Source organism: Winogradskyella ursingii (assembly GCF_013403975.1).
GTDB lineage: Bacteria > Bacteroidota > Bacteroidia > Flavobacteriales > Flavobacteriaceae > Winogradskyella > Winogradskyella ursingii.
The window spans coordinates 576,714-692,056 of the sequence record NZ_JABFDH010000002.1 but is presented as its reverse complement, the minus strand read 5'-3'; the positions used below and the strand labels follow the sequence as shown (position 1 = coordinate 692,056).

Below are 115,343 nucleotides of genomic sequence, written 5' to 3'. Positions count from 1 at the left end.
CGGTCTGGTTAATACCCCTTTAGCAACTGAAGAAGATGAAGATATAATTAGCTCATAATCTGTTAAGTCTAATTCTTCTATGGCAAGTGGAAAAAGAGGGAGATAATTCCTGTACTTTGTTTTTCCAAAGGGTAAATTTTGGATAAAAGTGTTTTTTGTTTGTTTACCTTTTAATATAATATCTCTATGCTCTTGTGATAGATTATCAATTAAAGAAAAATGGTCAAAATCGTCCCAAATATTAGTAAAGCTTTCAACGCATCTTTCTGCTCCGCCATATACTGTATACCAATCATGGATTAAGGCTTTTTTCATAATAATTCCTCAATTATAGCTGTGAGTTTTATAGTTGCTTTATCCCAACTAAAACGTCTCGAGTTTTTGAGTCCCAATTCTCGGAGTTCATGTATTTTTTCTTTATTCCCGATAACTTCTTTAATTTTGTTTCTAATGCTTTGCGTTGAATATGGGTCAAAATATTCTACTGAATTTCCATATACCTCAGGAAGGGAAGTTACATTAGATATTAGACACGCGCACCCACAAGATTGTGCTTCCAATGGAGGGATACCAAAGCCCTCGAATAAGGAAGCGTAAATGAATAATTCTGCTCTGTTATAAAAATCGATTAACTCTTTATCCGTTAAATAGCCGGTAAAGATAATATTATCATTATTATTTCCACCACTTAAATCAGTTTTAGAAAATGATTTGTTTTTGGCCCCCACGATAACGAGTTTATATTCGGAATCTATTTCATTAAATGATTCTATGACACGTTTCAAATTCTTTCGCGGATCTAAAGAAGATACAGTTAAGATGATTTTTTCTTTTCTCAACTTTTTGTTTATAAATTTTAACGACGGCGCTGCATAGATAACGTCAATTTTGTCATCAAGAATTTTATATGTTTCAACTATATCTCTCTTAACATAATGACTATCGGTTACCACCTTTCGAGAGTTTCTTAAGCTTTTAGGAATGAGATAATTATAGGATTTTTGAAATTGATAAGTGAACCATTTAGGATGATGTCTAAAGGCTAAATCATATAAAAACATCAATTTGTTCTTATACAATACTGGCCCAATTCCGACAAAATTAATTAATAACGGGTTTCCGTTTTTTTTTAAAAAAACAGGTAAGTCTATCTGTTCCCATAATTGACCTTTAAATTTCCCTACAGGAGTAATTCTAATGTCGCTATTTAAATTATTTATCACCTTTTCTTCAGGCAAGACCAAAACCACTTCTTCTTCTCCTATTCGCTTAGGTAATCTATTACATATTTCAAAAGCATATCTTTGAACTCCTGTCATTTTCTGAGTTAAAAACCTTGCATTTATAACTATCATTGATTCCTTTTCGATTGATTAAAAGTTGTTTTTGTGTAAAAAAACATTTGAGAATGCAAATAAACAATTAAAAGTTGTGAATAGGACTATCCCAGTATTTCTTATTAAAATATTTTCTGTCAAAAACACGAGATAGAATAAAATTAAAAAACTAAAATATTCTTTGTCCTTATTTAAAATCGCAATCCTTAGAAAAAATGAAAATGAAATTAGAATTAACAATAATCCAAAAGGTCCGAATGACAAAAAGTAGTCTAGATATTGGTTATGAGTGTTATAATTAAATTCGTCGAATGCCTGAGTTTTAAATTTAGTGTAACACTCATTTAATCGACTCTGTGTGTCCGCTGGGGAAAAACCATATAAAGGAGTTTTTTCTAGAAGAGAAAATGAGCAATTATAAATTGCCATTCGTAAATTATAAGAGTTATACACCTCTTCTTGAGGGTAAACATACCTTGATTCTACAATTTCATTAATTCTTGACTTAATTGGTGAAATATATACTAAAACACTAAAGCCTATTAGAGATACTACGACTACTAAGAGAGCTTGCTTTTTGCTTCTGATATTTTGATAAATTGCTATTAGTCCAACTGCTAGTAATGATAAAATCACACCTTTTGAGCTAGCTAGTGCTATGCCAGCTATTAATATTAATATAAAAGTAAAATTTACCCAAGCTTTTTTAAATCGATTATAAAAAATCAATATTAAAGCGGTTGCCATGAGTAATGAAAAATAAATAACATGCTCACCAATAATTGGTACTAACTCAATACTCTCTCTTAATCTTATATTTATCCAATAAGAGTCATGTTGATTAAGGATATTTTCTATGTTAATAAGTAGAAATATTGCAGTGATCAAAACAGAAGTTACTGATGAACATATAAATATTTGGATAAACCTTTTAATTTGAGCAGTGTTTGTGAATGGTCTCAAAATAAATATTGTAACTGGTATAACAAAAAAGGCTAATGTTTTACTCATAAAATTTATTCCCCTATGAAAATCCTCAGCCCATAAAAGGGAGACCACATATAACAAAAAAGGTAAAATAAATACAATCAAAAATCCTATTGGCTTCAGGCTTATGACTTTATATTTATTATTAAGTATAAAACTGCATAAGGCCCCAGCAATAAAAATCAAAATAGCCATACTTACCATAAATAACGATAAAACAGGCAGAAGTGCGAGCAAATAAATATAAAAGTCTTTGCTTTTTATAAATTTAAGAATATTCATTTGATTATTCTTTTTTGATAATTAATACTATATGGGAGGGCTAAAAAAACCCATATAAATAACATAATAAAAGAAGGAAATGCGTTAAAAGAAATAAACAACGCCAATAGAGCGCCAGTAATTAAATCGTCTTTATTTTTTAAGGAAACAAAAAGTGTTTTTAGTAAAAAGAGGATGAAAATTAAAAAGCCTAAAATACCATATTCTGCCCATACCTCTAAATATACATTGTTAGTAATTCCTCGTATGTTTTTTCTAGCAATAAAATCATCAAACCATACTGAAGGGTTCAGTACAACATTTCTATAATCATTATAATAGTCATAATGGAGGGCAAAATTATATGGTCCAACGCCTACAAACGGATTGGCGACACCTTGTTTAAAAGCTATTCTTCCAGTTATATATCTATCAACTTTAGAGAAGTTTTCAGTGGTAAGATAACTTACAGGTTGAAACATTTTTTTCTTAACATACTTTTGAAAGTATTCTGTTTTTGTGAACGCGAAAAATGCCAATATAATTAGTGGGTAAATTATAAGTATTTTTCCCGTAAACAACTTTTTTCTGTACACGTAAATTAAAAACACAAATGCACTTACCAAAGATATGGTAGACATAGTTGTTATGATCGTACATAATAAAAACCATCCAGATTTGGTATTGCCCCTGAAAAATGCAATTGCTGCAGATAATATTAAATAAAGACCGAAAAAATTACCTTCTTTAAATGTTCCTGATCTTATTATTCCAAATAAGTTTTGAGGCACTGGTTCCATTCCAAATAACCTTATGTACGGTATACCAAATGCTGAAGAAATAAATAAATACCAAGAATAACTGGCCGCCAAAATTGACCCTAAAACCCAATATTTTAAAATATTGTTGTTTTTATTCTTAAAAAAATAAAGGCTGAAAAAAAAAGCTATAATACATAAAGTAACATAACCAAGTCTAAGAAAACTGTCTCCTTTCTCACTTAGTCTAAACGGGATATTTTTTAATTGATAATTATAATCCCAAAGCGCATTTACAGTAAATGACAAAAAAACCCAAAACAAGAACAGGAATAGAATCTTATTTCTTGAAACGTACCAAATGTATTGAATAGGAATGCGCCCTTTCAAAAAATACAACATTATTAATAGTAACAATAATAATTCAGAAATTTTGAAAGGAAAACCTATGTTTATAGTAAGAGCCTGTGTAAAAGGCAAAAAAAACAAGAATAAGTAAAAAAATATAGCGACTTTTACTTTCATGCGGGTGTCTATAAGTAAACCTAATTTGAATAAGTATTTCTTGTTTCAATTATCGATTTATCATCTTAAATTTTTTAATTATTGTTTGTCAGATTTTTAACAAAGTTAAATTTACTTAATTGTTGCTTTCTCTTTTTGCCATAATCATCATTTTCTTCAATAATCTTTGCAATAATTTTCAATGTGTCCGGCCAAGAATAACAAATTGGGCCTAAATCTAATTGTTTATAATCAAAATAAAAACCTAGCTTGTTAGAATATTCTTCAAAATCATGAGCCATAAATACTATAGGCTTGTCTAACATCAGAAAGTCAAAAAACACGCTAGAGTAATCTGTAACTAATATGTCAGTAAATTTAAGTAATGGATAAGGATCAGGATGCGGATAAACATACAAATTATCTAAATTTTTAACTATCTGAGATATTAGATCAAAATCTAAAAAATGAGCTTTAATTACAAAAAGTACGTTCTTGGATTTGCAATAATTGCTCAATTGGATTAGATCTAATTTCGAATCCGAAATTATATCAAGAATAGATTTGTTGAAGATGGTCCGATGCGTCGGCAACCAAGCTATTATTTTATCATATTTATTATCTAAAAATTTCAGTTCTTTAATTTCTGGAAAAAAACTAGTAGATAATTCAAAACCCTCATCAAAACAGATGGTTCTAGCTTGTCTAGCAAGAACAATATTTTCCTGCACTTTATTGTTCCTAAATGACTTAGAAAACGCTTCTATTGAGTTTTCTTTTGCAATTTGACAAGGAGCGTAGAGTACATCACATTTCATGTAATATGAATAAGGAAACCATTTTGATATAAAAACTTTTACTTTTCCCGAAAAATTATTGTCTGTCCAGTCCCCACCATAACCGATTTTTCTCAATGCCATGGCGTGCCATAATTGAATAATTTTTGCGCCACCTAATAATGCCCCGTTTATATCTGACAACTGATGCGACAAATAAGCCTTTGAGGCTCTAAGCACAGTATAGATACCCGAAAGCGAATAAAGGTTCTTTGCGGGTAGCCCAAGTTCATTTAATCTTGACACAACTTCACTATCCTTAGAAATCCATACAAGGTTTTTTTCTTGTCTCGCAATTTCAGAATCGTAATGTTTTATGAAAAAATATTTTGAATTGTCGGCAAAATGTCTGCCCAAAGAAGAACCAATAACCGACAACTTTTTGTCTTTGGGAAACAGTTTTGAAAGCCAATAGATAGGCAGCCCAATGATAATTTTAAAAATAGTTATAAGGTTATTGAGTGCTTGTTTCATCAATTTGATATAGTTTTATTTCGGTCTTGTAAAAATAGTTTTACACCAAATAATCTAATTGCAAATACTATCAATTGCGTGAAAATTAATAACAGAACTATTGAATAGATTGATAAATATTTATAAACAAAAAATAATATTATCAAATGTAGGCATCCAGCCAAAACAACACTATAATTTGCATATTTTTCATAATTAAATGCACCAAGCAAAGGATATCCAATAAAAGTGGACGGAACTAACAATAGAGATAATACGCAAAAATATTTTAATAAATGGGCGCTTTCTGAATAACCTTCTCCAAAAACAAAAGATATTAATTCTAAAGAAAACATAAAAACAATAAAGCTTACAATAAAATTTAGTGTTGTGGCGCCAAGAAAAATTTTCTTAAATAATTTTAAATCTTTTTTCATAACCATATGTGGGTATATAGAATCAGAAAGAGGGGTATAAATTATAGTCATTGCCACATATACCTTTTCGGCCACAGCAAATATACCAGCATAAAATTCCCCTAGTACCAAACCTACAATAAAATTATTTCCTGAAGAATACCCTGCTACTGCCGCTCTCGAAAAAAAATATTGGGTACTTAGATTTAATTGTTTTCTAATACTGTTATAACTGGTTAGATATATTTTTATTCCAAATTCTCGATATGCTAAAAAAAGAGAGAGCAAACCAGCTAAAACGAATCCGGTAGAATATAATAGAGGCACATATATGTAATCATTTTCTGTTTTAATAATTGCAAAAATCAATAAAGTAAATGTCAATTTGGAAACCAGATTAACAAAGGTCACGTGCTTCATTTTCTCCATGCCCTGAAATAACCATATAGGTGTAAATGTTTGTCCAACTACCATTCCAAATCCCATTATATAAGTCTCCTTGTTCTCATATATCATTGGAATTGTATAGATTAGTATTAATAATATACCAAAGGTAATAAGCAATAGTACCGCTTTGATTATCATTATACTGCTGAAAATAGTATTTACCCTATTAAGATTGTGCCTGAAAAGTGAAATCTCTTTTGTGGCTGACAAATTGAATCCGTAATCTGTAATCACGAAAAGTAATTGCATTATAGAATACACCATAACAACTACACCGTAATTAGAAACTCCCAAAACTCTAGCTAAATAAGGGAGCGTCACAAATGGCAAAACTAAATTAACAATTTGTAATGTAGAAAGAGCTAAAAAATTTTTAAAGATTACATGGTTTACAAAAGACTTGTTCATTTAATTTTAGTCACATTAACAAATTAAAAGATTAATTCATTTTAGATCCAAATTCTCTCTTAGCTTTTAAATAATCTTCTTCAAAATCAACCTCAACAAAATTATTGTCTAAAATATCCATAGCATTAATTTCAAACTTCTTTGAATCAATTGCAGCTTGTATGACAAACTCCATATAATGATTTAGTTCTCCTTGCTTAAATGCATTCTCTGCTGTCGATTTAAAAAATGGTATCGTTAATTTACTGAACTTTGCTATACCGAGAAATTCGCCATCAGCAATGTTTGAATCCATTTCTTTAGTAATTTGAATCACTTTATCTGCTTCAAGCAATACTTTCATCTCTTCTTCTCCACATTTTTTTCTTTCATATGGCAATATCATGTCTCCATTTGCCGTAATAAGACTGTCCCAAATACTCTTGTCTGCAAGTGTGTCTGCGTGCAAAAACAAGAAATCTTCGTGTATGTTGCTGGTTTTAAAAGCCATATACAAAGATCCTAAAACATTGCAGTGATCCCAAAATGGATTATATACGATTTCAATATTGTTGTATGTGCTAATGTGATTTTCAATTTTATTACTGTTAAAACCAGTAACAATAATTATTTTTTCTAAATCAAATTTACTTAGCAATTTTAAATTATAATCGAGTAATGTGTCATTATTATCATTTAATGGTAATAGACTTTTTGGAAGATCTGCTGTATAATCCCCTAGTCTACTTCCTTTTCCTGCTGCCAAAATTATTCCAATCATTTTTTATAATGAATTTGTTAAAATGTTATATATTGTATTAGTATCCTGATAACATGGGTCTGCTGAAACGTTTCCTGTTACACTTTCAGATATTTCCTTAATCTGATTTCTTTTAATACCTAAATCTGCAATTGAATAATCTATACTTAGTTCATCTTTTATAAAGGCTATTTTTTCTAAAAATTCATGTACAGCCATATCCAAATCTTCAGCTAAAGTCTTTAGTTCTTTTAAGTTTATTTCAGCTAAATGCTTTAACCACCCTTTATAAATAGCAATTAAACCCTGTGCATGACTAGTATTCGTTAGAGGTCCAATAACGTATTGTATCCTATGAGGTAAGCATGTCGAGCTATATGCTAAATTAAGACCCATTAATGCCGATGATATAGCTATTTTTTCCATAGCATAGATGTCATTATCCTTGCAAGCTGGAATTAAATATTTGAAAATATTTTTAATACAACTAACGGATTGATTTCTAACCAATGGATTGCTTTTTTTAGATATGTAAGTTTCAATAGCGTGGGTTAAACAATCAAAGCCAACCTCTGCTTTTAACTTAAAAGGACAGTTATTATGAAATTTCGCGTCAATTAAGACATTATCTGGCTGTACTATTTCTCCTCTTATTCCTCCTTTTATATTGTTATAGTTATCATAAATTATTGCTCCAAAGGACAATTCTGCTCCAGTTCCTGCTGTGGTGGGAATGGCTGTTACATTTATCTTCTTACCCGGCATATCCGCTTTTTTATAGAATATGTCTCTATAGTCAATACCTTCAAAAGAAACAGAAAGTGCTTTGGCGGCATCAATAACAGAGCCACCACCAATAGCAATAATATTATCGAGTTTCTTATTTTTCAACTCATCGATTATTTGATTTAAATCTTCAAATGGAGCATCTGGTCTTATATGTTTATATATATGTAAATTGCTTGTAAGCCTTAAGTCTTCAAAAATTGAATGAAGATTGAAGTTTTCCATTATAGTATTCGATACTAAAATTACAACTTCAGCACCTAAATTAAATTCTTTAAATATTTCGGTTGAAATCGGAGCAAGTAAAACCTTTGGCTTTAAATAATATTGCGTCATAGATTACTAATTGTTTCAGATGAATAAGATTGGACTCGTTTTCGTATATTCAAATGATCGTTGTATACGGGTAACAGTTTTTGATTTAATCTTTTATAAAAGTCGAAAAACTCACTATAGATTTCATGATTCTCTTTTGAAGGATTAATAATTTTTCTAACTTTAATTATCTTTGATGCAGCCTCTTCAATTGAATTGAATTTATTTAAGCTCACTAGCAATAAAATAAATGCGCCTACGGCTGTGCTTTCAAAATTCTCTATGACTTTGATTCTCTTATTTGTGACATCTGCTTTAATTTGATTTACTATATCAAATCTTGCTAAGCCTCCACTTACAGACATTGAGTCAATTTCAACCCCATTTGAAATTATTAATTGTAATAAATCATTTGAAACAAATGCCGTGGATTCAAACACAGCTCTTGAAAATTCTTTAATAGTGCTACCTCTATCAATCCCAAAAAAAACACCTCGTGCATTTGGGCTTTTAAAAGGTGATCGTTCTCCAAGCATATAAGGTAAGAACACGATTCCATGAGCTCCTATTGAAATTTCATTCGCATTGTTTTCCATTACGGAATAAACATCCTTGTTTTTCTCATCGTAGAATGCTTGCTTTAACCATTCTATAATTCCGCCCCCAAGATTGTTTGATGCACCGATTAAATATTTCTCGAAATTACCTAGTTTTTGTGACAATATTGAGCCTTCTAACTTCTCTAAACCTGAATTTGAAAGAACCCTCACAGAGGTAACAGTGCCAGAAACATCACAAGCGGTATTCTCTTCACCATCATATGAACCAATAACAGCGCATATTGCATCGTATGTCGTAAGGACATATTTGGTGTTGGATCCAAATTTGAAATTGCTTTTTACATTATTTAAAATAGATGTTTCGAAACCTATATCTTCAACTTTTGGAAGTGTTTTTGGATCAACACCTACTTTATTAATAACATTTTTTAAATATGTTTTATTCTCATAAAGTCCCTTACTTGCATTCAAGGAATCTGTAAATATTTCGCCAGTAAAATAATGGTTCAAAAATTCTCCGGCTCCTAGCCAATAACTAACATTATCAAATTGCTCTGTTTTGTTTCTCTTATACCAAAGAGCTTTGGGTATTACCGAGGAAGCTGGGCAACTTAGTTTTGACTCAAGATTTTCTGATCTTAATATTTTCTCAATCTCTTCTGCTTCAGACGCAGCTCTCTTATCTGAAACCATCATAACTTTGGTTATCGGTTCACCAACTTCATTTGCACCATAAATACATGAAGAGCTAGTTGTTGATGTGATAAATTCAATTTTATCGTTTAAAATATCAATAGACGCTATTTCTTCTAAGATGTCTTCCAGTTTTTTTTTCCATTCTTTGGCATCTTGTTCTACTCTGTCACCTATTAATTTTGAATATACCGCTCTAGAAGAAGAGTAGACCTGTTTACCATCTTCATTAAATACTATACCGCGAATTGATTTTAGACCTAAATTTATTACTAGATACATTGATTCTTTATTTTGTATATTTTATTAAATAATCTTCAAAAACTGAGGACAAACCCTCTATCATCATATTGCTAAAAGAAATCTCATTATACAGCTCGTTTTTGGATAGATATAAATTTAAAATATCCATTGTATTTTTCTTCAATTGAGTTGAAACGTTAATTTTCACAACACCATATCCAATAGCCTCTCGTATCACTTTGTCAGGAAGTCCTGTGCCACCATGTAATACAAATAACTGGTCATTGCTTAGGTTAAGACTAGCTTCTCTCAAGATGTCTAATTTAAGCCCATCTAAGTCACTATAAAAACCATGAGCATTGCCGATACCTAATGCCATTAAGTCTATTTCTGTTTCATTGACGTATTTTTGGATTTCGGCTATTTCAGCATAAGATGAACCCTCATCTCCAAAACCATCCTCAACACCAGAAACTTTTCCTAATTCGCCTTCAACTAAGCACCCTTTCTTAGAAGCATAATCTTTTATTATTTTAGAATTTTCAATATTTAAATTAAGATTAAAAGCAGAGCCATCATACATAACTGAATCAAACCCCAAATCGACACAATATTTTATATAATCTAAATCTATACAGTGGTCTAAGTGGAAGTAAGTGAAATTGTTGGAAAATTGTTTGACAATATATTCCATTCCATACTTCTCGTCCAAAAACCGAAGGTACCTTTCTGAAAATTGAACAATTAAAGGTGTTTCAAGTTTTTTTGAAACCAATCTAGCGGCCTCAAGCTGATAGGAGTTTTGTAAATTAAATGCCATTATAGATTTCTCGTTTTTACGAAAATCTGACAATAATTCTTTTAACTTTTGTTTCATTCTTATTAACTTATTGTCTAAATAGTTAGGGTTTTGAATATATAAAACTGCTTATTTCTTGAAATTGAATTGTTTGATGTGTCGCAAAAGTAGTATAATAGATCCCTTTTACAAGATTTGTTTTATTTTTTAAACGAAATTCTTTCAAATTGTATGTTCAATTTCTAAATATAAATTTCCAAGATGATATCTATTTCGTATTTCATCTAGACACTACTGGTAATTAATTCAGATAGATTCTTTTTAAAAAGAATTTATTGTCAATTCAACTTGGTTTTGTATAGTTTTTAAACTGTGATATTTTCGACCATATAAAACACATTTCTTTTCATATTTGTTAGAGATTTCTTCAAGGTCTCCCAAATTTTTTACCAAAATCACATGTTAATGATTTTTTCTAATTTATATCTATTCTCGGTACTCTCTTGATGATCAAAATACTGAACAATTATTAAATTTTTGTCTTCTACTGGTTTAATGTCATAATGCGCTGGCCAACTGTTATGACCTAAAATATTAATTACCATCTTCCTTGCTCTGATATTACATTTTAGATTTATTCAAGTATAAACTCACATGAATTTTCGATAGGTGCTAAGATTCCTTGATAAAGTATATTATACGAGCTCTCTTATCGGATGACCTTAGGATATCTGACATCAAATTCTAGAGAATTTTCTAGTTATAGTGCTCGCATACATGGAACTGCTAATGCCTGTAACAGAAAATCTTATCCTTCCATTTAGCTATAGAGATATTACTCCTGTAGATATATGAGATGTTCTACTTGCAAATCAATGTGGTCGAACATGCTCTAAACTTGTCTTTTTTTCATTATGACTGTTCAGTCCAACAGCTAGCTATTAGGAAAACCCCACAGTTTGCTTAAATTATTATTAACTACTGTTCTGTTTTCAAATAACTGATGCCTTGTTTTTGAATTAAGCTCTCTATATAAAGCCATTCGTCATCTAATTTATGCTTAGAAATAACCCGTTTAAATTTACTTAATTGCGATTTGTTAAAATTAAATATGTTTTTTGGCTTAAACATTTCAACAGACAATTCGTTCTCTTTTTGATCCAAAAAGCGCATTACGTCTTTAATCGCTTCATTTTTGTTTATCATTAAATATTCGTAGCACAGAAATAAATCGCTTTGTAATTCTATGCTTTTAAGAGCGTGATAATTAGACAGAGTATATACAATTGTGAATTTTTCAAAATTAGTCATTAAAAGCCTGTCTTTCCAACTACCAATATTTAGGTTGGGCTTACCCAAAGAATTATTTATCCAAGTGAGTTCACTATTTAAGCTAAAAAAAAGCGTTTTTGAAAAAAACATTGCTTTTATAGTTTTTTTAAATATGTTCGTACTCATTTTACTCACCTTAACCATAGAATTATAAACATCTAAAGGGTGTCTAATAATATGAACATTTTTATTGTTGAATTGCTTTTTTATAATATCTAGATGAAAGTGAAGACGGTTTGTTTGTAGGCAAATTTCTTCTTCTTGATTATTAAATTGATTTATGTAATCCAGCAATTGAACAAATCCGTTTATTCCTTTATTATCTTTGTTCGGGTGTCTTAACAGTAATAGTTTTAATTCAGTTTCCCCAAGGTTGATATATTCGTTCCATAATTCCACATTATGGAGATCTGATTTTTTGCCTTTTTCTTTATTTATAAATTGTGCCAAATAAGGGTTCAAAGGCTCATAAAACACTTTGTAGTTTTCTAATATTGAACTTTTTAGAAGTCCCCAAAAGAAAGTTGTCCCACTTCTATAATAACCATTAACGATGAGTTTTATCGGCATGTATGAATTAATTTAAGAACGTTTTAACCTTGTCTTTTTTGAATAAGTAAATAGCTCCAAGAATATTCCAAAGAATTAGACTAAAACTAGTTGCCAGGGCTGCACCAATCATATTATATTTTGGTATTAAAATCAAATTTAAAATCAAATTTATGACGAATGCTAACACCAATATTATCTGATATACATTTTGTTTCCCGGTCATGTTAAAATACATACCAACAGAACCACAAAACGCGTTTATCGATTGACCAACCAACAAGACCAGTAAGGTTGTTGAGGCGTTCATGTATTCTTTGCCAAACAATTTCAATATAAAATTTGAAAATAAAAAAAGAAATATAATAATGGGAATTGTTAGAATGAATATTAACCTAGTTGAAGCTTTTAATTGAATCTTAAGTTCTTCAAACTTCCTTAAAGAAAACATTTCTGCAATTTTGGGCGCATATACAGCGTTAACGGACGACAGAACTAATGATATAGCAGTAGTGATTTTGATCGCAATTGAATAGTGTGCTATAACGTCATAATCATTATATTTTTTTAGAATTATCACATCAACACTTTGCATTAGAAGTAAAGATACCAAGCTTACAGACATCGGGTAAGATCTGAGAAATATTTTTTTGAAAGAAATATTTTTAATTCGAGTTACCCTTTTAAATTGGGACTTCACGGATAATAATATTAAAGAAGTTATTAGGGCCAAGAATATGAAATTTAACAGAAACACATCTACAATCTCTACCTTTATTTGAAAAAAATGAAAGAGTACCACGGCTATTAAAAAAAAAATAAATCGGAAAATATTCCTCAAATACTCAGATAGCTCTATCATATTTAACCCTCTTAAAGTATCTATATTTAGAATTGTTATTCCATAGAAGAAAAGAATGCTAAACGTCTTTAATATTAGAACATTAATATCAGGTGTGTCAAAGAATTTATCGACAAGACTAAATGACCATAAATTATATACCAATAATATCAATAATGATATTGATAACAATATCAAAACCATCTTTTTATGAATAACAAATAGCGATCCTATTATTTTTTTCCCCTTTAAGTAACCAGAATAATAGATAATAGACTCGTTCATTCCCAGTAAACAAAAAGTCCCAAATAAGCTCAGAATAGATTTGGAAAAATCATAAGCCCCAACATTAGAAGCACTGTAATAGTTTGTAATGAATAATGAAAGTCCAAAAAATAGTACAACACCTAAAACCCGAATCAATAGTACCTTTAGGCTTTTTTTTATTAAAGGATTTTCTTTTATTCTATTGACAAGATCGAACATACAATTAAACTATCATACCAGCAGCAACAGTTTCATTGGTCATTTCGTCAACCAAAATAACGCTACCTGTTGTTCTGTTTTCTCTGTAGGAATCTATCATTAATGGTTTTGTAGTCCTAATCTTAACTTTACAGATATCATTCATGTTTAAAGATTTGTCATCTTCAATTCTTCCTAGAGTTTCAATATTTATCTTATAGACTACGTCCTTTATCATTGCTTTTTCTTCATTGGAAGTGTGCCTTACCAAATACTTTGCCCTCGGTTTTGCTGGTTCATTATGTAACCAACATAGCATCATCTCAATATCTTGACTTGCTTCGGGTTTATTATTAGTACGTACAATCATGTTACCACGACTAATATCGATATCATCCTCTAATGTCATTGTAACAGACATTGGCGCAAAAGCTTCTTTAAATTCACCTTCAAAAGTGTCTATTTTCTTTATTTTAGAAGTAAAACCAGATGGCATTGCTGTAATTTCATCACCAACCCTAAACACTCCACTTGCTACTCTACCAGCATAACCTCTATAGTCTCTGTGCGATTCGTTTTGAGGGCGAATTACAGTTTGTACAGGAAAACGTGCATCAATTTTGTTGATATCACTACTGATGTGAAGCGTTTCTAACGTATGCAGCAATGGTGCGCCTTGGTACCATTCCATATGCTTAGAACGGTTAACAACATTATCTCCATTCAATGCGCTTATGGGTATAAAACGAATGTCTTTAATCAATAATTTGGACGAAAATTGCTCGAATTGGTCAATTACTTTGGTATAGGTTTCTTCTGAATGATCGACCAAATCCATTTTATTGATGCAAACTATGATGTGTGGAATCTGAAGCAACGAAGCAATAAACGCATGGCGTTTTGTCTGTTCTATGACCCCATGTCTAGCATCGACCAAAATAATGGCTGCATTTGCAGTTGAGGCACCAGTAACCATATTGCGAGTGTATTGAATATGTCCTGGAGTATCTGCTATGATGAATTTACGCTTTGGTGTGGTAAAATATCTGTAAGCAACATCAATGGTAATTCCTTGTTCTCTTTCGTCACGCAAGCCATCTGTAAATAAAGCTAAATCAACTCCGTTATGACCTTTTCTTTTACTCGTGTTTTCAATGGACTCCAATTGGTCTTCAAAAATAGATTTTGAATCGTATAGCAATCGACCGATGAGCGTACTTTTGCCATCGTCCACACTACCTGCTGTGGTAAAACGTAATAATTGATTATTATCTATCATCTTTTTCTCAATGAGATGCTGAAACAAGTTCAGCATGACAATTTATTTAAACCCTTAAAAATACCCTTGTCGTTTTCTGTCTTCCATTGCAGATTCCGAACGCTTATCATCGGTTCTGTTGCCGCGCTCCGTTTGTCGCATGGTGGATACTTCGTTTACTATTTTTTCTAATGTGTCTGCTTCTGACTCTAACCCTCCTGTAATTGTAATATCACCCAGCGTTCTGAATCTGATTTTTTTATGTTGAATTTCCTCAGAATCTTCCAACTTTAAAAATTCAGAATTTGGTATCCATGAATTATGTCTCCAAACCACTTCTCTTTCATGGGCAAAATATAAACTTGGAATGGATAGATTTTCTTTCAGAATATAATTCCAAACATCCATCTCTGTCCAGTTGCTTATTGGGAAAGCTCTAAAATGTTCTCCTTCAAAATGTTTTCCGTTAAAAATGTTCCACAGTTCTGGACGCTGATTTTTTGGATCCCATTGTCCAAAATCGTCTCTATGCGAAAAGAATCGCTCTTTGGCTCTTGCTTTTTCCTCATCACGTCTTCCGCCTCCAATGGCACAATCTATTTTGTTGGTTTCAATTGCATCTAAAAGTGTAGTGATCTGAAGTGAGTTTCGAGTGGCATTTTTTCCCCGTTCTTCGGCCACACGTCCATCGTCAATAGCCTCTTGAACTGAACCCACAATGAGATTGACTCCCAATTCTTCAATAAGTTTGTCTCTAAATTGAATCGTTTCAGGAAAATTATGACCAGTATCTACATGCATTAAAGCAAATGGAATTTTCGCCGGATAAAACGCTTTACGCGCCAAATGTGTTACTACAATTGAGTCTTTTCCACCTGAAAACAAAATGACAGGATTCTGAAACTGGGCCCAAACTTCCCTTAGCACAAAAATGGCTTCGCTCTCTAATTCGTCTATATAGTTTAAGTAATATTTAGACATCTTTAAGTTTTAATTTTTCGGCGATGGTTTTCATAATTTTTTCAACAGCCTCTTCAACAGATTCTGCTTCAGTTCTTATCTCTACATCTGGCTGTTCTGGCGTTTCGTATGGTGCCGAAATTCCGGTCATATTCTTTATTTCTCCACTTCTAGCCTTTTTGTACAAACCCTTTACGTCTCGCCTTTCACATTCTTCCAAACTTGTATTCACAAAAATCTCGACAAAGTTAACATCTTTAACGACAGAGCGAATAGCTTCTCTATCTTTTTTATAAGGTGAAACAAATGCCGAAATCACAACTAGACCTGCGTCCACCATTAAATTAGATACCTCAGCGATACGCCTAATGTTTTCGGTTCTGTCTTTTGGCGAAAAACTAAGATCTTTGTTTAGGCCAGTTCTTACATTGTCTCCATCCAAAATGTAGGTCTTAACATCTTTTTTGTTCAGCTCTATTTCCAGAGCATTGGCGATTGTAGATTTACCAGATCCCGACAGACCCGTGAACCAAATTAGAAAAGACTTATGATTATTTGATATTTCCCTATCGGCACGTGAAACCCCAAAATTATGTGACGTAATATTCTTACTCATTAAAATTTATTATCTCTTTCCGATAAACCGTAATTTGCACGATACCAGATTTTTTCGTGAAGATAGTACAATGCCATTTTTGTAACAACCTCAACAGCACCAATTTTTAGTCCCGTAACTGGGTTGCCTGTAATTATCCACGCAATTAACATGGTGTCTAAAGTTCCTACAATTCTCCACGTGATTGTTTTATATATGTGACGTTTATTGGCGTTTTTTATTGTTGAATTAAACCAAAATCTTTCATGAAAATAATATAATATCATTTTTGTAACCACTTCTATAAACCCAATCTGAATACCAAACAACGGACTGCCAGAAATAAGCCATGATAGAATTATGGTATCCAAGGTACCGATAACTCTCCAAGTAAAGGTCTTAAGAATATGTCTTTTGCGTGAATTATCTTTCATTTAAGACACTATAAACCATGGGTTTAGTAGATTTTCTTTGTTGTAAAGCAGCGGTTTATTGGTTTCTTTAGAAATTACTTGGACGCCAACTGCATTGCAAATTGCTTGCCCGGCTGCGGTGTCCCATTCCATTGTAGGTGCGAATCTTGGATAAATATCTGCTTCCCCTTCAGCAATTAGGCAAAACTTTAAAGAACTTCCTTTTGAAACTATTTCGACGTTATTTTTTTGTGCTTTTAAATCTTCAACATAATCCAGGGTTTCTTGGTTCATGTGAGAGCGACTCCCAACAACTCTAATTTTTGATTTTGCTGAATTGGATTTATTCAAGCTTTCAACAGTCTCGAAAATTTTAGAGATTTCCATATCGTGTGAATCCAAAACTTTTTTGAAAGCTTGTTTTTCTTCAACATTGCCAACATAAAGTGTTTTAGTAACTGGAACATAAATCACTCCAAGAACTGGTTGTCCGTTTTTTACCAAGGCAATATTTACTGTAAATTCTCCATTACGCTTAATAAACTCTTTGGTGCCATCAACAGGATCCACAATCCAACAGGTTTCCCATGTTTTTCTTATACTGTAATCGGTTTGCTTATTTTCCTCGCTTATGATTGGAAATTCTGTATTTCTTAGATACGAATTGATTACTGCATTGGCATTTTTGTCCGCCTCTGTTAATGGTGACTTATCATCTTTATACTCTACGGCAATTTCAGAATCATAAATCTTCATTATAGCTTTACCAGCATCTAGGGCCGCTTTAATTGCTATGTTTAGATTGTTTTTTGACGTAAGATTGCCTATGCATTGAGCGAGACTTTCTTTCCAATTAGGAATTTCAATATTTAATTCTCTCTGGATTTTTGAACTGTCCAAAACGCTATAATTAGGTCTGATTGCCGGTGTGGGATAAGCCTTGGATAGAATTTTGTTCAATTTAATTTTATTGTTACTTAAATTAAAAACCTCTTTTGCAAAATCGTGCCAACTACACTGTCCTCTGTTACTAAAATGATACATGCCATAGTTATTGCTTTGAGTATATACAAATTTTAATATGGCGTCCGCCAGATTTTTAGCGTATGTTGGACTACCTATTTGATCTCCAACAATGCTTAATTCATCTTTTTTTTGTACAAGGTTGAGCATTGTTTTCACAAAATTACTTCCGTATTCTGAATACAACCAAGATGTTCTGATAATAAAGTGTTGGTCTAAAATTTCAGTGACAATATTTTCTCCTTCGAGTTTGGTTTTGCCATAAATTCCTAAGGGGTTCGTTTTAGAGTTTTCAGCATAAGGTATGGAACGTTTTCCGTCAAAAACAAAATCTGTTGAAATGTGAATTAATATAGCTCCATTTTTCAGGCACGCATTAGCTAAGTTTTTTGGACCTTCAATATTAACTTCAATTGCTTCGTCAATATTGGTCTCTGCTTTATCTACCGCTGTGTAAGCTGCACAGTTGATACAATAGTCAATTTTGTATACTGAACTAAAAAAAGAATTTACTTTTATATTGTTAGTAATATCTAATTCTGTAGATGATTTAAAAATGAACTTAAAATTCGAATATTTTGAGGATGCATCTCGAATGCACTGCGCCAACTGGCCACCTTTTCCCGTGACAAGTATGGTTTTCATGATTTTAAATCTTTAAAATTTGGTAACGATAAATCTTTTTCTGAAAGAATAAATTCTTTTTCTGATAATCGCCAATCGATATTGAGAAGTGGGTCATTGTACATAATTCCGCTTTCTGAACTTTTATTGTAATAATTATCACATTTGTAGCTAAAAAGTGTCTGGTCTTCTAAGACCACAAACCCATGGGCAAAACCCCTAGGTACGAACAGCTGATTTTTGTTTTTTTCTGAAAGTTCTACTGAAAAATGTTTCCCGAAAGTTTCTGAATTTTTTCTGAGATCCACAACTACATCCAACACGCTTCCCTTAATAACCCTTATTAATTTGGCCTGAGCGAATTCTCCTTGTTGAAAATGTAAACCCCTAAGCACACCTTTTGAGGAAAGTGATTCGTTGTCTTGAACAAAACAAATATCTAAACCTGTTTTATTCTTGAATTTTTCCTGATTAAAGCTCTCCATAAAATAACCGCGTACATCTTTAAAGATTCTTGGTTGAATTATAAAGCAACCCTCTAAACTTGTTTTAACGACTCGCATATTATTACTTGGAAATGATACTCAATAAATGTTTTCCGTATCCACTTTTTATCAATGGTTTTACAATTTTTTTGAATTGTTTTGTGTCAATATAGCCCATTTTGTAGGCCGCCTCTTCTATTGCTCCAATTTTTAACCCTTGCCTTTCTTCAATTACCTGAACAAACTGGGATGCCTGCATAAGCGATTTAAAAGTTCCCGTGTCTAACCAAGCTGTGCCTTTGTCCAAGACGCTAACCTTAAGCTTACCTTGTTGCAAGTATATTTTATTAACATCCGTTATTTCAAGCTCTCCCCTTTGACTGGGTTTTATGTTTTTAGCAATTTCTACAACAGAATTGTCATAGAAATAGATTCCGGGAACCGCAAAATTAGATTTTGGTTTTTTTGGTTTCTCTTCTATAGAAATGGCTATTCCGTGACTATTAAAATTGACTACTCCATAACGTTCTGGGTCAAGAACATGATAGGCATAAATGATTCCGCCATCTGGATTATTGTTTTTCTGAAGCAAATCTGCCAATCCAGTGCCATAAAATATATTATCCCCCAATATGAGTGCCACTTTATCGCTTCCTATGAAATCTTCTCCTATAACAAATGCCTCAGCTAATCCGTTAGGTTTTTCTTGGACTGCATATTCAAAATGGCAGCCATAATCTTTTCCATCACCTAATAATTTTTTAAAAAGCGGAAGGTCACTCGATGTTGAAATAATAAGTATTTCTTGTATTCCTGCCCACATCAATGTTGAAATGGGGTAATAAATCATAGGCTTGTCGTAAATAGGCATTAGCTGTTTACTCACGGCTAATGTAAGTGGATGAAGTCTAGTGCCTGAGCCACCAGCTAAAACAATACCTTTCATTTCTTATACTTTTTTAAATACCAATTTACTGTTTTAATAATACCTGTTTCAAAATTTTCATTAGCTTCCCAGCCAAGCTCATTTTCAATTTTATTGGCATCAATTGCGTACCTATAGTCGTGTCCTGGTCTATCCTGAACAAAAGTAATTTGCTCTGCATACGGAACAGTTTTCGGTTTTAATTTATCTAAAATATCACAAATTTTATTTGCTATGTATAAATTGTTTCTTTCGTTTTTACCTCCAATATTATATGTTTCTCCTGATTTACCTTTGTGAAAAACCAGGTCTATACCAGCACAGTGGTCTTCCACATACAACCAGTCTCTTACATTTTTTCCATCACCATAAATTGGAATCTTCTCATTGTTAATAGCTTTTCTTATAATTGTTGGAATCAACTTTTCGTCATGTTGTTTAGGCCCATAATTATTACTGCAATTAGTTGTCACTACATTCATTCCGTATGTATGATAGTAGCTTCTAACTATAAAGTCCGATGAGGCTTTTGACGCACTATATGGGCTATTGGGAGCATAAGGTGTCTGTTCTGTAAATAGCCCTTTTTTGCCTAAACTACCGTAAACTTCATCAGTTGAAATATGGTGGAATCTAGCATGTTCCATACCTTTATTGAAAATGAACGGTGCTTTCATCCAGAAATTTTTGGATACGTTTAATAAATTGAAAGTACCGTTTATATTTGTTCTAATAAATGTATTTGGATTTTCTATAGAGTTATCCACATGAGATTCTGCAGCAAAATGAATGACCCCAGATATGCTATATTTTTTAAATAATTGGTTTAAGAGCGCTGTATCGCAAATATCGCCTTTTACAAAAGTATATCTGTTGTTTCCCTCTAGTTCTGATAAATTAGAAAGCTCACCCGCATAAGTGAGCTTGTCTAAGTTTATTATACGAACAGTTGTATGATTTTTTAAAAAATAGATAATGAAATTCGAGCCAATGAAGCCCGCTCCACCAGTAACCAAAATAGTCATACTCTATTTTTTTTATACCTCGTAAGATAGGTATTTAAAGAAAGAAACATAAAAAACAAGAGCATTGAACTCACAAGGAATAATGGCAAAATAAACTTATAGCTTTCCGTTATGCCGTGCACCTCAACTCCTTTCGAAGGAAAGTCAGAAATCACATTTAGAATATTTGATTTATTTGCCCGTTGATTATTTAATTCCACTAACTTAGTTTTCAATTCTTCCATTTTGTCAATTAAGGCAATCTCCTTGTTTTCTTTTGTGCCATTTTCTCCTAAACTAATTGTTGTGCCTTCCATTGGGCGATCTAACTCTTTCATCATTACCTTTTTGTAGAATAATTGCAATGAGTCAATTTCAACTATTTGTTTTTTGTAAAGACTGTCTTGTAGTTGTATATTAATTTCACTTATGTCTTTTTGAAGATTAAAATATTCATTTTTTGAAATGGAATTAATAATAGCAGGTTGTGATTTTTTGGCAATCATTTTATCGGTTGCAATCACAGAAACAGTGTGGAAACGGGCATCATAAGAGTTAAAATTTTCAAGATATGCTTCTATATCAATAGCTTTTTGAGTTGTTGTATCCAAACTACGAACAAATCTATCAAACAACAATATTTTTTGGTTTTCATCAGAATAGGATTCGACACTAAATTCTTTTATAAATGCCGATTCACTTACAGGAATGTTCAAAGCTTCCGCAAGTGCTGTTGAGTCTTCAGCCTCCGCTAATTCATTATAAAAATCTATGTTATTATATAATTGTTGAACACTGTTAAAATTGGGTTCTAAAACCATGGTTGATATGTATCTCGTTTCAGTTTTTGTGTCAACAAAATACCCTACTAAAAAACCTATAATACCAACGATTGCAAATTTGACTAGATGTTTTTGGATAAAAAGCAAAAACAAAATAATAACATCAAATACAACTTTAAAAATACTTCCTATAAATTTTATCAAACGATTAAAGGCGTCTCCAATAATCTTAAACAACTGCCCTAAGTCAACTTCTTCGTTCTGTGACTCTTTTGGTAATTTCTCACTCATATTTTAAGAATTGAATATTTGTTCTAGTATTTTTTTTGTTATTACATATGTCGGTTTAACACCAGAGGCTCCCAAACCACCGGAAGCTAGAGTGCTCCCAGTTTCTAAAGGGTTATCACTAGCATAATAAGCATATCTCACTTTGACATCTTCATTAATACTCCCTCTAACTTTAGCGGCGGCTTGTATCGCTTTTTGGTAATGCGCACCTTCCATTTCCAGCCCAATCACATTCCAAGTTGAATTCTTAAAGAATTTTAAGATTTCTTTGTTCTGTAAAGATGTGCCTAAAACAGTGACCATTGTGCCCTCGTAAACATCTACTCCACAATCCTCTAGACACATTTTATTGAGTTCGTTATTAAAAGGGTAATTATCCGCTGTACCCTCAAAAATGTGTGCTGAAGGAATCATTATATCTCCCTTTCCTCCTTCTAAAATGCCTGCTTTTCCCATTATAGAAATGGACTTCACATCTAAATGAACTTGCCTGCCCTCAACCTTTATAGGTTTTAAAAACTCGTCTAATGTTTCATAAGCTTGCTCTCCAAAGGCATAATCCATAACAAATATAACTGCTTTCTTTTCTTTTTCAGTTTCAGAATATTTGAAATTTGTTTTGGAAAAGTCTATTCTGTCCGTATCAAATATTTGAACATCGATATTAGTACCTGAAGTATCTTTTATATAAATCATGCCATTTTGCAACGCTGCTTTATTCACTTTATTGCGCATGGCGGCATTTTTGGAATTGCTTAAAGCGGCATAAACTTCAAAAATATCCTTTTTAGCATCCACACCTTTTAATGTGGTGTGCGTAAATATAGAGTTCATAACACTATGCATATTGGCACTTATAATGTGAATAGGCCGCTCAAGCAATCCATTTTTATGGAGTACTGTTTTAATGGTGTTTGCCCAAATTTCTCCATGAATGTGATGACCTAAGCGTTCTCGCAATACTGGACTAAAAGTAATCGTTCTTTTGTTGTTATTTATTGTCTCTTCAATAGCTAACTTACCTAGCCAATATACTATGTGCAACAAACGCTCCGGCTGCTCTGTTGTTGCAAACTTGGGGTATGCCTCGGTAAGCTCATTAAATGTTCTTCCCAAAATATTAGCTGTATGAGTTATAGCTATTTCTCGTTCTTTTTGCGTGAGTTTTTTTCCTTTCTTCACAGCAGATTCAAGTTTTATCCAATCTCTAACCGTGGTACCTTCATCGTCAATAATTACACGTTTACTTATTTTGTGCGATTCAACGAAAAGAAAAGTGAGGTGTGTAAGAATATCATAAATCTCTGAGCGTCCTCTAGTAATTTCAATATTCATTTGCTCGTCATCTATACGATAACAATTTCGCCTCCTTTTCGGTGGAATTATAGGCGTGAAATGAGAATTTGTATAGCCTTCGTCACTTGTAAGATTAATGAATGTACATTCTTCAATACCATGAGGTAAACGATCTACAACGTACAATAACCCGTCCAGTTCCGCCTTTTCGTCACCTATTGAACCATAGATTTCCGGTCTTAAAAGCAAAAGGGATTCTCTTAGTGTCTCACCTGAAACACCCATGGGCTTATAAAACCCTCGATTAAAAAGGTGTCGCATGGTAATGTACATACGCTCAATTGCATTCGAACTCTCTTGAGCTCTCGTTCTTTCATGTCTTTTTATTCGGCTCATATCCGTATTTAGCGTGTAAATATAGGTTTATTTGATTAATTTTTGTTGATGAAGTGCGTCTGCAATTTTTCTGTCGTTGGCCAACCTTGGAATTTTATTTTGACCACCTAATTTACCTATGGATTTCATATAAGTTTGAAATCCGTCTTTTTTCACTTTTGATATTTTCAATGGCTTAAGAACTTTTCCCTTTATCAAATCAAAATAATAGCTGTTTTGTTGCTGTAGCGACGTGTCTAGGTTATCTATAAAACCATCGAGATTATCGGGTTCATTTTCGAACTCAATGAGCCATTCGTGGTATGGTAGACCTTTTTCTGGATTAATCTGTGGCGCAACTGTAAATTCATTCACGGAAATTAAAGTGTTCTCAGTAGCTTCTTTTAGGGCTTGCTCAACTTCCTTTCCTATAACATGTTCTCCAAATGCCGAAATAAAGTGTTTTATTCTACCGCTAACAACTATACGATACGGTTTAAGCGAGGTGAACATTACCGTATCTCCCAGGTTATAAGCCCAAAGCCCAGCAGTGGTTGAGATGACCATCACATAATTAACATCGATTTTAACATCTTTAATGGTTATTCGCTCAGATTTATCATCAAAAAATTTATCGGCTTCAACAAACTCATAAAATATACCTGAGTTGAGCTGTAGCAACATACCTTGTTCGTTCTGTTTGTCTTGAAACGCAAAAAATCCTTCACTCGCAGGATACAGCTCTATACTATCTACCTTTCTTCCGATTAAGCTTTCAAACTTGGCTCGATAAGGTTCATAATTAACACCACCAAAAATGAATAGGTTAAAATTCTTGAAAATCTCACCCACTTTTTTTCCTTTTTTTTCTATGAGTTTTTCGAAATACATTTGTACCCACGATGGTATCCCAGAAATCACTGTCATGTTTTCATCCATGGTTTCTTCAACTACAGCTTCAACCTTTGTTTCCCAATCCTCAATGCAATTGGTCTTTAAACTTGGCATTCTGTTTTTTTGAAGATATTTTGGAACATAATGCGCTACTATGCCTGAAAGTCTTCCGAGTTTTATGCCGTTCTGTTCTTCCAAAACTGGACTTCCTTGAAGAAAAATCATTTTACCATCAACAAATTTGGAGTTACCTGTTTCATTAATGTATAGTAAAATGGCATTTCTAGCTGCATTTACATGAGTCGGCATACTTTCAGCCGTGATAGGAATATATTTAGCTCCTGAAGTAGTGCCAGATGTTTTGGCAAAATAGAGCGGTTTTCCTTTCCAAAGCACATCTGCTTCTCCTTTTACTACACGCTCGACATAGAGTTTTAAATCTTCGTAATCTCTAATCGGTACCGCGTTTTTAAAATCTTCATAAGAATTTATAGATGAAAATTCATGGTCCTTACCAAACGAAGTGTTTTTTGCCTCACCTATTAAATGTTGAAAGACTTTTTGTTGGGTTTCAACAGGTTTTGAAGCCCACCGCTTAATACGAAAAGCAATGAATTTAGCAAATGGTTTTGATAGAGAAGCTTTAAATGACGGCATTACTGAAAATCAATAAAATTAGTTGGGTTCACGGGATAACCTTTACTCCAAAGTTCAAAATGCAAATGTGGCCCTGTGGTTAAATCACCGGTGTTTCCTGACATCGCAACCACCTCACCTGCTTTTACCAAATCGCCTTGTGATTTTGTAATTGAAGAATTATGCTTATAAACAGAAATGAGCTCTTGATTATGTTCGATTATAACAACATAACCGGTTTCTACTGTCCATTCGGCAAAAATGACTGTACCATCAGCCGTGGCTTTTACCGGTGTATTGTTTGGCACGACAACATCCACTGCGAAATGCTTATCTTCAATGTTATATGATTCTGAAATTGTGCCATTTACGGGTGGAAACAGTATATAGTTAGATTTGTCTCCGGCACCCTCAAATAAGTTGTATTTATCCTCTTTATCAACCTTCTCCCTTAAAATTGAATCTTCTTTATTCGTAGTTACGTCAATGATGCCAACATCATTTTTAGCAGCCTCTATTATAGAGTCCCTGTCGAATTCTACAGTAGAAACATCTCCTGTTAAAACTTTTCGGATTGAGGCGTAGTATTGCTTGTTTAGCTCTAATTCATTCACTAGGGAGTCAGTCTTGTAATTTAGATTAGATGCCTGTTTTTTTAATTGTGTAGAAGAATATCCTGGAATATATTCTCTAAGCGGTGTAAAAGCGATAAGTAGAATCGTGAAAAAAATCAGAAAAATAGCCGAAAGAGACACTAGTACAAATACGTTTAGCCTAGTGAGTTTAATAGCAAAGCGTTCTTCAAAAGTATCTTCGTTAAGCACGACCAAACGGTACTTGTGAAGCAGCTTCTTGGCTAGTTTCTTATCTTTCTTTCGCTTTTTTGCCATTAAAACAAAATTAGTTAAAATAGTGAAATAGCACGCTAATAAAGTCCTAAAGTTCAATTTAGAATACCGTTATTAAACTTTAATTACTAACTTTGCAATCTAAATCTAAAGTTATGAGTTTAAGCATAATCCCTTTATGGATAGGATGGCCACAAGTGGTCTTGATAGCAGTAGTTGTGCTATTGTTGTTTGGTGGCAAAAAAATCCCTGAATTAATGAAAGGCCTAGGAAGCGGTTTAAAAGAATTTAAAGACGCTAGCAAAGAGAACGATTCAACGTCTAAGGCGAAAGAAAAAGAATAAAAAAACCTATAGATAGTAAAAAAGCCAACTCAAATGAGTTGGCTTTTTTTGATTTAAATATCTTATTTAATTTCAATGGATTTTATGATAGCTTCCAGTTCAAAAATATATTCTCGTTTCTGTAGCGATGGTGCGTATACGTATCCGTCTGCAATGAGATAGCGATTATTAATTTTATCTTCAATAGCGTAGGTTACAAATGGTCCAGCCATGTATGCGCCTTTAACTTCCCAAACACCCCTAACCTCATAAGCGGGCTTATTGTCAATTATAGTTTCAAAAAGTGATGGTGCATAGGCATCTTCCACGGTCATGTAAATATCATCCTCACCCGGGATTTTTGTCTTGGTGACCTCATCTCTCATTTTTATAATGTCTACAATAGTACTATCTTCTTTACTAATAGTTTCTAGCGGAACTTCGTAAAACATGAGATCCATTGTTTTGGTGTTGCTTAAGCTCTTTCGAACCCAGAAAAAATCATCCGTAGATTTACCAATTTTATAAGCCGAAGGAATATCAATTGTGAAACCAAGTTTGGTTTCCATAGCATTATCATCCAATAGAGATTTATTGATGCGTCTTTGCTTTTCTTTTACTTCCTCTTTATTAAAAGCGTCAATGATTTTGTCCTCATTAGCTTTGAGCACATCAATAATTTCAGCATTAGTTTTTCCACTTACTATAACAACAGTTTGAGGTTTTGCAAAAGCATCTTCTGCAATCCTGGCAGAAGCTTCATCTGTACCTTTCTCTATTTTTAAAACTATGCGACTGTAAGCGGCAAAGCCCGTAAATACTTCTGGCGGAATCTGACGCATTGAAAATAACGGCTCGTCCTGTGGCAATCCCTCTAAAGGTGCCGCAAAAATCGTTCTGATTTCCTCGCCTACGCTACCCTCCCATAGTTGATTGTCCACAACAACTGAAATATTATTGAGATTACCATTGGAGTCTGGCAAATATCGTTGATCCCCTTTTTTATTTTCCTCGCCACAGGATAATAATAAAAAGCAGCACAACACGGTGTAAAAAACTTTCATAACTAATATTTTCTTGGTTTTCATTTAATTAGAAATAACCAATGTCATTCCTATTTTAAGTTTGTTACTACTAATATCGTTCCAATCTTTGATATTTTGAACAGAAACTCCAGAAAATTTTTGTGCAATGCTCCAAAGCGAGTCACCTGATCTTACTTTATAAACTTTCTTGCCGTCAGTATTTACTACTTTTCTAATGGGTTTTGTGGTAGCGCTTACAATTGGTTTTCTGGGATAAATTGTAAGTCTTTGGCCAATTTTTAGATTATTGCTTCTTAAGCCATTCCACTGTTTTAATTGACTTACTCTTACACCATATTTTCGAGCGATTTTCCCGAGGTAATCTCCATTTTGAACACGATATCTTATTTTGCTTTCAGCATTAAAAATCTGCGGTAATGGTTTTTCGCGTTCATTCAATTCCTTGTTGACATATTCATATATCTGTTTTTCGTTTGAAACAAACACACCAACTGCCTCTCTAGGTAATCTTAAAGTATAGGTTTTTCCTTCTACTTTTGGAATAATATCCAATTTATAGGAGGGGTTTAAAAACTGTAATTCTTCAATTTTCACGCCTGTGGTTTCAGAAATTTGATCTAACGTAATCATTTGTTTAATGTGTACAGTATCGGTTTCAATAAGTTGAAACGCTGGTCGTTCAGGTTTAAAACCGTGTTCTTCGGCATACTCAAAGATGTACATTGTCGCAAGAAAAGCGGGCACGTATCCTGCGGTTTCTCTTGGTAAATTCTGTCTAATATTCCAATAATTTCTATAACCACCAGAACGCCTTATGGCTTTATTCACATTTCCTGGACCCGAATTGTAGGCCGCCAAAGCCAAATCCCAATCACCAAAAATTTTATATAACCTCGATAGATATTGAGCAGCAGCAGTCGTCGACCTTATTGGGTCACTGCGTTCGTCGACATAGCTGGTTACATCCAAATCGTACTCTTTTCCTGTACCAAACATAAACTGCCATAAGCCTGTTGCTCCAACCCTTGATCTTGCTCTTGGTTTTAGAGCAGATTCCACTATAGATAAATATTTCATCTCAAGTGGAATATTGTAATTATCAAATTCTTGCTCGAACATCGGAAAATAAAAATGGCTAAGTCCCATAAGGCGCTCTAATGATGACCTTCTGTATTTAAGATAGCTTTTAATAACACTTTCTAAAGACGAATTATACTCCACGTTAAACGGGGTTCTTGCATTTAGACGCTCCAATCTTGCTTTTAAAGTGTCTGTTGAAAGTTCTGGGTAATCTACATCTTCATAGTTTAACTCTGTTACCGATTTGTAAATCGTATCAAAAAGTGTGTTGCTATATAGTTCTTCAAGCCATTTTTCATCTAGTTCTGCCGCCTTAGGTAAATCTTCCAAATTTTTTATGGATATGGAGTCCAGCTCTACGGGAATTATATTCTGTGAGTTAATGATTTTACCATCAATAACTGAATCTTTAGTAGTTTTTAAAACTACTTTTTCTTTGCTCGTACTGTCGGTTTTGGTTTGTGAAAATCCACAAACCAAAAAGGTACAAAAGCAAAATGCCAAAAGTTTATTGATAGCCATAGTTCACTTAAAGTTTATCCAATGTAATTCTGACATTTTAAACGTCAAAGGCTCTAAAATAGTGTTTTTTAGCAATTTATTTTAAAATTGCTGCAATTCCTGGTAATGTTTTTCCCTCAAGACTCTCTAACATTGCGCCACCACCAGTGCTGACATAGCTCACCTTGTCTTCGAAGCCAAATTGTTTTACTGCAGCTACAGAGTCGCCGCCTCCAACTAAAGAAAACGCGCCGTTTTTTGTTGCTTTTGCAATAGAATCTCCTAGCTCAACGGTTCCTTTTGCAAAGTTTTCCATTTCAAAAACTCCTAATGGCCCATTCCATAATATGGTTTTGCACTGATTCACAACATTATCAAAAATTCGGATAGAATCCGGTCCAGCATCCAGACCCTGCCATCCATCTGGTATTTGTCTTACGTCGCAAACTTGCGTGTTAGCATCATTTGCAAAAGCATCAGCTGCAATCACATCTACAGGTAAATGAACTTTTACTCCTTTAGCTTCGGCCTGTTCGAGAATATCAAGTGCCAAATCCATCTTGTCATCCTCACAAATTGAATCACCTATCTTTCCGCCTTGAGCTTTAATAAAGGTAAAGGTCATCCCTCCTCCAATTATTAAATGATCTACTTTGTCCAAAATATTTTCAATTACTGTGATTTTAGATGACACTTTGGCTCCGCCAAGAACAGCTAAAACCGGTTTTTCTCCATCTTCCATAACTTTTTGTATGCTTTCAATTTCTTTTGCCAATAAATATCCAAAACATTTATTGTCTGGAAAAAATTGAGCAACAACAGTTGTTGAGGCATGCGCTCTATGTGCTGTACCAAACGCGTCATTTACGTATATATCGCCTAGTTTAGACAGTTGTTTAGCGAAATCCTTGTCTCCAGAGGTTTCCTCATCTTGAAAGCGTAAATTTTCTAGTAATAATATTTCGCCAGGTTGTAGATGATCAGCCAGTTTTTGAGCCTCCTTCCCAACACTTACATTGGCGAATTTGGTCTCTACGCCCATAATATCCTCAATAGTATTTACTATGTGCTTTAGTGAAAACTCTTCTTGCTTACCTTTTGGCCTTCCTAAATGAGACATCAAAACACAACTACCTCCGTCTTCTAAAATTTTGATAATTGTAGGTTTTGCAGCATCAATTCTAGAGGTGTCCGTTACTTCATTGTTATCATTCAGCGGTACATTAAAATCCACTCTAATAAGTGCTCTTTTATTCTTAAAATTAAAATCTTCTACAGTCTTCATTTTATAAAATTTAAATAACAAATATAAGCGCATATTGGGCATTTGGCAAACCATTAGATTTTCAATTTTGAAAATTCGGCCTTGATATTCATTCCGTTAAAAGTAAAGTTTTGTAACGGCAAAATATTACATAGTTTTGCCGTATGCTTTTTTCTGAAGTTTTAGGGCAAGAACACATAAAAAATCACCTGACTACTAGTGTAGATTCCGGTCGGGTTGCCCATGCACAATTATTTATCGGACCAGAGGGTTCCGGAACTTTGCCTATGGCCCTAGCATATGCACAATATATTTTGTGCGGCAACATCAACGGTGAAAATACCGGAGGAAAAGAAACTTGCAATGTCAAATTCAAAAATTTTTCGCATCCAGATTTGCATTTTGCGTTTCCTGTGACAACAAGCGATAAAGTAAAAAGTAAGCCCGTTTCCAGCTATTACTTAGAGGAATGGAGGCAACTGCTTGACCAACAGCCTTATGGAAATTTATTTGATTGGTACAAGCTGCTTGGTGTGGACAATAAGCAAGGGCAAATTGGTGTGGATGAGGCTCATGAAATTGTAAAATCATTAGCCTTAAAATCTTACGAAGGTGGCTATAAAGTGATGCTAATCTGGATGGCCGAAAAAATGAATACTGCTTGTGCTAACAAGCTGTTGAAACTTGTTGAAGAGCCTCCAGAAAAAACCATTTTTATATTAATTGCTGAAGACGAAGAGCAAATTATCAATACCATACGTTCACGCTGTCAAATTCTACATTTTCCTCCTTTAGCAGAAAATGCAATTACTGAAGCCTTGGTTAAAAAATACCATATTGAAACTTCGGTAGCCACAAAAATTGCTCATCAGGCCAATGGCAATTATAATAAGGCCGCTGACCTTATTTATCAAGATAGTGAGGATATACAATTTGAAAAGTGGTTTGTACTATGGGTACGTTCGGCTTTTAAAGCAAAGGGCAATAAAGCAGCAATCCACGATTTAATTTCATGGTCTGAAGAAATTGCAAAAACAGGTCGAGAGACACAAAAGAAATTTCTTGACTTTTGTTTGAATTATTTTAGACAGGCATTATTACTTAACTATAAGGCTAATGAGCTCGTTTATCTAGAGCCAAAATCTCAAAGTTTTAAACTTGAAAATTTCGCTCCGTTTGTTCATGAATCAAATATTCTAGAAATATCCGAGCACTTACAAGACGCCATTTATCACATTGAACGTAATGGCAACTCTAAAATTATCCTTACCGATTTGTCGATTAGGTTAACTAGATTATTGCATAAAAAAAGCCAATCATAAGATTGGCCTTCGCTTTAGGTTTTAAGATTTAATTCTTTTAAGATTATTCTTCTGTCTCAGTGTCATCTTCCGAAGTTTCAGCCTCTTTACCCTCGCCCGAATCTTTTACACCATAAGCCTCATTGATTGCTTTGGTAACTTCATCTGTAATATCGCTGCTTTCCTTTCCATATAATACGCTACCTGCTTGGTTTTTGCCTAAAATGAATGTATAACCATTGTCTTTACCGTATTTTTCAACAAAATCATTCACGTTTGAGATTACAGAATCCATTTCTGTATTAAAGGCCTGTTCCATTTGCTGCTGCTGAAATTGCATTTGCTGTTGCATTGGTTGCCATTTTTGAGAAAAGGCTTGCGATTCTTCTTGTTGCTTCTGAGGGGACATTTTGGCTAAACGTACTTGTATCGCTTGAACCTCTGTCTGATATACCTGCGCAATACTGTCTCTTACTTTTGAGAAATCAGCATTTTGACCTTCAAACTTTTTTTCGATATCCTTTTTCATTTGGTATTCATTAATAACTTCACCGTTATCGATAAATCCGATTTTCTGCTGTTCTTGGCACGACGCTAAAAACAATATTGCAACTAAACCTGTTACTATTTTATTCATAATATTATTTCTATTAATTTTTGCAAATGTATGAAAGTAATGTCTTGAATCGCATAAAAATTCAATTATAGACACAACCTATTTTGTCTATATCAGATCATATAAAATATCTATCACAAATGAGCTCTAAATAAACGATTTGACGGGGTTTTAAATTTTAGGCGACATATTCCATATATTACTAGATAAACCACCATAATTAGCCGTTAATCTAAAGATTTTCATTATTAAGGACGTAAACATGTGAAGAATACTCCTGAGACCGTTTTCCTTTTTGATTAGATCGCATACCAATCCAAAATGCATTGAGTGGATTTATAAATCCGCATTTATATTTTTCAGACAACAAACAAACATAATATGAATCGTATTTCATTGGTAATGTCTTCGATAATTTTAAGCCAACTGTTCCAAATAATTTTTCGATCGACTCTCTCGAAAAATGCCAAAGATGTCTGGGCACATCATAAGCTGCCCAAAATTCTTTGTAATACTGCGCATCATAACTTTTAAAATTTGGGACCGCAATTACCAAGGTTCCATCAGATTTAAGTAATAACTTTATTGCCTTAATGTGATCATCTAAATTAGGCAAATGCTCTAAAACATGCCAGAGAGTAATTACATCGAAACTGTTTGGCTTCAACTTTTCCAAATGGCCGATATCAAAAACTAAATTGTTTGTTTTGGTGTTAGCTATTTTACGAGCATCAGCATTAGGTTCAATTCCCGTAATATTCCAATTGTTATCGGAAGCTGTTTTTAAAAAATCTCCTGTTCCGCACCCAACGTCTAAAAGTGTTTTGTTTTCTGATTGAAATGAATTAATAAGTTTCACCTTTCTTTTCAAAGATATTTTCCTCACCAAATGATACGAGATTTCCATTAAATTCCGCTTGGAATTGGTGTGCGAAATATAGTCTTCGCTTTTGTAATATTCTGAAAGTTTTTCGGGTTTTGGCTGCGGAAAAGTTTCAAGCATATCTAGCTCTAAATTATGAAGCAACTGAAATTTCTCATTCGAAACGGAATGGTCTTTTACGATTAAATATGCGGGCTTGTTTTTCATTTAACAATTACTTCTACTAGATTCGGCATGATATAATCATTTAAAAAACTACGATTGTTTCACGTGGAACAATAAAATTACTTTACGCAGAGATCCTTACTTTCGAATGAATTAGCGGCCCAAATAAACTAACAAAACCGACACATCATTTGGCGAAACACCACTAATTCTTGAAGCTTGGGAAATGGTTACTGGTTGAATTTTGTTTAATTTTTGCCTGGCCTCCATGCTCATGGATTTAAGTTTAGAGTAATCAAAATCCTTTGGTATTTTGACATTCTCGAGCCTGTTTAGTTTATCTGCGTTATTCTTTTCCTTCTCGATATATCCAGCATATTTTACTTGGATTTCTGCTTGTTCAATTATTTCTGAATCCAATTTATTCTCTTGAATATAATTTTCTACAGCTTCAAATTTTCTAACATCGTCAATTGTGATATTGGGTCTTGCAAACAGCTTAAACATCTTGTCTTGCTGTTTTACTAAAGCCGAGCCTTTGGTTTCGAGCACCGGATTAGCTTCTTCGGGCGCTACACTTGTATCTCTAAAAAACTGAACAAAAGCTTCGGATTTTGATTGTTTTTCTTCCATTCTTCTCAAACGTTTTTCAGAAGCCAAGCCCAAATCATAACCCTTTGGCGTTAATCTGAAATCGGCATTATCTTGCCTAAGCAAGGTTCTGTATTCTGCCCTGGAAGTAAACATCCTATATGGCTCTTCTGTTCCCTTTGTGATTAAATCATCAATCAACACCCCTATATAAGCTTCGTCTCTTTGTAATGTAAAAGGATCTTTTTCCTGAACCTTTAAACTGGCATTAATTCCAGCCATTAAACCTTGAGAGGCTGCTTCTTCATAACCTGTTGTTCCATTAATTTGACCAGCGAAAAACAATCCTTCAACCAGTTTTGTTTCTAATGTATGTTTTAACTGGGTTGGAGGAAAATAGTCGTATTCAATAGCATAGCCTGGCCTAAAGAACTTTACATTCTCAAAACCAACGACTGAACGTAAAGCTTTAAACTGGACGTCCTCAGGTAGCGAAGTGGAAAACCCATTTACGTAATATTCAACCGTATCCCATCCTTCAGGTTCAACAAATAATTGATGCCTGTCTTTATCTGCAAACCTGTTGATTTTATCCTCAATTGAAGGACAATAGCGCGGTCCAACACTTTTTATTCTACCATTAAACATTGGTGATCGGTCAAAGCCCTCACGTAATAAATCATGGACCTCATTGCTTGTATATGTCATATGACAAGACCGCTGTTTCTCTAATGGTTTTGTCTGATCTAAATATGAGAATTTCTCGGGATTCTCATCACCTGGCTGTTCAATCATTTTTGAAAAATCTAATGATCTTCCGTCAACTCTTGGAGGTGTTCCTGTTTTCATTCTACCGGATTCAAAACCAAGATTCACTAATTGTTCAGTAATCCCAATAGCTGCCCTTTCACCAGCCCTACCTCCGCCAAAATTTTTATCACCAATATGTATCAGTCCGTTTAAGAATGTTCCATTTGTAAGCACAACAGTCTTTGCTTTAACCTCAATCCCAAGTGATGTTTTTACTCCAGCAACTTTACCCTTTTCAACTATTAACCCAGACACCATCTCCTGATAGAAATCTAAATTCTCAGTGTTTTCAAGAAGCAATCTCCAATCTTCAGCGAAACGCATTCTATCACTTTGAACCCTTGGACTCCACATCGCGGGACCCTTTGATTTATTCAGCATTTTAAACTGAATTGCCGATGTGTCAGAAACTATTCCACTATACCCTCCAAGCGCGTCAATCTCACGCACAATTTGCCCTTTCGCGATACCTCCCATTGCTGGATTACAAGACATTTGTGCGATGTTCTGTAAATTCATGGTAATTAACAATGTTTTACTTCCCATGTTTGCAGCAGCAGCAGCAGCCTCACTACCAGCGTGGCCAGCACCAACAACTATAACATCATAAACATCGTTAAACATAACTATTTGTTTTGTTCCACGTGGAACAAGTCCCACGTGCAATTAATTTTTTTTAAAGTCCGCAAAGATACAGCGAAAACCTTAATTTTTCTAACGCCTTCCTAAGTAGAAGTCTTCTTTCCTTCGCATCGTCTTAGCTTCGTGTTCCAATTTGTCTTTGTAGCCACAATAATGCAATACACCATGAATCATTACCCGTGCCAATTCGTCTTGAAAGTCCACCGCAAAATCATTTGCATTTTCCTTTACCCTATCAATAGAAATATAAATATCACCATGTAGCTCATTTCCTACCGAATAGTCAAAGCTGATAATATCCGTTAAAGTATCGTGATTTAAAAAATCAACATTAATTTTGTATAAGTATTCGTCATTACAAAATATATAATTGATTTCACCTTCAGTACGATTTTCTTCTTCAATGGTTTTTGAAATCCATTGTGAAACTGCGTGAGGATTGTTTAATTTAAAATCCGTTTCATAATTAAAACTAATCATTCGCTTGTTTAAAATACTCTTGAATCTTTTTCTTAAAATGATTTTGCAAAGGTAATGCCTGACGATTTAAAATCTCGATAGTATTGAAATATTGTTTAGCCGTTGGTATTTGATTTGGATTAGATGTGTCGAATTCTTTAAGGTTGGTTTCAGATTTACGTTTTGCATCCTGCCCTTGCATAAAAGTGGCATTTTCTAATTTTAAAAGTTGATGTTGTACATCCATCATCTTTTGGAGTGTTTGATTGGTAAAACCCTTGTTCAAAAGGTCTAACTCAACCTCTTCCATTTGTTTAATTAATTCTCCAGCAGATTCAACTTTGCCTTCTTTTACCATTCTATCTTGCAACGCTTGACGTAACATCTGCTGCTGCTGGTATATTTTGAATAACTCAGCATTTTGCTCCTCATTTCCGCCTTCACCATATCCTTGTTTTTCCCCTTCTTTACTGTTTTGGCCATTTTTCCCATTATTACCTCCTTCACCTTCTTGTCCTTTTTCACCAGATTTACCAGATTGTTCATTTTGTCCTTTCCCTTCGGCTTCTTGACCACTTTTACCGGATTCTCCCTTTTGTCCATCGTTGCCTTCTTTTCCAGATTTATCGCCCTCACCATCTTTTCCTTTCGCACCCTTTTCATCAGGCTTATCACCTTCTCCTTTTTCACTATCTTCTCCTTCTCGACCTTCTTCGCTCTTTTTAATACCTTGCTCCATTTCCTTGTTTAATTCTTCCTGTGATTTTATAATATCTGGAAGTTGCTGACCTCCTTGTCCTGAGCCAGGTGACGGATTCATGGACATTTCCATATTATCCAAAACATTGCTGAGAAAATTTGCCAGTTCATTGCTCGCCGTTATAGCATATTGCTGGTTAGCTACTCCTTGATACAATCTATTTTCGGTTAAAAAATCAAGTGCTTTATCTATATTAAAATAAACGTCAGTAATCTGTGAGTTGACTTTTTCTGATAATTTTGGTTGCCTTAGTGATAATGCAAACAAACTATCGTCAATATGCTCAAAATATTCTCTTAAATTACTTTGCTCGATGATATACTTGCCATATTTATTATTATCAATATTAATACCGCTAAAAACATCCATAAGATTCTCTTGGTCAAACGAATAGAGTAATAGATTTTCTAATATTTGACGCAGCATATCAATATCTTCAGACATTTGTTCGCCACCACCTCCGCCTCCAGCTGCTTTCTCAAGCTTTTTGGACATTTCTTTCATTTTCTTAGCTGCTTTTTTCTGGCGTTGCTTTGCTTTTTGACTTTGTTTTTGAGCTTCCTTTAGCTTTTGCTCTTTTTCACTTTTCTCTTTTTCTTCTAGCGCTTCCTTTGCTTCGTTTTGATCGAATTTAACACTGTCCTCTAATGGAACATCTCGCTCAATATTCATAGGTTTTTGCAAGCGTCGGTCTTCTTGTTTTAATTCGTCCAATTCTTTTTGAAGATCATCAAACTTTTTATTGAGTTTTTCCTGCTCTTCTTTTGTGTTTTCCTTTTCTTTCTCGGATAATTCTTCCTGTTCCTTAGCTAAATCCTCTAGGTTATTTTGGATTTTCTCTGCTTTTTTCATCACATAAAACCGTTTGGTTAATTCTAACAACTGTTTCATGCTGCGTTGCTTATTCTTATTTTGCTTCGCTAGTTCTTCAAGTTTTTCGGTAAACTCTTCTTTGTTAATTTTTTCCTTTAATTCTTCGAGCTCTTTTAATAAATCTTCATCTTTTTTTAATTGCTCTTCATTTTCTTTGAGTCGTTCTTTTAAATCTTCTTTGAATGGATCTTCTTCTTTTTCCTTTTCATTCTGAAATTCCTCAATATTTTCTTGTAGTTTTTTATTGAAATTCTTCATCAACTGTTCCTGTTGTCTTTGACGTTTCAGGAATTCTTCAAACTTCTTTTTATCATTGAAGTTGAGCTCTTCTTTTTCTTTTTGTGTTTTAGATAGTTCTTCAAGCTTCTTATCCTGCTCTTTTAACTTGTCAAACGTTTTGCTGATGTCTTTTATGGTTTCATTTTGCTCTTGCAACTGCTTTTCTTCCTCTTCTTCCTTGGTGCGCTTTCTATAATTAAAAACTGAGCTTTTAGTACGTTTGTAATTGTGTACTGCATCATTGTCAAACACTTCAAAATAAAGTTGGTAGCTCACGCCTTCTTCAATATTTAATTGGTTTGGAAAAGCGCTAACAAATTCACTGAAATTTGATTTTGAAATGTCAATCAATTCTACTTTTTTATTAGACTCATCTCTATCTGGATAATATACCAATTGCAACTTTATTAAACCATAGTCATCACTTGCCTGACCGTAGAAATACAAGGTTTGGTCATCAATAGAGTCCTTTTGCACTTTAATGCTCAACTCTGGATAAATATCCCTCACTACATCAATGCTATAGGCTAGATTCTCATAATCTCTTAAATCTGAATTACTCGTTGAAATATTGTAATTATAATTACTAAATAGTCGCCTGGTCGCTTCAAATTTTCCATCTACAAAAGAGTCGAATCTTAACGTATCTTCAGCATAAATATTGACCTCAGTAGTTGATTTTGTCTTAGCAACCCAAGTCACCATTGTCCCTTCGGGAATGACAGCAGAACCCGTGCTTTTTAACGTTTCGTCTATTTTTTTTGTGTGCGCAGGATAGTCTAAAACCATGTCAAAACTCACTAAATTCGGTGTATTTACCACATCCAAAACATAGGGCTTTGAAATTACGCCGTTAGCCTCTAAACTAAACTCTATCTTCTCTTTTGGAAGACCGAAAACATATTCAAATTCACCTGCACCTGTAGCTTGCAAAAAATAAGATTGACCATTAAACTGTATTTGGGCATTCTCCGGGATCACATTTCCAACGGTTGAAACTTTGAGCTTAAAATCTTTATTTTCTATCGCATTGAGCGATTCGTTAAGCACAAAAAACTGAAATGGCGCTGGTGGCTCGTAAGCTGTCTTGTAGTTGACCACACGTTCATAACTATCGCTAAACCAATTAATTTTTCCAGTTAATAATGAAAGTAAGAGTATTGCTATGGGAATAGCGGCATACTTTAAATATTTAGTATTGGATTTAAAATTTATGGCGCTTTTGAATGGGATTGGCTGCAATTCTTGCGACTTCTGCTCTATACTTGCTATCAGTAAATCGGATTGTTTTGGACTTTGATTAAGTTGAAGCACATTGAGTAACTTATCATTTACTTCGGGAAAGTGGTTGCCAATAAGCTTTGATGCTGTTTCAAAATTGATACCTTTTCGTAATTTGAATAAATGAGCCAAAGGGATGGCGATGAATTTCGCAAATAATCCAACTTCAACTAGAATAAAAGCCCAGAAAAGAATAGTTCTTGCGGTTGAGCTAAGCCAGAGTACGTATTCTATAAAAAGCGTCAACAATAAATAAAGCAGGCCAATAGCGAAAAACAAAATAGCTCCTTTTAGCAGCTCGTTGGCATAGTACCTTTTCACGAACTGCTCAAGTTTTTGTTTTATAGTATTGAAATTGCTCATTATAATATTCTAACTGACTAAACTACAATTTATTTTAATTGAAAATTGGTAATGTTTGGTAAGTTTCTGTTAATTTAGAGCGTTTTAGTGTTAAAAAGTAGATTCCTGCCTTCATAGGAATGATTAAATGATTTCTTCTTTTGCGAGAATCACAACAATTTTTTTTTTTGATGAAAGATTTTAAATATCTAGCCGCTTTTTCAATTCCACTCATGGCGTTTTTAGGGGTTTCTCTCAAGGGCAATTGGGTTTGGGCGACTCCGTTTTTTGCTTTTGTATGTATTCCGCTTTTAGAACTTATTTTTCCTGTGGACACAAAAAATCTCAAGCCTGCCGAAGCCAGTAGCAAACTAAAACTTAAAATTTTTGATTGGCTACTATACCTCAACATTCCTATTGTTTTTGGGTTAGTAATTTTTGCATTAGTAGTTGTATCTTCTAATAATTTAGAAGCTTCCGAGTTTGTTGGATTGATTTTGTCTGTCGGCATTGTATTGGGCGTTAATGGCATCAATGTTGCTCATGAACTTGGTCATCGGCAAAGCACTAATGAGCGGTTTTTGGGAAAAGCCTTACTTCTACCTTCATATTACATGCACTTTTATATCGAGCATAATTTTGGACATCATCTGCATGCCGCAACACCCGAAGACCCGGCAACTGCAAGGTATAATCAAAGTGTGTATTCGTTTTGGTTCACCTCAACGTTTAGACAATATGTTAGTGCTTGGAAGATCCAAATAAAACTATTGAAAAAAAGGAAACTTCCTTTTTTATCCATTCAAAACGATATGCTCTGGTATGTAATTTTTCAAATCGCATATTTAATTACTGTATTTTCTGTTTTTGGCCGGATTGGTTTACTTTTTGCCTTGTTTTCTGGAATTATTGGCTTTGTTCTATTGGAAACCGTTAATTATATCGAGCATTATGGGCTAATACGACTAAAAACCAAATCCGGAAGATATGGACGTGTAAAAGAAATACACTCTTGGAACTCTAATCACGTCATAGGTAGAATTGTGCTTTATGAATTAACCAGGCATAGCGATCACCATTTCAAAACTTCAAAAAAATATCAGATTCTAGATTGCCATGATGAAAGTCCGCAAATGCCCTTTGGGTATCCAACATCAATGGTTCTGGCGATGATTCCACCACTTTGGTTTGGCATAATGAATAAGCGTGTTCCTGAATCGATGATTTTAAAGTAGTCGATTTTGAGGCAAAATTCCAGGATTTTTAGCGCCAAAGCATCGTTGACAACATAATAATTTGCTTCAAGTTTTATTCATTGCCAAGGACTTTTCGATTAAGAATAATTCTTCGTGGCTCATGCTTCCAACTTCGGGTCTATAATTTTATCTTTGTGCCTTCAGTGAGATCCTGAAACAAGTTCAGGATAACAAATCGTCCAAATAACAATTATGTCTAAAAAAGTTCGCGTGCGCTTTGCGCCAAGTCCAACAGGGCCTCTTCATATTGGTGGTGTTAGAACCGCTCTCTTCAACTATTTATTTGCCAAAAAACATGGTGGCGATTTTGTGCTCAGAATTGAAGACACCGACCAAAACCGTTTTGTTGAAGGTGCTGAGGACTATATTGTGAAAGCACTAAATTGGTGCGGAATGCATTTTGACGAAAGTCCGCAGTTAACAGGTGAACATAGGCAAGGAGGCCACAAGAATTTTGGACCTTACAGACAGAGTCAACGAAAGCATCTATACAAAAGCTACGCAGACCAATTAATTGAAAATGGCAAGGCCTATTATGCCTTCGATACTGCAGAAGAATTGGATCAACACAGAAAAGACCACGAAGCCAAGGGAAAAACCTTCATATACAATTGGCACAATCGAGAAAAAAGACGATTGGTTAATTCTTTGGTGCTCACAGAAGCTGAAACAAAAGCTAAAATTGATGCTGGTGAAGATTACGTGATTCGGTTTAAATCCCCACAAGACGAAACACTTCATCTCACGGATATAATTCGTGGTAAAATGACAATTGACACCAATGTTTTGGACGATAAAGTCCTGTTTAAAAGCGACGGTATGCCTACCTATCATTTAGCTAATATTGTTGATGATCATTTATTGGAAATCACGCATGTTATTAGAGGCGAAGAATGGCTCCCGTCACTAGCGTTACACCAACTACTTTATGATGCTTTTGGCTGGGATGCTCCAAAATTTGCACATCTCCCGTTGATATTGAAGCCTACCGGAAAAGGAAAGTTAAGTAAGCGCGATGGTGATAAACTCGGGTTTCCGGTATTTCCATTGGAATGGAAAGACAAAAACACTGACGATGTTTCAAAAGGCTATAAAGAAGAAGGTTATTTTCCTGAAGCTGTAGTAAATTTTTTAGCCTTTTTAGGCTGGAATCCAGGAACAGAACAGGAAATTTTTAGTCTAGAAGAACTTATTGAAGCTTTTGATTTGTCAAAAGTTAACAAGGCTGGTGCTCGTTTTGACCCAGATAAAACCAAATGGTTCAACCATCATTATATGCAAGAACAGCTTGATTTGGATTTGGCCAAACAATTTAAAGGCACGAGACCCGAGTTGGCCGATGTCGATATCAATTACGTTGCTCTTGTTGTGGGATTGATTAAGGAACGTGCCACATTTGTTAGTGATTTTTGGGATTTGAGCCACTTTTTCTTCGTTTCGCCACAGTCTTACGACGAAAAGGCTTCAAAAAAAGCCATAAAAGAGGATACTGCAACGGTGATGGAACAGGTAAAAGCGCATGTTCTAAAAACTAATGACTTTACGGTAGGTAATCTTCAAACCAATATTAAAGGTTGGATAACAAAAAATGAAATCGGATTTGGTAAAGTGATGATGCCATTACGTTTAGCTCTGGTAGGTGCTTTACAGGGACCTGACGTGTTCGATATTATGTTTATGATTGGTAAAGCTGAAACCGTAAAGCGAATTGAGGCTTTGATTAAGGAAATATAATAGGTTTTGAAGTTTGTCAAAAGCTTACAATAAGCATAAAAGCCAACAATGATTGATTTCCCTCAAAACGTTCTGAGTTATTAAGATTTAAGTCTTGGTCATTCAATTTTCCTAGGATGTTGGTAAAACCGTATTGATACTGTGCTCTGAGTAAAAATCTGCTAAAACCCGCGGATAAACCAACCGCACCATTCACATTAAATTTTGAAACATCAGTAATGTCTTCAGCGGTTAGTGTGTTATAATTTGCGATAATGTATTCGCTTTTTGACTGGTCATTTAGCTCTAATTCGCCATTATATTGTAACATTGGGCCAATATCAAAGGTCAAATAATTACCAATTAATTTGGCGTGTAATAAAAATGAAATTTGTGCCGTGAGCATTTTATATTCTACAAATTCATTTACTCCGTTTGCAATTGGTGAAGCGCTGATATCGATATTATTTTCCGAAAGCTGAATATTGTAACTCAAATTATACCATTTAGGCGATAAATCTACTGCAGCCGACAAACCTCCAATATAACCAGAACTGGATTTTGTTTCAAAATTATCGGTAATAATGTCAAATTGTGTGATTCCTCCCTGTATGCCAATAGAATTTGTGATGGCGTAGCGCCCGCGCTGTGCAAAAATTATTGTAACAAAAGCAACGGCAACAAAGGCTAAGAGAATGTTTTTGGGAAGTTTCATGCGTTTTATTTAACAGACTACAACAAACCTAACCAAAATAACTTAATAATACTTACTTTTAATATTTCGTAATACTCAACTAAAAATATTTGTTATGGGCCAATTTATCCTAGTTCCGATTGTAATTTTCGGATTGCTAATTCTAATTTCTGCATTCTTTATAGTAAAACAACAAACTGCCGCTATCGTTGAGCGTTTTGGGCGATTTCAATACATTGCCCAATCCGGTTTGAGAATAAAAATACCTTTGGTCGATCGGGTTGCGGGCCGTTTAAGTCTCAAGATTCAGCAATTAGATGTCATCATAGAAACCAAAACCTTGGATGATGTTTTTGTGAGATTGAAAGTTTCGGTGCAGTATAAAGTTATTCGCGAAAAAGTTTATGACGCTTTTTATAAACTCGATTATCCACACGATCAAATAACCTCCTATGTTTTTGACGTAGTACGAGCAGAAGTGCCTAAAATGAAATTGGATGACGTGTTTGTAAAGAAAGATGATATTGCCTTGGCCGTAAAAGCTGAGTTAAATGACGCCATGCTAGATTATGGCTTCGATATTATTAAAACTTTAGTTACAGACATTGATCCAGATGCACAAGTAAAACAAGCCATGAACCGAATTAATGCTTCGGAAAGAGAGAAAATAGCAGCGCAGTTTGAAGGTGACGCTCAACGAATCTTAATCGTTGAAAAAGCTAAAGCCGAAGCTGAAAGTAAGCGACTACAAGGCCAAGGTATCGCAGACCAACGTCGCGAAATTGCACGTGGTTTAGAAGAATCTGTTGAAGTGTTGAACCGTGTTGGTATTAATTCTCAAGAGGCTTCTGCTCTAATTGTCGTAACACAGCATTATGATACTTTACAGTCATTGGGAGAAGAAACCAATAGCAACTTAATTTTATTACCAAACGCGCCACAAGCTGGCAGCAATATGTTAAATGATATGGTGGCGAGTTTTACTGCTAGCAATCAAATAGGAGAGGCCATGAAAAGAGCTGAAGAAGACAGGAAAAAGAATGGTGAATGATTGAAATTAGATTGAAGTGAAAGTTCGTTCCGAATGGGGTACGTAGAGCAAATTTTTTATAATAAGCTTTCTCTTCACTCGTTCCTCGTACTGTCGAAATTACAATAGCTAATAAGAATAAAAAAAGCCCCAGAAAATAATCTGAGGCTTTTTAATTTAATGCTTTTCTTTATATTTTTTTACCATTTCTTTTAGTTGATCAAGGTAGTTTTTTAGATCCTCCTCTTTTAATTCCGCGCTAGCGTTAGATCCTTCTGGAAGAGTGCTCCTGGTTTCGTCCAGATACTTTTGAAGCTCTGGATAATTTTCTTCAATATCTCTTGTAACGCTTGAAATTTCTGTAAGTATAGCTTGTGTGTTTTTGTCCATTATGTATGAGTTTATCTAAAATTAACAAATTCTTTATCTCAAAAAAACATTCGGCATCAAAAGTTTTGTTAAAACTAAGTTTTAGAGGTCCGCTGATTCTTTGACCAACAAATCGTTCTTATCGTCTTTACATTTCTGAATAAACTCATTTATAGCATCATTTCGCTTTTGTCCCGTATTTAATAATACTTTTAAAGTAATTAAAGTTGCGATGCGCGTGCCCACTTTTTTCATCGCAGTGCCAAACCAAGGTTCCAGCTCTTCATAGGATACCTTTTTTGCCAATTCCTGAATTTCTGCCTTAGTTCTTAGTTGCTTTTCTTCGGGTAGATTTGTATACTTTTTTCCTAACTGTTGAATAATGCTAATAGCTGGGCGCTTTGGTTGTTGTTTCGGTTTGTTTTGATTGGTCTGTTTTGGTTTTGGCTTCTGCTTTGCCCAACTATCGCGCAATCCAACCGTTTTATTAAATACTAATTTATCAGATTTTGAATCATCATCGACGTTAAAATAACCTATACGCTGAAATTGAAAACGCTCACCAATCTCGGCATCCTTTAAGCTGGGCTCTACATAACCTGTGATGATTTTAAGCGAGTTCGGATTAATAAACTCCATAAAATCCTTGTCCTTGTGCGCATCTGGTGATTCATTCATAAAAAGACGATCGTATTCTCGAACTTCAGCTTTAATTGCATGTTTTATGGATACCCAGTGCAGTGTACCTTTTACTTTCTTTTCGGTGTCTTCTGAATAAGTACAGTGAATTTCCGTTATGATTCCGTTTTCGTCTTTTACGACGCTTTCCGCTTTTATGATATAGGCATTTTTCAACCTTACTTCACCACCAAGTTGCAATCTGAAGAATTTCTTACCAGCTTCTTCCTTAAAGTCTTCTCTTTCGATATAGATTTCTCTTGAAAAAGGTACTTTTCGGTAACCGGCAGATTCATCTTCTTGATTGTTTTCGGCTTCCAGCCATTCTTCTTTATCTTCAGGGTAATTGGTAATGACCACTTTTACAGGATCTAAAACCGCCATAACTCGATTAGCGCTTTTGTTTAAATCCTCACGAATACAGAATTCTAACAACGAGACGTCGATCACGTTTTCGCGTTTTGCTACACCTACTTTTTCGATAAATAGTTTTATGGATTCTGGCGTATAGCCTCTTCGTCGCAATCCAGATATTGTCGGCATTCTTGGATCGTCCCATCCGTTTACAATGCCATCCTCAACCAATTTGAGCAATTTACGTTTGCTCATAATGGTGTAACTCAAGTTTAAACGAGCGAACTCACGCTGTTTTGGTAACATAGGAAGATCTTCCTTAGCATAATCATATACATTGTGCTTAAACCAATCGTAAAGCGGTCTGTGAGGCTTAAATTCAAGCGAGCATAAACTGTGCGAAACCTGTTCGATGTAGTCGCTTTCTCCATGTGTCCAATCGTACATAGGGTAGATGCACCATTCGTTTCCGGTTCTATGATGTGATTTCTTTAGAATACGGTACATCAAAGGATCGCGCATAAGCATATTTGGATGTTGCATATCGATTTTTGCGCGTAGAATGTGTTCGCCTTCATCGAATTCGCCATTTTTCATTCTTTCGAATAAATCTAGATTTTCTTCTACACTTCTATTTCGATAAGGCCCTTCCACACCTGGTTGTGTTGGTGTGCCTTTCTGCTCTGCCATAGCTTCGGAAGACTGGCTATCTACATAAGCTTTTCCGTCTTTAATCAACAAAACTGCCCAATCGTAAAGTTTTTGAAAATAGTCTGAGGAGTACAACTCGTTCGCCCATTTATATCCCAACCATGATATATCACGTTTTATGGCATCAACATATTCTTGCTCTTCCTTGGCTGGATTAGTATCGTCAAATCTAAGGTTAACAGGCGCATTGTAGCTTTCGCCTAAACCAAAACTAATCCCAATAGCTTTAGTGTGCCCAATATGTAAATAACCATTTGGTTCTGGTGGAAAACGAAATCTTAGTTTATCGCTTGATAAGCCGTTTTCTAAATCTTCTTCTATGATATGCTCAATAAAATTGAGTGATTTTTTATCTTCTGACATGGTTAAGGTATTAGAAATTAGGTGTTCTAATTGACTTGAAACTTATTATTTCAGGCACGCTAATTCAACGCACAAAATTAAGTAAAATGTAACATTTATAGTTGTTTTTATACCAATAGTATAAAGATAAAACGATTAAAATTATGAAATATAAATGCCCAAAATGTGAAAACACCACTTATGAAATCGGACAAATGCGAGCAACTGGTGGTACGTTGTCTAAAATCTTCGACATTCAAAATAAAAAGTTTACCTCAGTAACATGCAAAAAATGCACATATACAGAGTTTTTCAAAGCTAAAACTGGAGCTTTGAGTAATATTTTTGATTTTTTTACGCAGTAAATCAGATCAGAGGCCACCGCAAATTAAAAATTGAGTCAAGACTTTAATGTATTTTTGCATTATGGGAATAATTAAGGTTGAAAATATCCGTGTGTTTGCAAATCACGGCTGTTTAAAAGAAGAAACAAAGATTGGTAGCGATTACCGTGTAGATTTAGAGGTTGAAGCTGACTTAAAAAAATCTGCTAAATCTGATGCGCTTAAGGATACGGTTGATTATGTGCTGTTAAACAAAATTGTACGTGAGGAAATGGGACGACCGTCCAAACTACTTGAAACGGTAGCCCTGTACATTTTAGATCGCGTCTTGAATGAATCTGAAATGACCCAAAAAGTAACCGTTTGGGTGAGTAAAATAAATCCGCCAATTGGTGGAGACGTTGAAATGGTTACTATTAAAATGTCGAAGGAGCGAAAAATCTAGCTCTAAGTAGCTAAAAAGGTATATAATTTATATATTTGCCCTCCTTAAAAGGGTGTCGTGGCCGAGTGGCTAGGCAGTGGTCTGCAACACCATCTACAGCGGTTCGAATCCGCTCGACACCTCTGAGAAACCTTCAATGTTTATTGAAGGTTTTTTTATTTTTCAATTTTAGGGTAATTTGAATAAAGTCTGACGTAATATAAATTGATATCTCTCTTCCCTATTTCTATAAGTATAACCCCGTCTCAATAAGAAAAGTAAATTTAAATAGGGTTCACACGTTCAATCTGCTCAATGCCTTTCTCGTAAAGTTTTGGAAAAAGACCTTGGGACAATAAGAGCAAACCGAATCCCAGTATTACCAGTGCGACTATCTTTTTTGTTTTAAATACCAGTCTCGGCGTGAGTCTTTTTCTGAGTCGTTTAGCTATGGCAATTTTAAATAAATCTGCTAAAAAGTAGGTAATTAACATGGTGGCGATAAACACCAAAACACCATTTTCAGAATTAGTTAAAGACGTACCAATTACTATAAAACCGAGCCATCCTAGTAATACACCTATATTTATAAAATTGAGTAAAAACCCTTTTACAAATAGTTTTCCATAATCTTTTTTTGGTAGTTTAATCTGTCTGTGTGCTCTAACAATATCCCTAAAGGATTTAGACGTTTTTATATAAGAAATAATACCATACACCACTAGCAACATACCTCCAAAAACCAAAAAATTTGGATCGTCTTTTATCTTATCTATAAGTTTGTTGGTACTGAAAAATGCTACAGCAATAAAAACAATATCTGCGAAGATGACTCCTAAATCAAAAATAAGAGCGCATGTAAAACCTTTGGTAGCACTAGTTTCCAGCAGGACAAAGAAAACAGGTCCTATGGTGAAGGCTAAAATAAGTCCAAATGGTATGGCTGCTAAAATATCATCTAACATGGAAATGGTGCGGTTTACACAAAAATACAAAAGTAAATTACATCACTTTTACCTTACCTCCCAATACTTTGCTCTCTATTACATTCTTTGGATTACCGTAAACAAAGATTGATCCGCCTGCTCTAATACTTACGTCGGCTTCTTCTGTGGCATGAATATAAGCTTCTCCTCCAGCCTTAATACTAACTTCCGTACGGTCGGTCATGTGTTTTTTTCCATTAAAAATTCCACCTGTAAGTATGGATATATCTTGATATTTAGAACTCCCATTAACGTTAATTATTCCTCCTGTCACTGCTCTAAATTCTGCTGAATTCGTATTTAGCTGTGCTATAATTTCTGCACCTTCCTGCGCTCTTAATTCAATATTATTTTGATCAATCACATTTTTTACTGTGATTTTAGCTCCTTCATTTGCATCAATCGTAGAAACAGAGGTATAATACAACGTTATCTTAGTGTCATTACCATCGTAAATTTCATCAAGATCCATTCGGATTTTTAACTTGCCATTTTTATTGACGATTTCTACATCACTTTTGTTTTTACCCTCTATTGTAACTTTATTCTCATTGGATTTAACCATATCAACATTGATTAAATCGAACACTTTAATCTCATTAAAAACTCCAATATTCTTTTCAATGGAATTTTGTCCTATGCTCTTCCCAGAAACGAGCAGAATTAAGCATAAACATATAGTCTTCATAATTCTTTCTATTTTATAGTTATTACTTTTTTGAAAAATAACCACTTGAATTGAATTTTTGGACCAGATTGCGTTTGTATTATTTGTTCTCTCGGCGACAAAATAGTTGCAATTCCCGCAGTTATAGCAGATATAATTAATATACTGACCTTATCAAAAATAAAATAGATTAAGCACCAAACTATTAAATAAATCACAAAAAATATGAGAACACTTAATATGCTGGCTTTAGTTTGAAGTTTCATAATCTAAACTGCCACTTTTACTGCCGTACCAGTAACCGAAACCATGGCGTAATTACTGGTAGTGAGTTCTATTTCTACTTTAATACCAACCACTGCATTCGCTTTTAATTTCATCGCATTTTCCTGTAATCGTTGAAAGGCTGTTTCCTTAACCTTATCAACGCTTTTTTGAATTTTTTGCGAATATTTTGATATGCTAAAACCCATAGCTATGGCTTCTTCGTTCATTGAAACGCCTGTAACGATACCTAAGTAATCTTCTATTGGATGGTTTTCTATTGAGTTGGTTGTGGTTAGTATCATGATTGATTCTATCTTATAATGATTTCACGAACTTTTCTGAATTATTAAAAGTGTCATTCTGAAAGCTCTGGTTAAAAAATTATTGTGGCTTACCTACCATGTAAAAATCAAGATGCTTTTTCACTAAATCCGTATTCTTCACTTTTACAATCACCTCATCACCAAGCTGATAAACTTTACTTGTTTTTTTACCTACCATTGCGTACTGATCTTGATCAAAATAATAATGGTCATCTTTCATGTCTCGTACGCTCACCATTCCTTCGCATTTATTAGAAATAATCTCTACATAAATTCCCCAATCGGTGACGCCAGAAATTACACCCAAAAACTCTTCGTCTTGGTGGTCTTGCATAAAACGAATCTGCATGTATTTAATAGAATCTCTTTCTGCCTTTGTAGCTAGATATTCCATGTTACTCGAATGATTACATTTTTCCTCATAGATTTCTTCGTTTGCAGAAGGCTCACCATCTAAATAACGTTGTAATAAACGATGTGCCATCACGTCTGGATAGCGACGAATTGGTGAGGTAAAATGACTGTAATAATCGAAAGCTAAACCATAATGACCAATGTTATGTGTTGTATATTCAGCCTTAGACATGGTTCTTATGGTTAAAGTGTCTACTAGATTTTGTTCTTTTTTACCCTCAACATCTTTTAATAAATTATTTAATGATGATGCAATGCTGCCTCTATCCTTAAAATTTAATTTATGGCCAAAACGTCCCACAATGGTTTGTAACTGTGCTAATTTAGATTCGTCTGGCTCATCATGAACACGATATACAAATGTTTTTTGAGGTTTTTTCTTCCCAACAAATTCTGCTACTTTTCTGTTGGCTAAAAGCATGAATTCCTCAATAAGTTTATTGGCATCTTTACTGCTTTTAAAGAATACTCCAACTGGGTTGGCTTCTTCATCCAAATCAAATTTTACTTCAACTTTATCAAAAGAAATAGCACCTTCTCGCATGCGCCTAGAACGCATTTTTTTTGCCAATTCATCCATCTTTAAAATGGCATCTGCAATCGCTTGATCCGTTTTGTAAACTTTTCCCGTTAAAGAAACTTCCTTGGGAATATCATTTGTTTTGGACTCAATTATTGCTTGAGCTTCCTCATAAGCAAAACGTGCATCGGAATAGGTTACGGTTCTACCAAACCATTCGTTTTTAATTTCGCATTTATCATTCATTTGAAACACAGCAGAAAAGGTATACTTTTCTTCATGTGGTCTTAAAGAACATGCACCGTTTGAGAGTATTTCTGGCAGCATGGGCACTACTCTATCTACTAAATATATAGAGGTTGCACGCTCGTAAGCTTCATCATCCAAAACAGTACCTGGTTGCAGGTAATGTGATACATCTGCAATGTGAATTCCTATTTCGTATAAGCCATTATCCAACACTTTAAACGATAAAGCATCATCAAAATCCTTTGCATCTTTAGGATCAATGGTAAAGGTTAGATCTTTACGCATATCTCGACGATTAGCAATTTCTTCTTTGGAAATGGATAAATCTAGTTTATTGGCAAATTCTTCAACTTCGTGTGGAAATTCTAAAGGCAATCCATATTCAGCTAAAATTGAATGGATTTCAGTACTGTGTTCGCCTGGTTTACCCAAAACCTCGAGCACCTTACCGTTAGGTGAATCTGCCTTGTCTGGCCATTCTTCTATAGAAACCAAGACTTTATAACCGTCTTGGGCTTTCATTGTTTTATTAATAGGTACAAAAATATCGGTATACATTTTTGAACTATCAGGTACTACAAAGGCAAAATTCTTTTTCTCATGAATTTGAATGGTCCCTACATACTCTGTCTTTGCACGTTTGATAATTTTAGTAATTTCACCTTCTTGTTTACCTCTGTGCTTTCGCTTATAGGCATAAAATTCAACTTCATCTCCATCCAATGCTTTGTTAATATTATTTGAAGCGACGAAAATATCTTCCTCAAAATCATCTGAAATGATATAACCATTTCCTTTTTGTGACATATCTAAAATACCCGTGTGGTATTCCGTGTTAACAATGGCTTTAAATTTGCCACGCTCCACTTCTTCGATTTCTTGTTTGGCTTTTAGTTGAGCTAGTTTTTTTATGATCTGATTGCGACTGCTGGCATCGTTAACGCCAAGTTTAGAAGCGATTTGTTTGTAGTTAAAGGTTTTGTTTCTTTCCTTTTTTAGTATACCTAAAATTGTATTTGTTAGGTTGGAAATCTTGTTATTTCGAGATTTCTTTTTTTTCTTTTTTGTCATTTAATTTGTAATCTTATTCGTTTCCTAAAAGTGTTAGGAATTCTAATTTTAAAACTTAATCAAGGCGAAGAGAGGTTATTAAGTTTTTACAAAGCTACGATTAATTAATTGAACTGTGTTTAGGTAACGTTAAATTAATGAAAATTGCACTTATCAACATATATATACATATTATCATTTTTCTTTTAAAATTTAAAAAATAAAATGATAGTTATTATAGCTTGTTAATAGTGCGCATAACTTTTTTAGACTTTATTTTGAGAAGTGACTTATCACATTTACTTAATACGTAGTTAACATTAAATTTACATCTAAATACTTAATATTAAAGCATATTTAAAAGCTATCAACATGATGTTAATAACCGATGTTAATAGAAATGATTGATAATATTTTACTCTTTTTTTGTTCATTGCAATACAAAGTATGTTTAATAACTCGCTCTAAAAAAATGGTTAACTTTTTTGGTGATGTCAATCCTGTTTTTGCTTGGAAAAAATGATTGGATAATCCTAATTTTACTTTTAAAGAGTTGTGAACACTTATTAACATGTAATGAGTGTTTCTATTAACCGAGATTAATTATTTGTAAATTTGTTGATATCATATTAATGAGGTTTCTGTCTTAACAAAAACAATTAAAAACAATTAACAAGATGAAAATAGCAATAGGGAATGACCACGCAGGCCCAGAATACAAACTGGCCATTTTAAAATATTTAAACGAAAACGGACATATTGTTACCAATTACGGTACAGATTCTACCGATAGTGTAGATTACCCAGACTTTGTTCACCCTGTAGCACAAGATGTAGATCTTGGCAATGTAGATTTAGGTATTCTAATCTGTGGGAGTGCTAATGGTGTTGCTATGACTGCTAATAAATACCAAAAGGTAAGAGCTGGCGTATGTTGGACCAAAGAAATTACTGAATTGACTCGTCAGCACAATAATGCTAACATAATTTGTATTCCGTCACGGTTTACCTCAATTCCGCAAGCATTAAAAATGGTGGATACGTTTTTAGAAACGGATTTTGAAGGTGGTCGTCACCAAACACGTGTTGATAAGATTCCACTATCTTGCTAATACTGTTATCCCGAGCATTGTCGGATATTTTTTTACTAGAAGAACTTCGTATTGTGTATAGACAGACAATTCTATAAGATAAAAAGATGAAGTCTCTCCTCTGCTTTTTTTTTTAGAGATTTTATAATTCATGGGACATACGCACTCACATAACCATTCCCATAACGACTTAAATGGTCGTAATCTTCTTATTTCAATTTTTTTGAATGTTCTTATTACCGCTGCACAAATAGTTGGAGGTTTAGTATCTGGTAGTTTGGCATTATTAAGCGATGCTCTGCATAATTTTAGTGATGTGGTTTCGCTGATTATCAGTTTTACAGCAAACAAATTAGTTAGAAAAAAAGCATCATTAACTCGAACCTTTGGTTATAAACGTGCCGAAATTCTCGCTGCTTTTATCAATGCAGCAACGTTAATTGTAGTTGCTATTCTTTTGATTTTTGAAGCTATAGAACGTTTTCAAAATCCACAAGAAATAGAATCTAGTCTGGTAATATGGCTATCAGGAATTGCAATTTTAGGTAACGGTTTTAGCGTACTTCTGTTAAAAAAGAGCTCTAATAATAATATGAATATGCGCAGTGCGTATCTGCATCTTTTAACAGATATGATGGCGAGTGTAGCAGTTTTAATTGGCGGCTTATTAATGAAAACTTACGAAATTTGGTGGATTGATAGTGTGCTCACTTTCGCTATTGCTATATATCTCATTTGGATGGGATTTGATTTATTGAAAGAATCCACCAAAGTATTAATGTTATTTACACCAGACTCCATACCGGTAGATAAAATTGTTCAAGATTTAAATGAGTTCAAGGGCATTAAAAATGTGCATCACGTTCACATTTGGCAGCTTAATGAAGACGAAATTCATTTTGAGGCTCACATCGACTTTACAGAGGATATTTTATTGTCGCAGTTCGACTTGATTTTAGATGAAATTGAAAAATATATTTTTCATAATTACGACATTAACCATGTTAACATTCAACCTGAATTCAAAAAACGTGATAGCAAAGATGTGATTGTCCAAGATTAAATTTTATCATAGTATCAATAAATTTATTTTTTAGGTTAACTCGTTCTCAATTTATCCACTATCTTTTTTTAAAATAAAACTATGGAAAGATTTAAGGATAAAGTAGTGATAATTACAGGTGGCTCTGGTAGTATTGGGTTTACAACAGCACAGCGATTGGCATCAGAAGGAGCAAAAGTTTTATTGGTAGATATTGATGAAGATGCTCTTAAGGACAAACAAAATAAAGCTGAAAAAGATGGATACAATATGTCTTATGTTGCAGCAGATGTGACTAAAAGCGAAGATGTAAAAAAGTATGTTGAAGTCTGCCTAGAACGATATCATAAAATAGATTATTTTTTTAATAATGCAGGTATTGAAGGTATTGTAAAACCAATGCAAGATTATCCTGAAGACGAATTTGATAAGGTCATTGCCGTAAACGTAAGAGGTGTTTATTTGGGCATGAAGTATGTGATTCCTAAAATAGAAGATGGAGGTAGTATTGTTATTTCATCTTCTGTGGCAGGATTACAGGCAACACCTGGTATGGTAGCATATATTGCGAGCAAACATGCTGTAATTGGGATTATGAGGACTGCAGCTTTAGAGTTGGGCGAACGAAACATTAGGGTCAACACCGTAAATCCAGGTGTTGTAGACAACCGTATGATGCGTTCTTTAGAAGAAGGTCTAAATCCGGGAAATGCTGAAGAGGTTAAAGATGACTTTGAAAATCAAGTTCCACTAGGACGCTACGCAGAACCAAAAAATATAAGTGATATGGTGACATTTTTATTTAGTGATGACTCAAAATATTGTCATGGAAGCACCTTTATTGTAGATGGTGGCATGCAAGCCTAAAATTAGATGTTTTAATACCACATTTATGTTTATTTTTGAGAGTTAATAGTCAACAATGCTTTCAATAACTACTAAATTATTTACGGAACTTACAACTCAGGAACTCTATGATTTGCTTCAATTAAGGAGCGAAGTTTTTGTTGTGGAACAAGATTGTGTTTATCAAGATATAGATGGAAAGGATCAAAAAGCCCTTCATGTTTTAGGTTTTAAGAATGAAAAGTTAGTAGCGTATACGCGTATATTTAAACCTAATGATTATTTTGAAATTTCCAGCATTGGTAGAGTAGTAGTACAGGAAAAAGAGAGAAAACACAAGTATGGTTATGATATTATGAAAGCTTCCATTGCAGTTATTAAAAACTATTTCGATGAAACAAAAATAAAAGTTTCAGCACAAGTGTACTTAAAACGCTTTTATAATAATTTAGGTTTTTTTGAAGTTGGTGAGGAATATTTGGAAGATGGAATTCCGCATATAGTAATGATCAAAAATTAATTTGAGCTTTTAGGTTTTTGAATGATTCGTGTCACTAAAATTTCAACACGTCGATCCAAATCTGGTTCACCACCCAATGGAAATTTACGTCTTTGTCCCACAAATTTCATACGGTATTTTTGAACACCTTTTTCGGCCAAATAATCATATACGGTTTTAGCTCTGGCCAAGGACAAATTTCGTTTTTTAGTTTTACGGTCAATAGCATCTCTTTCACCGTATGTACAGCATACATGACCCTCTACAGTAAAGTATATACCTGTACGTTCCACCAATATTTCAGCGATATCATCTAAAACTTCTTTAGATTCCTTTGTTAAATAACTATAACCTGTTTTAAATAAAATATTCTCAAGCTGAATTTTATCACCTTCCTTTAATTCACCTTTTAAAAGATCTTCTGTGCTTTCTGGAGCAGGAGGTTCAACTTTTTCTCTAGGTGGATCGTAGGGCTGTACAATGATTTCTACCTTACGATTGAGACCACGTATTTTATAGAGATCATTATCGTTGACTACGTTGAGAAGTATCTCACCTTTACCATCTACATTGGTAATCACAGATTCATCAAATTCATTGTTGGAAAACACTGTTTTTATAGCATCGGCACGCTGCTGTGAAAGTACTAAGTTGTAAGAGTCACTACCCCTGTCATCACAAAATCCATAAATTGAAATTTTCTGGATGTCCATATTTTCAATTTCAGAAAGAAATAACAAGAGCCTGCTTTCCTCGGTTTCAGGTATGTCATATTGATCTGTTAAAAAGTAAACTTGATGTTTTATCTCTTTTTGAGCTAAACCAAGTTGAAAACTTAAGAATAATATGGGAAGTAAAAACTTCATCTACTTTTTATTTTACTGAGTGTGTTTCACTTCAGGGTGTTTAAATATATAAATTTTTATCAATTTACCTCAAAATACTCGCGTATTGCGAAGGATTGTTAAGTATACCTTGCGCCTTTTTTATTTCAGGATTATTCGCCGTATAATACGTGTATAGACCTTCACTATAGAAATAGCGTTTAATAATTTCATCTGTAATTAATGATTTCAAAAGGGCTTTATCATTATCAATTGCGCTCGATTTATAATCTTGTAAGGCTTTTATTAAATTATTGTATTCCGAATCTATAGTGTTTTCAAGTTCCTCATCTTCAGCTACTGCAATCGCATTGTTAAAGGCTTTTTCGGTATTGGTTTCAAAATCAAAACCTGTAGTTTTTAGATAGTTTTTGAAATTTTTAAATTCAGAATCAGACAATTTGAAGTTTTCTAAATCTTCCACAGTATTATTGTAATAATAGTTAGTCGCAAAATCAAAAATCAAATATTCGCTCATAATAGCTTTTGAAATTGGTGTTTTTTTGGAAATCTCGACCTCAATATCTGGCTGAATCCCTCCACCATCATAAACTCCACGTCCGTTTCTGGTTTTAAAAGCATTATAGTTTTCTTGTTTAACACGTGTGGCTTTACCATTTTCATCACGATTCCAGTAATCCAATGCCTGTATACAACGTCCGGATGGCGTGTAATAGCGAGAAATAGTAATTTTCATTTGGGTACCATACGTTAATGGTTTTGGACGCTGTACCAGCCCTTTTCCAAAACTTCGGGAACCAACAATCACCGCTCGATCCATATCTTGCAATGCACCAGAAACAATCTCACTTGCTGATGCGCTGCTACCGTCAATTAGAACTATTAATGGAATTTCGGTATCAATAGGTTCGCGCTGTGTGTAGTAAGTTTTATTGTATTTTTTTACTTTGGACTTTGTAGTTACAACCAATTGATTTTGAGGTACAAAAATATTGGTAACGTTTACAGCTTCGCTAAGCAAACCGCCAGGATTTCCTCTTAAATCCAAAATAAGTTTCATGGCACCTTGATTTTTAAGAGCTCTAATAGCACTCACAGTTTCAGAAGATGCGCGCTCATTAAATTTTCTAAGAACAACGTAACCTGTTGTTTCATCTACCATAGAGTAGTGCGGTACGGCCTTAATTTCCAAAGATTCCCGTATAATTTTGGCAGTATTAGTTTGTCCTTGTCGTTTGTATGTAATTTTTACTTCAGTACCAGCTGCACCCTGCAATAAATTAGCAGCGTCATCTTTGAAATCCGCAACAGAAACATTATCAACTTTTATAATTTCGTCACCAGCTTTTAATCCGGCCTTATCTGCCGCATAATCTTTATACGGTTCAATTATTACCAACTTATCTTTTAGCGTCAAAACGCGAGCGCCAATACCAGTATAATCTCCAGCATTATTTATTCTCGATGCCTCAACATCCTGTTCGTTATAGAAATTAGTGTAAGGATCTAAATCAGCCAACATACTTTTTATGGCTGTGTCCATCAAGTCGCCAGGATTAGTCTCATCCACATAATTCATGTTAAGCTCCTTAAAAAGCGTGGTGAAAATTTCTATTTGCTTGGCGATTTCAAAAAAATCGTTTTTGTAGGTGAAAGCCGAAGTGCCCAAAAAAATAAGCAGGGCAAAAACAGGAATTACCAATCGGTTACGTAGGAAGTTTTTCATTTTTTATTTCGTTTTGCAATCCACTTTCTAATGAGGAAGAATGCGATGATTATAATAATTATAAAGGGCCAAATGTATAAGATACCAAGAAAAAATACAGAAAGACCATCAAAACCAGAAACTATGGCATTCCACATTTTTGAGCCATAGGATTTGGTAACACCTGTTTCGGTCGTTCGTTTATAAAATTCTATGGTTATGGTGCTTAAAGATACTTTATTCTGTAGATATTTTAAACGGCCTTGTTTAGCTTCAATCTCTTCTCTAATGTTAGAAAGTTCACGTTCAATCTCTAGAATTTCTTTTACATTATTGGCCTTTTTTAGTAATTCTAAATACCTTGCTTCAAGTGTTTTCTTGGCTTTAAGACGCGCTTCTAAATCTATAAATTCTTCGGTAACGTCTTTGGACGAAATTTGTTTGGTATCAAAAAATTCAACATTTGAGCTTATGGCGTCAATGGTATTCTGAAAATCCTCAATTGGAATCCGAACAACCAACCGTCTTGAAATCTGATTATAACCTTTGGTTGAAGCATCATCTTGAATATAGCCTTTATATTTTGAAATTGTTGAAGCTAAATCTTTGTAAGTCTTGTCTAAGTCTTGGGTTTCAAAAGAAAGAAATGAAGTTTTTATTAATTTTTGAGGTTGTTGTTTTTCTGAAATTTGAATAGAATTGTCGTCTAAACTTCGTGCCCCTAGGTCCATTTCATCAACAGCCACTGACTTTTCGACATATTCGTCAGAACCTGTGTTGTTGGAACAGGCCAATGGCAGAGCGAGAATCCATAAGGCAATTAAAAACTTCATATCGTTTAGTCTGGGTTTGACTTCAAAAACTTTTCAAAAAGCAACTTTGTTTTTTTGTTTACTGTATCAAAAGTTGTTCCATCCTTACTAAGGTACAAAATCATAAACGCATAGGATGCTGAACTATTGTTAAAATAATGCGGTTTATTGAGTCGATAGGCCTCTCTGAGTAAGCGTTTAATTCTGTTTCGTGCAACAGCGGTTTTGTGCAGTCTTTTACTAACGGAAACTCCGGTTTTTAACGTTGTGCCATCTTCAAAATCAGTTTTAAGATAAATTAGTTTTAGTGGGTAAGCAGTTACTGCTTTTCCATCTGTAAACAATTGCTCAATGAGCTTTTTACTTTTTAGTTTCTCTTTTTTTGAGTATTTGAAGTTCATAGGGTTTTTAGACAGAAGATATTTTATCCATGATTCATTTTATGGTGAAACAAATTACAGTCAAGTATCATTTATTTTACTTAGTTAAATAAGAACAACGAAACGGTACTCACCATTATAATCGATGCTGCAATAACTGCCTGTGTTATCATCTTTGAACCAGATAAATGACCATATAGGGTTATTAGGATTCTAAATTAGTTACGTTTTTGTGACATGTTTCAATTACGTATGTATGTTCATCTATAAATTGGTTTTTATTTCTGATTTTAACAAGGGAATTATTTTGATTATCCACCATTTGAGTTCCCCACTTGATACCAAAAACACCAGTAATTCGTCTTTCAACTTCTAGAAATTCAATGTTTCCTGAAAACCAATTAGCCTTTAAACTATATATCACTTTTTCATTATCTGAGACCGTTGTAATTCGATTGTTACGAGAAAACTGATAATTTTCTTTACCACTTACAATTTCTCCCCTTTTATAATCTGACCCTGTTTTTATTGTTCCCATCGGAGCATTTTGCTCATTGTAAATAGTTGTTCTCTTATCTTCTAATTTTGCAATCATGTTCTTTTGTTTCGAATAAAATGTTTGGCTAGGTCACGAAACATTTTGGATAAGGTAAATAAAAAAACTGTCATTTCGAGCGCAATCAAATACAATGGGTTTCTATACCCAAAACATTTAGACCGCGCTCAATGTGACAGTTGAGGTGTGTTATAATGTAGCTTATTCTAAACCGAACGTATTATTATCACGCTTTACATCTGCCATCAACATTGATGGGTCTATTTCTACGCTTTTTACGGCCTTTTTAGCATCAAAAGAATAAGTAGGCATTGCCCAAGCCCAATCGTTAATTATAGTAGCAGAAGTAGGCTTTTCACCACGCATCATTTGTAGGGGAATATAAAAGTCTTCGGTCGATCCATCTACATAAGTCACGGCAACGTCTATAGGCATTGGCATTAAACCAATACGCTCTAGAGTTACGGTGTTACCTTCTACTGATTTTACCCCATAGTCAATCGTATTGGTGGTTTGAGCAAAATCTATTAAATACCAGTCTAATTCGAGATCAGTAATGCGTTCAGCTGTTCTAATAATATCCAATGGTTTTGGGTGCTTAAAGGCAAAATCATTAAAATATTGTTTAATTGTTTTCTTTAAGTTTTCTTCACCAATGACATAACCCAATTGCGCGATAAAAACAGCTCCTTTGCTGTAAGCTGCTGCGCCGTATGCCTGATTATAAACATACCGGTCTGCATGTGTGGTTAGCGGTTGCTCAAAACCTGAGTTCGCCAAGCCAATGTATCCTCTATAAGACCCTGCTAATGGATTTTCTCTTGGGTCATCGCGCAGTGAATTCATCGCCAATGCCGAAATATAACTTGTGAATCCTTCGTCCATCCATTCGTGTTTGGCCTCATTAGTAGCCAATAAAAATTGAAACCACGTGTGTGCCAATTCGTGAGCGGTTACACCCAATAGACTACCAAAACTGCGTTCTCCAGTAATAAGAGTACTCATGGCATACTCCATTCCTCCATCACCACCTTGAATCACAGAGTATTGCTTATATGGATACTCACCTATATTTTCACTAAAGTACTGCATCAATTTCACAGTTTCTGGCTGCAAATCTTTCCAGTTTTTAAGATTTTCTGCTGGTAAATCTTTTTTGTAATAAAAGTTGAGCACCGGACCGTTTGGTACCTGCATGGTATCGTGAATGTAATCTGGATCTGCAGCCCATGTAAAGTCGTGCACATTTGGTGCTTCAAAATGAAGTGTTTTCTTTCCACCCGATTTTGTTTCGTTTTTAAGATAACCTGTACCACCAACAACATAATCTTCGTCAATAGTTAATTTAACGTCAAAATCGCCCCAAACACCATGAAATTCTCTTCCGATGTAAGGATCTGCATGCCAACCTTCAAAATCGTATTCGGCTAACTTTGGATACCATTGCGTCATTGAAAGCGCTACACCTTCAGCATTATTTCGACCAGAACGACGAATCTGTACAGGAACCTGCGCATCAAAATCCATATTAAAAGTTACTTTTTCGCCTGGTTGAATCGGTTTATCTAACCTAACCTCCAACACTGTTCCAACGGTATCATAAGTTAATGCAGTACCATTTTGAGTCAATGAATTCACTTTAATATAACCAATTTCATCTGGTTTTAGTTTTGAAATTCTACTTTCGTATATAGGATTTTCTCTTGTGCCCTTATTATTTGTCATTCTTCCATCAGGATCGGCGATATTTTGAAGACGAATATCCATTTCGCTCCCTGGTTGAAATGCATTAAAATACAGGTGATAATATACACGGTTTAAGACGTCTGGTGAATTGTTGGTATAGACCAAATTCTGCTTTCCTTTATATTGAAAAGTGTTAACGTCCATGTCAATATCCATGTCATAATCCACATGTTGTTGCCAGTAGCCGTCCATATAAGATGACGATTTATTTGGCGCTTTTTTTTTGTCGCTCATTGGTGCCGAAGCACTTTGACATGCCATTATAAAGGCTAAACAAGAGAGGCTAAATAATATTTTTTTCATAATCACTAATTTATTTAATTTTTGATGCTGCTATTAGCGCATTGTATGCGTTAGCTATTTTTCCAGTTTTTGAGAGTGTATCAAATCCTTTTACATTAGTAGGGTCTCCACCAACAACCACTTTTGAGGTTATAGAAATCCCAGATTCTAAAATCACCTGTTTGACTTGCGCAGCCGTTAAGTTGGGATAATAAGAGCGTATTAAAGCTGCAATTCCTGCAACTGCTGGAGCTGCCATGGAAGTACCTCCTTTTGTATCATATTCGTTTTCTAGAACAGTGGAGTATATTTCATCTCCAGGCGCAAAAACGTCAACATTGCTTTTTCCGAAATTTGAAAAATCCGCTACAATTTTAGAACCATATTTTGGGTACAAAGCTCCTACAGAAATATAGGTGTCACTTACCTCAGACCCATTAATGTTGTCAGCTGGATAGTTTGGTTCTTTGTCAATATCTTTGCTGTCGTTACCTGCGGCATGCACAAAAACCACATCATTATCAGCTGCATATTTAATGGCGTCTCTTACCCATTCTGCATGTGGTGAAAATGATTTGCCAAAACTCCCGTTGATGACTTTTGCACCATTGTCTACGGCATATCTAATGGCTAACGCTACATCTTTATCGTATTCATCGCCATTTGGCACTGCTCTGATTGCCATCAACTCTACATTATTTGCAACACCGTTAGCACCTTTTCCATTATTGCGTTCTGCAGCAATAATCCCAGCAACATGTGTACCGTGTGATTCATCTTTTTTAACCGGTTTAACGTTACCGTTACCATAACCTATATCTGATAAATCGTTAATGTCATCTAGAGTTTTGCGACCTTTTAAATCTTTGTTTAAGTTAAAATTCAGGCGCTCGTTTATACTCACTAAGCCCTCACTAATTTCAACCTTGGCTTCTTGTAAAGAGATACCGTTGCTATTAATTTGCTGTGAAATCTGAATAGCTTGCTGCAGATTCTGATCAGTAGTTTTAATCGCATTAACTTCTTCTGCCGTATAATCTGCTTTATCGAAGTGTTGTGATAAAAGTTGATCGGCATTGTTAACTGCTTGCGCTATTTGGTCGTATTGGGTTTTTCTACCCACCCAAAGTTCACGCTCTTCATTATATAGCTTTTGAGCCTCTGCATAGCGAGGATTTGAAGTGTCTCCACTTGCAATTAAACGTACATATTCTAATTGCTCGTCATAAGTGTCACCGAGAAAATTCCATCCATGGATATCATCTACATACCCATTGTTATCGTCGTCTTTTCCGTTGTTTGGTTTTTCATCTTCGTTGGTCCATATGACGTCGTCCAGATCTTCATGATCGATGTCTATGCCAGAATCTATAACGGCAACGATAACTTTTTGGCCTTTTTTGTTTTTAATGATTTGTTCATAAGCTTTATCTACACTCATACCCGGAATGGTATCTGCAAGAAGGTCCAAATGTCCCCAATTTTGCTTTTCGGCTTCAGTGAGCTCGGTAACTTTTAATGGTGTAGAATCAATATTTTCAATAGGTGTAGAAAGTATCTCTGATGTACTGCCACAGCCCAAAAGTAAAAGTGTTAACACAATCGCTAACGGGATCGATTTAAAGTTAAATTTCATGTTTTTTATTTAATTAAATATGTTATTGCAAGTAAAAGTTTCTTTAAGCCGCACACCCTTTTCAGTATGTTCAACTGTAATAATTTCGTTGTGTGCGTCGTGCTCCAAGAACAAATAATAATCGTTTTTGGCAGCCATGTCCAAAAATAGTTCTTTTTCATCTAAGGTTAACAAAGGTCTTGTGTCATAACCCATAACAAATGGAATTGGTAGGTGTCCTGCGGTAGGCAATAAATCTGCCATAAAGCATATGGTTTTTCCTTTATAATTAATCATCGGAATCATTTGCTTGTCCGTATGGCCATTGGCATAAAAAATATCGAAACCTAATTCCGAATTTTTCTGAAGGTGACCATCTGGAAGTTGGGTAAAATAAAGCTGTCCACTTTCTTCCATTGGTAGAATGTTTTCTTCTAAAAATGAGGCTTTTTCTCGTCTATTGGGCTCTGTTGCCCATTTCCAATGATCTTTATTGCTCCAAAATTTAGCATTTTTAAAAGCGGGCTCGTAACCAGTTTTGTCTTTATTAAATTGAATGCTTCCACCACAATGGTCAAAATGCAGGTGGGTCATAAAAACATCAGTGACGTCATCTCTGTGAAATCCAAAAGACGCTAGAGATTTATCGATGTTGTCGTCACCCCAAAGAAAATAATAACCGTAAAACTTGTCACTTTGTTTATTTCCCATTCCTGTATCAATCAAAATTAGGCGATTTCCATCTTCAATCAACAAACAGCGCGCAGCAATATCTATCATATTATTTTCATCAGAAGGGTTGGTGCGTGACCATAAGGATTTTGGAACAACGCCAAACATGGCACCACCGTCTAATTTAAAATTTCCCGCTTGAATTGGGTATAATTTCATTACTTGTTTTTTGTTAAAATACGAATTGCAAATTACTAAAACCATTAAAGATATTAGGATTTCTGCTTCATTTATTAGTAGGTTTTTAACAATTTTGAGGGTATTTGTTTTTGAAGACCTCTAAAAATAAATTACATTTATCTCAAGCAAACCACCTATAATGAAACGCATTACAAAATCCCCAATAAAAATTAAAAAGATGAAACTTTTACGGTTTGGGCGCGATTTTGAGCCAGACAAGCAAGTTATCTTACGAGATTACTTGGCCATTGAGCGCACAAGGCTGGCCAATGAACGTACACTACTTTCTTATATAAGATCTTCACTCTATTTGTTGCTTGGAGGTATTGCTTTTTTTCAGTTAAAAGGCTTTCCGAACTTTAAATATCTAGCTGTTGTTTCACTGGTGTTTAGCGGTATTTTTTTTGTGATTGGCGTGTACCGATTTACACTACTTAAAAAGAGCTTAAAGCGATTATATTATAAGTCTGAAGAGCTTGAAAGCAATGAATAGCAAGTTGCCCCTAAGGTATTTTGCTTTTCAGAAAGGTGTCAAACTTATTATGTAATGCTCATAAATTAATCTTCCTACTATAGCATTGAAAGATGCTCTATACTTAAAAACTCTAAAAATATCAGTTATATTTACCAACGTATAATTAACGATACCATAAAAAAGCAAGAATGTTAGAATTAGCCGGAATTATAATTTTAGGAATATTGGCCCAATGGGTAGCGTGGAAATTTAAAATACCAGCTATTCTACCCTTAATTTTAATTGGTCTTTTGGTAGGACCAATTGCTGCTGAATTCCTTTCTGGAGACGGCACTAAATGGATAGATCCGATTTGGATAGAGCCAATAGTTGACGAACAGGGAGAACAAGTTGCAGGAAGGGGTTTATTTCCAGGAGAAAGTTTGTTCTATTTTGTTTCTTTAGCCATTGGCATTATACTTTTTGAAGGTGGTCTTACATTAAAGAGAGGTGAAATTAAAAATGTGGGTCCCGTAATTACCAAGTTGATTACAATCGGCTCGCTCGTCACCTTCTTTGGAGGTGCAATTGCGGCATATTATATATTTAATTTAAGCTGGGAAATGTCATTTTTGTTTGCAGGTTTAATTATTGTTACAGGCCCAACGGTAATCACACCAATTTTAAGAAACATTCCTTTGAAAAAGGACGTTTCAGCTGTATTGAAGTGGGAGGGAATTCTAATTGACCCGATTGGTGCGTTGGTAGCGGTATTGGTGTATGAATTTATAAGTGTAGATGCAGGTGGAGAGTTCACAAAAACGGCACTAATTGAGTTCGGAAAAATTGTACTTTTTGGTTTTACATTTGGTTTTACATTTGCCCATACACTTAATTTTATTTTGAACAGAAAATGGGTACCACATTACTTAATGAATGTATTTTCATTGGCCGTAGTACTTGGATTGTTTGTGCTATCAGATACCTTTGCGCATGAATCTGGACTCTTGGCTGTTGTAGTAATGGGAATGGTTTTGGGGAATTCTAATTCACCTTATTTAAAAGACATACTATATTTTAAAGAATCATTGAGCGTATTGCTTATTTCAATACTTTTTATTCTCTTGGCGGCAAACATTAATTTTGAAGAGTTGATGCTCATCTACAATTGGAAAACAGCCATATTATTTGCTTCAATTGTTTTTGTGATCAGACCTCTGGGCGTCTTTCTTAGTACTTACAATTCTAGGTTAAAATTAAATGAAAAACTATTTATAAGCTGGGTTGGACCACGTGGTATTGTTGCTGCTGGTATTGCCTCTTTATTTGGATTAAAATTAGCGAGCAAGGGCGTTGAAGGTGCCGAATATATCACACCATTGGTTTTTGTAATTGTGCTTGGTACTGTTTTGCTAAACGCGACAACTGCACGCTTATTTGCTCGTATGGTGGGAGTATTTTTAAAACAATCTAACGGAATTTTAATTGTGGGCGCCTCAAAAGTTTCGAGGTTATTAGGCCACTATCTTGAAACTCACGGCAGACATGTAGTTTTAATAGACAGTAATCAAAGCAATATTGCAAAAGCAAAAGAACTTGGTCTAGAAGCGTTGAATGTCAATATTTATTCTGATAATTTAATGGATAATATTGAATTGAACGATGTTGGTTATTTAATGGCCATGACAGGAAGCTCGGATATTAATAAATATGCCCTCAATAAGTTTAGTAAGCAATTTGGTGAAAATGGTTCTTTTAGGCTGGTTACTTCGGACGAAATGAAAAATCCCGAGAAGAACCCCAAAGGCGGATTATTTTCACTTAAAGACGATTACATTAGACTCTCCGAGGTTACAAGAACTTATCCTTCCATTCAAGAAATTGAAATTCGGGATAAAGAACATTACGATAGCTTACTCGAAATGATAAACAAGGATGAAAATATGATTCCAGTTTTTATCAAGGACGGAGAAGGTGACATCCATATAATTTCCACATACAATATGGATATTGATGGAATAGCCGAAGGGTATATGTTGGTTTATTTAGGAAAGCCTCTTGATGTCGAAACTATGGCAAAAGAGGAAGTTACATCAGATTAGCTATAGACAACTTTTTCCACTTATCACTTTTCTTTAAGACACTTATAAATTCTTTTTTCTCGTTCTTTGGAAATAAGAATTCTTTTTAAGAAAGTACATGACAAAAAGAACAGTTTCGTATGTTTTACCCTTTAATCATTCAATTTGAGAACGGCCATAAATGCCTGCTGAGGAATTTCTACGTTACCCACTTGGCGCATACGCTTTTTACCTTTTTTCTGTTTTTCAAGAAGCTTACGTTTACGCGAAATATCACCACCATAACATTTGGCGGTTACATCTTTTCTTAGGGCTTTTACAGTTTCTCTAGCAATGATTTTTGCGCCGATCGCCGCCTGAATAGGAATATCAAACTGTTGCCTAGGAATAAGTTCTTTTAGTTTTTCGCACATCTTTTTACCAATTGTGTGTGCATTATCTGCATGTATCAGTGTCGAAAGTGCATCAACAGGTTGCGCATTTAATAATACATCCAATCTCACTAATTTAGAGACCTTCATACCAATTGGCGAATAATCAAAAGAGGCATATCCTTTTGAGACAGTTTTTAGACGATCGTAAAAATCAAAGACAATTTCGGCCAACGGCATTTCAAAAATCAGCTCTACACGTTCTGTGGTTAAGTAGGTTTGGTTGATAATCATACCGCGTTTTTCTATACAAAGACTCATAACGTTACCTACAAAGTCTGCTTTAGTGATAATTGTGGCCTTTATAAAAGGTTCTTCAACTCGGTTTATGGTAGTAGGATCTGGTAGATCACTTGGATTGTTAACCACAAAAGGCACATCAGGCTCCTTGTTGGTGTAAGCAAAATATGACACGTTTGGTACGGTTGTGATTACCGTCATATCAAATTCTCGCTCCAGGCGTTCTTGTATTATTTCCATGTGGAGCATACCCAAAAAACCACAACGGAAACCAAATCCCAATGCGGCTGAACTTTCTGGTTGAAACACCAATGAGGCGTCATTAAGCTGCAACTTTTCCATTGAGTTTCTCAACTCTTCATAATCTTCGGTGTCAACAGGGTAAATACCCGCAAAAACCATCGGTTTTACATCCTCGAAACCCTCTACAATATTAGTGGTTGGTTTGGCAAAATCTGTAATGGTATCACCAACCTTGACTTCTTTGGCAGTTTTAATTCCCGTAATCAAATAACCCACATCGCCTGCTTTAACGCTCTGTTTTGGTACTTGGGTAAGTTTTAATGTACCGACCTCGTCGGCATAATATTCTTTGTCTGTAGCGACAAACTTAATTTTCTGACCTTTTTTAATTTCGCCATTAAACACTCTAAAATAGGTTTCAACACCTCTAAACGTGTTATAAACCGAATCAAAAATCAAGGCTTGAAGTGGCTCATCCACGTTTCCTTTTGGTGCAGGAATGCGCTCAATAATGGCTTTCAAAATATTATCGACACCAAAACCTGTTTTTCCGCTGGCGTGAATGACTTCTTCTGGGTCGCAGCCCAACAAATCAACGATATCGTCGGTTACTTCTTCTGGGTTGGCACTTGGTAAATCTACCTTATTCAAAACAGGAATGATTTCTAAATCATTTTCCAAAGCCAAATACAAATTTGAAATCGTTTGGGCCTGTATACTCTGCGCCGCATCTACAATGAGCAATGCACCTTCGCAAGCTGCTATAGAACGAGAAACTTCGTAAGAGAAGTCGACATGGCCAGGTGTATCAATAAGATTGAGGACATATTTTTCCCCATTCAGCTCATAATCCATTTGTATAGCGTGCGACTTTATGGTAATACCTCTTTCGCGCTCTAAATCCATACTATCTAACAATTGATCTTGTTTTTCACGTGCTGTAACAGAGCCCGTAAAATCGAGTAAACGGTCTGCAAGTGTGCTTTTACCGTGATCTATATGTGCAATAATGCAAAAGTTGCGAATGTTCTTCATCTATCTGTTTATAAGGGCAAATTTAAGAATGCAAATATAATTGATTTCTCGTGCTTTATATCATTCATAAAGCAATTACGCAAATTGTTCTGCGTAAAAACCGTAACATTATATGAAAAACAATTTATATCTTGCAAGACAAACACAGATTATGATCCCTCATCTACGATTTTACTTTTTTGCAAGCTTATTTGCAGTGTCTTTTGGGGCTTTATCTCAAAACTTTTCAGTTTCGGGACAGGTTTTAGACACCGATAACCGGCCTATTGAACTGGCTAATGTTTTAATTTTTACAGAGGAAAACGGTGAGTTTTTAAATGGCACATCCACAGGTGTTGACGGTTCTTTCAAATTATCCAATCTATCTGAAAACACTTATTTTTTAACGATTAGTTTTATCGGTTATGAGGAGGTTAAACAGAAAATTGTCCTTACGGGAAATTTAGACTTGAAAATTATTCAATTAACTGAACTTTCAGAAACGTTGGACGAGGTAAGCATCATCGCAAAAAAACCTACAATTTCTAGAAAACCTGACCGATTAATTTTTAATGTTGAAAATACGGCTCTAATTGAGGGCTCTACGTTACAGGTTTTGAAAAGCACACCGGGAGTAATTGTTAGTGATGGTGATATTAAAATAAAAAGTGCATCAGCCGCAGTTTACATAAATAATAGACGAGTTCAACTAACATCCAGCGAGTTAACTCAACTTCTCGAAAGTTCTTCAGCCAACAGTATTAAATCCATCGAGGTGATTACTAATCCTCCAGCGAGTTATGATGCGGATAGTGGTTCTGTTATCAATATTATAATGAGTAAAAATTTGGTAACAGGTTACAGAGGCAGTGTTTTTACCGACTATACCCAAGGTGTTTTTCCGAGGTATAATGCTGGTACTAGCCATTATTTTAAGAATGATAAATTTAACCTGAATGTTAATTATAACTACACAAATCAGAAAATAAATCGGGACAACGATGATGTTGTAAATTATTTAAATGACAGTAATGATGTAGAGGAGGTTTACAGTTCTAGAGTCAACCGAAATACATGGTCAGAAACCCATAATCTCAATTTAAATTTCGATTATTATATAAACGATAATAATACATTGAGCCTAACTAGCACTGGTTTATATCTGCCATATTTTAAATACCAAATCAATAATAATACGGTAATTACTGATGATAATGGAGATTTTTTATCACGTTTCACTGCAGATAATCTATCAAGAGATAACAAATATAATATTGGTACGGATTTAATATTTAGACATGTTTTCGAAAACCAAGCTAGTTTGACTTTAAATGGTCATTTTACGTTGTACGATTACGAACGTGATCAAAGTGTGCTCAGTAATTTTTTTGATGAGAACAATATGTTTGAAGACAATTCAGAATTTAACACACTCGCCAACCAAGACACTCAAATTATAACAGCAAAAGCAGATTATAGCTTACCAATTGACGACAGCACGGCATTTGACGTTGGCGTAAAATTTTCTAATGTCAATACGGAGAGTGACATCACTCGATTAGACATAATAAATGGAAATGAGGTTGTAAACACGGCAAATTCTAACGCCTTTAATTATGACGAAAATGTATTTGCTGGCTACGCTAATTTTTCTAAATCTTGGGAAAAGTGGGATTTAAACTTAGGGATTAGAGTAGAGCAGACAGATATCGAAGGCGAATCTCCAACTTTGGGAGAGCTCAACACCCAAGAGTATCTCAATTGGTTTCCTAACGCCAGTTTATCTCACAATATAGCTGAAGAGGTCTCAATTTACGGCAATTACAAAAGGAGCATTACAAGACCGAGCTATACCGATTTAAATCCATTTACTTTTTTCTTGAACGAAAACACCGTCGTGGTCGGTAACCCAAACTTGACGCCAACTTATAAAGACCATTATAATTTCGGAATTAACTTTTTAGAGTATTTTACTGTTGAGGCTTATTACGACAACTATTCTGGTGCAATTGAAGAGTTACCACGACAAAACAACGAAACTAATATTATTGCCTTTACACCAACCAATATTGATAAAATGGTAGATTATGGTTTTGATTTTCTGTTTCAATATTATAAAGCTAAATGGGGAGTTTACTCGGCAGTATCCATATTCAATATTACAGAAGAAGTAGATTTTGGCAATGGGTTTGTAGAATTGAATCAATGGTCCAACCTCGTTATCATTGCACCATATGCTTTATTTTTAGAAGACAATAGTTTAAATGTTAATTTAAACCTTACATGGATTAGTGACAACCTCCAAAATTTACAAACGGTAGAAGGGCGATTAATCTCAGAACTCAGTATTTCAAAAAGTATTTTAAAAAATAACGGAATCATTTCTCTTTCTGCAGGAGATTTATTTAATTATCAAAATTTTAGAACTAGAACAGATTATCTCAATCAGTCCAGTTCGAGTTTTGTAGATGTAGACACACGTTTCGTTCAATTAGGCTTCCGTTACAAATTTGGAAACACAAAGCTTCAAACTAATGAGCGTAGCACGAGTGAGGAAGAAAGAGAAAGGTTAAAAGATCTGCAATAAATTTAATCCTGCCACTCGGCAATAAATAGATTGGTGTCCCGACCGCCACCATTGTTTCGGTTAGACGAAAAAGCTAAATACTTACCATCGTTTGAGAATACAGGAAAAGCATCAAAAGTTTCTCCGTGGGTAACACGCGTTAAATTTTTCCCGTCGATATCAATTAAATAAAGATTGAAAGGGAAACCACGCTCAGCCTCAAAATTAGAGGAGAACAATATTTTTTTACCAGATGGATGAAAGAAGGGACTCCAATTGGCATTGCCCAAATCCGTTAATTGTCTTAAATCAGAACCGTCTGCATTACAGATGTACAGTTCCATTTCAGTTGGCTCAACCAATCCTTCTGCCAATAAATCCTTGTATTCTTTGATTTCTTTTTCAGTTTTTGGTCGTGATGAGCGGAAAATCAATTTGGTCCCGTCTGGCGAAAAGAAAGCTCCGCCATCGTAACCCAATTCGTTAGTTATTTGCTTAACATCGCTACCATCTATATTCATGGTGTACAATTCTAAATCGCCACTACGGGTTGAGGTGAATACGATTTTATCACCTTTTGGAGACACAGTTGGTTCTGCGTCATAGCCAATCTCATCAGTCAATTGTTTCACAATATTGCCTTCTAAATCGGCCACAAAAATGTCGTAACTATCATAGATTGGCCAAATGTATTTTCCGTTTTTACGCAACGGAGTTTCTGGACATTCATCTTGCTTTAAATGCGTAGAAGCGTAAATAATATGTTTGTTGTCGGGTAAAAAGTAGGCACAAGTGGTTCTGCCCTTTCCGGTACTCACCATTGGTGGTGGCGCACTATCCATAAAAGTTTCGTTGGCATCCATTAAAAACATTTGGTCACAGCCAACTCCCCAATTTGCGTTGTTAGATTGAAATACCAATTGCTTATCGTCAAAACTCCAATACGCTTCAGCATTATCGCCACCAAATGTGACTTGTCTCAAAGATTTAAAATGAGTCTCTTCTGGGTAAATCAAAGAATCGGTTGATTGGTTTATTACTGTTTCTGTTCCAGAACCTGAATTTTTGGATTTTTCATTTTTACATGAAAAACAAAAAATTAAAAAAGATACAAGCAAAAACGTTTTACTATTCATATGGTCTTTAATTATCCTGCAAGGTTTTGAAAACCTAGTAGGTATGCTTTAAAATATTGCCTAATTTTGTGCAAAAGTAAGATTTCAAAATGAAAAAATTATTATTTCTGTTGGTTTTAGTTGGGGCGTTATCCTGTAAATACAAACCTCAAGCTATTGAAGAAAAAATTGAAGAAGATGTTGCGTTTTTAGCAGATGATAAACTACAGGGTAGGCAAACGGGAACCAAGGGCGAAATTGAAGCTGCAAACTATATTGCCGAACGTTTTGAAGCCATTGGGTTAGAGCAGAAGGGAACAGAAAAATTTTTACAACCTTTTTCATTTAAACCGAAAACCGATCCTCACAAGGAAGTCGAATTTACTACCAACGCAGATAGTACCATCACAGGAAATAACGTTATTGGTTTCATTAACAACAATGCTAAAACTACTGTCGTTATAGGTGCGCACTATGACCATTTAGGTTTTGGAGGTGAAGGATCTTTGTATAGAGAAAAAGACAAAGCAGTGCACAATGGAGCCGATGATAACGCCAGTGGAGTGGCAGTAATGCTCAATTTAGCTAGTCGATTAAAAATAAAGAACGACACTGCTCAAATAAAAGACAAAAACAATTATTTGTTTATGGCATTTTCAGGAGAGGAAATGGGCTTGCTGGGCTCTAATTACTTTTCTAAAAACCCGACAATTGACGCCAAATCTATTAACTATATGATTAACATGGACATGGTTGGTCGCATGAAAGCAGACAGTATTTTGGCGGTTTATGGCACGGGAACTTCGCCAATTTTTAAGCAGACCTTAAAATCCAATAACGATAAATTTAAACTTGTTGAAAATGAAAGTGGAGTAGGACCAAGCGACCACACATCGTTTTATTTAATTGACATTCCTGTATTGCATTTTTTCACTGGTCAGCACGAGGATTACCACAAACCGGGAGATGATGCCGAAAAGTTAAATTATGGTGGGATGAAACTAATATCAAATTATATTTTCAATATTATTTCAGATTTAGACGACAACGGAAAACTGGCTTTTAGAACAACAAAAAATGAAAGTGAAGAAACACCTCGTTTTAAAGTTGGTTTGGGAGTCGTGCCAGATTATCTTTTTGATGGAGAGGGGATGCGAATAGATGGAACAAGGGAGGAAACTCCAGCTTGTGAAGCTGGTCTTCAAAAAGGAGATGTTGTAATTAAATTGGGTGACAGTACCGTAAATGACATGATGAGTTATATGCGAGCACTTTCGGTTTTTGAACAAGGTGACGAAGCTTCGATTACGGTAAAACGTGGTGAGGAAACTATTGAGACTAAGGTTAAGTTTTAGCCCACAAAAGTTAGTCGCTAAAGATTAGAGGTTGCTAAATTGAAACACTTAAAAATGGAAATTACAAAACAAGAGATTATATTAAAAATTCACCTTGCTATTTCTGTTTTAGTGGTTGTGCCAGCGGCAATTATTTACGGATTTAACTCGAGTTCTGCATTTGATATTTCATTAAACTCAGTTGATGAACACAACCAATTTAAAGCTATAATGGGCCTGTATCTTGGCTTTTCTATATTGTGGATTTTAGGGATTTTTAAAGTTAAATTTTTAAAAGCTGCTTTACTTTCCAACTGTGTATTTATGTTCGGTTTAGGTTTTGGAAGAGTGTTAAGCTGGTTGATGGATGGTACTCCAACATTAGTCTATCAGCTTGGTGTGTTCGCAGAGTTGTTGCTTGGTTTTTATGGGCTCTGGGTCTTAAAAAATCAAAATATTCTAAAAAAGCGTAGCTTTGCATAAAAATTGAACACTTGGCTAAGATAGGAGACATAGAACTTGGCGAATTTCCGTTGCTTTTAGCACCAATGGAAGATGTAAGTGACCCACCTTTCCGCGCGTTGTGCAAGGAGCAAGGCGCAGATGTGGTTTACACGGAATTTGTATCTAGTGAAGGCCTGATTCGTAACGCCGCAAAAAGTGTGATGAAGCTTGATATCTACGAAAAAGAGCGACCTGTTGGCATTCAGATTTTTGGTGCTAATATGGAAAGCATGTTACAGACCATTGATATTGTTGAGAAATCGAATCCGGATATTATAGACATTAATTTTGGCTGTCCCGTTAAGAAAGTGGTTTCTAAAGGTGCTGGTGCTGGTATTTTAAAAGATATCTGTCTCATGGAGCAGCTTACTGCCGAAATGGTAAAACGCACCAAGTTGCCAATCACCGTAAAAACCAGATTAGGATGGGATCACGATTCAATTAAAATCGTTGAGGTCGCCGAGCGCTTGCAAGATGTAGGTTGCAAAGCAATTGCCATACATGGCAGAACCAGAGCACAGATGTACAAAGGTGATGCAGATTGGAAACCAATTGCTGAAGTAAAGAATAATCCACGTATGCACATTCCTGTGTTTGGAAATGGCGACGTTAACACACCAGAGCGTGCTGTTGAAATGCAAGACAGCTATGGTCTTGACGGAGCTATGATAGGACGAGCCTCGATTGGGAATCCTTGGTTTTTTAAACAGGTAAAGCACTATATTAAAACTGGTGAACACCTAGAACCTATTTCAATGCCAGAACGTGTTGAAGCCGCCAGAAGACATTTGCAAATGTCAATTGACTGGAAAGGTGAAAAACTAGGTGTGTTTGAAACAAGAAGACATTATACCAACTATTTTAAGGGCATCCCTGATTTTAAAGAGTATAGAATGAAAATGGTAACGAGTGACGATTCTAAAGATGTATTTGCGGCTTTTGATGAAGTGCTCGAGAAGTTCTCTGATTATGAGTTTGCATAGAACTCAACGCTTAACTCTTAACCAAACGCTCAGTAATGCGCTGTGAAGCAATTTTGGAAGCAACAATTCCCAATGCAAATATGGTAACAAGCACTATTAACACATTAAATAAGTTTAAACGAACCGGATAAGGCAACTCGGGTGTAAGCATTACCAATTCAAAAGATTGTTGGACAGACACAATTGCCAATCCTAGCAGGACACCTATTAAGCCACTCAAAAATGTCATTAAACTACCCTGCAAAAAGAAAATGGACTTTATGGTTTTGGCTTCTGTTCCTAAATTGAACAAGGTGTTTAATGATTTCTTTTTGTCTAATATCATCATGATTATCGCACCAATCACGTTAAAAAGCGCAATGATAATCACCAAAGTAAAGATGAGGTATATGGCGAGGTTTTCAGTGTTCAACATTTTGAAAAGAGCATCATTTAACTGTTCTCTATTCTTAATAATAAATCGATTTGGGAATACCATTTCGAGCTGTTGTTTTATTTCTGCCTCATCGGTGTTTTCTATCAGTTTTAATTCTATTGCGCTAATTTGATTTTCAGTATAATTCAATAACGATTTAGCTAATTGGATATCGCCAAATATGTACTCATTATTCAACTGTTCATTGATATCAAAAAGCCCAACATTGGTAACATATACAGAATTATAAGCACCTTTTAGTGAGCTAGGCTGACCCTTTCCAGGTTTAGGTACATATAAAGAGAGAGGTTGTAAATAATTAAAAACTCCAAAAGATAAATTGTTAGAAATTCCCCAACCCGAGACCACTTCATTACTTTCATGTGAAATCCAATTACCTTTTGTAACCATAGAATCAATATTTGTTACTTTTAAATAATTAGGGTCTACACCCTTTAAAGTAGCAAGTAGATTTTTGTTTTCGGTTTTAATAATTACCCGTTCTTCAATAACTGTAGAAATAGCTTCAACTCCCTCTATCTTTAATAGTTCGGTATTATCAGTATCATTCCAAATAAAGGATTTTCCAGTTGTAGGCGTCAATTTTAAGTCTGGGTCTACAAAAGAAGAAAATTCAAGACTAAAATCTTTTAATCCGGCGAAAACGGAAAGTACAATAAAAAGTGCGGCCGAGGCTATGATAACTCCTCCCGAAGCAATCATCGTCATTATGTTTATAGCATTGTTGCTGCTTTTAGAAAACAAATAACGTTTTGCTATATATAATGGGAAATTCACTTAAGATTTTTTACGCTTGCCTAACAAATCTGGATTTTCAATAGGGTCTTCTTCGCCTTTAAGTGAACGTTCGATGCCGTCGATATATTCTAAAGAATCATCAATAAAAAACTCAAGTTGTGGCATACGACGTAGTTGATGACGTGTGCGTTGTGCCAACTCATGTCTAATTAATGGTTTGTTGGACTTTATACCCTCTAAGAGTGCTTTAGCTTCTTTATTAGGAAAAATACTAAGATAAACCTTAGCTACGGATAGGTCTGTAGTTACATTCACCTTGCTAACAGAAATGATGACACCACGTAAACCGCCATCAGTAGCTGCTTTTTGTAATACTTCTGCTAAATCTTGTTGCAGTATACCTCCTATTTTTTTCTGCCTCTGAGTAAATTCTTCCATAATGACTATTTTAACTAATCATCTGCAAAAGTAGCTGATATTTAAGGATTATCTTATTTTTGAATGTAGAAAATATCTGTTAAGAAATAGATTTTCTATCATAAATTATCAATAAGGTTTTCTTTTATAGGGAAACTAAATCAAGTTTTGCATGAGAAAAATTGAACATATAGGCATTGCGGTGAAGGACATAGACCAATCAAATGAACTTTTTTCTTCATTATTTGGAAAAGAGCATTACAAAATTGAAGATGTTGAAAGCGAGGGTGTAAAAACTTCCTTTTTTAAATGTGGACCAAATAAAATAGAATTACTTCAGGCCACGGACAAAGAAAGTCCAATTGCTAAATTTATTGAAAAAAAAGGTGAAGGGATTCATCATATTGCATTTGCGGTAAATGATATTGAAACAGAAATAGAAAGATTAACCAAGGAGGGTTTTGAAATGATTCATAAAGAACCGAAAAAAGGTGCTGACAATAAAATGATAGCCTTTCTACACCCTAAGTCTACAAATGGGGTTTTAGTAGAATTATGTCAAGAAATTGAAAAGTAAATTGAATTATTTTTCTTGTGGAGTTTTAAAATATGTAGTAATATTGCAGACTCTTTAGGAATAAAGACGTTGATAACAATCAGCAGGTCCCATAGCTCAGTTGGTTAGAGCACCTGACTCATAATCAGGTGGTCCTTGGTTCGAGCCCAAGTGGGACCACAATTAAACCCTTCTTTTTCAGAAGGGTTTTTTTATTTCTCGAAGTGCAATAGAGGCACGAAAAGCACAACTAAAAAATATTAACTTTTACTGAATAGGCTTTTGAAAGATATTAAGCGGTACTATTTGGGCTACTACTAATAATGCCTTAATATTTTAGAATAGATTTTTCGTAATTTTAATATTTGGAAAAACATAAACTGTTTTCAAAGTATACCAAACTTAACTTACAATACGCACAACGGTTTAGGACGTGAACAAGAAAATACATTATATTTGTATTAAATATTTACGAAAACTTCCCTGGATTTACAACAGATTATGCATTTCGTCGATAATATTTGCTCTTAAAAGATGTTTTTTAGCGAAAAAAATTTTGCTGGCTCAGTTTTTTTAATAAATTTACAGCATATTTAGGAAGATGAACAATAGTAAAATATTTGCCTCAATCATATTTTTTTCTATAGGGCTGTCTGCGGTTTCTCAGACACCTCCTCCTCCTATGCCACCTCCTCCACCCGGTTTTCCAATAGATAATGGTGTAATAGTATTATTGATTTTGGCTATAATTTACGGAAGTTATAAAATTTATAAGTCCCTAAAAAATCCAATTTAAGATCTTAATTCGTTTAACCTCTTTACATATTTACCAATTACATCAAACTCTAGGTTTACCATACTATTAACTTGTAGTTGGTGAAAGTTAGTGTGCCTATAGGTGTAGGGAATTATTGCTACCGAAAAGCTATTGAGTTTAGAGTTAACAACCGTCAAACTTACTCCATTAACCGTAATTGAGCCTTTTTCGATAGTGATATTATTGAGTGACGCATCATATTCAAATTCAAAAATCCAACTTCCATCTCCGTCAATGATATTTTTGCATTTTGCCGTTTGGTCCACATGGCCCTGTACAATATGGCCATCCAAACGATCACCTAATTTCATAGCGCGTTCAAGATTAACTTGTTCGTTTTCTTTTAAATCTCCTAAATTAGTTTTATCAAGTGTTTCTTTAATGGCAGTAACCGTATAGCTGTCTCCGTTGATTTCAACAACAGTTAAGCACACTCCATTATGCGCTACGCTTTGGTCAATTTTTAACTCCTGAGAAATAGATGAAGACACTGTGATATTAAGATTACCCTGGTTTTTTTCTAGTCGTTTAATTTCTCCTAAATCTTCAATTATTCCAGTAAACATAGTTGTGCTTTATTTGGTTAAATTTGCAGATGCAAAGTTAAATACAAAAGTTAGCCAATTTTCAATTTTATTAAAAAAATAGAAGAAGTGATTATATGAAAAAGGATGAAAAAATAATTGTAGGTATATCGGTTGGTGACCTAAACGGTATTGGTCCAGAAATTATAATAAAAACGTTTGAGGATCCAAGAATGTTGGAATTGAATACACCTGTAATTTTTGCATCAGGCAAAACCATGCAATTTTTCAAGAGTCAAATAGATAGTAAAATCAACTTTTTTAATATAGATAAACCAGAACAATTGGTTCACGGGAAAGTGAACGTGGTAAACGTTTGGAAAGAACCCGTTAAAATTAACTTTGGCAAAGAAGATAATGCAATTGGTAAATACGCCATTAAATCTTTAGAGGCCGCCACTGAAGCACTTAAGAAAAATACAATAGATGTTTTAGTAACTGCGCCAATTAATAAACATACCATACAATCAGACACGTTCAATTTTCCCGGCCACACTAATTTTTTGGCTAAAGAACTGAACGGAAATAGCCTCATGTTTATGGTTACAGATTCTTTAAAAGTAGGTCTTTTAACAGACCATGTGCCATTAAAGGACATCTCGGAACATATTACAGAAGCACTAATTCGTGAAAAACTTGAAACAGTATCAAGCTCTTTGATAAAGGACTTCAGCATCAGAAAGCCTAAAATTGCTGTATTATCCATTAATCCGCATGCTGGAGACAACGGCGTTATAGGTGATGAAGATGATAAAATCTTAAAACCAACTATTGAAAAAATCAAATCTGAAGGTAAATTGGTTTATGGACCCTATTCTGCCGATAGTTTTTTTGGGTCTAATAATTATAAGAATTTTGACGCTATTATTGCCTCCTATCATGATCAAGGATTAATACCTTTTAAAACTATTGCCTTTGGGGAGGGCGTTAATTTTACGGCAGGCTTATCTAAAGTACGCACCTCACCAGATCACGGCACGGCTTATGAAATTGCAGGAATAGGTATAGCCGACGAAAGCTCTTTTAAACAAGCTGTCTATACGGCAATTCAAATTTTTAGAAACAGAACAGAGTTTGAATATTATAGTAAAGATCCCTTAAAAAAACACAAAAAATAGATATGAACAAAAATTGTTTATATCTCGCTTAGAATACAATTAAAATTTATATATTTGCAGGCTCAAAATGAGAGTGGTAATGAAGGCATTAAAAGCTTACATAATTCCTTTTACGGGTTTAAAGATTGGAGAGCATCATTTTGATTACGACATAGATAATACGTTCTTTCAGAATTTTGAATATGATGAATTTAACGCAGTTGATGTTAAAGTTGACCTTAAGTTTGAAAAAAAGACAACATTTTTAGAATTGTTCTTTTCGGCAAATGGAACTGTTAATGTGAATTGCGACCTAACTAACGAACCCTACAATCAAGAAATTGATGGAGAGTTTAAGTTGGTGATTAAATTTGGTGAAGCTTATAATGATGATAATGAGGACATTTTAATCATTCCTCAAGGTGAGCACGAAATAAATGTGGCTCAATATATATACGAACTCATTATATTGGCGGTACCGGCAAAAAGAATTCATCCCGGAGTTGAAGATGGCACATTGCAATCTGATATTCTATCAAAATTAGATGAATTAAGCCCTAACAAGGAAAACAAAACAAAATCAGATGAGGATATTGATCCTCGCTGGAATAATTTAAAAAAACTATTAACGGATAAATAACATTTAAAATGGCACATCCAAAGCGTAAAATATCAAAAACAAGAAGAGACAAAAGAAGAACACATTACAAAGCAACTGTTCCTCAAATTGCAACTTGCCCAACAACTGGTGAGCCACACTTATACCATAGAGCTCATTGGCACGAAGGTAAATTGTATTACAGAGGACAAGTTTTAATAGACAACTCAACTACAGACGAAAATTTAGCATAACTATTATGCTTGCATATAATAAAACGCTCACTTGTGAGCGTTTTTTTTGTTAATATTTTTTGAATCAGTCAAAAACTGCTTAATTTGTAGAATTATTGCCCAAAAACGCAATAAATTGATTAGAACTGACCGATTTTTAGCAAAAAAATATACTTTTAATTAACCTAAAAGCTAATAATGAGTAAAATCACAGCAGCAATCACAGCTGTAGGAGGCTACGTTCCAGATTTTGTTTTATCAAACAAGGTGTTGGAAACTATGGTAGATACTAATGATGAGTGGATTACCACACGTACCGGAATTAAGGAACGTAGAATACTTAAGGAGGAAGGCAAGGGCACTTCATTTTTAGCCATAAAAGCGGCAGAAGACCTCATTCAAAAAACAGGTTTAGATCCTAAGGAAATCGAATTGGTCATCGTTTGTACAGCAACACCAGATATGAAAGCAGCTTCAACAGCAGCATATACAGCCACTCAGATTGGCGCGGTGAATGCATTTTCTTATGATCTGGAAGCCGCCTGTTCAAGTTTTTTGTTTGGTATGTCAACGGCTTCGGCTTATATAGAATCTGGTCGATATAAAAAAATACTTCTTATAGGAGCAGATAAAAACTCTTCATTTATCAATTACAAAGACAGGGCAACTTGCATTATATTTGGTGATGGAGCGGGAGCTGTGTTATTTGAGCCTAATGAACAAGGTTTAGGTCTTCAAGATGAATTATTAAGGAGTAATGGGGAGGGCAGAGAATTTTTGCAGGCTACTTATGGTGGGTCGTCATACCCAATAAACGAAAACACATTTAAAGAAGGCAAACACTACGTGTTTCAAGACGGAAAAACCGTATTTAAAAATGCTGTTTTTAATATGGCAGATGTTTCGGAGCGCATCATGCAAAAAAACAATTTAACTAACGCAGATATTTCATGGCTTGCGGCGCATCAAGCCAATAAACGTATTATTGATGCTACAGCAAATCGTATTAATTTAGAGGACTCTAAGGTGATGATGAATATCCAAAAATACGGAAACACAACATCAGCCACTTTACCATTACTTTTACATGATTACGAAGCACAATTAAAAAAAGGTGATAACATAATATTTGCCGCCTTTGGTGGTGGATTTACTTGGGGCTCAATTTATTTAAAATGGGCTTATAATTCTTAAAACAAAAACTAACTAACATAATATCTAAAAACTATGGATTTAAAAGAAATTCAGAACTTAATCAAATTTGTTGCTAAATCAGGAGCAAGCGAAGTTAAGTTAGAAATGGACGATGTTAAAATTACCATTAGAACAGGTTCGGAAAACGAAACTACATACGTACAACAAATACCAATGCAAGCTGCGCCAGCCATGCCACAGCAAACTGCGGCACCAGCAGCTAGTCCTGCAGCACCTTCAGCACCAGCAGCACCTGCCGCTGCTGCGGAAGATTCAAAATACATCACTATTAAATCACCAATAATAGGTACGTTTTATAGAAAGCCATCACCTGACAAACCTGTCTTTGTTGAGGTTGGTAAAGAAATCAAAGAAGGCGATGTACTTTGTGTTATCGAAGCGATGAAGCTATTTAACGAAATAGAATCAGAAGTTTCCGGCAAAATCGTCAAGGTATTGGTAGATGATTCTTCCCCAGTAGAATTTGATCAGCCATTATTTTTAGTTGACCCATCGTAAATTTTAAGTTTAGAAGTTTAAGTTTAACGTTTAAATCGATAGTATTTAAACATATAAACTACTAAACCATAAACTCTTAAACTCAAAAGATATGTTTAAAAAAATATTAATAGCCAATAGAGGGGAAATTGCACTGCGTGTAATCAGAACCTGTAAAGAAATGGGCATTAAGACCGTAGCGGTTTATTCAACGGCAGATGCCGACAGTCTTCATGTAAAGTTTGCAGACGAGGCCGTTTGTATTGGTCCACCAGCAAGTAGTCAATCTTATCTTAAAATTTCTAATATTATAGCTGCGGCAGAAATAACTAATGCAGACGCTATACATCCAGGTTATGGGTTCTTATCGGAAAACGCAAAGTTTTCAAAAATTTGTGAAGAACATGGTATTAAGTTTATCGGAGCTTCTGAAGAAATGATCGATAAAATGGGTGATAAGGCAAATGCTAAAGCAACCATGAAAGCTGCGGGAGTACCTTGTGTCCCAGGAAGTGATGGAATTATAGAAAATTTTGAAGATTGCCAAAAAATAGCAAAAGAAACAGGGTACCCTGTAATGCTTAAGGCATCTGCTGGAGGCGGTGGAAAAGGAATGCGAGCCGTTTGGAAGCCAGAAAACCTCCAGAATGCTTGGGAATCTGCAAGAGCAGAATCCAAGGCCGCTTTCGGAAATGATGATATGTATATGGAGAAGCTTATAGAAGAGCCTCGTCATATAGAAATACAGATTGTTGGTGATTCCCGAGGGAAGGCTTGTCATTTATCTGAGCGTGATTGCTCTATCCAAAGACGTCATCAAAAATTGACCGAAGAGGTGCCATCACCCTTCATGACAGACGAATTAAGAGAAAAAATGGGCAAAGCTGCCGTAAAAGCTGCTGAATACATTAAATATGAAGGAGCAGGTACAGTAGAGTTTTTAGTGGACAAACACCGAAACTTCTACTTTATGGAAATGAACACTCGTATCCAAGTAGAACACCCGATTACCGAACAAGTTATAGATTTCGATTTAATTCGTGAGCAAATTTTAGTCGCAGCAGGCGTGCCAATTTCGGGGAAAAATTATTTGCCACAATTACATTCCATCGAGTGTAGAATTAACGCTGAAGATCCATTTAACGACTTTAGACCTTCACCGGGAAGAATTACAACACTTCATGCACCTGGTGGTCACGGAGTCCGTTTAGATACGCATGTTTACGCAGGCTACAGTATTCCGCCAAATTACGATTCTATGATTGCGAAGCTAATTACAACAGCACAAACAAGGGAAGAGGCAATTAACAAAATGAAGCGTGCTTTAGATGAGTTTGTTATTGAGGGTATAAAAACCACAATTCCGTTTCATCGTCAATTAATGGAACACCCAGATTACTTGTCCGGAAATTACACCACCAAGTTTATGGAAGATTTTAAACTTAAAGAAGAAACTGAAGATTAATTAAAAAGCTCCTAATTTTAGGAGCTTTTTTTATACTATGAATTTATCCTATTGGGAAATAAAAACTTGGCTCACCAACATTGACTTTACTATTGTAGGTAGTGGTATTGTGGGCCTTAATTGTGCTCTTCAGCTAAAAAGCCGATTTCCAACAGCAAAGATTATCGTCTTAGAAAAAGGTGTGTTTCCACAAGGCGCAAGTACTAAAAATGCAGGTTTTGCTTGTTTTGGAAGTCTTAGTGAAATCATTGAAGATTTAAAAACACATTCTGAAAATGAAGTTTTAGAATTGATCAAAAAACGAATAAATGGATTAAATCTGCTCCGTAAAAATTTGGGAGATAAAGTCATAGATTATCAAAATTTAGGAGGTTACGAATTGTTCTTAAATTCCGAGGATGAACTGTATCAATCCTGCATTGAGCGAAAGGATAAAATCAATCAATTGCTAAAACCCGTTTTTAACGGCAATGTGTTTTCGATAAAACAGAATCTTTTCAACTTTCAAAATGTAAAATCAAATTTATGTTTCAATAAATTTGAAGGACAATTAGATACAGGGAAAATGATGAACGCTTTACTAAACAAAGCACAATCGTTAGGAATCAAAATTTTGAATAATTGTAATGTCCAAGAATTTTCAGATGATTCAAATGGTGTAAAAATCAAAACAAACACTGTTGATTTTTCAACCAATAAATTACTAGTAGCAACTAATGGTTTCGCTTCAAAATTATTGAACGAAAACGTAAAACCGGCCAGAGCACAAGTGCTTGTTACAAAACCAATAAAAAATTTAGAAATAAAAGGAACGTTTCATCTGGACAGAGGCTATTATTATTTTAGGGATATCGACAATAGAATTCTATTGGGAGGAGGCAGAAACCTCGATTTTATAACCGAAGAAACGACAGAATTCGGTACAACAAAAAAGATCCAAAATAAACTTGAAGAACTTTTAAAAACAACAATTTTACCGCACACAAATTTTGAAATAGATCATAGTTGGTCTGGCATCATGGGAATTGGTAACCGGAAAAAAGCTATTGTAAAACAACTAAGCAATAATGTATATTGCGGAGTCCGTTTAGGCGGTATGGGTATTGCCATAGGCAGTTTGGTTGGTAAAGAATTAGCAGACCTTATTTCTAAGAAAGCAGGAATCTCATAATTAATTGAAAGAAACCTTGGTTTAGGAACAGAATTTATAAAAAATGACCACCAAACAACATCTCAAAACCAAATGCCAAGCATTTCTAAGTCAACGTTTAGTAATCATCCAGAAAGCTATTAATGACATTCAAAACTCATTACAATCCGAAACCAAAAGCAGTGCTGGAGACAAGCATGAAACTGGCCGTGCCATGTTGCAACTAGAAAGAGAAAAAGCAGGACAACAGCTAGCCGAAATTGAAACACAACAACAAATTCTCAATAAAATAAAGCCCGAATCCAAGCATCAGAAAATCACTTTGGGCAGTATTGTAAAAACGACTAATGTAAATTATTTTATAGCTATAAGTGCTGGAGAAATTACTTTAGAAGATTCGAAATACTTTGCGATTTCGTCAGCGACACCCATCGCTAGGTTGCTTATCTCAAAAGAAACTGGTGAGACCATAAAATTTAGGGAAACCCAATTCACCATTTTAGAAATTCATTAGAAAACGTTAAACCGTCCAAAAATTTCACTTTTAGATTGTATCTTAACAAATTAATTTTAGGAAGTGAAATTACGTTATACCTTAATTTTTGCAATCTGTTTTAGTGCTTTTGCTTTTTCGCAAAATCAATCTAGTATAGATTTTATAATAAGAAATTTGGGTGTAAATGTTGACGGTCATTTTGAAACTTTTGACATTAATGCCGAATTCGATTCCAGTCAAAATCTAAAGAAAATAACAGGAACCATCCAGGTAAAATCAATTGAAACAGGTATTGAAAGTCGTGACGAACATCTTTTGGAAGAAGACTATTTTCATGCAGAAAAGCATAAAACCATAACACTAAAAAGTCGCGCAATCACCAAAAAATCCAATGGTAACTATATCGTTAAATCAAATCTAACCATAAAAGGAAAAACAAAAAAAATTACAATTCCGGTTAAAATTGAAAAACAAAACGGTCAATACAAAATAATCTCAAATTTTGAAATCAATCGAAAAGATTTTAATGTAGGTGGAAGTAGTTTCATAATGAGCAAAACGGCAAGAATAAACGTGGTGCACTATCAAAATTTGTAAATGGAGGCACAGAATTTTGATGTTATTATTATTGGTGGTGGTTTGGCCGGATTGTGTAGTGCAATCCACTTATCTCAATCTAGCTTTAAAGTTCTTTTAATTGAAAAAAATGAGTATCCCAAGCACAAGGTTTGTGGAGAATATGTTTCAAATGAAGTTTTACCATATTTAGATTTTTTAGGCTTTGACCCACTTGAATTCGGAGCAAAAAGCATTTCAAATTTTGAATTAACCACACTTAATAACAAAAAAATTAAAGCCAAATTACCGCTCGGAGGTTTCGGGATGAGCCGTTACGAAATGGATTTTCAACTCTACAAATTGGCAATTTCAAAAGGTGTTGAGGTGCTTAAAGATTCTGTAATTGATGTAAATTTTGAAGCTGATAATTTTAAGGTTGAAACAAAATCAAATAAAAAATTCCAATCAAAAATCGTGATTGGAGCATTCGGGAAACGGTCTAATTTAGATGTTCAATTCAATCGAAAATTTATTAAAAAAAAATCGCCCTATTTAGGAGTTAAAATACATGTTTCAGGCAAATTTCCTGAGGATAAAGTTGCGCTTCATAACTTTAAAGGAGGATATTGTGGTGTTTCAAAAGTTGAAAACAACCACATCAATTTATGCTATATTACAGATTTTGAATCATTTAAAAAGTATAAGGATATTGAATCTTTTCAGGAAGAAGTAGTGTTCAAAAATTCAACATTAAAAGAGATTTTCAATAATTCTGAAATTCAATTTGAAAATCCTTTGACGATCAGCCAGATTTCGTTTGAAACTAAACAGCCAATAGAAAACCACATTATAATGTGTGGTGATTCTGCAGGAATGATTCATCCCTTGTGTGGCAATGGAATGGGAATGGCAATAAGAAGTGCACAATTAGCATCAGAGCTGATTATTGATTATCTTCAAGGAAAAATTGAATCCAGGGAAAAATTGGAGAAATATTATGCCAAACGCTGGCAACAGACATTCAGTTTTAGACTAAAAATTGGCCACACAATTGCGTATTTGTTTAGGCAAAATTGGTTAGCTCCAAAACTATTGATTATGTTGAGGTGGTTTCCGTTTTTAGTTCCTTTAATCATTAAAACGACCCATGGTAAACCTATGAAAGCGTAGTGAATTTATTTATAAACACTAAATATCGAAGTAATAAAACTGAGCTCATGGACGATTTTTCCCTGAAAGGGGAATTGTTACGTGATACTTTGGATAAACTCGGCAATATCAATAAATGGTTAGGGGGAAACCGTGTGACTTTAGATGGCATTATGCAGCTTTTAAAAAACCAGCCAAAAAATAAAACCTATACCATTATAGATTTGGGCTGTGGACACGGAGACATCCTAAGGCAGGTCGCAAAATATGGTCGTAAACATCAATATAGTTTTAGATTAATAGGGATCGATGCCAACCAAGATGCAATTGCTTATGCCTCGGAACTATCTTCTGAATATCCCAATATAAGTTTTAAAAGTATTGATATTTTTTCGGGCCAATTTGAAACCTTGAATTTTGACATTGCACTTACAACGCTTTTTCTACATCATTTTAAAGAAGAGGAAATAAAGACATTACTAAAAAAATTATATACAAATACTAATATTGGATTGGTTATAAACGACTTACAAAGGAGTAAAGTGGCTTACGGACTCTTTAAATTATTAGGTTTAGTGATAACTAACCAAATGATAAAACAAGATGGATTAACGTCTATTCTTCGTGCTTTTAAGAGAGAAGAATTAGAAGAAATATCACAACAATTACACCTCAAATCACAAATCCGCTGGAAATGGGCATTTCGTTACCAATGGTTAATTAAAAAATAAATGGCAGTTAGAATTACATCAGTTGCAAAACAATTACCAAAATATACCAGAGAGACCAAAGACATTTTACCCTTTGTGGAACTATGGTTAAATGGAAAAGAAGAACGTTTTAAAAGAAAAGTCTTAAAGATTTTTGAAAATGCAGCAGTAGACAAACGCTATTCCATAATGGATGCCGAAGAGGTTTTCAACAAAACGTCTTTTGAGGAAAAAAACGATATCTACACAAGAGAGGCGATAATATTAGCAGAGAAAAGTTTGCTTAAAGCATTGAAAAAAGCCCAATTAAAACCTACTGACATTGATTATATAATTACGGTGAGTTGCACTGGCGTTATGATTCCGTCGTTAGATGCTTATCTTATTAATAATCTTGAAATGAAACAAGACATTGTGCGTCTCCCAGTAACCGAGATGGGTTGTGCAGCAGGAGTTTCAGGAATTATATATGCCAAGAATTTTCTAAAAGCCAACCCGAATAAACGAGCAGCTGTAGTTGCTGTAGAATCTCCAACTGCAACCTTTCAGCTAGATGATTATTCTATGGTAAACATTGTGAGCGCAGCCATTTTTGGAGATGGTTGTGCGAGTGTGATTTTATCATCTTATGAAGAGGAAAAAGGCCCAGAAATAAAAGACGAAGCCATGTACCATTTCTTTGATGCCGAACACATGATGGGTTTTAAGCTGAAAAATTCCGGACTACAAATGGTGTTAGACCAATCGGTACCACAAACCATTGCAGACCATTTCCCAAAAATAATTCATCCGTTTTTAGAACGAAATAATCTCACCATTGAAGACGTAGACCATTTGGTGTTTCATCCTGGTGGAAAAAAAATAGTACAGACTGTTGAAGATTTATTCGGAGACTTGGGCAAGAATATAGACGACACTAAGGAGGTTTTACGATTATATGGCAATATGAGTAGCGCAACAGTACTTTACGTGTTAGAGCGATTTATGGACAGGGATTTACCAAAAGGAGATAAAGGCATCATGCTCAGTTTTGGACCCGGATTTTCAGCACAAAGGATTTTGTTAGAGTGGTGACATAATTTTATTCGTCATGCTGTCCCGATAGCTATCCGGATTGTTGCAGCATCTCATTATTATTAAAAATATGAAAGAATTCAAAAACAAAAATTATTGGGCACTCATTTTGGGAGGCAGTAGTGGCTTAGGCTTGGCAACAGCAAAAAAGCTCGCGAAACACGGTATGAATATCTGTATAGTTCACAGAAATTCGAGATTGCAGGAAGACGAAATTCAGGCAGAATTTGAAACTATAAAAAATGAAGGAGTAAAGTTTAAATCCTTTAATATAGATGCTTTTAAAGTCGAAAAACGAAATGAAGTTATTGAAGAATTAAAAGAAATATTTGGAGGAAATGGTAAGATCAGAACTCTAGTTCACAGCGTAGCAAAAGGCAATTTAAAACCTATGGTTTCAAACGAAAAACCAGAATTAAAAAATGATGATTTCAATTTAACCATAAATGCTATGGCAATAAGTCTTTATGATTGGACAAAAACTATTTTTGAAGCGGATCTGTTTTCAGAAGATTCCAGAATCATAAGTTTTACAAGCGAAGGCAATACTAAAGCTTGGCCAAATTATGCTGCAGTTTCAGCAGCCAAAGTCACGCTCGAAGCTATCACGAGAAATGTCGCACTTGAGTTTGCACCATACGGAATTAAAGCCAATTGCATACAGGCTGGCGTTACAGATACATCATCATTACGGATGATTCCTGGAAGCGATAAAATAATTGAGCATACTTTAAAACGAAATCCCAATAAGAAATTAACGCAACCAAAAGATGTGGCAAATGCCGTATATTTATTAAGTAAAGACGAAGCGTCTTGGATTACGGGAACAGTGATCCCAGTAGATGGAGGGGAGCATTTAAGTTGAATCTGACAAAAGACCTAGCAGGTTTTAAAAACCTAGCAGGTCTATAACAAAAAGAAGATTCCCGTTCGCAGGAATTACAAACATGAAGAAAGTAGACATCATAAACCTTTTACCCTATCAAAATCCATTTCTATTTGTCGATGGCATAGATGAAATTTCAGAAGAAAAGATCAAAGGCCACTACACCTTTAAAAGCGACGAAACGTTTTACAAAGGTCATTTTAAGGACAATCCCATAACGCCTGGCGTTATATTAACGGAATGCATGGCGCAAATCGGATTAGTTTGTCTAGGAATATTTTTAATGAGAAATGAATTAGATGATAGCACAAACCCACAAATAGCATTGACGTCACATCAAATGGATTTTTATTTGCCGGTTTTGCCTAATGAAAAAGTAACTGTCATTTCAGAAAAAGAAGTATTTCGATTTAATAAATTGAAGTGTAATGTAAAGATGATTAATGAAAAAGAGCAATTGGTTGCACGTGGAAAAATTTCGGGCATGATACACATTCCTGCGTAGGCAGGAATCTCATAATCGCAAAGCGATGAACACAATGACTAAAATATCCCGCGAGATTTTCAATACCTTGTAGGTATAAGTTAATTAAAAAGATTCCCGTTTTCACGGGAAGTAGACATGAAAAAAAGAGTAGTCATAACAGGTTTGGGAGTGGTAGCACCAAATGGGGTCGGAGTCACAGAATTTACAGATGCTCTAAAAAGTGGAAGATCAGGAATTACATTCCACCAAAAACTAAAAGACCTCAATTTTTCTTGCCAAATCGGAGGCGTTCCCAATATTTCAGACGAATTAAAATCAAAATACTTTACCAATTTACAACAGAGAGGATTTAATAGTTCGGGAATTTTATATGGCTGTATAGCAGGAGTAGATGCATGGAAAGATGCTGGTTTTGAAAAAAACGAAGCTAGTGAATTGGATTATGAAACAGGATTAATTTTTGGCACAGGAACCTCCGGAATTGAGAAATTTCGTGAAGCCATTTACGGAGTCGATGAAGGCAATGTGCGCCGATTGGGAAGCACAGTTGTACTACAAACTATGGCAAGTGGAGTAAGTGCATATTTAAGTGGAATGTTAGGTTTGGGCAACCAGGTTACAACAAATTCTTCAGCTTGCACAACAGGAACAGAAGCACTTTTAATGGGTTTTGACCGTATTCAAAATGGAAAAGCCAAACGCATGTTAGTGGGCAGTTGCAGTGATGACGGACCATATATTTGGGGCGGATTTGATGCCATGCGCGTAATGACCTACAAACACAACAATAACCCAGAGCAAGGATCAAGATCAATGAGCGCTTCAGCTTCAGGTTTTGTACCAGGAAGTGGAGCAGGTGCTATGGTTTTGGAATCTCTAGAAAGCGCCTTAGAACGCGGAGCAACAATTCATGCTGAGGTTTTGGGAGGAGAAATCAATTCTGGAGGTCAGCGGCAAGGAGGAACTTTAACAGCACCAAACCCAAAAGCAGTTCAACGATGTATTATAAAAGCGATTGAAAATTCAGGAATAAATGCTAATGATGTTGAGGTGATCAATGGTCATCTAACCGCAACGTCAAAAGACAGTCTTGAAATTGAAAACTGGACAAAAGCGTTAAACAGAAACGGTAATGATTTTCCGTATATCAATTCTACTAAATCAATGATTGGCCATTGTTTGGCTGCTGCTGGAACAATCGAATGTGTGGCGAGCATAATTCAACTCAAAGAACAATTTATTGCACCAAACATCAACTGTGAAGATTTGCATCCAGAAATTGAAGAACTTATCGATTCCGAAAAAATTCCGACAGAAAAACTTGATATGAACTTTGATATCATGGCAAAAGCGAGTTTTGGATTTGGCGATGTTAATGCTTGTGTGGTGTTTAAAAGACTTCAAGTTTAATTCACTATCAGTTCGAGCGTAGTCGAGAACGTCATAAAAACCTCTCGACTACGCTCGAGAAGACAGAAAGGATTATTTGATGTGTCTTATTAATAGCTTAACTTTACGATACAAAAACATGCTATGACCAAAGAAGAATTAATCCCTAAATTAAAAAACATAATTGCGCCATACGTTCAAGACGAAGAAGCCTTTAAAAACCTAAATGAAGACACTGATTTTGTTAAGGATTTAAAAATAAATTCAGCAAATCTGGTGGACATCATATTAGATATCGAAGATGAATTTGACATAAGGTTGGAAAACGAAGACATGGAACAAATGCTCGATGTGAAATCGGCTATGGAAATTATAAATTCCAAACTGGAAAGCTAATGGTTGGCAATGATATTGTTGATTTAGCTGAAGCAAAACGAGCGTCCAATTGGCAACGACCTCGCTTTTTAGAAAAATTGTTTACGCCAAATGAGCAACAATACATTCAAAATTCTGATAATCCGTTTTTAACAGTGTGGCAATTGTGGTCCATGAAAGAAGCTACATATAAACTTTACACACAATTAAACCCGAGCCGATTTTACAATCCAAAATCTTTTGAATGTTCATTTCAAAATGAAAACCAAAAAGTACGTTTCAAAGATTTTGAATTTTTCGTACAATCAAGAATAACTTCAAAATATATAATTTCTGAAGCACGGTTGAACCCTTTCAAAATGAATTCTGAAGTCATTCCATTTAATGTAAAAGATTACAAATCGCAAAGTGGTGAAACCAAAGCGGCTTTGATGGAACGTATTTCAAAAACATATCAGGTTCCTATTTCAAAATTAAAATTTCAGAAATCAGAGTTTGGGATTCCAAGTGTTAGTTTTGATTCGGATAAAATTAACGTGAGCATTAGTCATCATGGTATTTTTGGTGCTTATGCTTTTGAGAGTACTGTCATTCCTGCGAAGGCAGGAATCTCATGACTGTAAACTATAATAAAATGGATTCTCGCCGTAGTTTATCTTGAGCATAGTCGAAAGGCAGAAATGACAAAAATGAGGAAACTTCAAAACATCATATCAACCATAATCAAATTTAGAATAGCAATTATTGCCGTTCTCGCAATTTTGATGATTGTGTCAGCATATCAAACCATCAATAAACTCAACGTAGACAATTCATTGGGAATTTGGTTTTTAGAAGATGACCCAAGTTATAAAGCTTATATAGATTTTCAAGAAAATTTTGGTTCGGACGAAATCTTTATTGCCATGCTTCCTGTTGAAAATGCCATTGGTGAAACCGAAATAAATACCTTAAAAAATCTTCATAAGGACTTTGAGAATTTACCTTACGTTAAAACGACGTTTAGTTTGGCAAAAGCCAAATATCCTATTTATGCTAACAGTAAAATCAATTTTGATGACCTCTACAATTCAAAAAGAAGTGAAAAGGGCTTAAAAAGCCTATTTTCAAAACTGCCGAATATTACTTCACAATTGGTGACCAAAGATTATAAAAACCAATTCTTTTACATTCAATTAAATCCAACACCGACGATTGAAGCAAAGCGGAAGGATATCGCTGGAGAAATACGCACAATCTTAGACAAGGAATTTTCAAATTATTATTTAACCGGTCCGCCAGTTTTAAACGAAGCGTACAGTAAAGGCATTTATAAAGAGAGCCTAACTTTTGGTGTTTTAACCGTTTTGGTAATCACAATTTTACTCTTGTTTATGTTGCCGAGTAAGCGGTATTTAATTATTTCGCTGTTATCGGTAGCTGTACCGATAACCTTGTTGTTTGGACTTATTACATCATTGGGCTTTGCGCTGAACATGATTTCTATGCTCATCCCGACCATATTAATGGTTTACAGTGTTAGTGATGCGGTGCATATCATTAACATTTATCATAAAGAAGGGATTTTAAATCAATCTTTGAACAAAATTGATCTGTTGACCATTGCCATTCGAAAAAGTCTTACACCTTGTTTTTACACTACGTTGACCACATTTGTGGGTTATTTTGCGCTGTATTTGTCACCTTTACCAGCGTTTAAGAATATGGGAGTTTTTACGTGTATTGGCCTATTGCTAAGTTTTATTTTGGTATATGTTATTACGATCATTGGCTTCAGTTTTATGACCCATAATTTTGAAAAGGCCAAACCGCTTTTAAGCCTCAAGAAGTGGAATCAAAATGCATTCATTAATTGGATTAATATTGTGACCTCCCAATATAAAACGACCATAATTGTGGGCTTTTCGGCAGTGCTTTTATTTGGGATTTATTCCATTTTTCAAGTTAAGGTTGATACCAATTCCCGTAATCTTTTGGCTGAAGGAAAAGCAAAACAAGATTTAAGAACCGTTGAAGTTGAACTTGGTGGAAGTAACCGTTTACAGCTCAATATTTCTACAGCAAATGGTGATGCTATACTGAATAAAGATGCCATAAAACAGCTTGAAGATTTTCAAAACAAATTGGAAGAAAACCCTTTAATTGCGAGTCCTGTTTCTGTAATTACCATAAAATCGTTTTTAGAAAAGCGAACTCCAGTTTTATTTCAGTCCAACATTTCTGAAGCAAAATTAAAAAACACCTTGGCCGAAGTTGATAGTAATGATAACAGTTTTTTTAAGCTGTTTTCTGAAGATTTATCAACCGCAGGCTTCACGTTGACGTTGGGCGAAATGAAAACTTCTGAACTAGAAAAAGTGTTGGAGGATATTGAACAAGATTTTAATGCCACTTTTAATACTGAAAACTACAAGCTGAAGATCAACGGCTTTGCGGTTGTATTTGCACAGCTCAATAATTTTATTTTGGAAACCCAATTCAAATCGTTTTTTGCAGCTTTTTTTGTGGCATTTCTTTGCCTATGGATTTTTATAAAAAGCTTAAGAACAACACTCCTAGTCCTTATTCCAAATTTACTGCCGCTTGCCGTCTTAGCTATTTTTATGAGTTTGTTAGATATTCCGCTTGATGTGACCACGGCAATGATAACACCAATTATGTTGGGTATAGCTATGGACGATACCATTCATTTGGTACATAAATACAGACGAAGCAAAAACATAAAAGGCTCACCAAAAGAACGCATGGATAATGCGATGAATTATACGGGAAGCGCATTGATTTCTACAACAATCGCATTGGTTGGTGGGTTTTTAATTATCGCCTCAAGCGCAACGCCATCCGTTAAGGATTTTGGTTTGCTTTGTGCTGTGACCGTTGCTATTGCTTTAATAACGGATATATTTTATTTACCTGCTTTGCTTAAGAAATTTGACAAATAGAAAAACTATCAAATACTCCAAAAATCCGTTAGTTCTGTAAGATTTTATGCTCTGTGGTTAAAAGGTTTAAAACTTCAGCCTATTATTAAAATGGATTATACTCTGTTTCTATATAAAGATTTATCAACACATTTAATTGCCTCAGAAGTGTTTAATTTTAAACCAATAAAATTTTCTATAGTTTCTAAACATTGCTTTGGAGAATTTATAACGTCAAGATAGTTTAATTGTATTAGCTCAACTCCGGGTTGGTTATGATTCCAATTATCAACAGATTTGATTAATTTTTTGTAATTATTTATCAATTGTGTAGGATAGGATTCTGGATCCTTACCGACCATCTTCTGTTGAGAAGCAACAACCTGACCTAAATCTCTTGTCATAAAAATAACTTTATAACGATATTGCAAATCCAAGTGTTTAAGAAGAGGCGCAACCACTTTGACCACGTGGTCTTGAGCATGTGTTAACCAACCATTATCTTTATGAATACTCATTACAGGCTCGTATTCATAAAAGCCTTTAGGATTAGATTCATTAGCTTTACGCTTACCATCAGTTAAAATGTCCAATCCTGCCTTATCGAGCATTTGCATCATTAATGAAGTGCCTGACCTTGGTAGGCCGGATACTATTACAATTTGATTTTTATAATACAAATAGCTTAAATTCCCTTGTTTGTTTTCTGTTTTTAAAAGCTTATTACTTATATTTTCTTTGGCAATTTCAGCTAACCTAAAGGTTTTCGGTTTTAGTGCTGATGCGGTTTCGAACGCTATTTTGGCATTTTTCAAGTCTCCAAGTTTTTCGAGCGCTTTTCCCAACACATAATGAGCATCAGGAAAATACTTTACCAATTCAATGGCTGTTAGGGCGTGCTCGGCAGACTCCTCATATTCTTTGGTTTGATAATATATTTCAGCCATAAGGCGTTGATATTTAGCTTTGTCTGGTTCTATTTCAATTGCATTTTCTAAATATCCTTTAGCCTCTTCGTAATTACCCAACAAGGCATTTAAATTACCCAGTCTAAAGAAATATTCTGAGCTATTTCTCCTCGTAAGCTTTATGTTTTTTAATACTTCTATGGCTTTTTTATAAAACCCTTGTCCCGTTAGTATCTCACTTTCAATAAAATTGTAGTTAAAGTTTATAGTTGTTTCCTGTTTTTTAAGCTGGTTCAAATACTTTTCCGCTTCATCATAAGATTTGGTTGCAATACAAATCGCTATTAGGTCAGACAGATATGGTGCTATATCGATAGGCTCTTTTTCCGTAATTAGCTCGAGTAAAATGTTTTTAGCCTTGGCAAAATCTTTTTTACCTGAAAACACACTGGCTAAATTTTGTTTTAAATCACACTTGGTTTTTTTTATGGCGACCTCTTTTTTCTCATCTGGCCGATCTATGTAGCCCAGCTCAATAAGTTGTTCCATGGCCTCTTGATCATCATATCGATCGACCTTTTCCTTTTCTGATTCGCCAAAATCACCATCTAAGTCATCCCAACTCTTTATATATTTAGGTTTTCTGGGTTCTGTGAATATGTCCAGCGCTACTTTGCCATCCATATCCTTGCCTATAGGTAAATTAAAATGGTGCAATATAGTAGGGGCAATATCTATAAGCCCTAGTCCAAAAACTTTTTCTTTCTTTTTAATATGAGGCCCTTTTGCCACAAATATTCCGAATTGGCGATGCTCAAGAGCTGGAGCAGCATTAAGTTTAGGCATTTTTAAAATACGATTTATGCCAGCTTCATACCCGTGGTCGGACATAATGATCACGGTCGTATCATCATCTATTAACTCTAATGTGCGGCCCAACATCATATCTTGAAACCTATAAGCTCCGTTTATACAATCTTTATAAATCTCGTAACGTTCCTCTGGTACACCAGGCAATAGAGGCGGGTGAAATTTCATAAAAGCATGACAAAAATGATCTATATAATCGTGATAAATTGCCATAAAATCCCAATCCGTCTCTCGTTGTAAGTATGTGGATGCATTATGAAGTGAAACGGTCTGGGCCATCATTTTAGCAAAAGCACTTAAGCCATTGTCTTTTTCTTGGTCTACTTTGGCAGCCTGTGGAATAAAAGGCAGGATATGTTCACTTGTAATCTCGTGAGGAAACATTCTTAAATTCTTGAGTTTTGAAACCATTTCCTTTGGATGTATGCAACCCTCAATTATTGGTGATGGTTTTTTAGGGTCTTTGCTCACTTTTTGGAACTTATCTGAAACAACAACACCATTTATAGGTTCGGCAGGAAAACTAGGCCACCAGCCAACCAGATTACTCTTAAGTCCTTGATTATGAAAAATGTTCCATAATGCTCTAGTCGTCCTTGAGTTGGTAGTAACTGGCCGTATACCTTGCATGTCTGGCATTAGCTCAATAAACCCTTGTACACCATGTTTGTCTGGAGTTTTTCCAGTTGCGACACTTGTCCAAAGCATTGGTGAAAACGGTGGATTCATAGTGCTCATGTTACCATAAACGCCATCATCTATTATAGATTTTAAAGCAGGCATATGACCTTTTGCAATAAGTGGCCCAATTAATTTCCAGTCTGCAGCATCCCAACCTATTAGTAAAAGCTTATTTTTATTTTGGCTCATTCTTTTTATATTCTTTTTTAACTTTTCTCCACATTTTAAATGCAATATCACCATAAGCTAACAGTCCTAAGGAGCTGCTTAAGGGAAAATTATCTAATGTAAAAGACGGTTTTTTAAGGTTTTTTTTACTTTTCACGTGTAAATACTTGTTTTTAAGAGATTTAGTTTTTATTTTCAGGCTAAAATTATCTTAAAAAATCTCAAAATAGTGTTTAACCAATTTAAAATTCAATAATATGAAAAAAACTACACAAGGAGACTTATCTAGAAAACTTTTAAAATACGGAGCGCTCTCGGCGGCTGTTATGGGCATGACCGATGCTGCTGGGCAAATTGTTTATACTGATATCGCTGATGTGACTTTGACACCAGGTGGAACAGAATTTGTTAACTTAGACATTGATGCAAATAGTGTGGCGGATTTTCAAATATCTAATAATGCCTATGGGGCATTTTTATCGCCACTAAATTCTGCAGGTACCGCAGTTGCTGGGCCTAATGGTTTTGTCGGATTTACCGCTACTTTTGCGTATCCCTCTAATCTTGCGGCAGATGTTACCGTTGATTCAAACAACAACTTAATTGGGACTGGTGGCACACTTTACTATGGCACGGCTTGTGCTTACTCTAGTGCTTGGTGCGGTGGTGTTACTGATGGTTATTTAGGTCTGGTGATTGATATTGGGGGTGCTTCACATTATGGTTGGGCACGTGTGGATTTAGCGGTGGATAGAACGTCTCTAGTAATAAAAGATTATGCTTATAATTCCGTCGCAGGTGAGCCTATATTAACGGGTCAACAAACCTTAGGGGTAGATGACTTTTTATTCAATGATTTTAGTTACTTCGTTGACACTTCTAAAAATCTCAATCTGAATTCTTCAGCAATGATGGAAGGCATAAAAATTTACGACTTAACTGGTAAAGAGGTTAAAGAGGTGAAATTAAACTCAAATAGTGCATCTTTATCGGTTTCAAATTTGTCTACGGGAATTTATTTGGGTAAAACTACTGCACAAGGACAAACCAAATCATTTAAATTTGTTTTAAACTAATAAGTTTACACAATTATATATTTAAGAAAAGCGTGCAACAAAAGCACGCTTTTCTATTTACTTTTTTTTCCTTTTAGAGTTCCGACGCTTATCCCTTTTCTTTCGCCAAGGTGCATTTTTCTGCCAATCGCCAGCCATAATACAACCATAAGGCATCACTTCGTCAATGACAGTGCCCAAACCGAATTCGTCCATTTGTTGTCTTACGGCTTGTGCATTTTTATAAGCACTTGGCAACTCGGTAATGTCAATTTCCTTTGAGAAAAACCTAACGTCCAACCCACGCGTTTCTTCCTTAAAGATTTGCATCGTGGTGCCTGTTTTGCTTTTTCTATGTTGCGTTCGGCTAACGTTTCTACCCGCACCATGTGGCGCAAAACCTAAATTGGTTTTTGTGGTAGCACCTTCAACAATCAAAACAGGCTCGCTCATATTCAAAGGAATCAACCGTGGGCCTGTAATATCTGGCATAAACTTCGCATCCAATGGTGTTGCACCTTTCGCATGGTAAAATAAATCACCATCTTTAAACACGAAGTTATGCTCGTTCCAGTAGCGGTTTTCGATATCAATTTCCAAAGTTTCAGCTACTGAGTTGTGCAACACTTCGTGATTGGCTTTTGTCCAATCTCTTATGGTTTGCAAGGCTTCCCAATAGGCTTGTCCTTCATCGGTTTCAAAAGGAATCCATGCATTTTCCTTTTTGGTTTCTGGTGATAATTCCTTTCTGAAACGCTCAGCGATTTTCATCCCTTTGTTGTATAATCTCGCACCTGGACCTCTTGACCCATGATGCGTGACCATCATTGTATTTCCTGTTTTTTTGGACTTACCAACAAACAAGAAATGATTACCGTCGCCTTGCGTTCCCAAATGTGCTCTCGCGGCTTGAATCATGTTGCCATCATTCAAAAAGTAATTCGTCTCAAAAGCATCAAGCAATTCCTTTGGAAATCTGAACTGAGAATTTCTATCTCGTCCGCCTGGACCAAAATGTGTGTTGGCATGTGCTGCATCCAAAATATCTTTTGGATCAGCTTTTCCGAAATCTGTCAACATTACAGAGCAACAAATATCTGCACTGTGCATGCCTGGATGAATGGCGTTTTTAGCCACTGCAACTCCACCAACCGGAATAGTTCCGTCTGGCCCAGCAGGACAAGCATCTGGCATAATAGCACCATCTACTAAAGTTGGTGTTTTCATCAACGTTTGCATGGAATTGATAACCTTGTTGACATTATCTTCTTCCAATTCGTCTTCTGCTTTTATGTTAATTGAAAAATCCAATGGCTTATCGTGCAAAGAAATTGGCTCTGGCAATTTAAATTGTTCCAAATAGCTGTGCATTGCTTCTCCTTCTAATTTATTTTCATTGATATGGGCAATGGCTTCTTTCATCCATTTGCCTTGTCTATAACCTAAATTGATGAGATCGTGTCCTGTTATTTTGTTGTTTGTTTCCATGTATTTTATTATTTGTCATTGCGAGGGAAGCGCGACCCAAGTAATCTGTTTCTAAGATAAGGAGATTGCTTCACTATGTTCGCAATGACGGTTATTTTTTCATTAAGCCCTACCAGCTCCAGCGTCTGGCAGAGCGCTACTTAAAAAAGTCTGATTCCAAAGACTTCTTTTTAATTACACTACAAATATTTTACGCTATTGCGCAATGCTTTTGCGTAGTGAAATTTATTTTTTATTTTTCTTCTTTTTTTTACGTTTGGATGCCTTTTTCTTTGATTTTATCTTGTTTTTGATTCTTGAAATTTCTGAATCCACATAGCAGATAAAATCACTGTTACACCCAAACAATTTTGCTTTTTTATGTGCTTTTAAAGCCTTTTTAAACTTTTGAAGATTCTCAAAAAGTTGTCCTTGCAATGTGTGAACCAAACCTTTGTCTAATCCTTTTACAGTAAAAGCAAAGTCGATTAGCTTTTGGGTTTCTTCGTAATCCTCGTTCCAGATGAGCACCAAAATGTATTTTGAATACACTTTTTGAAAATCCATCTTGTTTGCCAAAGCTTCAGCGAAATATTGTTTTGCTTTTACGAAATCGCCAAATTGCTCGGCTTGCAAACGGCCCATTAAATACAAAGCATAAGCATTATTAGCTTCGTAAGACAAGGCGTAGTTTAGATTTTCTACAGTTTCCTCTAAATCGTATGGATAAGCATCTATAGCTTTAAGTACGTAATTGTTTAACAAATTCGTGTCCATTGTTTTCTTTCCCCGAACTAGTTTCAGGGTCTTTTTAAATTACTTTTAATTTTTTGATTCAATGAGATGCTGAATCGAGTTCAGCATGACGTTGATCTTTTATTTTAACTGTTTTGGAAATGTTTAGCAGACTTGCTAACGACTGAAAACAAAAAACCCGAAACAGTTTTACTTGCTTCGGATCTTTCATTTATAAATTTGAAAAGTTTATCTAATGACAATCACGAAGCATCACAAAAGGTAGAATTCCTTTTGGATCGTTTTGATATGTTATAAATAAACTCATAATTTTTAGATTTAATTCGACTTCCTTTTTGATTGGAATCAGTGCAAATATTTAGATTAATTTTTGACTTTTCAAAATTTATTTTTTCAATTTCTGAAAAATCGAGCCCTTAATACGAAGTATTAACTTTTTTTTAAAAAAGCAAGTATTTTTTGAAATTATGTAATTTTATTGAATTTTGAAATGAATTTCAAATCCTTTTTCTAATTCAAATTTATGCTGAATAAAAATAGATTCTGAATTATAATTTGCTTCAATCAACCAAAAATTTCCATTAAAATAAGATTGCTTTACTACGGCTTTTAAGTCTGAATCTTCAACTATTGTAAGTTGGTGTGCATATACAATTCCATATGGCTCGATAACATTAAATTCACCAAAGAACGAAGCAATTAAAGGCAACTTTGGAACTCTATATAAATTTTCAGGTGTTTCATTGGCTATAATTTTTTTATCATGCAGCACAATAATTTCATCTGAAAAACCGAGCACATCATTTTTGTCGTGTGTGGCGACAATACAAGTGATGTTATTTTCTTTTAAATAGTTAAATATGTTACGTCGTAGCGATTGTTTTTTGAAGTTGTCTATATGGCTAAATGGCTCATCCAATAATATAATCTCAGGCTCTTTTGCTAAAGCTCTCGCTAATGCTACACGTTGTTTTTGCCCACCACTAAGGTTTTTTACTTTCGTTTTAGTAAAATCTTCTAGTTCGACGATTTTTATGAGTTCTTTGGTGCGATTTTGTTTCTTTTTAGGATAGAAATTAGACAGGAACTCACCAATATTTTCTTCAACCGTTGTAAAAGGCATCAAATCGAATTCCTGGGCAACATATTTCACAAAATCGTAACCGATTACGAGATTAAATTTGGGTCCGAGAATCTCTTTTTCCTTCCAAAAAATTTGGCCTTCATTCAAATCAAATTCTCCGTAAATGAGTTTGAGTAAAGTGCTTTTTCCTGAGCCACTTTCCCCGATAACAGCGAGATTTTTTCCTATTTCAACTTTGAAGTCAATCGACTTTAAAATTTTGGTTTTAGTATATCCGAAAGAGACATTTTTTATTTGAAGCATAGTTCAAAAATAGCGTAAAAAAAGCCCACTCATTTTGTGTGAGTGGGCTTTGATTATTTTTTAATAAGAATTAACCTTTTACTTTTTGATTGGTTTTGCTCGGTAATACCTCAAATCCCATATTGTAAAGTGTAAATCCAAAAATATCGGCATACTGCTCAATAGTTTTGCTTACGGGTGTTCCTGCACCATGGCCAGCATCGGTTTCAATTCGGATTAAGGTTGGATTGTCACCAGTTTGCTTGCTCTGTAATTCCGCTGCAAATTTAAAACTATGTGCAGGCACAACACGATCATCGTGGTCTCCAGTTGTAACTAAAGTTGCAGGATATTCTGTACCTTCTTTAACATTATGCACAGGAGAATAACCTTTTAGGTAGTTAAACATTTTCTCATCGTCATCTGCAGTACCATAATCGTACGCCCAACCAGCACCTGCGGTAAACGTGTGGTAGCGTAACATATCTAATACTCCAACGGCTGGCAATGCTACTTTCATTAAATCTGGACGCTGTGTCATCGTTGCTCCAACTAACAGTCCTCCATTTGAGCCTCCACGTACTGCCAAATAATCACTAGACGTATATTTGTTTTCGATAAGGTACTCTGCTGCTGCAATAAAATCATCAAATACATTTTGCTTGTTCATTTTTGTACCTGCATCGTGCCATGCTTTTCCATATTCGCCACCTCCTCTTAAATTGGGAACTGCGTAGATTCCACCTTGTTCCATCCAAACGGCATTAGTGATGCTAAAACTAGGCGTTAAACTGATATTGAATCCTCCATAACCATAAAGAATTGTTGGATTCTTGCCGTCGAGTTCTAAACCTTTTTTATGGTTGATAATCATCGGTATTTTAGTCCCGTCTTTAGATGAATAAAACACCTGTTTGCTCTCATAGTTTTCTGGATTGAAATCTATCTTTGGTTTACGAAACAACTCTGAAGTTCCGTTTTCAATATCGTATTTATAAATACTACCTGGTGTAGTGTAATTAGTAAAAGAATAATATAATACATCGTCTTCTTTTTTGGCTCCAAAACCACCTGCGCTACCAACGCCTGGTAACTCTACGTCACGTACTAATTTACCATTGTAATCATATTGCTTCACTTTTGAAACTGCATCAACCATATATTCTGCAAAGAAATAACCACCTCCTGTTGATGGACTTAGAACATTTTCAGTCTCTGGTATAAAATCCACCCAATTTTCTGGTGTTGGATTGGATGCATCAACCGTGACAATCTTTTGGTTAGGTGCATCTAGATTAGTCACTAGAAATAGTTTACTACCCTCGTTTTCGATGACATAAGTATTGGTGTCGTTGTTGTCTAAAATAGTTACTAATTTACCATCGGGTTTGGTTAAATCTTTAAGAAAAAGTTTGTTACCATAAGTTGAAACACTCGCTGATATTAGTAAGTATCTGTCATCTTCTGTAACGCTTCCTCCTATATATCTATGTTTTTCTGAAGGCTCACCTCCATAAATTAATTCATCTTCATTTTGCGGTGTTCCTAATTTGTGATAATATAGTTTATGCTGGTCTGTTTTGGCTGAAAGTTCACTTCCTTCAGGTTTGTCATAACTTGAGTAGTAAAAGCCTTCGTTTTTGTACCATGACATGCCGCTGAATTTTACATCAATGATGGTATCTTCGACAATTTCTTTGGTTTCGGCATTCATGATCAGGATTTTTCTCCAATCGCTTCCTCCTTCTGAAATGGCATAAGCTAATGTGTTTCCGTCTTTTGAAAAACTCAATCCGCCTAAGGAAATAGTTCCATCTTCCTTAAAGGTATTTGGGTCTAAAAACACCTCTGCTGTCTTTGGGTCTTCGCCAGTTTTATATCTATAAATGACATATTGGTTTTGGAGTCCGTCATTCTTATAAAAATAGGTGTAATCGCCTTCAATGAACGGAGCACCAATTTTTTCGTAATTCCATAGTGTCGATAATCGCTCTTTGAGTTCTTCGCGGTAAGGAATATTGTCCAGGTAATTGCCAGTAACCTCATTTTGAGATTTTACCCACTCCATAGTTTCTTCACTTCGGTCGTCTTCTAGCCAGCGGTAAGGATCTTTAACCTCGGTGCCAAAATAATTGGTTATGGTGTCTACGGTCTTTGTTTCTGGGTAATCTACTTTAATTTGTGCCACTTCTTTTTTGTCGGTTTTACAAGCGATAAAAACAGTAAGTGCCAATGCACCTATTAGAATTTTTTTCATGGTTGGAATAATTATTATGAGTTTGAATCTAAATGTACTCAAAAAACACTTTAACAACCTTAAAAAAATCTTAAATGAAACCTGATAATAGCTTTAAGCTAAATCGTGTTTTATAAGGTATTCTGCAATCTGTATTGTATTGGTAGCAGCCCCTTTTCTAAGGTTATCGCTTACGATCCACATGTTCAATGAATTTGGTTGAGAACCATCACGTCTTATTCTGCCCACAAACACATCGTCTTTACCATTGGCATACATTGGCATTGGATACGTGTTCACATCCAAATTATCCTGAACGGTAACACCGTCGGTTTCGCTTAATAGTTTTCGGACTTCATTTATATCAAAATCGTTTTCAAACTCTACGTTTACGGCTTCACTATGTCCGCCAGCTGTTGGGATCCTAACTGCAGTTGCGGTTACGGCAATTGTCCTGTCGTCTAATATCTTTTGCGTTTCTCGGACAAGTTTCATTTCTTCTTTTGTATAACCGTTTTCTTCAAAAACATCACAATGCGGAATGGCGTTTTTGTGAATAGGATAAGGATAGGCCATCTCACCTTTTTTGCCTAAAATTTCGTTTTCCAATTGTTCAACAGCTTTAACTCCAGTGCCCGATACAGATTGATATGTTGAAACAACAATACGTTTGATTTTGTATTTTTTGTGAAGCGGCGCCAAGGCCATAACCATCTGTATTGTAGAGCAGTTAGGATTAGCAATAATCTTATCTTCCTTTGTAAGTTGATTGGCATTGATTTCTGGAACCACCAATTTTTTTGATAGGTCCATTCTCCATGCTGAAGAATTATCAATAACGGTCGTACCAACTTCTGCAAATTTTGGGGCCCACTCTGAAGAGGTACTGCCACCAGCCGAAAATAAAGCAATGTCGGGACGTTTGCTAATGGCATCGGGAATACTGATAACCTCGTGGTCTTTTCCTTTAAATTTAATCTTTTTACCAACGGAACGTTCCGAAGCTACTAAAAGCAATTCATCCAAAGGGAAGTTACGTTCTTCCAAAATGTTAAGCATTACGCTACCAACTAATCCTGTTGCGCCAACTATTGCAATTTTCATCTTTCAAAAAAATTTAGTTGACAAAATTAAAATAATTATCAGTGAAAATAGTTGAAACAGCTATAAAAATATGCTAAAAATTAGATCCGAAAATTGTAAAAAATCTCAATTGATCATGAAAAGAAAAACCCAGACTTTACGCCTGGGTTTGGTTAAATAATTATAGTGTAGCGGTGACCGCTTAAAATTAATTTTTCTTTAATTCGTCTCTTATTTCCTGTAACAGTTCAATTTCAGTTGGTCCTGATGGCTTTTCTGGAGCTGGCTCTTCTTTTCTCTTCATATTGTTCACTGCTTTTACCACCATAAACATTACAAATGCAACGATTATAAAATCAATAACATTGGTTAAGAATGTACCATATTCTAACCAAACTTCTCCGATTATTTCGCCCGCATCGTTTAGTTCGCCTTCATCAAGCTTATACCTCAACTCCTTGAAATCCGCATCAAATATTAAACCTATTAATGGTGATACAATGCCTCCTGTAAACGATGACACCACCTCTTTAAATGCGGCACCCATTACAAAACCTACTGCAATGTCCACAAGGTTACCTTTCATTGCAAATTCTTTAAATTCTTTTAACATAGTTTAGTGTTTTAAATAGTTAATGATTATGTTAGTTAGACACTAAAATAGTTAAAAAAGTCACAAATTTAATTTGAGAGTAGTTATTTTATAATCAGGCGCTTTACTCGTTGAGAGATTGAAGTGATAATCTCATAAGAAATAGTTTGGGCAGATTCAGCCAAATTTGCTGCTTTTTTATTAGAGTCAAATACAATTACCTCATCTCCTTCTTTGCAATCAATATCCGTGATATTTACCATAATCATGTCCATACAAACATTGCCTATTATTGGTGCTTTTTTATCATTTACAAAGACAAAGCCTTTTTCATTTCCATATATTCGAGAAATACCATCTGCATGACCAATTGGTATTGTAGCCGTTTTTTGGTAGCCATGGGATTTATAGGCTCTATTGTACCCAACGGATTCATTGGGTTCAATTTTATGGATTTGAGAAATTACAGATTTTAAACTCGCAATGGGTTTTAAGTTTTCGTCTTCTTTTGCTGAATTGCCAAAGCCATATAGTCCTATACCGCAACGTATCATATCAAAATGAGCATTAGAAAAATTTACAACTCCTGAAGTATTGCATATATGTAGCCAAGGTTTATAACCTATTTGTTTTTCGAAATTTGAGGCTATGTTTTTGAATGTTTCAATTTGATTTAAAGTGAAATCTTTTTCTTCCAAATCCTCACTTGCAGCTAAATGCGAAAACACAGATTTTGCAACGACGGAACTGGTAGCTTTCAATTTTGAAACCACATAATCCACATCAGTTTGCCAAAATCCAAGCCGATTCAATCCTGTATTAAATTTGATATGAACGGGATAATTACGCTGCTGTTTTGCTGATGCAACTTCAATAAATTCATTTAAAACTTTTGAATTGTACAAACTTGGCTCTAAACATCTCTCAATAATAGTCTCGAAACTCGATGGTAAAGGATGAAGCACCAAAATTGGTTTCGTAATACCGGCATCTCTCAGCACAACTCCTTCGTTAGTGTAGGCTACGGCAAAGTAATCTACGTCTAAATCCTGAAGGTGTTTTGCAACAGAGACCGAGTCACTACCATAGGCAAAAGCCTTTACGACTGCCAAAAATTTAGTTTCGCGCTTTAGTTTCGATTTTAAATAGTTGAAGTTATGTGTCAGTGCACCTAAATCTATTTCCAGAACGGTTTCTTGCGCCTTAGACATCAGATTGTTTTTCTTTAGAAGAAATTTCTTCGGCATCTTTGACCTTGATCTGTCTCACTTTTTCGCGGAGCATACTTTTATAATAGGCAGCTCTGCTCAATGGTTCGTATTCTTCGACTTCACCAAGCAAAACCAAATCATCACTTGCCGATTTTCTAAAACTATACTGCGCCAAGTTTCCTGTTTTAGTACAAATAGCGTGGACTTTAGTCACATATTCAGCGGTTGCCATAAGATAAGGCATTGGACCAAAGGGATTACCTTTAAAATCCATATCCAATCCAGCAACAATAACTCTAACCCCTTTATTCGCTAAATCATTGCACACACGGACTATTTCATCATCAAAAAATTGAGCTTCGTCAATTCCTACTACATCGCATCCATCTGCTAAAATTGGAATATTTGCAGCAGCAGGTACTGGCGTAGATCTAATTTCGTTGGCATCATGAGAAATTACCATCTCGTCATCATAACGCGTATCTACAGCAGGTTTAAAGATTTCCACTTTTTGGCGCGCGAACTTTGCGCGCTTTAACCTACGGATTAATTCTTCGGTTTTACCGGAGAACATCGATCCGCAAATCACTTCAATCCATCCAAATTGTTCTTTATGATTTACCGTATTTTCGAGAAACATTTCGTAATTTTAGCACTAAATAGGTGCTTTTTTTCGTTTGTATAAAGGTGGCGCAAATTTATTAAAAAACAAAAGCAAAAAGGATGAAATGAACATAAACAAATTACATTATCAAATTTTAAATGATGATTTAATTTTTTATGCGAATTCTTGAAATCATAGATTCATAAACTCTTAAAACAAAAAATAGAGTATACGAGAGTAAGATGAAGAAATTTTTATTCTCTTCATTTTATTAAAAATAAAAATTCAAAAACAGATGAAAAAGAAATTAGAATCAGAATTGGTTAGCATTGCACACAGGATTCTAAAACTGAAAGGAAAGGAAGATGTGGACAGAATGCACGAAGAAGTTTCAAAACTGTATGAAAAATTGACCGTTCTAAAATTCGCACAAGAAAATTTTGAGGATGATATGCCAACCATTGGTAACGACTCTTCATTTTTTGACATGTTAGATACGGCATTCAACAACAAAATAAGTGATACAATTGAAGTTGAAGACAAAGTTTATATCAATTTGGACGAGGTTGAAGATGATGACATCATGGAACCAGTAATGGAGAAAATAAAAGATATGGTCGCGCAAATGCCCGAAGAAACTCATGCTGTTGATGCATTTTTAAAAGAGGCTGATGTTAACGTTACAGAAAACAAAGGTATGGAACCACCACAGTCCGTAAAGTTCGAAAATATACCAGCAGATTTTGGGAAAATACCAGAGTTTGAGCCAATTGGAGATGCGAGAAAACGTGAGGCTGAGTTGGCTAAAAAATCACTGAATGACAAGTTGAAAAGTAAAGGGTTACAAATTGGACTCAACGATAAACTTGCATTTATAAAGCATTTGTTTGATGGAAAAAACGAAGACTACGACCGTGTTATTTCGCAATTAAACACTGCAAATTCTTCGGCTCAAGCCAAAAAACTGATTGAGGAAATGGTGAAACCGGATTACAATAACTGGGAGGGCAAAGAAGAATATGAAGAGCGATTTATTGAAATTGTAGAAAACAAATTCAACTAGCAGATGCGAACCAAACAAATGGTTTATTGTGTATGCACTCTTATTTTATGCGGCATATTTCTATATTCTGCTTTTATGTATTTCACTAAAACGGAAATGGTAAAAGGTTTTTTTGAAAACTTTAATTATCCGAGCTATATCGTTATTCCTCTAGCAATATTGAAAATTTTGGGGATTGCAGCCATACTTTCCAGAAAAAGTAAGTGGCTTACAGAATGGGCTTACGCTGGCTTTTTTTTCAATTTGGTTTTGGCTACGATTGCACATCAAACTGCTGGCCATGGTATTTTTGGATTTTCGTTTGTTGGACTGATTGTTATTTTTCCATCATATATTTTGGGTAAATATCTTAGGGATTAAATTTAAAAAAGATTCCCGATTTATAGGGAAATTAATATGAGTAAACTCTACCTCGTACCAACACCAATAGGCAATTTAAAGGATATGACGTTTAGAGCTGTTGAGGTTTTAAACGAAGTGGATTTAATTCTGGCCGAAGACACCAGAACTTCTGGCAAACTCTTGAAACATTTCGAAATTTCTACTCAAATGCAAAGTCATCATATGCATAATGAGCACAAAACAGTGGATGGACTGATAGAAAAATTAAAGTCGGGATTTTCTATTGCTATAATTAGCGATGCTGGTACACCTGCCATTTCAGATCCGGGTTTTTTATTGGTTAGAGCTTGTGTTGAAAACGGTATCGAAGTAGATTGTCTGCCAGGAGCAACAGCTTTCGTACCAGCCTTGGTAAATAGTGGATTGCCGAACGATAAATTTGTTTTTGAAGGTTTTCTTCCTGTGAAGAAAGGGCGCCAAACACGACTTTTATCTTTAGCCGAAGAAACCAGGACTATTATTTTTTACGAAAGTCCGCATAAACTTAATAAGACTTTAGGACATTTCTGCGAATATTTTGGTGAAGATCGACAACTTTCAGTTTCTAGGGAATTGACCAAACTTTATGAAGAAACCATTCGTGGTACCGCAAAACAAGTACTGGATCATTACAAGGAAAAACCTCCTAAAGGCGAAATTGTAATTTGCGTAGCGGGTAAAAAGTGAATGCGATAGTCTTTTGATGCTTTGAACTATCGCACACACTTTAAATACTGTATTTTTCAACCGTAAATCGAGATTATGAAAACCAAACACTACGATGTATTTGTAATAGGAAGTGGCATAGCTGGCCAAACCGCAGCAGAAATTTCAGCTAAGAACGGATTATCTGTTGCCATCGCAGATTTGAGAAAATTTGGCGGCACTTGCTCTTTGCGAGGTTGCGACCCCAAAAGAATTCTACTTCAATTTTCAGATTTGGCTCAACAATCCAAACAACTTCAAGGTCTGGGCGTTGTGGAGCCACCAAAAATAAAATGGAAATCGGTTCAAAAATTTAAATCCACTTTTACTAAACCAGTACCATTAGATACAGAAAAAGATTTATCAGATTTAGGAATTGATCTGTACCATCAGTCGCCAAAATTTACTAATAATGATGAAATTATGGTGGAAGGAAAAAAAGTGTCGGCAGACAAATTTGTTATTGCTACTGGCCTTATTCCTAGAGAATTAAAAATTGATGGTTCAGACTATCTTAAAACGAGTGACGACATATTAAAGTTGAAAAAAATCCCAAAGTCAGCCATTTTCTTGGGTTCTGGATATGTTGGTATGGAATTCTGTTATATGCTTTCGACCATGGGTTGCAAATGTACAATGATAGAAATGAGTGATAAGATTTTAGCGCCTTTTGACGCGTTTTTAGTGCAAAAATTAACCAATGAACTTAAATCCCGAGGTGTAAAATTCGTCTTAAATGCAGAAACAACTTCAGTTAAAAAATTGAAAAAGAATCTGCGCGTTACTTATAACAGAAAGGGAAAAACAAAAACTAAAAAAGCGAGAATAGTTATCAACTCTGCAGGTAGAATTCCAGCGATTGAACAACTAGATTTAGAAAAAGCCAATATCGATGCCGATGACTCTGGTGTATTGGTTAATAATTTTATGCAAAGTGTAAGTAACAAAAAGATTTATGCTGTTGGTGATGTTTCGAGTAAATCTCTACCGTTAACGCCATTGTCGGGATTACAAGGTTATGTTGCCGGAAACAATATTTTGAAAGAAAATTCAAAGGAATTTCAAAACCCTCTAGTACCCTCAGTGGTTTTTACACAGCCACAATTAGCAATGGTCGGATATACTGAGGAAGAGGCAAAAAAAAGATATAAAAATGTTAGAATCTATAGTGAAGACGCTTCAGATTGGTATAATGCTGAAAAAGAAAACACACAAGCGTATGCGTATAAAATTTTAGTCAACGAACGTACTCAGGAAATTGTTGGTGCACATTTACTCAGTCCTCAAGCCAATGAAACCATTAATATTTTTGCACTCGCAATGAATAATAATATGACCGTTGGCGAATTTAAAAAACAGATTTTCACATATCCATCTTTTGCGAATGACTTAAAAAGTATGCTTAAGGATGAAGAATAGGTTTTATGGATGATTTACTTCGTACAATAAGTCAGTGTGACATCTGCAAGGCACATTTGCCATTAGGGCCAAACCCAATTGTAAGTGCTCATAAAAATTCAAAAATCATATTGTTAAGTCAGGCACCAGGCAGACTGGCGCATCAATCTTCAAAAGCTTGGAACGACCCAAGTGGTAGACAATTACGGGAATGGTTAGGTGTTAATGATACCCAGTTTTACAACCCCGAAAATTTTGCGATACTTCCTATTGGCTTCTGTTATCCTGGCAAAGCAAAAACAGGAGACTTACCACCACGACCAGAGTGTGCACCATTATGGCATAATCAGATATTAGAAAAATTGCAAAATGTAAAGTTGACGCTTTTAATAGGTGCCTATGCGCAGAAGTATTATTTAAAAGATAAAATGAAGCGAACGTTAACGGAAACGGTTTCAAGCTACGAGGAATACTTACCAGAATATTTTCCAATTCCGCATCCATCACCTACTAATCGTTTTTGGAAAGCAAAGAATCCTTGGTTTGAGGAATTGGTTGTGCCTGAGTTGCGGAAAAAAGTTAAAAAGTTATTGGGCGATTAAGTCATTTAAGTTTTGGTCAGTGAAAAATAAATTTTATCCGTGAATTAGTGGTAAAAAAAGAATCTTACAAACTAAGAATGAGATTCCTGCCTGCGCAGGAATGACAAGCTTAAAACTGCGACTAAGACTGAAGACTAATACAAAGACCCATCATGCTTCCCAACTTCAAAACCATGTTTGCCCAAATATTGGTTGCCACTTTCAACAGCACCTTCTTCAATATCAGTTCCCATAGAATCATTCCAGCGGTTTAAGTATCCAAAGAGTGAAATCACACCCAGCATTTCAACAATTTCTCCTTCATCCCAATGCTCGTAAAGTCGTTTTTTAATTTCCGCATTAACAGCGTTTGGTACTTGGCTTGCTGCTAAACTAAAGTCTAAAGCAGCACGCTCAGCATCAGAAAAGGCTGAATGCGTTCGGTATTCCCAGATATTATCCAATTGCTCTTGTTCGGCACCATAACGTTCCGCAGCTCTAATGGCGTGGGCTTGGCAATAGCGGCAACCTGTTGCGTTACTACTTACCCAGGCAATCATACGTTTTAAGGCTGAGGTTACGCGACCTTCATTCGCCATTACAGCTTTATTCAAATTAATGAACGCTTTAGAAATTGCAGGTCTGCGTTGCATGGTCAATACCGAATTAGGACAAAATCCAAGAGTTTCGTTAAAGAATTCAGCCAGTTTTTTGGTTTCCAAATCGTGTTCTGCAGACAAAGGAGTTACAAGTGCCATAGTTATTTTTTTAGTGGTATTTTTGAATGTACAAGATAGGATTTATGGAATTTAAACTAAAAGAATATGCCAGATAAAATCACAACCCATTGGAAAGGTGGATTAACTTTTGAGTCCGACAACCCAAGTGGAAAATCAGTAATAATGGATACCAACATCGTTGGCCAAACAGAGCGTTTCGGATTGTCACCAAAAGCTATGATGCTCTCATCTTTGGCGGGTTGTTCTGCGCTCGATGTCATTTCAACTTTAGACAAAATGAAAGAGATAATTGACGATTTCAAAATCGAAGTTTCTGGAGAATTAACAGATGAGCACCCAAGATATTATCATTCTGTTGAGGTAAATTACCATTTTTATGGTTCAGATTTAAATAAAAAGAAATGTGAACGTGCTGTAATTCTTTCAGTAGAGAAATATTGTGGTGTTATGGAAATGTTTAGACGATTTGCAAAAGTTGAAACACAGATATTTTATCACCCAACAGAAAAATAATTAAATAAAATCTTAGAATTTCTAAATTATGTAGTTCTACCATGTGGAAGGCTTTTTTTGTGACACTCATAATTAATATGCTTAAAAGCGAAATTTATTTGACGGCTTCAGGTTAATTATCTGTATGACGTAAATAACACATTCAACGATTTGAATGCAAGGCTCAAAGTTTATGAAAACCATCCTTGTGAGCACAGAGTATTTTTATATTTGGATAATATTTCGTGGCTAGAAAATAAGATTGAAAACAAGCCTTTATAATATGTTATTCAGTAAAAATATAAAGCCCTGAGCAAATCGTAACCAAAGAATCTATGCGCTGGACACTAAAGCCAAAACCTGAAATTTCAAAAATTGAAGAATTAAAGAACGCGCTTCAAGTTGATGATATCGTTGCGACACTTTTATTACAGCGAGGTATCGATTCATTTGAAGCCGCGAAAACTTTTTTTAGACCTAGTTTCGACGATTTACATGATCCATTTTTAATGAAAGATATGGATAAGGCTGTTGCTAGAATCGAAAAAGCACTCGAGCACAATGAAAATATTTTGGTGTATGGCGATTATGATGTAGACGGCACAACTTCTGTAGCTTTAATGTCCTCATATTTAAAAACTAGAACAGAACGTGTTGCAACGTACATTCCTGATCGCTACGACGAAGGTTATGGTGTTTCTTATAAAGGAATTGACTTTGCGGACGACAATGATTTTTCGTTGATTATCGCCTTAGATTGTGGTGTAAAAGCTATTGATAAAGTTGCATATGCTAAAGAAAAAGGGGTCGATTTTATTATTTGTGACCACCACAGACCTGGTAATCAAATACCAGATGCTGTGGCGGTTTTAGACCCGAAAAGAGAAGATTGTGACTATCCATTTAAGGAGCTTTGTGGTTGTGGTGTTGGTTTTAAACTTATTACGGCATTGGCTTCTAAAAACGGTCAAACGGTTGAAGATTTGGTGGAATATCTTGATTTGGTGGCCACGGCAATTGGTGCGGATATTGTGCCTATAGTAGGTGAAAATAGAGCACTGGCGTCTATTGGATTACAGGTAATAAATACTTACCCAAGACCCGGAATGAAAGCTATAATTGCTGAGGCTAAAAAAGATGAATTGACCATTACTGATGTAGTTTTTATCATTGCACCACGTATAAATGCAGCCGGAAGGATGAAACATGGCAACCACGCTGTCACATTGTTAACCGAAACAGATTTTAACTTGGCAGCTCAATACGCTGTGGAAATCGATAACTATAACACTGAACGTCGTGAAACAGACAAACGAATTACTGAAGAAGCCTTAAAACAAATCGACGAAAATAAAGAACAGAAAGGTTTTACAACTGTAGTTTACAACGAGGATTGGCACAAAGGAGTTATTGGTATAGTTGCATCTCGACTTATTGAAACTTATTACAGACCAACTTTGGTGTTTACCAAAAGTGGTGATAAGTTGGCAGCATCTGCCCGCTCAGTTTCTGGTTTTGATGTCTATAATGCATTGGAAGCTTGTAGCGAACACATCGACCAATTTGGTGGCCATAAATACGCGGCAGGACTAACTTTGTTACCTGAAAATTATGAAGCTTTTAAAAACAAGTTTGAAAGTGTCGTCAAATCAACTATTGACCCAAAGCTTTTAACACCTGAATTGAAAGTGGATTTAAAAATCGAACTTGGAGAAATCAACGATAAACTGATGCGTATCATTAAACAATTTGCGCCATTTGGTCCGGGAAACATGTCGCCAGTGTTTATGTCACAAAATATTAAAGATACAGGTTGGGGAAAATGTGTTGGTGAAGATGATAAGCATTTACGATTTACAGCTACGCAATCGTTCAATGACAAGATTATATGTATTGGTTTTGGATTAGGGGCCAAAATTGATATAATTAAAAACACAAAACCATTCAGTCTAGCCTATTCTATTGATGAAAACCATTGGAATGGCAATACAAGTTTGCAGTTAAAATTGAAGGATATAAAAGAATAAATGAAAAAAAACGACCCATACCAGGCATTACGCTATAAAGAATTCAACATATTTTTATTGGTGCGTTTTGCATTGGTTTTTGGGTGGTCC

107 protein-coding genes, 2 tRNA genes and 1 pseudogene (2 of these 110 cut by a window edge) are annotated in these 115,343 nt (G+C 34.9%); 47 read left to right on the top strand and 63 right to left on the bottom strand.

Going from position 1 to position 115,343, the window contains the following annotated elements; all coding sequences use genetic code 11:
- The 25 genes and pseudogenes from HM983_RS06850 to HM983_RS06735 form a co-directional block, all read right to left on the bottom strand.
- Positions 1-315, bottom strand: partial view of a glycosyltransferase gene (locus HM983_RS06850; RefSeq protein ID WP_179344644.1) — the 5' end (the start) only. 834 nt of this gene lie to the left of the window's left edge; 315 of the gene's 1,149 nt are visible here — the first part of the coding sequence; the start codon lies at positions 313-315; its stop codon lies off the left edge, out of view.
- On the bottom strand, positions 312-1,355 hold the full coding sequence (locus HM983_RS06845) for a glycosyltransferase family 4 protein (RefSeq protein WP_179344643.1): 1,044 nt from the start codon (positions 1,353-1,355) through the stop codon (positions 312-314). Before HM983_RS06845 ends, HM983_RS06850 begins: the two co-directional genes overlap by 4 nt.
- 18 nt (positions 1,356-1,373) lie before the next feature.
- Positions 1,374-2,606 carry an O-antigen ligase family protein gene (locus HM983_RS06840; RefSeq protein WP_179344642.1) on the bottom strand — a complete coding sequence of 411 codons (1,233 nt, stop codon included), beginning with the start codon at positions 2,604-2,606 and terminating at the stop codon, positions 1,374-1,376.
- On the bottom strand, positions 2,603-3,733 hold the full coding sequence (locus HM983_RS06835) for an O-antigen ligase family protein (RefSeq protein WP_179344641.1): 1,131 nt from the start codon (positions 3,731-3,733) through the stop codon (positions 2,603-2,605). Before HM983_RS06835 ends, HM983_RS06840 begins: the two co-directional genes overlap by 4 nt.
- 209 nt (positions 3,734-3,942) lie before the next feature.
- The gene (locus HM983_RS06830) at positions 3,943-5,157 is read right to left on the bottom strand and encodes a CDP-glycerol glycerophosphotransferase family protein (RefSeq protein ID WP_179344640.1); all 1,215 of its coding nucleotides are present in this window, start codon (positions 5,155-5,157) and stop codon (positions 3,943-3,945) included.
- Positions 5,157-6,407: an oligosaccharide flippase family protein gene (locus tag HM983_RS06825; protein ID WP_179344639.1), complete on the bottom strand. Its 1,251-nt coding sequence runs from the start codon at positions 6,405-6,407 to the stop codon at positions 5,157-5,159. Before HM983_RS06825 ends, HM983_RS06830 begins: the two co-directional genes overlap by 1 nt.
- A 31-nt stretch (positions 6,408-6,438) precedes the next feature.
- A complete protein-coding gene (locus tag HM983_RS06820) occupies positions 6,439-7,167 on the bottom strand; it encodes a phosphocholine cytidylyltransferase family protein (protein WP_179344638.1) in 729 nt (242 codons plus the stop codon).
- 3 nt (positions 7,168-7,170) lie between these two features.
- Positions 7,171-8,268 carry an iron-containing alcohol dehydrogenase gene (locus tag HM983_RS06815; RefSeq protein ID WP_179344637.1) on the bottom strand — a complete coding sequence of 366 codons (1,098 nt, stop codon included), beginning with the start codon at positions 8,266-8,268 and terminating at the stop codon, positions 7,171-7,173.
- On the bottom strand, positions 8,265-9,782 hold the full coding sequence (locus HM983_RS06810; protein WP_179344636.1) for a xylulokinase: 1,518 nt from the start codon (positions 9,780-9,782) through the stop codon (positions 8,265-8,267). The genes HM983_RS06815 and HM983_RS06810 overlap by 4 nt, the downstream gene beginning before the upstream one ends.
- A 7-nt stretch (positions 9,783-9,789) precedes the next feature.
- Positions 9,790-10,620, bottom strand: coding sequence for a class II fructose-bisphosphate aldolase (locus tag HM983_RS06805; protein WP_179344635.1), 831 nt, complete (start codon positions 10,618-10,620; stop codon positions 9,790-9,792).
- Between the two features lie 900 nt (positions 10,621-11,520).
- The gene (locus tag HM983_RS06800) at positions 11,521-12,444 is read right to left on the bottom strand and encodes a sulfotransferase domain-containing protein (protein ID WP_179344634.1); all 924 of its coding nucleotides are present in this window, start codon (positions 12,442-12,444) and stop codon (positions 11,521-11,523) included.
- A 7-nt stretch (positions 12,445-12,451) separates the two neighbouring features.
- Positions 12,452-13,750, bottom strand: a complete 1,299-nt coding sequence (locus HM983_RS06795) for an MATE family efflux transporter (protein WP_179344633.1) — start codon at positions 13,748-13,750, stop codon at positions 12,452-12,454.
- Positions 13,751-13,754: 4 nt separating this feature from the next.
- Positions 13,755-15,008, bottom strand: a complete 1,254-nt coding sequence (locus HM983_RS06790) for a sulfate adenylyltransferase subunit 1 (protein WP_179344772.1) — start codon at positions 15,006-15,008, stop codon at positions 13,755-13,757.
- A 54-nt stretch (positions 15,009-15,062) separates the two neighbouring features.
- Positions 15,063-15,968: a sulfate adenylyltransferase subunit CysD gene (cysD, locus tag HM983_RS06785; RefSeq protein ID WP_179344632.1), complete on the bottom strand. Its 906-nt coding sequence runs from the start codon at positions 15,966-15,968 to the stop codon at positions 15,063-15,065.
- Positions 15,961-16,563: an adenylyl-sulfate kinase gene (cysC, locus tag HM983_RS06780; protein ID WP_179344631.1), complete on the bottom strand. Its 603-nt coding sequence runs from the start codon at positions 16,561-16,563 to the stop codon at positions 15,961-15,963. The genes cysD and cysC overlap by 8 nt, the downstream gene beginning before the upstream one ends.
- Positions 16,563-16,976: a DUF2061 domain-containing protein gene (locus HM983_RS06775; protein WP_179344630.1), complete on the bottom strand. Its 414-nt coding sequence runs from the start codon at positions 16,974-16,976 to the stop codon at positions 16,563-16,565. The genes cysC and HM983_RS06775 overlap by 1 nt, the downstream gene beginning before the upstream one ends.
- On the bottom strand, positions 16,977-17,711 hold the full coding sequence (cysQ, locus tag HM983_RS16035; RefSeq protein WP_246277484.1) for a 3'(2'),5'-bisphosphate nucleotidase CysQ: 735 nt from the start codon (positions 17,709-17,711) through the stop codon (positions 16,977-16,979).
- 72 nt (positions 17,712-17,783) lie between these two features.
- A pseudogene (gene rfbD / locus HM983_RS16030) lies at positions 17,784-18,623 on the bottom strand (dTDP-4-dehydrorhamnose reductase); the annotation flags it as partial.
- Positions 18,620-19,165 carry a dTDP-4-dehydrorhamnose 3,5-epimerase gene (gene rfbC / locus HM983_RS06765; protein WP_179344628.1) on the bottom strand — a complete coding sequence of 182 codons (546 nt, stop codon included), beginning with the start codon at positions 19,163-19,165 and terminating at the stop codon, positions 18,620-18,622. The gene rfbC and the pseudogene rfbD, both read right to left, overlap by 4 nt.
- 4 nt (positions 19,166-19,169) lie before the next feature.
- Positions 19,170-20,033 (bottom strand): glucose-1-phosphate thymidylyltransferase RfbA, encoded by an 864-nt coding sequence (gene rfbA / locus HM983_RS06760; RefSeq protein ID WP_179344627.1) that lies wholly within the window; start codon positions 20,031-20,033, stop codon positions 19,170-19,172.
- Positions 20,030-21,037 (bottom strand): dTDP-glucose 4,6-dehydratase, encoded by a 1,008-nt coding sequence (rfbB, locus tag HM983_RS06755; RefSeq protein WP_179344626.1) that lies wholly within the window; start codon positions 21,035-21,037, stop codon positions 20,030-20,032. The genes rfbA and rfbB overlap by 4 nt, the downstream gene beginning before the upstream one ends.
- Complete coding sequence (locus HM983_RS06750; RefSeq protein WP_179344625.1) at positions 21,034-22,089, bottom strand: hypothetical protein; 1,056 nt, start codon at positions 22,087-22,089, stop codon at positions 21,034-21,036. Before HM983_RS06750 ends, rfbB begins: the two co-directional genes overlap by 4 nt.
- A 3-nt stretch (positions 22,090-22,092) precedes the next feature.
- On the bottom strand, positions 22,093-23,781 hold the full coding sequence (locus tag HM983_RS06745) for a DUF6909 family protein (protein ID WP_179344624.1): 1,689 nt from the start codon (positions 23,779-23,781) through the stop codon (positions 22,093-22,095).
- A 27-nt stretch (positions 23,782-23,808) separates the two neighbouring features.
- Positions 23,809-25,311 carry a GH3 auxin-responsive promoter family protein gene (locus HM983_RS06740; RefSeq protein WP_179344623.1) on the bottom strand — a complete coding sequence of 501 codons (1,503 nt, stop codon included), beginning with the start codon at positions 25,309-25,311 and terminating at the stop codon, positions 23,809-23,811.
- Entirely contained in the window at positions 25,311-26,180 is an 870-nt protein-coding gene (locus HM983_RS06735) for a M23 family metallopeptidase (RefSeq protein ID WP_179344622.1), read from the bottom strand. Before HM983_RS06735 ends, HM983_RS06740 begins: the two co-directional genes overlap by 1 nt.
- Positions 26,181-26,293: 113 nt before the next feature.
- Here HM983_RS06735 and tatA point away from each other — a divergent pair, with 113 nt between their 5' ends.
- Positions 26,294-26,482: a twin-arginine translocase TatA/TatE family subunit gene (gene tatA, locus HM983_RS06730; RefSeq protein WP_179344621.1), complete on the top strand. Its 189-nt coding sequence runs from the start codon at positions 26,294-26,296 to the stop codon at positions 26,480-26,482.
- A 62-nt stretch (positions 26,483-26,544) separates the two neighbouring features.
- Here the strand turns inward: tatA and HM983_RS06725 are convergent, their stop codons facing one another.
- The 3 genes from HM983_RS06725 to HM983_RS06715 all read right to left on the bottom strand — a co-directional run bounded on the left by HM983_RS06725 (position 26,545) and on the right by HM983_RS06715 (position 30,373).
- A complete protein-coding gene (locus tag HM983_RS06725; RefSeq protein ID WP_179344620.1) occupies positions 26,545-27,525 on the bottom strand; it encodes a DUF4837 family protein in 981 nt (326 codons plus the stop codon).
- Between the two features lie 24 nt (positions 27,526-27,549).
- The gene (locus HM983_RS06720; RefSeq protein ID WP_179344619.1) at positions 27,550-29,109 is read right to left on the bottom strand and encodes a LysM peptidoglycan-binding domain-containing protein; all 1,560 of its coding nucleotides are present in this window, start codon (positions 29,107-29,109) and stop codon (positions 27,550-27,552) included.
- 76 nt (positions 29,110-29,185) lie between these two features.
- Entirely contained in the window at positions 29,186-30,373 is a 1,188-nt protein-coding gene (locus tag HM983_RS06715) for a phosphoglycerate kinase (RefSeq protein ID WP_179344618.1), read from the bottom strand.
- Positions 30,374-30,516: 143 nt separating this feature from the next.
- Here HM983_RS06715 and HM983_RS06710 point away from each other — a divergent pair, with 143 nt between their 5' ends.
- Positions 30,517-31,674, top strand: coding sequence for a DNA polymerase III subunit (locus HM983_RS06710; protein ID WP_179344617.1), 1,158 nt, complete (start codon positions 30,517-30,519; stop codon positions 31,672-31,674).
- Positions 31,675-31,717: 43 nt separating this feature from the next.
- On the opposite strand, the gene HM983_RS06705 is transcribed toward HM983_RS06710, so the two are convergent.
- The 5 genes from HM983_RS06705 to HM983_RS06685 all read right to left on the bottom strand — a co-directional run bounded on the left by HM983_RS06705 (position 31,718) and on the right by HM983_RS06685 (position 39,333).
- A complete protein-coding gene (locus tag HM983_RS06705) occupies positions 31,718-32,290 on the bottom strand; it encodes an OmpH family outer membrane protein (RefSeq protein ID WP_179344616.1) in 573 nt (190 codons plus the stop codon).
- Positions 32,291-32,501: 211 nt separating this feature from the next.
- Complete coding sequence (locus HM983_RS06700) at positions 32,502-33,359, bottom strand: class I SAM-dependent methyltransferase (RefSeq protein WP_179344615.1); 858 nt, start codon at positions 33,357-33,359, stop codon at positions 32,502-32,504.
- 111 nt (positions 33,360-33,470) lie between these two features.
- Positions 33,471-35,342 (bottom strand): tRNA uridine-5-carboxymethylaminomethyl(34) synthesis enzyme MnmG, encoded by a 1,872-nt coding sequence (gene mnmG / locus HM983_RS06695; protein ID WP_179344614.1) that lies wholly within the window; start codon positions 35,340-35,342, stop codon positions 33,471-33,473.
- A gap of 90 nt (positions 35,343-35,432) precedes the next feature.
- Positions 35,433-35,840, bottom strand: coding sequence for an rRNA maturation RNase YbeY (gene ybeY, locus HM983_RS06690; RefSeq protein WP_179344613.1), 408 nt, complete (start codon positions 35,838-35,840; stop codon positions 35,433-35,435).
- On the bottom strand, positions 35,833-39,333 hold the full coding sequence (locus HM983_RS06685; protein ID WP_317166949.1) for a hypothetical protein: 3,501 nt from the start codon (positions 39,331-39,333) through the stop codon (positions 35,833-35,835). Before HM983_RS06685 ends, ybeY begins: the two co-directional genes overlap by 8 nt.
- A gap of 212 nt (positions 39,334-39,545) precedes the next feature.
- On the opposite strand from HM983_RS06685, the gene HM983_RS06680 reads away from it, so the two are divergent.
- Positions 39,546-40,589, top strand: coding sequence for an alkane 1-monooxygenase (locus HM983_RS06680; RefSeq protein ID WP_179344611.1), 1,044 nt, complete (start codon positions 39,546-39,548; stop codon positions 40,587-40,589).
- A 213-nt stretch (positions 40,590-40,802) separates the two neighbouring features.
- Positions 40,803-42,344, top strand: a complete 1,542-nt coding sequence (gene gltX / locus HM983_RS06675) for a glutamate--tRNA ligase (protein WP_179344610.1) — start codon at positions 40,803-40,805, stop codon at positions 42,342-42,344.
- A 16-nt stretch (positions 42,345-42,360) separates the two neighbouring features.
- Here the strand turns inward: gltX and HM983_RS06670 are convergent, their stop codons facing one another.
- Entirely contained in the window at positions 42,361-43,038 is a 678-nt protein-coding gene (locus tag HM983_RS06670) for a porin family protein (RefSeq protein WP_179344609.1), read from the bottom strand.
- 94 nt (positions 43,039-43,132) lie between these two features.
- On the opposite strand from HM983_RS06670, the gene HM983_RS06665 reads away from it, so the two are divergent.
- Positions 43,133-44,068: an SPFH domain-containing protein gene (locus HM983_RS06665; RefSeq protein ID WP_179344608.1), complete on the top strand. Its 936-nt coding sequence runs from the start codon at positions 43,133-43,135 to the stop codon at positions 44,066-44,068.
- Between the two features lie 156 nt (positions 44,069-44,224).
- On the opposite strand, the gene HM983_RS06660 is transcribed toward HM983_RS06665, so the two are convergent.
- Together HM983_RS06660 and HM983_RS06655 are read right to left on the bottom strand one after the other, a co-directional pair.
- Positions 44,225-44,437: a hypothetical protein gene (locus HM983_RS06660; protein WP_179344607.1), complete on the bottom strand. Its 213-nt coding sequence runs from the start codon at positions 44,435-44,437 to the stop codon at positions 44,225-44,227.
- Positions 44,438-44,518: 81 nt separating this feature from the next.
- Positions 44,519-46,522: a glutamine--tRNA ligase/YqeY domain fusion protein gene (locus HM983_RS06655; RefSeq protein WP_179344606.1), complete on the bottom strand. Its 2,004-nt coding sequence runs from the start codon at positions 46,520-46,522 to the stop codon at positions 44,519-44,521.
- Between the two features lie 143 nt (positions 46,523-46,665).
- Here HM983_RS06655 and HM983_RS06650 point away from each other — a divergent pair, with 143 nt between their 5' ends.
- The 3 genes from HM983_RS06650 (at position 46,666) to HM983_RS06640 (ending at position 47,412) form a co-directional block, all read left to right on the top strand.
- Positions 46,666-46,866, top strand: coding sequence for a zinc ribbon domain-containing protein (locus HM983_RS06650; protein ID WP_179344605.1), 201 nt, complete (start codon positions 46,666-46,668; stop codon positions 46,864-46,866).
- A gap of 61 nt (positions 46,867-46,927) precedes the next feature.
- Entirely contained in the window at positions 46,928-47,290 is a 363-nt protein-coding gene (gene folB, locus HM983_RS06645; protein ID WP_179344604.1) for a dihydroneopterin aldolase, read from the top strand.
- A gap of 51 nt (positions 47,291-47,341) precedes the next feature.
- Positions 47,342-47,412, top strand: a tRNA-Cys gene (locus tag HM983_RS06640).
- Positions 47,413-47,553: 141 nt separating this feature from the next.
- Here the strand turns inward: HM983_RS06640 and HM983_RS06635 are convergent.
- The 4 genes from HM983_RS06635 to rnr form a co-directional block, all read right to left on the bottom strand.
- Positions 47,554-48,234 carry a LysE family translocator gene (locus HM983_RS06635; protein ID WP_179344603.1) on the bottom strand — a complete coding sequence of 227 codons (681 nt, stop codon included), beginning with the start codon at positions 48,232-48,234 and terminating at the stop codon, positions 47,554-47,556.
- A gap of 37 nt (positions 48,235-48,271) precedes the next feature.
- The gene (locus HM983_RS06630; RefSeq protein WP_179344602.1) at positions 48,272-48,943 is read right to left on the bottom strand and encodes a head GIN domain-containing protein; all 672 of its coding nucleotides are present in this window, start codon (positions 48,941-48,943) and stop codon (positions 48,272-48,274) included.
- Positions 48,944-49,191: 248 nt separating this feature from the next.
- A complete protein-coding gene (locus HM983_RS06625) occupies positions 49,192-49,491 on the bottom strand; it encodes a YbjQ family protein (RefSeq protein ID WP_179344601.1) in 300 nt (99 codons plus the stop codon).
- A gap of 79 nt (positions 49,492-49,570) precedes the next feature.
- Positions 49,571-51,766, bottom strand: a complete 2,196-nt coding sequence (gene rnr, locus HM983_RS06620; RefSeq protein ID WP_179344600.1) for a ribonuclease R — start codon at positions 51,764-51,766, stop codon at positions 49,571-49,573.
- A 656-nt stretch (positions 51,767-52,422) separates the two neighbouring features.
- Here rnr and rpiB point away from each other — a divergent pair.
- The 4 genes from rpiB to HM983_RS06600 all read left to right on the top strand — a co-directional run bounded on the left by rpiB (position 52,423) and on the right by HM983_RS06600 (position 55,244).
- Positions 52,423-52,857 carry a ribose 5-phosphate isomerase B gene (rpiB, locus tag HM983_RS06615; RefSeq protein ID WP_179344599.1) on the top strand — a complete coding sequence of 145 codons (435 nt, stop codon included), beginning with the start codon at positions 52,423-52,425 and terminating at the stop codon, positions 52,855-52,857.
- A gap of 130 nt (positions 52,858-52,987) precedes the next feature.
- Positions 52,988-53,899 (top strand): cation diffusion facilitator family transporter, encoded by a 912-nt coding sequence (locus HM983_RS06610; RefSeq protein ID WP_179344598.1) that lies wholly within the window; start codon positions 52,988-52,990, stop codon positions 53,897-53,899.
- 81 nt (positions 53,900-53,980) lie between these two features.
- Complete coding sequence (locus tag HM983_RS06605; RefSeq protein WP_179344597.1) at positions 53,981-54,745, top strand: SDR family NAD(P)-dependent oxidoreductase; 765 nt, start codon at positions 53,981-53,983, stop codon at positions 54,743-54,745.
- 55 nt (positions 54,746-54,800) lie between these two features.
- Positions 54,801-55,244 carry a GNAT family N-acetyltransferase gene (locus HM983_RS06600; RefSeq protein ID WP_179344596.1) on the top strand — a complete coding sequence of 148 codons (444 nt, stop codon included), beginning with the start codon at positions 54,801-54,803 and terminating at the stop codon, positions 55,242-55,244.
- Here the strand turns inward: HM983_RS06600 and HM983_RS06595 are convergent.
- The 8 genes from HM983_RS06595 to HM983_RS06560 form a co-directional block, all read right to left on the bottom strand.
- Positions 55,241-56,089 carry an OmpA family protein gene (locus HM983_RS06595; RefSeq protein ID WP_179344595.1) on the bottom strand — a complete coding sequence of 283 codons (849 nt, stop codon included), beginning with the start codon at positions 56,087-56,089 and terminating at the stop codon, positions 55,241-55,243. The two genes, HM983_RS06600 and HM983_RS06595, sit on opposite strands and share 4 nt — an antisense overlap.
- A gap of 64 nt (positions 56,090-56,153) precedes the next feature.
- Entirely contained in the window at positions 56,154-57,794 is a 1,641-nt protein-coding gene (locus HM983_RS06590; RefSeq protein WP_179344594.1) for a S41 family peptidase, read from the bottom strand.
- On the bottom strand, positions 57,791-58,606 hold the full coding sequence (locus tag HM983_RS06585) for a DUF4349 domain-containing protein (protein WP_179344593.1): 816 nt from the start codon (positions 58,604-58,606) through the stop codon (positions 57,791-57,793). Before HM983_RS06585 ends, HM983_RS06590 begins: the two co-directional genes overlap by 4 nt.
- 5 nt (positions 58,607-58,611) lie before the next feature.
- The gene (gene rnpA, locus HM983_RS06580; protein WP_179344592.1) at positions 58,612-58,986 is read right to left on the bottom strand and encodes a ribonuclease P protein component; all 375 of its coding nucleotides are present in this window, start codon (positions 58,984-58,986) and stop codon (positions 58,612-58,614) included.
- Between the two features lie 184 nt (positions 58,987-59,170).
- Positions 59,171-59,560, bottom strand: a complete 390-nt coding sequence (locus tag HM983_RS06575; RefSeq protein ID WP_179344591.1) for a hypothetical protein — start codon at positions 59,558-59,560, stop codon at positions 59,171-59,173.
- A 162-nt stretch (positions 59,561-59,722) separates the two neighbouring features.
- On the bottom strand, positions 59,723-61,570 hold the full coding sequence (locus HM983_RS06570) for a M1 family metallopeptidase (protein WP_179344590.1): 1,848 nt from the start codon (positions 61,568-61,570) through the stop codon (positions 59,723-59,725).
- A gap of 10 nt (positions 61,571-61,580) precedes the next feature.
- Positions 61,581-63,185 carry a S8 family peptidase gene (locus tag HM983_RS06565; RefSeq protein WP_179344589.1) on the bottom strand — a complete coding sequence of 535 codons (1,605 nt, stop codon included), beginning with the start codon at positions 63,183-63,185 and terminating at the stop codon, positions 61,581-61,583.
- 9 nt (positions 63,186-63,194) lie between these two features.
- Positions 63,195-64,055, bottom strand: coding sequence for an MBL fold metallo-hydrolase (locus HM983_RS06560; RefSeq protein ID WP_179344588.1), 861 nt, complete (start codon positions 64,053-64,055; stop codon positions 63,195-63,197).
- Positions 64,056-64,254: 199 nt separating this feature from the next.
- Here HM983_RS06560 and HM983_RS06555 point away from each other — a divergent pair, with 199 nt between their 5' ends.
- Positions 64,255-64,569, top strand: a complete 315-nt coding sequence (locus HM983_RS06555) for a DUF202 domain-containing protein (protein WP_179344587.1) — start codon at positions 64,255-64,257, stop codon at positions 64,567-64,569.
- A gap of 170 nt (positions 64,570-64,739) precedes the next feature.
- On the top strand, positions 64,740-66,632 hold the full coding sequence (locus HM983_RS06550) for a cation:proton antiporter (protein WP_179344586.1): 1,893 nt from the start codon (positions 64,740-64,742) through the stop codon (positions 66,630-66,632).
- 131 nt (positions 66,633-66,763) lie between these two features.
- On the opposite strand, the gene lepA is transcribed toward HM983_RS06550, so the two are convergent.
- On the bottom strand, positions 66,764-68,560 hold the full coding sequence (lepA, locus tag HM983_RS06545; RefSeq protein ID WP_179344585.1) for a translation elongation factor 4: 1,797 nt from the start codon (positions 68,558-68,560) through the stop codon (positions 66,764-66,766).
- Positions 68,561-68,672: 112 nt separating this feature from the next.
- Here lepA and HM983_RS06540 point away from each other — a divergent pair, with 112 nt between their 5' ends.
- Complete coding sequence (locus HM983_RS06540) at positions 68,673-71,126, top strand: TonB-dependent receptor domain-containing protein (protein ID WP_246277472.1); 2,454 nt, start codon at positions 68,673-68,675, stop codon at positions 71,124-71,126.
- A 2-nt stretch (positions 71,127-71,128) separates the two neighbouring features.
- On the opposite strand, the gene HM983_RS06535 is transcribed toward HM983_RS06540, so the two are convergent.
- Positions 71,129-72,241 (bottom strand): TolB family protein, encoded by a 1,113-nt coding sequence (locus tag HM983_RS06535; RefSeq protein ID WP_179344584.1) that lies wholly within the window; start codon positions 72,239-72,241, stop codon positions 71,129-71,131.
- Between the two features lie 89 nt (positions 72,242-72,330).
- On the opposite strand from HM983_RS06535, the gene HM983_RS06530 reads away from it, so the two are divergent.
- Genes HM983_RS06530 through dusB form a run of 3 tightly spaced genes read left to right on the top strand, consistent with a single transcriptional unit; the run spans position 72,331 to position 75,041 of the window.
- Positions 72,331-73,575: a M28 family peptidase gene (locus HM983_RS06530; protein ID WP_179344583.1), complete on the top strand. Its 1,245-nt coding sequence runs from the start codon at positions 72,331-72,333 to the stop codon at positions 73,573-73,575.
- Between the two features lie 54 nt (positions 73,576-73,629).
- Complete coding sequence (locus HM983_RS06525) at positions 73,630-74,037, top strand: DUF4345 domain-containing protein (RefSeq protein WP_179344582.1); 408 nt, start codon at positions 73,630-73,632, stop codon at positions 74,035-74,037.
- Between the two features lie 11 nt (positions 74,038-74,048).
- Positions 74,049-75,041 (top strand): tRNA dihydrouridine synthase DusB, encoded by a 993-nt coding sequence (gene dusB / locus HM983_RS06520; RefSeq protein ID WP_179344581.1) that lies wholly within the window; start codon positions 74,049-74,051, stop codon positions 75,039-75,041.
- A 10-nt stretch (positions 75,042-75,051) separates the two neighbouring features.
- Here dusB and HM983_RS06515 read toward each other — a convergent pair whose 3' ends face one another.
- Positions 75,052-76,254 carry an ABC transporter permease gene (locus tag HM983_RS06515; RefSeq protein ID WP_317166948.1) on the bottom strand — a complete coding sequence of 401 codons (1,203 nt, stop codon included), beginning with the start codon at positions 76,252-76,254 and terminating at the stop codon, positions 75,052-75,054.
- Positions 76,255-76,653, bottom strand: a complete 399-nt coding sequence (rbfA, locus tag HM983_RS06510; RefSeq protein WP_179344580.1) for a 30S ribosome-binding factor RbfA — start codon at positions 76,651-76,653, stop codon at positions 76,255-76,257.
- 151 nt (positions 76,654-76,804) lie between these two features.
- On the opposite strand from rbfA, the gene mce reads away from it, so the two are divergent.
- Positions 76,805-77,209, top strand: coding sequence for a methylmalonyl-CoA epimerase (mce, locus tag HM983_RS06505; RefSeq protein ID WP_179344579.1), 405 nt, complete (start codon positions 76,805-76,807; stop codon positions 77,207-77,209).
- Positions 77,210-77,294: 85 nt separating this feature from the next.
- Positions 77,295-77,368 (top strand) — tRNA-Ile (locus HM983_RS06500).
- Between the two features lie 612 nt (positions 77,369-77,980).
- Here the strand turns inward: HM983_RS06500 and HM983_RS06495 are convergent.
- Entirely contained in the window at positions 77,981-78,571 is a 591-nt protein-coding gene (locus tag HM983_RS06495; RefSeq protein WP_179344578.1) for a riboflavin synthase, read from the bottom strand.
- 95 nt (positions 78,572-78,666) lie between these two features.
- On the opposite strand from HM983_RS06495, the gene pdxA reads away from it, so the two are divergent.
- The 18 genes from pdxA to HM983_RS06405 all read left to right on the top strand — a co-directional run bounded on the left by pdxA (position 78,667) and on the right by HM983_RS06405 (position 94,890).
- Positions 78,667-79,707 (top strand): 4-hydroxythreonine-4-phosphate dehydrogenase PdxA, encoded by a 1,041-nt coding sequence (pdxA, locus tag HM983_RS06490; RefSeq protein ID WP_179344577.1) that lies wholly within the window; start codon positions 78,667-78,669, stop codon positions 79,705-79,707.
- 79 nt (positions 79,708-79,786) lie between these two features.
- A complete protein-coding gene (locus tag HM983_RS06485) occupies positions 79,787-80,326 on the top strand; it encodes a YceD family protein (RefSeq protein WP_179344576.1) in 540 nt (179 codons plus the stop codon).
- An 8-nt stretch (positions 80,327-80,334) separates the two neighbouring features.
- Entirely contained in the window at positions 80,335-80,538 is a 204-nt protein-coding gene (gene rpmF, locus HM983_RS06480) for a 50S ribosomal protein L32 (protein ID WP_179344575.1), read from the top strand.
- 177 nt (positions 80,539-80,715) lie between these two features.
- The gene (locus HM983_RS06475; protein WP_179344574.1) at positions 80,716-81,711 is read left to right on the top strand and encodes a beta-ketoacyl-ACP synthase III; all 996 of its coding nucleotides are present in this window, start codon (positions 80,716-80,718) and stop codon (positions 81,709-81,711) included.
- 33 nt (positions 81,712-81,744) lie between these two features.
- On the top strand, positions 81,745-82,230 hold the full coding sequence (gene accB, locus HM983_RS06470; RefSeq protein WP_179344573.1) for an acetyl-CoA carboxylase biotin carboxyl carrier protein: 486 nt from the start codon (positions 81,745-81,747) through the stop codon (positions 82,228-82,230).
- A gap of 91 nt (positions 82,231-82,321) precedes the next feature.
- Entirely contained in the window at positions 82,322-83,674 is a 1,353-nt protein-coding gene (gene accC, locus HM983_RS06465; protein ID WP_179344572.1) for an acetyl-CoA carboxylase biotin carboxylase subunit, read from the top strand.
- A gap of 37 nt (positions 83,675-83,711) precedes the next feature.
- Complete coding sequence (locus HM983_RS06460; RefSeq protein WP_179344571.1) at positions 83,712-84,845, top strand: NAD(P)/FAD-dependent oxidoreductase; 1,134 nt, start codon at positions 83,712-83,714, stop codon at positions 84,843-84,845.
- A gap of 43 nt (positions 84,846-84,888) precedes the next feature.
- Positions 84,889-85,338: a 3-oxoacyl-ACP synthase gene (locus HM983_RS06455; protein WP_179344570.1), complete on the top strand. Its 450-nt coding sequence runs from the start codon at positions 84,889-84,891 to the stop codon at positions 85,336-85,338.
- A 63-nt stretch (positions 85,339-85,401) separates the two neighbouring features.
- Entirely contained in the window at positions 85,402-85,917 is a 516-nt protein-coding gene (locus HM983_RS06450) for a YceI family protein (protein ID WP_179344569.1), read from the top strand.
- Complete coding sequence (locus HM983_RS06445) at positions 85,918-87,048, top strand: NAD(P)/FAD-dependent oxidoreductase (protein WP_179344568.1); 1,131 nt, start codon at positions 85,918-85,920, stop codon at positions 87,046-87,048.
- A 47-nt stretch (positions 87,049-87,095) separates the two neighbouring features.
- Positions 87,096-87,758, top strand: coding sequence for a methyltransferase domain-containing protein (locus tag HM983_RS06440; protein WP_218841826.1), 663 nt, complete (start codon positions 87,096-87,098; stop codon positions 87,756-87,758).
- Positions 87,759-88,811: a type III polyketide synthase gene (locus HM983_RS06435; RefSeq protein ID WP_179344566.1), complete on the top strand. Its 1,053-nt coding sequence runs from the start codon at positions 87,759-87,761 to the stop codon at positions 88,809-88,811.
- 70 nt (positions 88,812-88,881) lie between these two features.
- Positions 88,882-89,676: an enoyl-ACP reductase FabI gene (locus HM983_RS06430; RefSeq protein ID WP_179344565.1), complete on the top strand. Its 795-nt coding sequence runs from the start codon at positions 88,882-88,884 to the stop codon at positions 89,674-89,676.
- Between the two features lie 82 nt (positions 89,677-89,758).
- The gene (locus HM983_RS06425; protein WP_179344564.1) at positions 89,759-90,202 is read left to right on the top strand and encodes a 3-hydroxyacyl-ACP dehydratase FabZ family protein; all 444 of its coding nucleotides are present in this window, start codon (positions 89,759-89,761) and stop codon (positions 90,200-90,202) included.
- A 117-nt stretch (positions 90,203-90,319) separates the two neighbouring features.
- Positions 90,320-91,594: a beta-ketoacyl-[acyl-carrier-protein] synthase family protein gene (locus tag HM983_RS06420; protein WP_179344563.1), complete on the top strand. Its 1,275-nt coding sequence runs from the start codon at positions 90,320-90,322 to the stop codon at positions 91,592-91,594.
- A gap of 123 nt (positions 91,595-91,717) precedes the next feature.
- Positions 91,718-91,969 carry an acyl carrier protein gene (locus tag HM983_RS06415; protein ID WP_179344562.1) on the top strand — a complete coding sequence of 84 codons (252 nt, stop codon included), beginning with the start codon at positions 91,718-91,720 and terminating at the stop codon, positions 91,967-91,969.
- The gene (locus HM983_RS06410; RefSeq protein ID WP_179344561.1) at positions 91,969-92,565 is read left to right on the top strand and encodes a 4'-phosphopantetheinyl transferase family protein; all 597 of its coding nucleotides are present in this window, start codon (positions 91,969-91,971) and stop codon (positions 92,563-92,565) included. Before HM983_RS06415 ends, HM983_RS06410 begins: the two co-directional genes overlap by 1 nt.
- 72 nt (positions 92,566-92,637) lie before the next feature.
- The gene (locus HM983_RS06405; RefSeq protein WP_179344560.1) at positions 92,638-94,890 is read left to right on the top strand and encodes an efflux RND transporter permease subunit; all 2,253 of its coding nucleotides are present in this window, start codon (positions 92,638-92,640) and stop codon (positions 94,888-94,890) included.
- A 95-nt stretch (positions 94,891-94,985) separates the two neighbouring features.
- Here the strand turns inward: HM983_RS06405 and HM983_RS06400 are convergent, their stop codons facing one another.
- Positions 94,986-97,517 carry an alkaline phosphatase family protein gene (locus HM983_RS06400; protein WP_179344559.1) on the bottom strand — a complete coding sequence of 844 codons (2,532 nt, stop codon included), beginning with the start codon at positions 97,515-97,517 and terminating at the stop codon, positions 94,986-94,988.
- Between the two features lie 236 nt (positions 97,518-97,753).
- On the opposite strand from HM983_RS06400, the gene HM983_RS06395 reads away from it, so the two are divergent.
- A complete protein-coding gene (locus tag HM983_RS06395; RefSeq protein ID WP_179344558.1) occupies positions 97,754-98,572 on the top strand; it encodes a T9SS type A sorting domain-containing protein in 819 nt (272 codons plus the stop codon).
- Between the two features lie 57 nt (positions 98,573-98,629).
- On the opposite strand, the gene HM983_RS06390 is transcribed toward HM983_RS06395, so the two are convergent.
- From HM983_RS06390 to HM983_RS06355, 8 genes are all read right to left on the bottom strand, one after another.
- Complete coding sequence (locus HM983_RS06390; protein WP_179344557.1) at positions 98,630-100,039, bottom strand: RtcB family protein; 1,410 nt, start codon at positions 100,037-100,039, stop codon at positions 98,630-98,632.
- 225 nt (positions 100,040-100,264) lie between these two features.
- Positions 100,265-100,795 (bottom strand): tetratricopeptide repeat protein, encoded by a 531-nt coding sequence (locus HM983_RS06385; protein WP_179344556.1) that lies wholly within the window; start codon positions 100,793-100,795, stop codon positions 100,265-100,267.
- A 454-nt stretch (positions 100,796-101,249) separates the two neighbouring features.
- Entirely contained in the window at positions 101,250-102,161 is a 912-nt protein-coding gene (locus HM983_RS06380) for an ABC transporter ATP-binding protein (RefSeq protein WP_179344555.1), read from the bottom strand.
- 70 nt (positions 102,162-102,231) lie between these two features.
- Entirely contained in the window at positions 102,232-104,397 is a 2,166-nt protein-coding gene (locus HM983_RS06375; RefSeq protein ID WP_179344554.1) for a prolyl oligopeptidase family serine peptidase, read from the bottom strand.
- A 93-nt stretch (positions 104,398-104,490) separates the two neighbouring features.
- Positions 104,491-105,480 carry an aspartate-semialdehyde dehydrogenase gene (locus HM983_RS06370; RefSeq protein ID WP_179344553.1) on the bottom strand — a complete coding sequence of 330 codons (990 nt, stop codon included), beginning with the start codon at positions 105,478-105,480 and terminating at the stop codon, positions 104,491-104,493.
- A 187-nt stretch (positions 105,481-105,667) separates the two neighbouring features.
- Complete coding sequence (gene mscL / locus HM983_RS06365) at positions 105,668-106,072, bottom strand: large-conductance mechanosensitive channel protein MscL (RefSeq protein WP_179344552.1); 405 nt, start codon at positions 106,070-106,072, stop codon at positions 105,668-105,670.
- A gap of 83 nt (positions 106,073-106,155) precedes the next feature.
- Positions 106,156-107,262, bottom strand: a complete 1,107-nt coding sequence (gene alr / locus HM983_RS06360) for an alanine racemase (protein ID WP_179344551.1) — start codon at positions 107,260-107,262, stop codon at positions 106,156-106,158.
- On the bottom strand, positions 107,255-107,902 hold the full coding sequence (locus HM983_RS06355; protein ID WP_179344550.1) for a thymidine kinase: 648 nt from the start codon (positions 107,900-107,902) through the stop codon (positions 107,255-107,257). Before HM983_RS06355 ends, alr begins: the two co-directional genes overlap by 8 nt.
- Before the next feature lie 259 nt (positions 107,903-108,161).
- Here HM983_RS06355 and HM983_RS06350 point away from each other — a divergent pair, with 259 nt between their 5' ends.
- The 5 genes from HM983_RS06350 to HM983_RS06330 all read left to right on the top strand — a co-directional run bounded on the left by HM983_RS06350 (position 108,162) and on the right by HM983_RS06330 (position 112,015).
- Entirely contained in the window at positions 108,162-108,929 is a 768-nt protein-coding gene (locus tag HM983_RS06350; protein ID WP_179344549.1) for a hypothetical protein, read from the top strand.
- Positions 108,930-108,932: 3 nt separating this feature from the next.
- Complete coding sequence (locus HM983_RS06345; RefSeq protein ID WP_179344548.1) at positions 108,933-109,289, top strand: DoxX family protein; 357 nt, start codon at positions 108,933-108,935, stop codon at positions 109,287-109,289.
- 36 nt (positions 109,290-109,325) lie between these two features.
- Entirely contained in the window at positions 109,326-109,997 is a 672-nt protein-coding gene (gene rsmI / locus HM983_RS06340) for a 16S rRNA (cytidine(1402)-2'-O)-methyltransferase (protein ID WP_179344547.1), read from the top strand.
- A gap of 75 nt (positions 109,998-110,072) precedes the next feature.
- A complete protein-coding gene (locus HM983_RS06335) occupies positions 110,073-111,434 on the top strand; it encodes a dihydrolipoyl dehydrogenase family protein (protein WP_179344546.1) in 1,362 nt (453 codons plus the stop codon).
- 5 nt (positions 111,435-111,439) lie between these two features.
- Positions 111,440-112,015, top strand: coding sequence for a uracil-DNA glycosylase family protein (locus HM983_RS06330; RefSeq protein WP_179344545.1), 576 nt, complete (start codon positions 111,440-111,442; stop codon positions 112,013-112,015).
- A gap of 134 nt (positions 112,016-112,149) precedes the next feature.
- Here HM983_RS06330 and HM983_RS06325 read toward each other — a convergent pair whose 3' ends face one another.
- Positions 112,150-112,752, bottom strand: a complete 603-nt coding sequence (locus HM983_RS06325; protein WP_179344544.1) for a carboxymuconolactone decarboxylase family protein — start codon at positions 112,750-112,752, stop codon at positions 112,150-112,152.
- A 66-nt stretch (positions 112,753-112,818) separates the two neighbouring features.
- On the opposite strand from HM983_RS06325, the gene HM983_RS06320 reads away from it, so the two are divergent.
- The 3 genes from HM983_RS06320 to HM983_RS06310 all read left to right on the top strand — a co-directional run.
- The gene (locus HM983_RS06320) at positions 112,819-113,247 is read left to right on the top strand and encodes an OsmC family protein (protein ID WP_179344543.1); all 429 of its coding nucleotides are present in this window, start codon (positions 112,819-112,821) and stop codon (positions 113,245-113,247) included.
- Positions 113,248-113,561: 314 nt separating this feature from the next.
- Entirely contained in the window at positions 113,562-115,253 is a 1,692-nt protein-coding gene (gene recJ / locus HM983_RS06315; RefSeq protein WP_179344542.1) for a single-stranded-DNA-specific exonuclease RecJ, read from the top strand.
- A protein-coding gene (locus HM983_RS06310) for an MFS transporter (RefSeq protein WP_179344541.1) crosses the window boundary here: on the top strand, positions 115,254-115,343 show its start. 1,182 nt of this gene lie beyond the right edge of the window; the window shows 90 of its 1,272 coding nt (coding positions 1-90); its start codon is at positions 115,254-115,256; the stop codon falls past the right edge of the window.

Bases quoted from the DNA above. Each gene is read 5' to 3' on its own strand.
- HM983_RS06845 (WP_179344643.1), bottom strand. From the start codon at position 1,355: ATGATAGTTATAAATGCAAGGTTTTTAACTCAGAAAATGACAGGAGTT.
- HM983_RS06840 (WP_179344642.1), bottom strand. From the start codon at position 2,606: ATGAATATTCTTAAATTTATAAAAAGCAAAGACTTTTATATTTATTTG.
- HM983_RS06830 (WP_179344640.1), bottom strand. From the start codon at position 5,157: ATGAAACAAGCACTCAATAACCTTATAACTATTTTTAAAATTATCATT.
- HM983_RS06825 (WP_179344639.1), bottom strand. From the start codon at position 6,407: ATGAACAAGTCTTTTGTAAACCATGTAATCTTTAAAAATTTTTTAGCT.
- HM983_RS06820 (WP_179344638.1), bottom strand. From the start codon at position 7,167: ATGATTGGAATAATTTTGGCAGCAGGAAAAGGAAGTAGACTAGGGGAT.
- HM983_RS06815 (WP_179344637.1), bottom strand. From the start codon at position 8,268: ATGACGCAATATTATTTAAAGCCAAAGGTTTTACTTGCTCCGATTTCA.
- HM983_RS06810 (WP_179344636.1), bottom strand. From the start codon at position 9,782: ATGTATCTAGTAATAAATTTAGGTCTAAAATCAATTCGCGGTATAGTA.
- HM983_RS06805 (WP_179344635.1), bottom strand. From the start codon at position 10,620: ATGAAACAAAAGTTAAAAGAATTATTGTCAGATTTTCGTAAAAACGAG.
- HM983_RS06800 (WP_179344634.1), bottom strand. From the start codon at position 12,444: ATGCCGATAAAACTCATCGTTAATGGTTATTATAGAAGTGGGACAACT.
- HM983_RS06795 (WP_179344633.1), bottom strand. From the start codon at position 13,750: ATGTTCGATCTTGTCAATAGAATAAAAGAAAATCCTTTAATAAAAAAA.
- HM983_RS06790 (WP_179344772.1), bottom strand. From the start codon at position 15,008: ATGATAGATAATAATCAATTATTACGTTTTACCACAGCAGGTAGTGTG.
- cysD (WP_179344632.1), bottom strand. From the start codon at position 15,968: ATGTCTAAATATTACTTAAACTATATAGACGAATTAGAGAGCGAAGCC.
- cysC (WP_179344631.1), bottom strand. From the start codon at position 16,563: ATGAGTAAGAATATTACGTCACATAATTTTGGGGTTTCACGTGCCGAT.
- HM983_RS06775 (WP_179344630.1), bottom strand. From the start codon at position 16,976: ATGAAAGATAATTCACGCAAAAGACATATTCTTAAGACCTTTACTTGG.
- cysQ (WP_246277484.1), bottom strand. From the start codon at position 17,711: ATGAAGATTTATGATTCTGAAATTGCCGTAGAGTATAAAGATGATAAG.
- rfbC (WP_179344628.1), bottom strand. From the start codon at position 19,165: ATGCGAGTCGTTAAAACAAGTTTAGAGGGTTGCTTTATAATTCAACCA.
- rfbA (WP_179344627.1), bottom strand. From the start codon at position 20,033: ATGAAAGGTATTGTTTTAGCTGGTGGCTCAGGCACTAGACTTCATCCA.
- rfbB (WP_179344626.1), bottom strand. From the start codon at position 21,037: ATGACTATTTTGGTTACTGGTGGAGCGGGCTTCATTGGCTCGAATTTC.
- HM983_RS06750 (WP_179344625.1), bottom strand. From the start codon at position 22,089: ATGAGTGAGAAATTACCAAAAGAGTCACAGAACGAAGAAGTTGACTTA.
- HM983_RS06745 (WP_179344624.1), bottom strand. From the start codon at position 23,781: ATGAGCCGAATAAAAAGACATGAAAGAACGAGAGCTCAAGAGAGTTCG.
- HM983_RS06740 (WP_179344623.1), bottom strand. From the start codon at position 25,311: ATGCCGTCATTTAAAGCTTCTCTATCAAAACCATTTGCTAAATTCATT.
- HM983_RS06735 (WP_179344622.1), bottom strand. From the start codon at position 26,180: ATGGCAAAAAAGCGAAAGAAAGATAAGAAACTAGCCAAGAAGCTGCTT.
- tatA (WP_179344621.1), top strand. From the start codon at position 26,294: ATGAGTTTAAGCATAATCCCTTTATGGATAGGATGGCCACAAGTGGTC.
- HM983_RS06725 (WP_179344620.1), bottom strand. From the start codon at position 27,525: ATGAAAGTTTTTTACACCGTGTTGTGCTGCTTTTTATTATTATCCTGT.
- HM983_RS06720 (WP_179344619.1), bottom strand. From the start codon at position 29,109: ATGGCTATCAATAAACTTTTGGCATTTTGCTTTTGTACCTTTTTGGTT.
- HM983_RS06715 (WP_179344618.1), bottom strand. From the start codon at position 30,373: ATGAAGACTGTAGAAGATTTTAATTTTAAGAATAAAAGAGCACTTATT.
- HM983_RS06710 (WP_179344617.1), top strand. From the start codon at position 30,517: ATGCTTTTTTCTGAAGTTTTAGGGCAAGAACACATAAAAAATCACCTG.
- HM983_RS06705 (WP_179344616.1), bottom strand. From the start codon at position 32,290: ATGAATAAAATAGTAACAGGTTTAGTTGCAATATTGTTTTTAGCGTCG.
- HM983_RS06700 (WP_179344615.1), bottom strand. From the start codon at position 33,359: ATGAAAAACAAGCCCGCATATTTAATCGTAAAAGACCATTCCGTTTCG.
- mnmG (WP_179344614.1), bottom strand. From the start codon at position 35,342: ATGTTTAACGATGTTTATGATGTTATAGTTGTTGGTGCTGGCCACGCT.
- ybeY (WP_179344613.1), bottom strand. From the start codon at position 35,840: ATGATTAGTTTTAATTATGAAACGGATTTTAAATTAAACAATCCTCAC.
- HM983_RS06680 (WP_179344611.1), top strand. From the start codon at position 39,546: ATGAAAGATTTTAAATATCTAGCCGCTTTTTCAATTCCACTCATGGCG.
- gltX (WP_179344610.1), top strand. From the start codon at position 40,803: ATGTCTAAAAAAGTTCGCGTGCGCTTTGCGCCAAGTCCAACAGGGCCT.
- HM983_RS06670 (WP_179344609.1), bottom strand. From the start codon at position 43,038: ATGAAACTTCCCAAAAACATTCTCTTAGCCTTTGTTGCCGTTGCTTTT.
- HM983_RS06665 (WP_179344608.1), top strand. From the start codon at position 43,133: ATGGGCCAATTTATCCTAGTTCCGATTGTAATTTTCGGATTGCTAATT.
- HM983_RS06660 (WP_179344607.1), bottom strand. From the start codon at position 44,437: ATGGACAAAAACACACAAGCTATACTTACAGAAATTTCAAGCGTTACA.
- HM983_RS06655 (WP_179344606.1), bottom strand. From the start codon at position 46,522: ATGTCAGAAGATAAAAAATCACTCAATTTTATTGAGCATATCATAGAA.
- HM983_RS06650 (WP_179344605.1), top strand. From the start codon at position 46,666: ATGAAATATAAATGCCCAAAATGTGAAAACACCACTTATGAAATCGGA.
- folB (WP_179344604.1), top strand. From the start codon at position 46,928: ATGGGAATAATTAAGGTTGAAAATATCCGTGTGTTTGCAAATCACGGC.
- HM983_RS06635 (WP_179344603.1), bottom strand. From the start codon at position 48,234: ATGTTAGATGATATTTTAGCAGCCATACCATTTGGACTTATTTTAGCC.
- HM983_RS06630 (WP_179344602.1), bottom strand. From the start codon at position 48,943: ATGAAGACTATATGTTTATGCTTAATTCTGCTCGTTTCTGGGAAGAGC.
- HM983_RS06625 (WP_179344601.1), bottom strand. From the start codon at position 49,491: ATGATACTAACCACAACCAACTCAATAGAAAACCATCCAATAGAAGAT.
- rnr (WP_179344600.1), bottom strand. From the start codon at position 51,766: ATGACAAAAAAGAAAAAAAAGAAATCTCGAAATAACAAGATTTCCAAC.
- rpiB (WP_179344599.1), top strand. From the start codon at position 52,423: ATGAAAATAGCAATAGGGAATGACCACGCAGGCCCAGAATACAAACTG.
- HM983_RS06610 (WP_179344598.1), top strand. From the start codon at position 52,988: ATGGGACATACGCACTCACATAACCATTCCCATAACGACTTAAATGGT.
- HM983_RS06605 (WP_179344597.1), top strand. From the start codon at position 53,981: ATGGAAAGATTTAAGGATAAAGTAGTGATAATTACAGGTGGCTCTGGT.
- HM983_RS06600 (WP_179344596.1), top strand. From the start codon at position 54,801: ATGCTTTCAATAACTACTAAATTATTTACGGAACTTACAACTCAGGAA.
- HM983_RS06595 (WP_179344595.1), bottom strand. From the start codon at position 56,089: ATGAAGTTTTTACTTCCCATATTATTCTTAAGTTTTCAACTTGGTTTA.
- HM983_RS06590 (WP_179344594.1), bottom strand. From the start codon at position 57,794: ATGAAAAACTTCCTACGTAACCGATTGGTAATTCCTGTTTTTGCCCTG.
- HM983_RS06585 (WP_179344593.1), bottom strand. From the start codon at position 58,606: ATGAAGTTTTTAATTGCCTTATGGATTCTCGCTCTGCCATTGGCCTGT.
- rnpA (WP_179344592.1), bottom strand. From the start codon at position 58,986: ATGAACTTCAAATACTCAAAAAAAGAGAAACTAAAAAGTAAAAAGCTC.
- HM983_RS06575 (WP_179344591.1), bottom strand. From the start codon at position 59,560: ATGATTGCAAAATTAGAAGATAAGAGAACAACTATTTACAATGAGCAA.
- HM983_RS06570 (WP_179344590.1), bottom strand. From the start codon at position 61,570: ATGAAAAAAATATTATTTAGCCTCTCTTGTTTAGCCTTTATAATGGCA.
- HM983_RS06565 (WP_179344589.1), bottom strand. From the start codon at position 63,185: ATGAAATTTAACTTTAAATCGATCCCGTTAGCGATTGTGTTAACACTT.
- HM983_RS06560 (WP_179344588.1), bottom strand. From the start codon at position 64,055: ATGAAATTATACCCAATTCAAGCGGGAAATTTTAAATTAGACGGTGGT.
- HM983_RS06555 (WP_179344587.1), top strand. From the start codon at position 64,255: ATGAAACTTTTACGGTTTGGGCGCGATTTTGAGCCAGACAAGCAAGTT.
- HM983_RS06550 (WP_179344586.1), top strand. From the start codon at position 64,740: ATGTTAGAATTAGCCGGAATTATAATTTTAGGAATATTGGCCCAATGG.
- lepA (WP_179344585.1), bottom strand. From the start codon at position 68,560: ATGAAGAACATTCGCAACTTTTGCATTATTGCACATATAGATCACGGT.
- HM983_RS06540 (WP_246277472.1), top strand. From the start codon at position 68,673: ATGAAAAACAATTTATATCTTGCAAGACAAACACAGATTATGATCCCT.
- HM983_RS06535 (WP_179344584.1), bottom strand. From the start codon at position 72,241: ATGAATAGTAAAACGTTTTTGCTTGTATCTTTTTTAATTTTTTGTTTT.
- HM983_RS06530 (WP_179344583.1), top strand. From the start codon at position 72,331: ATGAAAAAATTATTATTTCTGTTGGTTTTAGTTGGGGCGTTATCCTGT.
- HM983_RS06525 (WP_179344582.1), top strand. From the start codon at position 73,630: ATGGAAATTACAAAACAAGAGATTATATTAAAAATTCACCTTGCTATT.
- rbfA (WP_179344580.1), bottom strand. From the start codon at position 76,653: ATGGAAGAATTTACTCAGAGGCAGAAAAAAATAGGAGGTATACTGCAA.
- mce (WP_179344579.1), top strand. From the start codon at position 76,805: ATGAGAAAAATTGAACATATAGGCATTGCGGTGAAGGACATAGACCAA.
- HM983_RS06495 (WP_179344578.1), bottom strand. From the start codon at position 78,571: ATGTTTACTGGAATAATTGAAGATTTAGGAGAAATTAAACGACTAGAA.
- pdxA (WP_179344577.1), top strand. From the start codon at position 78,667: ATGAAAAAGGATGAAAAAATAATTGTAGGTATATCGGTTGGTGACCTA.
- HM983_RS06485 (WP_179344576.1), top strand. From the start codon at position 79,787: ATGAAGGCATTAAAAGCTTACATAATTCCTTTTACGGGTTTAAAGATT.
- rpmF (WP_179344575.1), top strand. From the start codon at position 80,335: ATGGCACATCCAAAGCGTAAAATATCAAAAACAAGAAGAGACAAAAGA.
- HM983_RS06475 (WP_179344574.1), top strand. From the start codon at position 80,716: ATGAGTAAAATCACAGCAGCAATCACAGCTGTAGGAGGCTACGTTCCA.
- accB (WP_179344573.1), top strand. From the start codon at position 81,745: ATGGATTTAAAAGAAATTCAGAACTTAATCAAATTTGTTGCTAAATCA.
- accC (WP_179344572.1), top strand. From the start codon at position 82,322: ATGTTTAAAAAAATATTAATAGCCAATAGAGGGGAAATTGCACTGCGT.
- HM983_RS06460 (WP_179344571.1), top strand. From the start codon at position 83,712: ATGAATTTATCCTATTGGGAAATAAAAACTTGGCTCACCAACATTGAC.
- HM983_RS06455 (WP_179344570.1), top strand. From the start codon at position 84,889: ATGACCACCAAACAACATCTCAAAACCAAATGCCAAGCATTTCTAAGT.
- HM983_RS06445 (WP_179344568.1), top strand. From the start codon at position 85,918: ATGGAGGCACAGAATTTTGATGTTATTATTATTGGTGGTGGTTTGGCC.
- HM983_RS06440 (WP_218841826.1), top strand. From the start codon at position 87,096: ATGGACGATTTTTCCCTGAAAGGGGAATTGTTACGTGATACTTTGGAT.
- HM983_RS06435 (WP_179344566.1), top strand. From the start codon at position 87,759: ATGGCAGTTAGAATTACATCAGTTGCAAAACAATTACCAAAATATACC.
- HM983_RS06430 (WP_179344565.1), top strand. From the start codon at position 88,882: ATGAAAGAATTCAAAAACAAAAATTATTGGGCACTCATTTTGGGAGGC.
- HM983_RS06425 (WP_179344564.1), top strand. From the start codon at position 89,759: ATGAAGAAAGTAGACATCATAAACCTTTTACCCTATCAAAATCCATTT.
- HM983_RS06420 (WP_179344563.1), top strand. From the start codon at position 90,320: ATGAAAAAAAGAGTAGTCATAACAGGTTTGGGAGTGGTAGCACCAAAT.
- HM983_RS06415 (WP_179344562.1), top strand. From the start codon at position 91,718: ATGACCAAAGAAGAATTAATCCCTAAATTAAAAAACATAATTGCGCCA.
- HM983_RS06410 (WP_179344561.1), top strand. From the start codon at position 91,969: ATGGTTGGCAATGATATTGTTGATTTAGCTGAAGCAAAACGAGCGTCC.
- HM983_RS06405 (WP_179344560.1), top strand. From the start codon at position 92,638: ATGAGGAAACTTCAAAACATCATATCAACCATAATCAAATTTAGAATA.
- HM983_RS06400 (WP_179344559.1), bottom strand. From the start codon at position 97,517: ATGAGCCAAAATAAAAATAAGCTTTTACTAATAGGTTGGGATGCTGCA.
- HM983_RS06395 (WP_179344558.1), top strand. From the start codon at position 97,754: ATGAAAAAAACTACACAAGGAGACTTATCTAGAAAACTTTTAAAATAC.
- HM983_RS06390 (WP_179344557.1), bottom strand. From the start codon at position 100,039: ATGGAAACAAACAACAAAATAACAGGACACGATCTCATCAATTTAGGT.
- HM983_RS06385 (WP_179344556.1), bottom strand. From the start codon at position 100,795: ATGGACACGAATTTGTTAAACAATTACGTACTTAAAGCTATAGATGCT.
- HM983_RS06380 (WP_179344555.1), bottom strand. From the start codon at position 102,161: ATGCTTCAAATAAAAAATGTCTCTTTCGGATATACTAAAACCAAAATT.
- HM983_RS06375 (WP_179344554.1), bottom strand. From the start codon at position 104,397: ATGAAAAAAATTCTAATAGGTGCATTGGCACTTACTGTTTTTATCGCT.
- HM983_RS06370 (WP_179344553.1), bottom strand. From the start codon at position 105,480: ATGAAAATTGCAATAGTTGGCGCAACAGGATTAGTTGGTAGCGTAATG.
- mscL (WP_179344552.1), bottom strand. From the start codon at position 106,072: ATGTTAAAAGAATTTAAAGAATTTGCAATGAAAGGTAACCTTGTGGAC.
- alr (WP_179344551.1), bottom strand. From the start codon at position 107,262: ATGTCTAAGGCGCAAGAAACCGTTCTGGAAATAGATTTAGGTGCACTG.
- HM983_RS06355 (WP_179344550.1), bottom strand. From the start codon at position 107,902: ATGTTTCTCGAAAATACGGTAAATCATAAAGAACAATTTGGATGGATT.
- HM983_RS06350 (WP_179344549.1), top strand. From the start codon at position 108,162: ATGAAAAAGAAATTAGAATCAGAATTGGTTAGCATTGCACACAGGATT.
- HM983_RS06345 (WP_179344548.1), top strand. From the start codon at position 108,933: ATGCGAACCAAACAAATGGTTTATTGTGTATGCACTCTTATTTTATGC.
- rsmI (WP_179344547.1), top strand. From the start codon at position 109,326: ATGAGTAAACTCTACCTCGTACCAACACCAATAGGCAATTTAAAGGAT.
- HM983_RS06335 (WP_179344546.1), top strand. From the start codon at position 110,073: ATGAAAACCAAACACTACGATGTATTTGTAATAGGAAGTGGCATAGCT.
- HM983_RS06330 (WP_179344545.1), top strand. From the start codon at position 111,440: ATGGATGATTTACTTCGTACAATAAGTCAGTGTGACATCTGCAAGGCA.
- HM983_RS06325 (WP_179344544.1), bottom strand. From the start codon at position 112,752: ATGGCACTTGTAACTCCTTTGTCTGCAGAACACGATTTGGAAACCAAA.
- HM983_RS06320 (WP_179344543.1), top strand. From the start codon at position 112,819: ATGCCAGATAAAATCACAACCCATTGGAAAGGTGGATTAACTTTTGAG.
- recJ (WP_179344542.1), top strand. From the start codon at position 113,562: ATGCGCTGGACACTAAAGCCAAAACCTGAAATTTCAAAAATTGAAGAA.